Genomic DNA, 115343 nt, shown 5'->3' with positions numbered 1-115343 from the left:
TGACCGGACCGGGCACCACCATCGCCGGACGGCCGACGGCGAGCGCCCGCCGCATGGTCTGCGTGGCCCCGCTGCGTGCCGACGCCTCCACCAGCACGCTGCCCAGGGTGGCCACGGCGATGACCCGGTTACGGATCAGGAACCGGGGACGCAGCGGCTCGGCGCCCGGCATCCACTCGCTGACCAGCAGGCCGGTCTCGGCGATCCGGTCGAAGAGGGCGCTGTTGCCCATCGGGTACGGCCGGTCCACCCCGCAGGCGAGCACCGCCACCGTCACGCCTCCGGCGTTCAACGCCCCCCGGTGCGCGGCGGCGTCGATGCCGAACGCCCCACCGGAGACCACCGTCCACTCCCGATCGGCGAGCCCGTACCCGAGTTCGGTGGCCACATGCACCCCGTACGAGGTGGCGGCCCGCGCACCGACGACCGCCACCGACCGGTCCAGCGCCTCGTCGAGCGGCCAGCCGCCGCGCACCCAGAAGCACAGCGGCGGGGCCGTCTCGGTGTCCACCCATCGACTGGCGCCGGACAGCACCAGCCGGTTCAGGTCACCGACCCGGCCCGGCCACTCGGCGTCGGCCGGGGTGACCAGGCGGGCCCCCAACCGCTCGGTACGTGCCAGGGCCTGCGCCGACACCGCCCGTGGATCGGCGGACCCGGCCCGGGCGGCCACGGCCCGACGTAGTCGTTCCTCCGGTGCGCCTCCGTCGAGCAGCAGATCGAGCGCGGCGACCGCACCGAGTTCGGCGACCAGGCGGTACACCGGCCAGTTGCCGGGCTCGGCGAGCCAGGTCAGCGCGATGCGGGCCAGCCGGTCGGCGTGGTCGTGGTCGGTCATGCCTCTTCTCCCGTCCGGAGGCCGATCGCCTCCCACACGTCGTCCCGGTCCGGACGGGCCCGGCCGTCCAGGTCGGCGATGCTCCAGGCCAGTCGGATGATCCGGTCGAAGCCCCGGGCGGAGAGCGATCCGGTGTCCAGTCGTCGGCGCAGCTCGGCGGTGTCCCCGGCGGGCAGCCGGAACGGCGGGCGGCGCAGCACCGGACCGGGCAGCTCCGCGTTGAGGCGGTGACCGACCGCCGCCCACCGTTCGGCGGCCGCCGAACGGGCCGCCGCGACCCGGGCCGCCACCACCGCCGACGGCTCGGCCACCTCACCCGTCCCCATCAGCTGGGCGGCGCGCAACGGCGGCACCGTCACCTGGACGTCGATCCGGTCCCGCAGCGGGCCGGAGAGGCGGCCGAGGTAGCGACGGCGGGCCAGCGGGCTGCACTCGCAGGCGATGTCCCCCACCGGCCGCGCGCAGGGGCAGGGGTTGGCCGCCAGCACCAACTGGATCCGCGCCGGGTATTCGGCGGCGCCCCGGGCCCGGGCGAGGTGGACGTGTCCGTCCTCCAGGGGTTGCCGCAGGGCCTCCAGCGCGCTCCGGGTGAACTCCGGGGCCTCGTCGAGGAAGAGGACCCCCCGGTGGGCCAGCGAGACCGCGCCGGGCCGGGCCAGTCCCGGACCACCCCCGATGAGAGCCGGCACGGTCGCGGTGTGGTGCGGGGCCTGGAACGGCGGCCGGCGCAGCAGCTCACCGCCGGGTGGCAGCAGACCGGCGATCGAGTGCAGTGCGGTGACCTCCAGGGCGGCCTCGTCGTCCAGCGCCGGAAGGATCGACGGGAGCCGCTCGGCGAGCATGGTCTTGCCGGTACCGGGTGGCCCGAGCAGCGCCAGGTGGTGACCACCCGCCGCGGTCACCTCCAACGCCCGGCGGGCGTATCCCTGCCCGGCCACGTCGGCGAGGTCCGGACCGGTCGCGGTGGTGGTCGCGGCGGCGGGTGGTGGTTCGGCCAGCGGGGTGCCGTCCCGGACGAAGGCCACCAGCCGGTGCAGGCTGTCGGCCGCGCGGACCCGCACCCCGGGAACCACCGCGGCCTCGGCGGCGTTCTGCACCGGCACGATCGCCCGGCTCACCCCGGCGCGGGCCGCGGCGGCGACCATCGGCAGGACGCCCCGGACCGGCCGCACCGCCCCGTCGAGCCCCAACTCGCCGAGGAGCACCACCCCCTCCAGGGGCAGCAGCGGAAGCTGGCCCGCGCTGCCGAGCAGGGCCGCCGCGATGGCCAGGTCGAAGGCCGAACCGAACTTCGGCAGTGTCGCCGGCAGCAGGTTGAGGGTGATGCGGCGGTTGGGCCAGGTCTCGCCGGAGTTGACGATCGCCGCCCGGACCCGGTCCCGGGCCTCGTGCAGCGCGGTGTCCGGCAGTCCGCTGATCGCGAGGGCGGGTAGTCCCGGCGCCAGGTCGGCCTCCACCTCCACCAGGTGCCCGGTCATCCCGACCAGGCCGACGCAGAGCACCCTGGCGTAGCTCACCGGCGGCCACCCATCTCAGAACGCACCCTTGAGGTGCTCGACGCGGGCGGCCCCGGCGGCGGAGAGGCGCACCGACACCACGTCGAAGCGCAGGTCGTCCGCGCGGGTCCCGGTCTCGGCCAGCCACCGCACGGCGAGCCCCCGCAGCCGGCGGGCCTTGGTCGGGACGACGGCCTCGGCGGGACTGCCGAAGCTGCCGTCGCGGCGGGTCTTGACCTCGCAGAAGGCGAGGACGTCGCCGTCCCAGGCGATGATGTCGATCTCGCCCTCCGGGCAGCGCCAGTTACGGGCGACCGGGCGCAGCCCCGTCCCGATCAGGTGTCGGACGGCGCACCGTTCGCCGTACGCGCCGACCGCCTGGCTTCGTCTCGTCATGCCGGCACCGTGCCTCGGCCGGGTCCGCTGCCGCAGCTCCGGACCGCCCGCCTGTGGACGACGGGGGCGGCTGTGGACAGCCGGACGATCATGCCCCGGCCGTGCTATGGCCGGCTGGCGGCGATCCCGGGCGATAGCCCGTCGATCTGTACTCCGAGTAACGAACAGGGTAGGTGAAGGTGATCTCGGAGCGGCGAATGGCGCGGGATGGTCCGTGTCACATACGGTGCCGGTCGTGGACGGACGACGGAGCTTCCCTGAAGATCAGGAGTCGCGTTGGCACTCCGGTGACCGTGGCTACGGCGAGTCCGAGTGGCACGCGGGTGGCGATGACCGCTACCGGGGTGACGACTTCCGGACGCCTGAGCAGCGCGGTGACACCGGTGAGCGACGGTACGGCGACCTGACCGATCCCCCGACGAGCCGGTATGCCGAGCCGGGCCGATACCGCGAGGACGACCCACTGGGGGTGGAGCGTTCGGACGCGGAGAGTTACCGGGCGTCTCGATCCCGACGCGCCGACTCCACGGCGAGCGGAGTCACCGGGAGTGACCTACGGGGCGAGCGTGCCTCCCGCCGTTCCCGCGAGCGGTCCGCCGGGGACGAACTGGCCTTCCGGGAGGACGTCGACTCCTTCCGGGAGGAGGTCGATGCCTTCCGGGACGATGTCGAGACGCCGGATCGGGCGCGGGTTCCGGACCCCGTGCGGCAGCCCCCGTTCGGTGGCTACCCGGTCGTCGAGCCGTCCCGCACGGGCGAGGTGGGTCGGGTCGCCGAGCCGGGCCGGCCGGTCGACGTCGGCCGGAGCGTGGACCCGGTCCGGAGCGTCGAAGCCGGACTTGGTGCCGACCACGGTCGCGGGATCGACCTGGACCGTCGGGGCGCCGATCTCGACCGTGGTCTGGACGCCGGCCGGGGCGTCGACCTGGACCGTCGGGGCGCCGATCTCGACCGTGGCGTGGACGTCGGCCGGGGCGTCGACCTGGACCGTGGTGCCGACCTGGGTCGTGGCGTCGACCTCGGCCGTGGCGACGCCGGTCGTGGCGTCGACCTCGACCGTGGTGTCGAGGCGGGCCCGGCCGTCGAGCCGCCGCATCCGCTGGAGATGCCGACCGGCCCGATGCCGCCGGTCATGCCACGTGCCGACCTGCCGCCGCCGGGCGTGGATCCGCTGGGTTACCCCGGGACGGGTGCGCTCGGTCGCCCGGGTCCCGCCGTCGGGGACGGCGTCTACCGAACCCGCCGTCCGGCGCTCGCGGTCCTTATCGCCCTGGTGGTGCTGGTCTTCGAGGTTCCCGCCCTGCGGGTGCTGCTGCACGGGCTGACCGCCGATCCGGCGCCGGTCTCCCACGTCGTCGTGGGAATCTTCCTGGTCGGCGGTCTGCCGATCTTCGGTGCCGGTCTCTACGGGCTGCGTACCGGCGGGCTGGCGCTGGCCGAGGGGAGCCGTGGCTGGCTGCGCCCGCCTACCGCGTACCTGACCGTCGGACTGGTGCTCTTCCTCGCGGCCGCGCTCGCCGCCCGCTGAGCATTCCCGCCGCCCCTACACGGCACGCGCCCGCCGCCCTTCCACGGTGCCGGCGGGCGTGCCCGTTCGTCGGCACCGGCCCTGTGGCGCCCGGCCGGCCCGCGACGTCCGTACCCGGCCGGCGCTGACCACGGCCCGTCCTGGTGCACCCCGGGGGTAGGGGGTCGGGTGGGGGCGTACACTTGTCGACTGGCGACCGCCTCGCGCGGTCGACTTCGCGCGTCCTCTCCACGGTTCCCCGTGGGGCGACGGTCCCCTGGTCCCGATGCCGATCGGGCCCACCATGACCGGCGACAAGGCGCCAGGACGCCCGGCCGCCGGCCGGGCGTGACAACCAGGGATCTTTTCGAGGAGTACCCCACCATGGCCGTCGTGACCATGCGTCAGCTGCTGGAAAGCGGTGTCCACTTCGGGCACCAGACCCGGCGCTGGAACCCGAAGATGAAGCGCTTCATCATGACCGAGCGCAACGGCATCTACATCATCGACCTGCGCCAGACCCTCGACTACATCGAGAAGGCGTACGACTTCGTGCGCAACACCGTCGCCGAGGGCGGCAGCATTCTCTTCGTCGGCACCAAGAAGCAGGCCCAGGAGGCCATCGCCGAGCAGGCGACCCGGGTCGGTCAGCCGTACGTCAACCACCGCTGGCTGGGTGGCATGCTGACCAACTTCCAGACGGTGTACAAGCGGCTCCAGCGGATGAAGGAGCTGGAGGCCCTCGGCGACCTCAGCGGCACCGCCGCCGGCTACACCAAGAAGGAGACCCTCCAGCTCTCCCGCGAGAAGATCAAGCTGACCCGCACCCTCGGTGGCCTGCGGGACATGCAGAAGCTCCCGGCCGCGATCTGGGTGGTCGACACCAAGAAGGAGCACATCGCGGTCGACGAGGCGCGGAAGCTGAACATCCCGGTCATCGCGGTCCTCGACACCAACTGCGACCCGGACGAGGTCGACTTCCCGATCCCGGGCAACGACGACGCGATCCGCTCGGCCGAGCTGCTGACCAAGGTCGTGGCCGCCGCCGTCGCCGACGGCCTGATCGCCCGTTCCGGCCGGCGTCGCGGCGCCGACGAGAAGCCCGAGGCGGGCACCGTCGGCGCCGACGAGCCGCTGCCCGAGTGGGAGCGTGAGCTGCTCGAGGAGCCGAAGAAGGCCGACGAGGAGCAGCCGGCAGCGCCTGCCGCGGAGCAGCCGGCGGCCGCCGCCGCGGAGTGACCGGACCGCCGCTCCCGCCCCGGTGGGCGGGAGCGGCGGACCCGCCGGCCGCGCCGGCTCCGCGCCGCGTCCGGTCCGCTCCCGGACGACCGGCGCCCCAGACCATCCCACCGAGCCTCAACACCGAAGAGAGAGCCATGTCCAACTTCACCGCCGCGGACGTCAAGAAGCTCCGCGACCTCACCGGCGCCGGCATGATGGACTCCAAGAAGGCGCTGACCGAGGCCGAGGGCGACTTCGACAAGGCCATCGAGATCCTGCGTGTCAAGGGTGCCAAGGACGTCGGCAAGCGGGCCGGTCGGACCGCCGCCAACGGCCTGGTCGCGCACTCCGGCAAGGCACTGCTGGAGCTCAACTGCGAGACCGACTTCGTCGCCAAGAACGACGCCTTCATCGCCCTGGCCCAGCAGCTCGTCGAGCACGGCGAGCGCAGCGACGCCGCCACCGCCGAGGAGCTGCTGGCGAGCACCATCGACGGCAAGAGCGTCGCCGACCTGGTCCAGGAGCAGTCCGCCAAGATCGGTGAGAAGCTGGTGCTGAACCGCTTCGCCAAGGTCGACGGCACCACCGCCGTCTACCTGCACCGCAAGAGCCAGGACCTGCCGCCCGCCGTCGGCGTGCTGGTGGAGTACACCGGCAAGAGCGACGAGGCGGCCGACTCGGACGCCCGGGCCATCGCCATGCAGATCGCCGCGATGCGGCCGAAGTACCTCACCCGCGACGAGGTCCCGGCCGACGTGGTGGAGTCCGAGCGGCGGATCGCCGAGCAGACCGCCCGCGAGGAGAACAAGCCCGAGGCGGCGCTGCCGAAGATCGTCGAGGGTCGGGTGAACGCCTTCTTCAAGGACTACGTCCTGGTCGAGCAGGCGTCGGTCGCCGACAACAAGAAGACGGTCAAGCAGGTGCTGGCCGAGGCCGGCATCGAGGTGACCCGCTTCCTGCGGTTCGAGGTCGGCCAGGCCTGAGCCGGTCACCGGGCGCGTCCGCGTCCGGTGGGCAGGAACGTCGAGGAGGAGGTCGCAGGTGTACGTCACAGGCACCGCGGCCTCCTCGTCACATAGGGTCGACATCGGGCAGAGACGCAGGGACGCGGCGCGCGGTATGTGCGCGAGGGGAAGGGCGGTCGGATGACGCAGGTTGTGAGTGATCGGACCCGGGCGGCGGACGATCCGACGGCACCGCCACCCGGCCGGGCCCGGCGGGTCGTGCTCAAGCTCTCCGGTGAGGTCTTCGGCGGCGGCGCGATCGGCGTCGACCCGGATGTCGTGCAGGCCATCGCCCGGCAGATCGCCACCGTGGTCCGCCGCGGCGTGCAGGTCTCCGTGGTGATCGGTGGCGGTAACTTCTTCCGGGGCGCGGAGTTGCAGAAGCGTGGCATGGACCGTGCCCGCGCCGACTACATGGGCATGCTGGGCACCGTGATGAACTGCCTGGCACTGCAGGACTTCCTGGAGAAGGAGGGCATCGAGACGCGGGTGCAGTCCGCGATCACGATGGCCCAGGTCGCCGAGCCGTACATTCCGTTGCGCGCGATCCGGCACCTGGAGAAGGGCCGGGTGGTCATCTTCGGCGCCGGCGCGGGCATGCCGTACTTCTCCACCGACACGGTGGCCGCCCAGCGGGCCCTGGAGATCCGCGCCGACGTGGTGCTGATGAGCAAGAACGGCGTGGACGGCGTCTACACCGCCGACCCGAACCTCGACCCCACCGCCAGCAAGATCGACTCGATCACCTTCTCCGAGGCGCTGCGCCGCAACCTCCGGGTGGCCGACGCCGCCGCGTTCAGCCTCTGCATGGAGAACGGTCTGCCGATGCTGGTCTTCGGCGCCCAGGGTGAGGACACCATCATCCGTGCGGTGGCCGGCGACCGGATCGGCACGCTGATCACCGCCTGACCGGCCATCGACACGACAGGCCCACAACGAGCACAAGAAGGAGGCGAGGGGACAGGTGATCGACGACACCCTCCTCGAGGCCGAGGAGAAGATGGAGCGTGCGGTCGAGCACGCCAAGGAGGAGTTCGGCGCGATCCGCACCGGGCGGGCCACTCCGAACATGTTCTCCAAGGTCATCATCGACTACTACGGCACCCCCACGCCGCTGACCCAGATGGCCTCGGTCGCGGTCCCCGAGCCGCGGATGGCGATCATCAAGCCGTACGACAACTCGCAGCTCGGCGCGATGGAGAAGGCGATCCGGGACTCCGACCTGGGCGTCAACCCCAACAACGAGGGCAACCAGCTGCGCATCCTGCTCCCGCAGATGACCGAGGAGCGCCGGCGCGACATGATCAAGGTCGCCCGGCAGAAGGGTGAGGAAGCCAAGGTGGCGATCCGCAACGTGCGCCGCCGGGGCAAGGAGGAGCTGGACCGCATCGTCAAGGACGGCGAGGCCGGCGAGGACGACGGTCGCCGCGCCGAGAAGGAACTCGACGACCTCACCCAGCGGTACGTCGCCACCGTCGACGAGCTGGTCAAGCACAAGGAAACCGAGCTGCTCGAGGTCTGACCGGCGCCGGGACGGCCGCTGCTCCGTCCGCGCCGCCCGGCACCGGTGTGTCGTCCGCCCCGGCGGCGGCGGACACCGGTGCCGTCGGCTGTCCGGCCCCGGGGGCCGGTCGTGCCTGGAGTGCTCAGGCCCCGCCGGGTCGCACCCGGAGTACGGCAGGCCTCGTCTGCGGGAGTGCGCGGCCCGCAGGTGCAGTAGGCTCGGCTCGATTCGCCACTGCCGGAGCGTGAACAGTGGGAATCTCCCGGCCGTCGGGCGGGAGTACCGGACGGACAACAGTCGCGTGCAGGGGATGGTCTTGGTCTTGCGTCTTGTGGTGGAACTCGCGTCGCACCCGTTCGGTGCGTGATGTCCCACCTCGACTCCTACGGCAGCATCGAGCCCCGCGGCAGGGACCGCGCGGCCCGTCCCGCCCTTCCGTGGCCGGAGCACGACCTGGGGCCCGGTAGCCAGGTCCGGCAGGCGTACGCCGACCAGCCCGTCGTGACCTGGACCCCCGAGGAGTACGACGAGGCGCGGACGGACGACCAGCCCACCCTCGTCCCCGGCCACCCGGACTTCGACCGGGCCTGGTCGACCGGGCCGGTGCCGACGACCGGTGGCCCCGACCCGCACCACCCGGCCGGGGCGGCCGGACCCGACCCGTACCCCGGGCCGGAGGGCGACCCGTACGCGGAGCCGGCTGACCCGGGACCGGACCCGGAGCCCGGGACCGCGCCGGACCCGTCGGCGTACGACCCGGTCCGTCCTGCCGGGACGGCGGAGCCCGCGCCGGAGCGTCCCCCGGGCCGCTGGCGTGGCCGGCGACGCCCGATCCGGGGCGGTGGCTCCGCCGCCGCACACGGCCGGTCCAGCCGGGCCGGCCGAAACCTGCCCGCCGCCATCGCGGTGGGACTCGCGCTCGGCGCGCTGATCCTGGTGCCGCTCTTCACGGTCATCGAGGCGTTCCTCGGCGTGCTGGCGGTGGCGGTGGCGGTCGGCATGTGGGAGATGGGCCGGGCGGTACGCCGTGCCGACGCCCGCCCGCCGATGGTCCCGCTGATCGCCGGTGGCGTGCTCACCGTCGGACTGGCCTGGTGGTCCGGGCCGGACGCGCTGATGCTGGGACTGCTGGTCACCCTGGCGGCGACGCTGGTGTGGCGGCTCGCCGAGGGCAAGGCCGGCCTGGGCCGCGACATGACCGCGGCCACCCTGATCGCCGTCTACGTGCCGTTCCTCGCCGGGTTCGCCGCGCTGCTCGCCGCCGTTCCCGACGACGGACATCTCCGGGTCCTGGTCACCCTGGTCGCGGTGGTCCTCTCCGATACCGGTGGCTACGCCGCCGGCGCCAACTTCGGCAAGCGCAAGATGGCCCCCACGATCAGCCCGAGCAAGTCCTGGGAGGGCTTCTACGGCTCGGTTGGTGCGGCGGCGCTCGGCAGCGCCCTGCTGATCTGGCTGCTGTTCGACGTGGCGCCCTGGTGGGGAGCCCTGTTCGGGGCGGCCGTGTCGGTCGCGGCGGTCCTCGGTGACCTCGCCGAGTCGATGATCAAGCGTGATCTCGGCATCAAGGACATGAGCAACCTGCTCCCCGGTCACGGGGGCCTGATGGACCGGCTCGACTCGATCCTCTTCGCCGTGCCCACGGCGTACCTGCTGCTCGCGGTCTTCGCGCCGGTGGTGAGCTGAGGCATGGATCACGGCGGGTTGCCGTCCTGGTCAGGGGTTCCGGAGGTGGCCGGACAGCGGCGGACGGGCCGGGGGCGGCGCGGGCGTGGGAGACTGGACAGGCCATGACGAGCCTGCCCATGATCCCGGTCGATCCGGACGCCGCCGCTGCCCGACGGGCCTCGCTGCCCCCACGCCACCTCGCCGACCTCGACCTCGAAGGCCGGAAGGCCCTCGTCGCCGAGCTGGGGGAGCCCGCCTTCCGGGCGCGGCAGATCTCCACCCACTACTTCGGGCGGCTGGTTCGGGACCCGGCGCGGATGACGGACCTGCCCGCGGCCACCCGGGAGCGGCTGGCCGACGACCTGCTGCCGAAACTGCTCACCCCGGTCCGTGAGCTGGCCTGCGACGACGGGGCCACCCGCAAGGCGCTCTGGCGGCTGCACGACGGTTCCCTGGTCGAGAGCGTCCTGATGGGTTACCAGGACCGGGTCACGGTCTGCATCTCCAGCCAGGCCGGCTGCGGCATGGCCTGCCCGTTCTGCGCGACCGGCCAGGCCGGCCTCACCCGGAACCTCTCCACCGCGGAGATTGTCGACCAGGCCGTCTACCTCGCCGGGGTGGCCGCCTCCGGGGTGGTCTCCGGCTCACCGGCCCGGCTGTCGCACGTGGTGTTCATGGGCATGGGCGAGCCGCTGGCGAACTACTCCCGGGTGGTCGCGGCGATCCGCCGGCTGACCGCGCCGGCCCCGGAGGGCCTGGGACTGTCGCAACGGCACATCACCGTGTCCACGGTCGGCCTGGTGCCCGCCATCCGCCGTCTGGCCAGCGAAGACCTCTCGGTGACCCTTGCGCTCTCCCTGCACGCGCCCGATGATGAGCTTCGCGACGAGCTCGTGCCGGTCAACCAGCGCTGGAAGGTCGCCGAGGTGCTGGACGCCGCGTGGGACTACGCGGCCCGGACGGGGCGCCGGGTGTCGATCGAGTACGCGATGATCAGGGACGTCAACGACCAACCCTGGCGGGCGGATCTGCTCGGCCGGTTGCTGGCCGGCAGGTTGGCGCACGTGAACCTCATCCCGCTCAACCCGACCCCCGGCAGCCGGTGGGACGCCAGCCCCAAGCCGGTCGAGCGGGAGTTCGTCCGGAGGCTGCGCGAGGCCGGGGTCTCCACCACCGTGCGCGACACGCGTGGGCGTGAGATCGACGGCGCGTGTGGGCAGTTGGCCGCAGCCGAGGGGGAGCAGGACGGGGCGACGGCGTGACGGGGCGTAGCGAACTGAACCAGGAGACATAGTGGCGAGTCAGGGTCAGCGTTTCCGGCGAAAGGCGCTCCGCCGGGGCTACAAGGTCGACGAGGTGGACGCCTTCCTGGACCGGGTCGAGGCGACCCTCGCCGGCGAGCCGGTCGGCGCGCCCGTGGCCTCCCAGGAGGTGCACGACGTCGTCTTCCGGGTTCGCTTCAACGGGTACGACGAGTGGCAGGTCGACCTCCACCTGGACCGGGTCGAGCGGCAGCTCGCCGAGCTGGAGGAGCGCGGCGGGGCCCTCCCCGCCCGGTCCGGCGACCGCATGGGCCCCTCTGACCATTTGGGCCCCCCTGACCATTTGGGTCCGCCGGATCGGATGGGTACCCCGGAGCACCGCATGGGCCCCCCTGACCGCATGGGCCCGCCCGAGCACCGTATGGGTCCGCCGGATCGGATGGGCCCGCCCGAGCACCGCATGGCCCCCCCTGACCGGATGGGCCCGCCCGAGCACCGCATGGGCCCGCCGGACCGGATGGGTCCCCCCGACCGTCTGGGTCCGCCGGATCGCATGGGCCCGCCGGACCGGATGGGCCCGCCGGATCGCATGGGTCCCCCCGACCGTCTGGGTCCGCCGGATCGCATGGGCCCGCCGGACCGGATGGGCCCGCCGGATCGCATGGGTCCCCCCGACCGCTTGGGGCCGCCGGACCGGATGGGTCCCCCCGACCGTCTGGGCCCGCCGGACCGTATGGGGCCGCCAGACCGTCTGGGTCCGCCGGATCGCATGGGCCCGCCGGACCGGATGGGCCCGCCCGACCCGATGGGGCCGCCGGACCGGATGGGGCCGCCGATGCGTGACGAGCGCGGCCGGCCCGTTCCACCGCCGCTGCCGCCCCGGCCGATGCCCGCGCAGCCCAACCCGGGCGACCGGTACGGCCGGTACGAGGAACAGACCGGCGCCTTCCCCGGCGGCTACGACGCGCCCCGGGAGGACTATGACGCGCCGCCACGCAGTCATGCCGCGCCCCCGCCCGGCCACGGTGGTCCGCCGCCCCGTGGTCTTCCCGCCGGCCCAGGCGGCGGGTACGGGCCGGACGACCGGTTCGACGGGTTCGAGGCGGGCCGGCGTGGCCGGGCGGACATGACGGCCGAGATCCGCATGCCCGAGCGGGACCTACGACGTGGCCCGGCCGGTCCGCCGCCCGGGATGCCCCCGGCGTTGCCGGCCCAACCGGCCAGTGGCCCCCCGATGGGCGGCCCTCCGCCGATGGCCGGCCCGCCCGGGAGTGACCTCCACCGGGTGGACCAGATCCGGCGCGGATTCCAGGTGCGGCGGTTCGGCAGCGGGTACGACCCGGATCAGGTGGACCGGTTCTTCGACAGCCTGCTCGGCGGCATGTCGGGGCGGGGCCCGATGCCGGTCAACCCGAAGGACCTCGACAGCATGCGCTTCCCGCTCGTTCCGGGCGGCTACTTCGAGGCGGAGGTCGACGCGGCGCTGAAGGACGTCCAGGACATCCTGCTCGGCCGCTGACCGGGCCGAGCCGGACGCCGGAGCGGTGATCCCGGGAACGACGACCGAGGGCCCGCCCCCGAGTGGGGGCGGGCCCTCGTCACGTCGTCCGGGTCGCCCGGCCGGCGGGTCGCCAGCCGGTGGGTCAGGACCGCAGGCCGTTGCGGCGCAACACCACGTCGCCGATGACGATCAGCAGCAGCAACGCCGCACCGACGATCAGGAAGATGTCCTCGACCCTGCCCTCGTGGTTGCCGCAGATCATCGCCAGCATCGCCAGCGCGGTGAGGACCGCGCCGATCTGACCGGCCTTGCGGTACCCCGGCTTGTGCTGGTCTGGCGACGTTACCGGCTCGCTTCCTGCCACTGTCGGTCCTTCCCTCGCGATCGGATCTCCGGTTAGTCTGGCACGCCCCGGACCGGGCCCGGCGCAGGGTCCGGCGGCGGCCATCATCACCCGCCCCGCCCGGCCGGTCGGCGCGTTCCGGTCGGCCTTCCCGCCCCGGCTCGCCCGGTCGAGGCTGATGCACCCCGGCGACCGGGCCGAAGGGCACTACCGGCGTCGCGGTTCGAGGGCCACAGTCACTCCGGTAGCGTCTTGTCGTACACCTTGGTTGTCGTTTTGAGGGGGACTGTACGGTGCGAGTGACCGGTACGGGGCATGCCAGCATGCGAATCGACACGGCTGCGGGCAGCATCCTCTGCGACCCCTGGGTCAATCCGGCGTACTTCGCCTCCTGGTTCCCGTTCCCGGACAATTCCCAGCTCGACTGGGAGACCCTCGGCCAGGTCGACTACCTCTACGTCTCGCACCTGCACCGGGACCACTTCGACGCCGCGCACCTGAAGCGGTTCGTGTCGAAGAAGGCGACCGTGCTGCTGCCCGCGTTCCCCACCTCCGAGATGGAGGACGAGCTGCGTGAGCTGGGCTTCACCAGCTTCCTGCGGACCCGTAACGAGGAGGTGCACGAACTCGACGGCGGGCTGAAGATCATGATCCAGTCGCTGACCAGCCCGACCGACGGGCCGATCGGTGACTCCTCGCTCTGGGTCGAGTACGACGGCGTCCGCCTGCTCAACCAGAACGACGCCCGCCCCACCGACCTGAGCCTCTTCACCGAGCTGGGACACGTGCACGCGCACATGCTCCAGTTCTCCGGGGCGATCTGGTACCCGATGGTCTACGAGCTGCCGCAGGCCGCCAAGACCGCCTTCGGCAAGCAGAAGCGCGACCGGCAGTTCGACCGCACCTGGCGCTACATCGACGACCTGAAGGCCGACCACGTCTTCCCGATCGCCGGGCCGCCCTGCTTCCTCGACGACGAGCTGTGGCAGTTCAACGACATCCACGGCGACGAGGGGAACATCTTCCCCGACCAGTCGGTCTTCCTCTCCGAGTACGCCAAGGTCGGCGGCACCAACGGGGTGGTGCTGCTGCCGGGCAGCGTCGCCGAGGTCACCACGGAGAGCTGCGAGACGACCCACCCGGTGCCGGTCGACGAGTTCTTCGCCAACAAGGTCGCCCACCTGGAGGAGATGCGGGAGCGCAAGCGCCCGGTCATCGAGGCGGAGAAGGCGTCCTGGCGGCACCCGGAGATCGACGTCCTGAAGGAGATGAAGCGCCGCGTCGAGCCGCTGCTGGAGGAGTCGGTCTACCTGGCCAAGGGCGTCGGCGGCCCGGTCCGTTTCGACCTGGTCGGCTACGACGGCGAGTCCGTCGAGTCCATCGTGGTGGACTTCCCGGGCAAGGAGGTGCGGCCGTACGCGGACGAGAAGGTGCGGTACCGGTTCCGTACCGAGCGTGCCCTCATCGAGCACCTGCTGCACATCGGCGAGGTGGACTGGGTCAACTCGCTCTTCCTCTCCTGCCGTTTCTCGGCCGCCCGGATCGGCCAGTACAACGAGTTCGTCTACTCGTTCTTCAAGTGCCTCTCCCGGGAGCGCCAGCAGTACGCCGAGGGCTGGTACGACGAGCACGAGCGCACCAGCGACGCCGAGGACGTCACCCTCGGCGACTGGGTGGTGCAGCGCCGCTGCCCGCACCTGAAGGCGGACCTGACCCGGTTCGGCGTGGTCGAGGGCGACCAGCTCACCTGCCAGTTGCACGGCTGGAAGTTCGACCTCGCCAGCGGCCGCTGCCTGACCAGCGTCGGCCACAAGATCCGCGCCCACCGCGCGGACGCCCCGGCCACTCCCGCCTGACCCACCGGCCGCGTCCGCTCCACGCGGGTGCCGCTGCGCGCGGAGCGGACGCGGACCTGGGTCGGTTGTCCACTTCGGTGAGGACGCGGGCGTGGGTCAGGTGGCCAGGTCGGTGAGGATACGGCGGGCGGCGTTGTGGCCGGCCGCGCCGATCACGCTGCCCGCCGGGTGACAGCCGGCGCTGCCGGCGTACAGGCCGTCGACACCGGTGGCGTACGGCATGCGGTCGGTGAACGAGACCGTGTTGTCGACGTGGTGGATGTGCCCGCCGGTGATCCCGAAGTGCGCCTCGATGCCGGGTGGGGTGAGCGGCACCGCGTCGGCGATCAGGTCACCGGTGCCCGGGGCGTACCGCTCGCAGAGCGCGACCAGCTGCGCCACGTAGCCGGGAAGGGCGTCGTCCCAGGTGGTGCCGGCCAGCTCGTACGGCACGGACTGCACGAACAGCGCCGACGAGTGGTGCCCGGCCTCGTCGCGTAGCGACGGGTCGACCGTGGTGTGCAGGTACCACTCGACGGTCGGCTCGGCGGGCAGTCGCCCGGCCCGCACGTCCGCCCACATCTCGCGGAGCGCGGTCATCGGCGAGGTGGCGTCCCCGCCCACCAGGGAGGCCGAGCCGGGGAGCAGGTGGATCGTGGAGCCGAACGGGCTCGGAGCGTCCGCCGGCAGGCAGGAGAAGCGGGGCAGCCCGGTCAGCGCCAGGTTCACCTTGAGCGTGCTGCCGGTGCGGCGGACCGCCGTCATCCGCTCGGTGAGCGGGGCCGGCAACGCGCCGTCGGGCACCAGCTCCATCAGCCGGTACGGGTCGCAGGCCCCGAGCACCACGGGGGCGTCGACCGTCCGGCCGTCGGCGAGCGCCACGCCGGAGACCGCTCCGCCGTCGAGGAGGACGGCGGCGACCGGCGTACCGGCGAGGATGGTGGCCCCGGCGGCGCGGGCGGCCTCGGCGAAGGTCCGGGAGACGGTGCCCATCCCACCCTCGGCGATCATCCAGGTGCCGTCCGCGCCGGGGAGGCGGCACATGTTGTGCACCAGGAAGTTGTGCCCGGTGCCCGGGTCGTCCGGGCCGGCGTTGAGGCCGGAGAGCCCGTCGGTGACCGCGTACATGCTGACCAGCAGCTCGGAGCGGAACTCGAACCGGGCCAGGTAGTCGGCGACGGAGCCGCGCACCAGGTCGACGAAGGTCCGGCGCAGGGCCGGGCGGACGTACCGTTCGGCGGTCTCCTCCACCGGCAGCGGCTCGGCGAGCCAGGCCGGGGCGAGATCGTCGCGGAGCGCGGCCAACTCGGCCTGCATGGCGTCGTCGGCGGCCACATCGGCGGGGGAGAAGAACTCCGCGAGCTGCGCCCGGGTGGCCGCCCGGTCGCTTCCCATGAGCAGGTACGGCGAGCCGGGCCCGCCCGGGGTGGGCAGGAAGTAGTGCGGGTCGCGGCGCAGCACCGGGATGCGCACGTCGAGGGTGGCGAGCAGCTCGGGCGGCATCAGCCCGAGCAGGTACGAGCCGGTGGAGTGGCGCAGGCCGGGGACCTTCGGGAACGGGTTCTCCGTCCGGGCGGCACCGCCGATGACGTCGGCGGCCTCCAGCACCACCACGTTCAGGCCGGCGCGGGCCAGCAGGACGGCGGAGACCAGACCGTTGTGTCCGGCTCCGACGATCACGACGTCGGCGCGGGACGGCAGCTCGGATGTCATGTCCGGGCAGCCTAGTGCGATCCGGCCCGGCGCGGGGCGACGCGGACCGCGGCCCCGGTCGCCCCGTCCCGCTCGGCGGCGGGGCTGAGCTGGGCGACGAAGGTGGCCAGTTCGGTCTCGAAGAGGGCCTCCGGTTCGGTGACCGCCCAGCGCAGGTGGTCGAAGACCTCCATCGCGATCAGGCCGTAGATCCGCGTCCAGCCGCTGAGGAAGGCGTACGCGACCTCCAGCGACAGGTCACCGTGGCTGCGCCGTAGCGGGGCGAGCCGGTCGCCGAGGTGTTCCTCCAGGAACTCCCGGGGCGGGGTGCGCAGGCCGGCGCGCTCGGCGATCGCGGCCAGCGGGCGGACGAACACCGTGCCGAGCCGCGCGCCGGGGTGGTCCTCGTCGCCGCACGCGTCGGTGAACTCCTCCAGCCCGGGCACCGGGTTGCCGAAGATCAGGGTGAACTCGGCGCGGTTGCCGACTCCCCAGCGGCGGAACGCCCGGCTCATGGCGAGCAACTGGTCGAGGGGGTCGTCCCCGGCGGCGTCCCGGGCCGCCTCGACGGTCAGCCGCAGCTCGTCGTAGAAGTCCGCGGCCAGGCCGGCGACGAGCGCCTCCAGGCTGGGGAAGTAGCGGTAGATCGCGGGGGCGGTCATGCCCATGTCCCGCGCGATGGCCCGGAGCGAGACGGCGTCGAGTCCACCCGTCACCAACAGCCGCCGTGCGCCGTCCTTGATCTCGGAGACGGTGGCCGTACGGAGGCGTTCTCGCCGACTCGGTGGGGTCATTCCGGGCAGGGCTCCTTGACGGTCGAGAACGCCGTTGCGTAGGTTAACGGTGCTTACTAGTTAACGGTGTTCACTCGAGTGATCGATAGTTACATCCTACGACCTGGCGGTCGGTGAAGGGAGACGCGATGTTCGCCTGGTGGGGGCGGATGGTGGTGCGGATGCGCTGGGGAGTTCTCGCTGCCGCGCTTGCCCTGGTCGTGGTCGGGGCCACCTGGGGTGCCTCGGTCTTCGGCCAGTTGACCGGCGGGGGCTTCGACGACCCGGCCAGTGAGTCCAGCCGGGCGCTCACCCGGATCAACGAGGAACTCGGGCCGCAGGGCGCCGACGTGATCGTCCTCTTCTCCGACGACGCGACCACCGTCGACCAGCCGGCCTTCCGGGACCCGGTCACGGCGACCCTCACCCGGCTGCGCGAGCACCCCGAGGTGCGCCAGGTCACCAGTTGGTACGAAACCCAGGCGCCCACCCTGGTCAGCGACGACCGGCGGGCCACGTACGCCCTGGTGCAGCTGCGCGCCACCGACGAGGACGACAAGACCGCCGCGTACGACGATCTCGTCCCGGCCTTCGACACCCCGGGGGTGCGTACCGAGACCGGCGGCACGGTTCCGTTCCTGCACGTGGCGAACGAGCAGACCACCGAGGACATCACCAAGGCCGAGATCCTCTCCATGCCGGTGCTGCTGGTGCTGCTCATCCTGATCTTCCGGGGCCTGGTCGCCGCGATGACCCCGCTGCTCATCGGCGGGCTGGCCATCCTCGGCGCGTTCATCGCGGTACGCCTGCTGAACATGGTCACCGAGGTGTCGATCTTCGCGATCAACGTGATCACGCTGATCGGCCTCGGTATGGCGATCGACTACGCGCTCTTCGTGGTCAGCCGGTTCCGGGAGGAGTTGGACGCCGGCCGGGACGTCCGCTCGGCCATCGCGCGGACCATGGCCACCGCCGGCCGGACCGTGCTGGTCTCCGGGGTGATCATCGCCCTGGCCATGTCCAGCCTGCTGATCTTCCCGATGGCCTTCCTGCGCTCCATGGCCCTGGGCGGGATGGCCGCCGTCCTGATCGCCATGCTCGCCTCGCTGACCGTACTGCCGGCCCTGCTCGTGGTGCTCGGGCCACGGATCAACGCGTTGCGCGTACCGCTGCCGAGGAGGCGGCGGCGCGCGGAGCCGGCGGTGACCGGTGGCGCCTGGGCCCGGATCGCGCGCAGCGTGATGCGCCGCCCGGTGCCCTACCTGCTCGGGGTCCTGGTGGTGCTGGCGGTGCTCGCGGTGCCGTCGTTGCGGATGGAGTTCGGCGGGTTCGACGAGCGGGTGCTGCCGGCCGGCTCGGAGCCCCGGGTGGTCGCCGACCGGATCAGCGAGGACTTCCCGGGCGGGACGGTCGCCCCGATCGACGTGCTGGTCTCCGGCACCCCGGTCGAGCAGGTCCAGCCCTTCGCCGACCGGGTGGCCGGGGTGGACGGCGTCACCGGGGTGACCGTCGCCGCCAACCAGGGCACCTCGACCCTGCTCAGCGTCACCTACACCGGCGAGCCGACCGGTGACGTCGCCCAGGACGCGGTCCGGGCGATCCGGGACCTGCCCGTGCCGGAGGGCGCGGAGGTTCTCGTCGGCGGGCGTCCCGCCGCCGACCGTGACCTGCTCGACAGCCTCTCCGCCGGGCTGCCCTGGATGGCGCTGCTGATGGCGGTGGCCACGCTGGTGGTGCTCTTCCTCGCCTTCGGTTCGGTGGTGCTGCCGGTCAAGGCGGTGCTGATGAACCTGGTCTCGATCGGCGCGTCCTTCGGCGTGGTGGTCTGGATCTTCCAGGACGGGCACTTCGCCGACCTGCTCGGCTTCACACCGACCGGGTTCGTCGAACCGAGCAACCCGATCTTCATGTTGGCGGTCCTCTTCGGTCTCGCCACCGACTACGAGGTCTTCCTCCTGTCCCGGGTGCGCGAGGAGTGGGACCGCACCGGCGACAACACCGCCTCGGTCGCCGCCGGCCTCCAGTACACCGGGCGGATCATCACCGCCGCCGCGCTGCTGCTGATCGTGGTGGTGGCCGGTTTCGCCACCGGCGGGATGGCCTACATCAAGCTGGTCGGCGTCGGCATGATCGTCGCCATCGTGGTGGACGCCACGCTGGTCCGGGCGCTGTTGGTGCCGGCGAGCATGCGGTTGCTCGGGCGGTGGAACTGGTGGGCCCCCGGCCCGCTCGGACGGGTCTACCGCCGCTACGGCCTCCGCGAGTCGGAGTCCGGCGACGAGGAACCCGCCCCGGCCGGTGATCGTCACGCCGCGTTCACCCGATAGGGACTGCGATCAATGCCCCGGCGGCCGTAGTGTCGTCGGGGCATTGACGTTTATCTCTGGAGGTAACCGTGGAGCGTCGTACCGTCCTGCGCGCCGCCGTCCTCGGCGCGGGCACCGCCACCTTCGCCGGAGCCCTCTGGCAGCAGGCCTTCGCCGCCGTCGCCCAGCCCGGACCCAGCCCGTACGGGAACCTGCTCCCCGCCGACGCCAACGGCGTCGAACTCCCCGCCGGCTTCACCAGCCGGATCATCGGCCGCTCGGGCCGGGTCGTGGCCGGCACCGGCTACCTGTGGCACCCGGCCCCGGACGGCGGGGCCTGCTTCCCGACCGCCGACGGCTGGATCTACGTCTCCAACTCCGAGGTCCCGCTGGTCGGCGGCGCGTCGGCGGTGCGCTTCCGGGCCGACGGGTCAATCGCCTCGGCGTACCGGATCCTCTCCGGCACCAACATCAACTGTGCCGGTGGGGCCACCCCGTGGGGCACCTGGCTCTCCTGCGAGGAGGTGCCGCTCGGCGTGGTCTACGAGACCTGGCCGGACGGCAGCCGCGCCGGGGAGGAGCGCAGCCGGATGGGCCGCTTCAAGCACGAGGCCGCCGCCTGCGACCCGGACCGGCGGGTGGTGTACCTGACCGAGGACGAGGGGGACGGCTGCTTCTACCGGTTCGTCCCGGACGTCTGGGGCGACCTGCGCAACGGCCGACTCCAGGTGCTCTGCGCCCCGGCCGACCAGGTCGCCGGCCCGGTCGCCTGGGCCGACATCCCGGACCGGGACGGCATCCCCACCGCCACCCGCAAGCAGGTCGACGCGGCGAAGCACTTCGCCGGGGGCGAGGGCTGCTGGTACGACCGGGGCGTCTGCTACTTCACCACCAAGGGCGACAACCGGGTCTGGGCGTACGACGCGGTCAACCAGCGTCTCGACCTGGCGTACGACGACTCGCTGGTGCCGGCCGGCACGGCACCGCTGACCGGCGTGGACAACATCACCGGCAGCCGGGGCGGTGACCTGTACGTGGCCGAGGACGGCGGCAACATGGAGATCAACGTCATCACGCCCAGCGGGGTCGTCGCCCCGTTCCTCCGCCTGCCCGGCCAGTCCGAGTCGGAGATCACCGGCCCGGCCTTCTCCCTGGACGGCCGCCGCCTCTACTTCTCCTCCCAGCGCGGCCCCGGCGGCGGCATCGCCGGCACCGACGGCATCACCTACGAGGTCACCGGCCCCTTCCGTCCCTGACCGCTCTCCCTCCCCGGTCGTCGACCAAGGAGTTCGCGTCCGGTTGCCTGGGTGCCTGGGTGCCTGGGTGCCTGGGTGTCTGGGTGCCTGGGTGTCTGGGTACCTGGGTGCCCGGCTGCCTGGTTGCCTCGTTGTCTGGCTGTCTGGCTGTCCGGTTGCCCGGCTGCGGGCGACGTGAACTCCTTGGTCAACCACGGGTTCCGCGGCGGGCCCGCCAACGGGACAGGGCGAGGGTGGCCGAGTAGCCGGCCAGCACGATCACGTGGAAGAGGTAGAGCCAGAGCAGGACGGCGACGCCACCCCCGATCGCGTCGAAACCGCCGAACGGGACACCGAGGTCCAGGGGGAGCGAGCAGAACAGCACGAAACCGTGCAGGAACCCGGAGAGGTTCGCGGCGGTGAACGAGCCCACGCCCAGCGCAGAAAGCCAGTCCGGCGTGGCCGGCCCGACCACCCGGAACACCCAGAGCAGCACCGGGGTGAGCACCAGCCACACCGACAGGAACGACAGGACCACGCCGAGCGCCCCGACCAGCCCGCCCTGCCGGACCAGCCCGGTGGTCAGCGGCAGCGCCACCAGGATCGACAGCAGCAGCGCGGGGGCGAGGGCGAAAAGCGGCAGCAGCAGGAGCCGGCCGCGCCAGCCGACCAGGGACTCGGTCGGGTCGGGCGGGGTGGCGACCGAGACGAACGCCCGGCGGAAGCCCTCACCGTATAGCGACGCCGGCAGCAGGGAGGCGAGCGCGAAGAGCGGAGTCAACGCCAGTCCGCCGTCGACCAACGCGGCCAGCGCCCGGTCCGCACCGATCTCGGTGGGCAGGGTCTCCACCGCGTACGACGTGAGCCGGTGCACCCGGTCCGCCCCGACGGCCAACCCGGTCAACCAGACCGCCAGCAGCGCGACCGGCACCACCGCGATCGCCCCGTAGAACGTGATCGCGGCGGCGTGCAGCGACAGGTCACGGCCCCGTACCGGCCGGAAGGCGGCCCGGCTGATCCGTTTCGCGCGCTGCCATCCGCTGCCCATCGCCGGCTAATTCCCCACCGGGAGCCGGCGCACGCATTACGATCCCGCGTCATGGCGGTGATCACCGAGACGGAACGTTTGCTGGTCCGCCCCTGGACGCGGGAACCGGCCGACCTGGCGAGTCTCTACGACATGTACTCCCGGCCCGAGATGATGCGCTTCTTCAACAACGGAACGCCGCTCACCGATCCCGAGCAGGTGGTCGAGATGCTGGACCGCTGGGAACTCCGTGGCTCCCGCGACGGCTGGTACGACATCTGGGCGGTCGAACTGCGCGACAGCGGACAGGTGGTCGGCACCACCATGATCAAGCAGTTGCCCGGCCCGGACGACCCGGTGCTGAGCGACGACATCGAGGTGGGCTGGCACCTGCACCCTGACCACTGGGGCAACGGCTACGCCACCGAGGCGGCCCGGGCGCTGATCGAGCGGGAGTGGGCGCACACCTCGACCGAGCAGATCTACGCCGTGACCGACCCGGGCAACGAGGCGTCGAAGGCGGTCACCCGTCGGCTCGGCATGAGCTACCTCGGCCGGCGCACCGACTGGTACGGCGGCACCGAGGTCGACGCCTTCGTCCTGCACCGCCCGACGCTGCGCTGACCGACCGGCCGGTCGACGCGCGGCCCGCCTCTCCGGAGCCCCGGTCGGCGACGGCGTCTTCGTCCGAGCGCCGAGCGTCGAGCGAATCTTGGACAGTTACCGTCGTATTCGGACGGTAACTGTCCAAGATCTGCGTAAGGCGGTCGGGCGCATCAACCGAAGGCTCGGACGCTGTTCCAGTTGTCCCCTTCCCTCGGCGTCGAGGAGCGCCAGTGCGTCACCTTTGACCCGCTCGGCCAATTGACCGAGGCGTGGACCGCCAAGGACCAGGCCTCCTGCCTGGTTGGGCCGATCAGCGGGGACGGCACCGTGAACGCGGGCGCCGGCACCGACGGCTCGGGCTACTGGCAGGAGTACGAGTACGACCTGCTCGGCAACCGCTCCGAGCTGGTGGAGAAGGACCTCGGCGGCGACACCGCCAAGGACGCCACCACCACGCCGCGCTGGGTGCCAACATGCAGACCAACGCCGGCTTCCTCGGCGCGGCCCGCGACGACGCCTCCGGCTACACGCCGCTCGGCGCCCGTCTGTACGACCCGGTGGTGGGCCGGTTCCTCTCCGCCGACCCGGTCCTCGACCTGGCCGATCCGCTCCAGTCCAACGGGTACGCCTACGCGCACAACAACCCGGTGACGCACTCGGACCCGACCGGTCTGTCGGTGACGCTGACCGCCTCGGAGACGGCGGCGGCTCTGGCCGGCGCGGGCCTGTCGGCGGCGATGGTGGCCCAGGCGCAGGCCAACATGGGCCGCTCGCTGACCTCGGTGATCCTGGAGTCCGCCTGGTACGTGCTCAAGGAGTTCATCGGCATCAACGACGCCATGAACTGCTTCGGCGGCGACATGTGGGCATGCGGCAGCCTGATCATCGGGGCGATCCCGTGGACCAAGGTCGCCAAGATTCCGGCGGTCCTGAAGGCGGTCAACCGGACCATCTCGGCGATCCAGGCGTGGCAGGCGGCGAAGAAGGCGGCCGAGGCGGTGCTGGCCGCCGCCAAGGCGGCGGAGGCCGCGGCGCTCAACGCCAAGAAGCTGGCGATCGAACGGGCGAAGAAGGCCGCCCAGGCGGCCAAGAAGAAGGCCGCCGAGAAGGTCAACACGACCAGCAACAAGGCGGTCAACAACACCAAGAAGACCGGTAACCCGACCCAGAAACAGGCCCAGTCCAAGTCCAACCCGAAGGGCTCCTCCGCGAGTTCGTCCGGTGGGAGGTCCGGCGGGGGCGGCAAGGGCTCCGGCGGCGGTAAGGGCGACGCCAAGCCCGGCGGGTCGTCGGGCGGCTCCTCCCGCGGCAACGGCGGATCCAGCGGCGGTTCCTGCAAGATCGACAGCAACAGCTTCGTCCCCGGCACCAGGGTCGTCATGGCCGACGGGTCCACGAAGCCGATCGAGGACGTGAAGCCGGGTGACAAGGTCCTGGCCACCGATCCCGAGACGGGCCGGACCGAGATCGAGACGGTCAGCGCGACGATCAAGGGCGACGGTGTCAAGCACCTGGTGAAGGTGACCATCGACACCGACGGCAAGGAGGGCTCGGCCACGGCCGAGGTCACCGCGACCGACGGTCATCCGTTCTGGGTTCCGGAACTCGGTCAGTGGGTCGACGCGGCCGACCTGCGGTCGGGCCAGTGGCTGCGGACCAGCGCCGGCGTCCACGTCCAGATCACGGCAGTCGCACGATGGACCACCTCGCGGGCCACGGTCCACAACCTCACCGTCGCGAACGTCCATACCTACTACGTGGCGGCCGGTCACACCCCGGTACTCGCACACAACTGTGGTGGTTCGTCGCGGCCGGACCAGGCGTCTCTGCAGGGGCGGGTCGACTCCATGGCGAGCCTCATGGGGGTGGGTGCCGCATACCGGACCGTGGGGGGCCTGCACGTCGTGGAGGGGATCGACCTGTTCGCGGTCGGCGCGAGGTCGGAGATCTCCGGGCGTCAGATGGGCCTGATGGACGTCGACGACGAGGCGTTCCGGGTGTACCCCGGCCTCCCCAAGGTCCAGGGGAACGAACTTCTTCTCGGGCGCAACCACGCTGAAGGCAAGTTGATCACCGAGGCCATGAATCTGGGTGTCGAACCGAAGTTGCTGATCGCCAGCAGAATCTTCTGCGACGACTTCTGCGCGCCCCTGATCGAACGGACAGGTGGACGTATCCTGACGCCCACGGTGGCGAAGTGGGGTAAGTGATCATGCAGGAGTCAGTCCGTTCCGCTGATCGGCATCACGTCGACAGTTCTCTCTCGGTGGCAGTCGCCACCCGCGTTACCTCGGTCATTCCGGTCTTCTTCGGTCGCCTGGCCGGGGTCGCCTACTCCGACACCTTCGACATCAACCAGGGAATCGAGTCGAAGTGGCGTGAGCTCGGGGGTGCGCCGCCCTCGGGCGACCTGGAGCAGCAGGTCGTGGCAAATCTGCCACGTTTCCGGGACAGGGCGTTGGGCTCCGGTGTGGCGGGGGCGGCTGTGGTGGCCGCGGCGATCGATGTCGTGACGGCTCTGCTCGCCCCTCTTGAGGAGGGGCGGGACCGCCTGCCCCAGGTCTCGGCCGGTGCGCTGCGGGTCGCCCTCGGCATGGACGGGATCTCGCCGCCCCCGACAGGTGCCACCAGTTGGTTGGCTTTCGAGCTCAGGGGCCAGGCCGAGCTTGTGGATCTGGTGGGTCCACGAGGTGAGGGTGTGTCGCAGGACCTGCTGTTCGAGGTGCGGAACGAGTCCGGCGCGCAGTCGATGACCTACCGCAACGCGATGAAGGCGCTACTCCGTCCCTAGCGGTGCCGAGGGCAACCGTCGTGCCCAGAGTTGTCCGAGCGGGCGTGCCGGCGGCGGTGACCGCCGCCGGCACGCCTCGTGCCGGGCGTGGAGACCGCCAGGCCCGCGGGTCGCTCCCGGGCCGTACGGGCTCGGGGTTGTTGTGGTGCGCGGGTTCGTCTCTTCGTCGCATCGTCCGTTCAACGTCCGCGATCGCCCCTCCCGTTCGCCGCCGACCCGGCTGACCTCCTCGACGAGGAGGCGTCGCAGGAGGGCGGGGCGGCCCGGAGGAACCGGACGACGTGGAGGCCGAGGCTCCCGGCGGGCGGTTCGCACGGCTGGGGAAGAATGGCCGGGTGACTTCTCCCCGGAGCCTCGTCCTGCTCGGTTCCACCGGTTCCATCGGCACCCAGGCCATCGACATCGTGCGACGCAACCCAGACCGCTTCCGGGTGGTGGCGCTCGGCGCGGGTGGCGGCAACGTCGCGCTGCTCGCCGCCCAGGCGCTCGAACTGGGCGTCGAGGCGGTCGGGGTGGCCAAGGCGTCCGCCGCCCAGGATCTCCAACTCGCGTTCTACGCCGAGGCGAGCCGACGCGGGTACGCCACCGGTGACTTCCGGATCCCGAAGATCGTCGCCGGGCCGGACGCGATGACCGAGCTGGCGCAGTGGCCCTGCGACGTCGTACTCAACGGGGTGGTCGGTTCGCTCGGGCTCGCGCCGACCCTGGCCGCGCTGCGCGCCGGGCGTACGCTCGCGCTCGCCAACAAGGAGTCCCTCGTCGCCGGCGGCCCCCTGGTGAAGGCCGCCGTCACGCGGCCGGGGCAGATCGTGCCGGTGGACTCGGAGCACTCGGCGCTCGCCCAGTGCCTGCGCTCCGGGTCGCGGGGCGAGGTGCGGCGGCTGGTCGTCACCGCCAGCGGTGGTCCGTTCCGGGGCCGGCGGCGCGACGAGCTGACCCAGGTCACGCCGGATCAGGCGCTCGCCCACCCGACCTGGAACATGGGGCCGGTGGTCACCATCAACTCGGCCACGATGGTCAACAAGGCGTTGGAGGTGATCGAGGCGCACGAGCTGTTCGACGTGCCGTACGCCGACATCACCGTGATGGTGCACCCGCAGTCGGTGATCCACTCGATGGTCGAGTTCGTCGACGGCTCGACGATCGCCCAGGCCAGTCCGCCGGACATGCGGCTGCCGATCGCGCTCGGCATCGGCTGGCCGGACCGGGTGCCGGACGCCGCGTCGGCGGTCGACTGGACGACCGCGCACACCTGGGAGTTCACCCCGCTCGACGACGAGGCGTTCCCGGCGGTCCGGCTGGCCAAGGCGGCCGGCGAGACGGGTCGGTGCCGTCCGGCCGTCTACAACGCGGCGAACGAGGAGTGCGTGGCCGCCTTCGTCGCCGGTCGACTGCCCTTCCTGGGCATCGTCGACACCCTGGAGCGGGTGCTGGAGGAGGCTCCCGACTTCGACGAACCAGGTACCGTCGAGGACGTGCTCGGCGCGGAGTCCTGGGCGCGCGCGCACGCGCAGCAGATCATCGCGGCGTCGGTGGAAGGAGCTTGATGGCGTACCTGCTCGGGGTGGTCCTGTTCGCGCTGGCCATCCTCGTCTCGGTCAGCCTGCACGAAGCGGGGCACATGGCCACCGCCAAGGCGTTCGGGATGAAGGTCACCCGTTACTTCGTCGGCTTCGGCCCCACCCTCTGGTCCTTCAAGCGGGGCGAGACCGAGTACGGCATCAAGGGCATCCCGCTCGGCGGCTTCTGCAAGATCGTCGGAATGACCCCGCAGGACGACGACGTCGACCCGGCCGACGAGCCACGGGCGATGTGGCGGTACCCGGTCTGGAAGCGGACCATCGTGATGGGCGCCGGTTCGGCCACCCACTTCGCGCTCGCCGTCGTCGCCCTCTGGCTGGCCGCCGTCTTCATGGGCCTGCCGAACCCGGACTTCCCGACCACCGAGGAGCAGGCCCGGCAGGAGCCGGCGGTCATCGCGCTCGGCGAGTGCGTGGTGCCGGAGAACACCGTCCGCGAGTGCACCCCCGCCGACCCGGCCAGCCCGGCCGCACAGGCCCAGCTGCGCAGCGGCGACCGGATCACCTCGCTCAACGGTGCCCCGATCGACAACTACGGGCAGCTGCTCGTCGCGTTGCGGGCCGCCGCCCCGGGCAGCACCGCCGAGATCGGTTACGTCCGCGACGGCCAGCCGGCCACCACCCGGGCCACCCTCGCCACCACCCAGCGTCCGCCGCTCGACGACGCGAAGGGCCCGGTCGGGCCGGTCGCGGCGCTCGGCGTCGGCCTGCGTCCCAGCACCCCGAACATGGTCACCTACGGTCCGGTCGACGCGTTCGGGGCGACCGCCGAGTACACCGGCAACATGGCCGTCGGCACGTACGAGGCGATGAAGCGCATCCCGGAGAAGGTGCCCGCCCTCTGGGACGCGATCACCGGCGGCGAGCGGGACATGGACACCCCGATCAGCGTGGTCGGCGCGAGCCGGCTCGGTGGCGAGGCGGTCGCCAACGACGCCTGGGAACTGTTCGTCATGCTCTTCATCTCGCTGAACTTCTTCGTCGGCGTGTTCAACCTCCTGCCGTTGCTGCCGCTGGACGGCGGCCACATCGCCATCGCCTGGTTCGAACGCGTCCGTTCCTGGCTCTACGCCCGGTTCGGCAGGGCCGACCCCGGCCGTGTCGACTACCTCAAGCTCATGCCCGTCACGTACGCGGTGATCCTGGTCGGTGGCGTGTTCACGCTGCTGACCATCACGGCGGACGTCGTCAACCCGATCACGCTCTTCTCAAGGTGAGTGCCTGAAGTGACCGCTGTCAGTCTCGGTATGCCCGTCGTGCCGCCCCCGGCCCTGGCGCCCCGCCGCGCCAGCCGGCAGATCATGGTCGGCCCGGTGCCCGTCGGCGGTGGCGCGCCGGTGTCCGTTCAGTCGATGACCACCACCCTCACCTCCGACGTCAACGCCACGTTGCAGCAGATCGCCGAGCTGACCGCGTCCGGCTGCCAGATCGTCCGGGTGGCCGTGCCCAGCCAGGACGACGTGGAGGCGCTGCCGGCCATCGCGAAGAAGTCGCAGATCCCGGTGATCGCGGACATCCACTTCCAGCCGAAGTACGTCTTCGCGGCGATCGACGCCGGCTGCGCGGCGGTCCGGGTCAACCCGGGCAACATCCGCCAGTTCGACGACAAGGTCAAGGAGATCGCCAAGGCGGCCGGCGACGCGGGCGTGCCGATCCGGATCGGCGTGAACGCCGGCTCGCTGGACAAGCGCCTCCTCGCCAAGTACGGCAAGGCCACCGCCGAGGCGCTGGTCGAGTCGGCGCTCTGGGAGTGCTCGCTCTTCGAGGAGCACGGCTTCCGGGACATCAAGATCTCGGTCAAGCACAACGACCCGGTGGTCATGATCCGGGCGTACCGGCAGCTCGCCGAGCGGTGCGACTACCCGCTGCACCTGGGCGTGACCGAGGCCGGCCCGGCGTTCCAGGGCACCATCAAGTCGGCGGTCGCCTTCGGCGCGCTGCTCGCCGAGGGGATCGGCGACACGATCCGGGTCTCGCTCTCCGCCCCGCCGGTCGAGGAGATCAAGGTCGGTAACCAGATCCTGGAGTCGCTCGGCCTGCGTGAGCGTGGTCTGGAGATCGTCTCCTGCCCGTCCTGTGGGCGGGCCCAGGTCGACGTCTACAAGCTCGCCGAGGAGGTCACCGCCGGCCTGGAGGGGCTGCCGGTGCCGCTGCGGGTGGCCGTGATGGGCTGCGTCGTCAACGGCCCGGGGGAGGCGCGCGAGGCCGACCTCGGCGTCGCCTCCGGCAACGGCAAGGGGCAGATCTTCGTCAAGGGCAAGGTCGTCAAGACGGTGCCCGAGGCGCAGATCGTGGAGACCCTGATCGAGGAGGCCCTGCGGATCGCCGACGAGATGGGCGCGGAACTGCCGGACGACCTGCGCGACCTGGTCGGCGGCGCGACGGTCACCGTCCACTGAACCGCGCCCGAACGTGTGACGGCCCAGCGGCCCACCGCCGTCGGGCCGTCGCGCGTCCCGGCGGGCTCGCCACTCGACCGGCGCGACAGCGCTCACATCTGGCAGGCTGGTATCCGTGCTGACGGTGCCGGTGCGGCAGTTGGGCGAGTCGGAGCGCCGTGTGGTCGAGCGGCTGCTCGACCGCGACCCCTACGCGGGGGCGCAGGTGGCCGAGCGGGTCGCCGCCCGCGGGCTGGCCTGGTGGCGGGCGGAGGGACGGATCCTCGGGTACGGTCCACGCCGGCACGTCGAGTCGATCTGCTGGCTGGGCGGCAACCTGACCCCGGTGCTGGCCGACCAGTCCGCCGTCGCCGCCTTCGCCGACCTGCTCTGCGGCGAGGAACGGATCTGTTCGTCGATCGTCGGGCGGGCGGACGCCGTCCTCGGTCTGTGGGACCGGCTCTCCCCGTGCTGGGGGCCGGCCCGGGACGTCCGCCCCAACCAGCCCCTGCTCGCCACGGACGCGCTGCCCGGCGTACCGGTCGACCGGGAGGTCCGGCAGGTCCGGGCCGGTGAGATCGACGTGCTCTTCCCGGCGGCGGTGGCGATGTACACCGAGGAGGTCGGGGTGTCGCCCCTGGTCGACGACGGTGGTCGCAGCTACCGGCGGCGGGTGACCGAACTGGTCCGCGCCGGTCGGGCGTACGCCCGGTTCGTCGACGGCCAGGTGGTGTTCAAGGCCGAACTGGCCGTGGTGACCCCGCGCACCGCCCAGGTCCAGGGGGTCTGGGTCGACCCGCGGTGGCGGGGACGCGGGATCGCCACGGCGGCGATGGCGGCCGTGGTGCGCCACGCCCTGCTGCGGGTCGCGCCGACGGTGAGCCTGTACGTCAACGACTTCAACCTGCCCGCGCGCCGGGTGTACCAGCGGTGCGGCTTCCGGCCCGTCGGCACCCTCGCCACCGTGTTGTTCTGAGCCGAACCCGACCTCTGCCGGTGGCGTAAATGCGTTGAGCTGTCGCCCGTCGCCGGAGAGGCTGGACGTTCCGCCACCCGGGACCGGAGGATTTCCTTCCATGCGTCTGCTCCGCGACCTGTGGGTCACCTCGCCCCGCCGGGTGACGTTCGTGGCCGTCCTGATCGTGCTCGGCGCCGCCGGACAGGCTGCTGCCGCCGCCCTGGCCGGGCCGGTGCTGGTGCACCGTTCCGGTCTGCTCTTCGTGGTGCTGGCCGCCGCGCTGGTCGCCGTCGTCCTCGCCGACCTGGTGATCAACCTGGTGATGGCGGGGCTCACCGCCGACTGGACGGCGGACGTGCGGCGGCGGCTGTGCCGGGTCGCGTTCGGCCAGGACCTGCCGACCCTGGAGGGCACCCCGGTCGGCGAGCTGCTCGACCGGATCGACGGTGACGTCTACCAGGTCGGCGCGGAGGTGCGTCACGTCGGCGTCCGGCTGACCCAGGCGCTGGCCACCGGCGTGCTCTCCACCCTGGTCGCCCTGTTCGTCTGGTGGCCGGCCGGGATCGGCATGCTGGTGCTGACCCTCCTGCTGGTGTTCCTGCTGCGCGGTCCGACCTCGCGGATCGCCCCGGCCCGGATGGCCGAGGAGGAGGCCTGGTCCGACCTGGCCGCGGTGCTGGAGGAGGCCATCCACGGCCAGGACGACGTCCGCACCACCCTGGCCCGGCCGTACGTGCTGAAGCTCTTCGCCCAGCGGGCGTCCCAGGTGCTGCGCAAGGGCGAACGGGTGTGGAAACTCACCGCCCAGGTCAGCACCGCCGCCACCGTGGTCACCCGGTTCGGCATCGCCGCCGTGGTCCTCGCCGGCGGCTGGGCCCTGGTCACCGGTCGCGTCGACGGCGCCCGGCTGACCGCCATCTGGTTGCTCGTGCTCGGGTTCGGCGGGACCGTCGAGCAGGTCACCCGGATGGTGCCGCAACTCCAGGCCGCCCTCGGCGCGTGGGCCCGGGTACAACTGCTCGCCGACGCCCGACAGGAGCCGACCGGGGGGTCGTCCCCGGTCCCGGGCCGGCTGGAGATCCGGGGTCTGACGTTCCGCTACCCGACCAGCGAGGGCGCTCGCGGGCCGGCCCTGCGCGACGTGCACCTGACCTTCGTTCCGGGGCGGTCGTACGCGGTGGTCGGGCGCACCGGATCGGGCAAGTCGACGTTGGCCAAGGTGCTGTCCCGCGCCGTGGACCTGCCCCGGGGGACGGTCCGCCTGGCCGGTGCGGACCTGCTCGACCTGGACGTCGAGCAGCTGCGCCGGTTCGTCGCCGTGGTGCCCCAGCGCACCGAGATCCTCGCCGGGACGCTCGCCGAGAACGTCGCGCTCTTCGACCCGGACCTGCTTGACGCCGCCGGCCGGGCCCTGCACGAGCTGGGCCTGGACGGTTGGGTCGCGGAGCTGCCGGCGGGCGTGCAGACCCGGCTGGGCGAGGGCGGGTACGTCCTCTCCGCCGGCCAGGAGCAGCTCGTCGCGTTCGCCCGGATCCTGGTCCGTGACCCGCACGTGGTGATCCTCGACGAGGCGACCGCCCGGCTCGACCCGGTCACCGAGGCACGGGTGCAGCGGGCCACCGAACGCCTGCTCACCGACCGGATCGGCATCGTCATCGCGCACCGGCTCTCCTCGGTCCGACGCTGCGACGAGGTGGTGGTGCTGGCCGACGGCGCGGTGGTGGAGGCCGGGCCGCTGCACGAGTCGGAACGCTTCGCCCGGCTGCTCGCCGCGAGCCACACCAGCGCGTACGACGATCCGCCGGGCTCGACCGGCGGCGGCGAACGGGTGCTGGTGCCGGCCGGGGGTGGCCGGGACAGCCGCAGCGACGCGACGGCCGACGGGAGCGCGTCCGCCGGTCGGGAGACGTTGCCCCGGTCGGCGGTGGCCGTGGCGGAACGCCCGACGCCGGCCGACGCGGCCGTGCCGACCGCCGACGCGCCACCGGAGCCCGTGACCCCGCCGGCCCGGACCGTACGGGAGATCCTCCGCCTGGCCGTCAACGACGGCCGGTACGGCATGTTCGCGCTGGTGCTGTTCACCTTCTCCTCGATCCTCGGGCTGGACGGCGCGGTGCTGCCCTGGCTCTGGGCGGGCGTGGTGGACGACGTCGGCACGATCTGGCTGCCGGCCGCCGGTATCGTCGCCGCGCTCCTGGTCACCCTGCCGGTGCCCTACCTGACCAACCTGTGGTTCCCGCAGTGGTGGGTCCGGCAGAGCCTGCGGATCAGCGCCCGGCTGCTGTACGGGCAGACCGGCGCGCGCCGGGTCAGCGGACACACCCCCGCCGAGGTGGTGGCCCAGGGCGGCGACACCGAACGGGTGGTGCAGCTCGCCGACAACGTGATGGACAACGCCACCAGCATCGTGCTGGTGGTGGCGATGACGGCGGTCTCCGGCAGCGTCGTACCGGGGCTGTTCTTCCTCGGCACGATGGTGGTCTCGGCGCTCGCGGCCACGCTGTTCGGGCCCCGCCTGGAGCGTTCCGCGCGGGCCACCGTGGCGGCTCGGGCGGCCTTCGCCACCGCCCTGGTGTCGTCGCTGTCGGCGGCCCGGACGGTGAAGCTCGCCGGGGCCACCGGCCCGGTGCTCGACCACCTCTCCACCCTGGACACCGTCCGCAGCGACCGGCAGCGGCGGGAGATCAGGGTGCAGGTGTGGTCCCGGTCGACCCCCTCGGTGGTGAGCGGGCTGCTGCCGGTCGGCGCGTGGGCGCTCTTCCTCGCCGGTGGGCTGTCGTCGGGCGCGACCCTGGTCGCCGTCTCCACCCTGGGCGCGGCCCGCTGGTTCGCCTGGACCACCGCGTCGCTGATCGCGCAGTACCCGTCGGCCCGGGTGTGGACGAAACGGACGGTGGCGATGACCGGCATGGCGGCGTACTCGGCGGCGGTGCCCGGACTCGACCTCTCCGCCGGCACCGCGCCCGCGCCGGAGCCGGCCCCCCGGCACCCGCTGCGCGAGCTGACGCTCACCGGCTTCTCGGCGGTGCACGAGGACGGCACGGTCGCGGTCCGCGACGTCGACCTGACCGTGGAGCGCGGCCAACTCGTGCTGGTCGTCGGGCCGGTCGGCGCGGGCAAGTCGTCACTGCTGCGGGCGCTGGCCGGCATCGTGCACCACACCGGCGGCCTGGCCTGGAACGGGGACCCGGTGACCGAGCCGGAGCTGTTCCTCCGCCCCAACCAGGTCGGCTACGTCAGCCAGCTGCCCCGGGTGCTCTCCGGCACCGTGGTCGACAACATCACCCTCGGACACCGCGTGGACGCCACCAGCGCGGTCGCCACCGCGCAGCTCGACCACGACCTGGCGGCGGCCGGCGCCGGGCTCGGCCTGGTGATCGGACACAAGGGCACCCGGCTCTCCGGCGGGCAGTTGCAGCGCCTCGCGCTGGCCCGCGCGCTGGCGCCCCGTACCGAGCTGTTGATCGCCGACGACGTCTCCTCCGCCCTGGACGTCACCACCGAGCTGGCGCTCTGGTCGGCGCTGCGGGCCTCCGGGGTGACGGTGGTCGGGTCGACGTCCAAGCGGGCGGCCCTGCTTCAGGCCGACCACGTGGTGGTGCTGGTCGGCGGGGAGGTGGTCGCCCAGGGGCCCTGGCACGACCTGGCCGACCGGTGGTCCCACCTGGCCGGCTGACCCGACCGGCGCCGGCCCTAGCGGGACCGGCGCTGGTCGGGGCCGCCGCCGGGCCGACGGTCAGAAGGCGCGGGCGTAGGGATCGGGCCATTCCGGGGCGGCACCGAGCTTCGCCGCCGCCCGTCGCGGCCAGTACGGGTCACGCAGCAGTTCCCGGCCCAGCAGCACCAGGTCGGCCTCACCCTCGGCGACGATCCGCTCCGCCTGCTCCGGTTCCACGATCAGGCCGACCGCGCCGGTGGGCACGACCGCGTCCCGGCGGATGCGGGCGGCCAGCGGCACCTGGTAGCCCGGTCCGACCGGGATCCGGGCGTCCGTCGAGGCCCCACCGGAGGAACAGTCGACCAGGTCCACCCCGGCGGCGGCCAGTTCCCCGGCCAGCACCACGCTGTCGTCGACCGTCCAGCCCCCGTCGACCCAGTCGGTGGCGGAGATCCGGGCCAGGACGGGGACGTCCTCGCCGACCGCCGCACGTACCGCACGGGCCACCTCGACGGTGAGTCGCATCCGGCTGGCCCGGTCACCGCCGTACCCGTCGGTGCGGTGGTTGGTCAGCGGGGAGAGGAACTCGTGCAGCAGGTACCCGTGTGCCGCGTGGATCTCCACGGCGGCGAAGCCGGCGTCCACGGCCCGTGCCGCCGCCACGCCGAACGCCTCGACCACCGCCTCGATGCCGGCGGTGTCCAGGGCGGTGGGGGTCCGGTACCCGGGCACGAAGGGCTCCGCGCCGGGGCCGACCGGCGTCCAGCCGCCGTCGGCGTCCGGGACCCCACCGCGCCGTGCCGCCCACGGCCGGTACGTGGACGCCTTGAACCCGGCGTGCGCGAGCTGGACGGCCGGCACCGAGCCCTGCCGGGTGAGGAACTCGGTGATCGGCCGCCACGCGTCGACCTGCGCGCCGGACCAGATGCCGGTGTCCTGCGGGCTGATCCGGCCCTCCGGCACCACGGCGGTGGCCTCGGTCAGCACCAGGCCCGCGCCACCCACGGCACGGGCCCCGAGGTGCACCCGGTGCCAGTCGTTCGGCCGGCCGTCGGCGTCGGCCCGGTACTGACACATCGGGGCCAGGCCGACGCGGTTGGGCAGTGTGACCCCACGCAGCGGCAGAGGGGTGAAGAGAGCGCTCATCTCGGTTCCTCTCGGGGATGGGGTCGCCCTGCCGGCGGGCTGTGCGGTTGCTGCGGCCTGGGTGGTTGCAGGGGACCCCTGCTACGCAAGATGCGGTAGGAAGGGTCCCCTGCAACCAAGGATCACGCCGGGTTCGGCGCGAGGTCGTCGGCAGGACGGTCGACCGTCGGCTTGGCGGGAAGGACGGGGTCGGTGACGTCCCGACGACCGGCGGAGTCGTACGCCTCCCGGTCGAGGATGCCCTCCCGGGCGGCGACGACCGTGGGCACCAGCGCCTGCCCGGCCACGTTGGTGGCGGTGCGGATCATGTCCAGGATCGGGTCGATGGCGAGCAGCAGACCCACCCCGGCCAGCGGCAGGCCGAGCGTGCTCAGGGTCAGGGTGAGCATCACGATCGCGCCGGTCAGGCCGGCGGTCGCCGCCGAACCGACCACCGAGACGAAGGCGATCAGCAGGTAGTCGGTGACGGTGAGGTCCACGCCGAAGACCTGGGCCACGAAGATCGCGGCCAGTGCCGGGTAGATCGCCGCGCAGCCGTCCATCTTGGTGGTCGCGCCGAACGGTACGGCGAAGGACGCGTACTCGCGGGGCACGCCGAGGCGTTCGACGGAGCGCTGGGTCACCGGCATCGTCCCGACCGAGGACCGGGAGACGAAGGCGAGTTGCACGGCCGGCCAGGCACCGGCGTAGAAGCGCAGCGGGTTGAGCCGGCCGGCGGTGACCAGCACCAGCGGGTACACCACGAACAGGACGATCGCGGAGCCGACGTAGACGGCGGTGGTGAAGCGGGCGAGCGGGGCGAGCAGGTCCCAGCCGTACGAGGCGACCGCGTTGCCGATCAGACCGAGGGTGCCGAGCGGGGCGAGCCGGATGACCCACCAGAGGGCCTTCTGCACGATCTCCAGCAGCGCCCGGTTGACCGCGACGAACGGCTCGGCGGCCGGGCCGACCAGCATCGCCGCCGCCCCGACGACCAGGGCGAGGAAGACGATCTGGAGGACGTTGCCCTCGACGAACGCGCCGACCGGGTTGGTCGGGACGATCCCGGTGAGGAAGTCGGTCCAGGAGCCGGTCCGCTCCGGGGCGGTCGCCCCGGCGGTGTCCAGGGTGACGCCCCGGCCGGGGTTGGTGAGCAGGCCGAGCCCGATGCCGACGCCCACCGCGATCAGCGCGGTGACGCCGAACCAGAGCAGGGTCCGCAGCGCCAGCCGGGCGGCGTTGGCGACGCCGCGCAGGCTCACCACGCTGACCACGATGGCGGTGAAGACCAGCGGCGGTACGGCCAGCTTGAGCAGCTGGACGAAGAGGCCGCCGACGGTGTCGAGGGTGCTGGTCAACCAGCTCAGGTCGTTGGCGCGGGCCACGAAGCCGAGCAGTACACCGACGACGAGGCCGAGCAGGATCTGGAGCGAGAAGGGGAATTTGCGCAGGAAGGAAGGCACGGGACGTCCAAGGGGTCTGGAAGGGCGACGGCGTCAGGGGAGCAGTCGCGCCGGACAGACACCGCTGGCCTGCCGTCGAAGGTCGACGTACAGGCGGACGGTGAGGTGCCAGACGTTGGTCATCGCCTGGTGACGATACGCCGGCGGTCGCCGCATCGAAAGGAGCTGTCTCGGTGAGGCTCCTTACACACCTGGTGTGCCACCGTGCCTGGGGTGTGTGCAGGGGACCCCTGCTCGGCAAAAAGCGGTAACAGGGGACCCCTGCTACCACCCGGCTGCTACCACCCGGCTGCTACCACCCGGCGGCTACCGCCTGCCCGCTAGCGCCCGACTGCTACCGCCCGACGGCTGCCGACCAAGTCGATGGCTGTCCCGACGGCTACCGGCTGGTCGGGCGGCTGGGCAGGCTGAGCAGGATGGCGGTGGCCAGCCCCCAGCCGACGGTCTCCGCCAGCAGCAGCCGCTCCAGCACGCCGACCAGCGCGCTCCGCCCCACGATCAGCATCGCCAGCCCCACGGCGGCGGCCAGCGGCAGCGCGACCAGCGCGCCGACGGCGGCCACCCGGCGTACCCGCGTGCCGGCGGCGGAGCACAGGACGACCGCCACCATCGCGAAGACCACTGCGGCCACTCCGGCGATGCTCGCTCCGCCGTGCACCAGATCGGCCGTGGTGGCCCGTTCGAACGGGGGCAGCGGGCAGCCGTCGCTGCACGTCACGGCTCCGGAGAGCAGGGTGCAGAGGCTTCCGGTGACCAGCAGCGCGGCGGCTGGCCGGGCCGCCGCCGGCAGCGCCACGGCAAGCAGCAGCAGGCCGGCGGCCAGGGCGAACACCCCGGCCCGGTACGTCGGGGCGTATCCGCTGTCGGTGACGCCCGCCTCGCTGACGTACCCGGTGAGACCCGGACCGGGGCCGGCGACCACGGCGACCACGACCGCGATCGCGCCACCGAGCACACAGGCAGCCGCCCCGGCTGCGGCGGCCCGTCGCGTGATTCCGGTCACGCCCGGTCGGGTGCCGTGGGACGGAGGGTCCGGGAGCCGGGCGGCGCGGATCCGTCCCCGGCGGTGGTCTCGGTGCGGCCCATGCCGGCCAATCTAATCCGTCCCGGACAGTGGGTCCCGCCCGCCGCTCCCGCCTACGGCTCCCGCCCACAGCTCCTGTCCGGCGGTCTCCGGCACCGGTTCCGGTGGCCGATATCCTGGCCGGGTGCCGCCGTGACCCGTTCGGCACCGCCCCCGCCCCTTCCCACCCCCGAAGGACAGCAGCGATGAGCGTGGCATACCTGGTGGCCGGAGTCCGCACCCCGATCGGCCGGTACGCCGGCGCCCTCGCCGGGGTCCGCCCCGACGACCTCGCCGCGCATGTGATCCGCGAGCTGGTCGCCCGCCACCGGACGGTGGACTGGGAGCGGGTGGACGACGTCGTCCTCGGCTGCGCCAACCAGGCCGGGGAGGACAACCGGAACGTGGCCCGGATGGCGGCGCTCCTCGGCGGTCTGCCGGAGACCGTTCCCGGCAGCACCGTGAACCGGCTCTGCGGCTCGGGTCTCGACGCGCTCGCCACCGCCGCCCGCGCCGTGGTCGCCGGTGAGGCCGAGCTGGTGGTCGCCGGCGGGGTGGAGAGCATGAGCCGGGCGCCGTTCGTCATGCCGAAGGCGGCCACGCCGTACTCCCGGGCCGCCGAGGTGTACGACACCACGATCGGGTGGCGGCTGGTCAACCCGCTGATGGAGAAGCAGTGGGGCATCGACTCGATGCCGGAGACGGCGGAGAACGTGGCCGCCGAGTTCGGCGTCGACCGGGCCGAGCAGGACGCCTTCGCGTTCCGCTCCCAGCAGCGCGCCGCGAAGGCCCAGGCAAACGGGCGGTTCGCCGAGGAGATCGTGCCGGTGACCGTCCCGGAGGGGCGTCGGGGCACCCGGCTGGTCGACACCGACGAGCACCCCCGGGAGACGTCCCTGGAGAAGCTGGCCGCCCTGCCCACCCCGTTCCGGGAAGGTGGCACGGTGACCGCCGGGAACTCCTCCGGGGTCAACGACGGCGCGGTGGCGCTGCTGGTGGCCGGTGAAGCGGCCGTCGCCCGGTACGGGCTGACCCCGCTGGCCCGCGTCGTCGGCGCCGCGGCGGCCGGGGTGCCGCCCCGGACCATGGGCATCGGACCGGTGCCGGCCACCCACCGGCTGCTCGACCGGCTCGGCCTCCGGCTGACCGACGTGGACGTCATCGAGCTGAACGAGGCGTTCGCCGCCCAGTCCGTCGCGGTCCTGCGTGAGCTGGGCCTGCCCACCGACGCCGACCACGTCAACCCGAACGGCGGGGCGATCGCGCTCGGTCACCCGCTGGGCGCCAGCGGGGCCCGGCTCGCGCTGACCGCCGCGCTGGAGTTGCGGCACCGGGGTGCCCGGCGTGCCCTGGCCACCATGTGCGTCGGGGTCGGTCAGGGGATCTCGCTGATCCTCGAGTCAGCGGCCTAGAGTGGGCACACCACACGACCTGCGGGTCTGTCGGTGACCACCCGCGTCGTGGCCGTGGGTCGCCGGCGACCCACGGCCACGGACTGGGGTGGACGATGCAGCAGCCGGACGGAACACCCGCCGGGATCGACCTGAGCCGCCCGAGCGCGGCCCGGGTGTACGACTACTTCCTCGGCGGTGCCCACAACTTCGAGGTCGACCGGCAACTCGCCGAGCAGATCGCCGCCATGACCCCGAACCTGCCCGCCACCATGCGGGCCGGACGGGAGTTCCTGCGCCGGGCGGTGCGGGTGCTCCTCGACGCCGGCATCGACCAGTTCCTGGACATCGGCTCCGGCATCCCGACCGTGGGCAACGTGCACGAGGTGGCCCAGGCCGCGAACCCGGCGGCCCGGGTGCTCTACGTGGACATCGACCCGGTGGCGGTGGCGCACAGCCGGGAACTGCTCGCCGGCAACGAGCGGGCCGGGGTGCTCCACGCCGACCTACGCGAACCGGAGCGGATCCTCGCCGAGGCCCGCGCCTCCGGTCTGGTCGATCTGGACCGTCCGGTGGGCATCCTCCTGGCCGGGGTGGTGCACTTCGTCCCGGACGCGGACCGCCCGGCCGAGATCCTGGCCACCCTGCGGGCCGCCGCCGCGCCCGGCAGCTTCCTGGTCGTCTCGCACTCCACCTTCGAGGACCAGCCCCCGGAGATGCTGGACGCGCAGCGGCTCTCGTCGCGCACCGACACGGAGATCACCCTGCGGTCGCGGGCCGAGGTCGCCGCGTTCTTCGGCGACTGGACGATCCTCGACCCCGGCGTGGTGCACATGCCGCTGTGGCGGCCGGACTCGCCGTCGGACGTGGACGAGCACCCGGAGCGGTTCGGCGCGTTCGGCGCCGTCGCCCGGAACGACCGTACCGCCGGCTAGGCGACGGTGAGCGGCTCCGCCGGGGAACCGGACGAGGAGGGGCTGCACCACGCCGGTGCCCGGCGGTACGCCGCCGACTGGGCCCGGTCGGTGCGGCGGCTGGGGTTCGTGCCGCTGAGCGCGGACGAGACCGAGCGACTGTTGCTGCTCCACACGGTACGGCTGGCCCAGGCGATCCGGGCCGACGTCTTCACCCCGCAACCGGCCCGGGACGTCGGGCGGTCGCTGGTCGAGGCGCACCTGACCGAACCCCGGGTGCTCGACTGGTCGGTGCGCGCGCTCGGTGCCCGCTTCCTCGCCGAGGTTCTTCCCGAGCACCGGGACGTTCCGGACGCCGCCGACCGGGTCGCCGCGCTGCAGGGCGCGCTCGCCGCCGGGTTCGCCCGGGCGCTGCGCGACCGGACGTTCACCCAGCAGGAGCGGATCGCCCGGTCCGCGTGGCAGGCCCGGGACGACGTGGAGCAGGCGCTCCGGGACAGCGAGGCCCGGTTCCGGGCGGTCTTCACCGGCGCGGCGATCGGGATCGGCATCGCCGGCACCGACGGCCAGATCATCGACGTCAATCAGTCCTTTGCGGACATGCTCGGCTACACCCCGGCCGAGCTGCGCGGGACCAACGTGGCCGCGTTGTTCCACGCCGACGACGCGGCCGGGATGTGGGAGCTGTACCAGGACCTCGTCAACGGCCGGCACGACGCGGTCCGGGTGGAGAAGCGCTACCACCGCAAGGACGGCAGCGTCGTCTGGACCGACCTGGCCGTGTCCCTGATCCGGCACGACGACGGTCGGCCGAGGTTCACCGTGGCGATGATCGAGGACATCACCGACCGGTACGAGCTCCAGCAGCGGCTCCGCTTCCAGGCGCTGCACGACCCGCTGACCGGCCTGCCCAACCGGACGCTGTTCTTCGAGACCCTCGGCGGCCTGTTCGCCGAGGCCACGCCGGAGCACCGGGTGGGGGTCTGCTTCCTGGACCTGGACGGCTTCAAGGCGATCAACGACAGCCTCGGGCACGACCTCGGCGACCGGCTGCTGGTGGTGATCGCCCAGCGGCTGGCGAGCTGCGTCGCCGAGCACGGGCACCTGGTCGCCCGGATGGGCGGAGACGAGTTCGTCATCCTGGTCGACGGCGGCGTCGCCGACCGCGCGGTCGGCGTCGCCGCCACCGCCCTGACGGCGGTGGCCGCCCCGGTGCACGTCGCCGGGCAGCAGCTCGCCGTTTCGGCGAGCATCGGCATCGTCGACTGCGCGGTCGGCGAGACCAGCGTGTCGGAGCTGATGAAGGCCGCCGACACCACGCTCTACTGGGCCAAGGCGGAGGGGCGGGGCCGGTGGGCGGTCTACGACCCGGAGCGTGGTGCGCGCGACATCGCGCGGTCCGCGTTGGTCGCGAGCCTCCCGGCGGCGCTGGAGCGGGGCGAGTTCGTGGTCCACTACCAGCCGATCGTCTCGCTGCTCGACTTGACCATGGTCGCCGTCGAGGCGCTCGTCCGCTGGCAGCATCCGAAACTGGGCCTGCTCGGGCCGGACGCGTTCATCGGTCTGGCCGAGGAGACCGGTCTGATCGTGCAGCTCGGCCGCTGGGTGCTCAGCCGCTCCTGCCGGGACGCCCACGCCTGGCTGACCGAGTTTCCCGGGGCCCGACTGGTGGTCAGTGTCAATCTTGCCGCCCGGCAGGCGGAGGATCCGGAGATCGTGGCCACCGTCGCGGAGGCGCTCGCCACCAGCGGCCTCCCCGCCGACCTGCTCCAGCTGGAGCTGACCGAGAGCGCGGTGATGGGCACGGCGGGCGAGCCGTTGCGGTCCCTGCACCGCCTCGCCGGCCTCGGTGTGCGACTCGCCATCGACGACTTCGGCACCGGGTACTCCAATCTGGCGTACCTGCGGAAACTGCCGATCCACTCGCTGAAGCTGGCCGGGCCGTTCGTGGAGGGGATCCGGGCCGACGGACCGGATTCGCCCGCCGGGCACCGGGACGAGCGGATCGTCGACGCGCTGGTGCGGCTGGCACACGCGGTGGAGCTCTGGGTGACCGCCGAGGCGGTGGAGACGGCGGTGCAGGCCGAACGGCTCCGCGCGCTGCGCTGCGACACCGGGCAGGGGAGGTTCTTCGGCCCACCCGTGCCAGTCGACGAGATCACCGCCCGGCTGCGCGGCGAGCGGTGATGTCGCCCACACCGACGGTGCCGGCAGGTCGACCTGGCACCCGTGTGACGGAGGCGCGTGCCGGCCCCGGCGGTGCGGAAGCACCCCGACCGGCGGACCGACCCCGGGTGCGGCGGCGCGGGGCGGTTGTCGGGTACGGCGGATCGCCGTACCGGTGAGAGAGAGGTGACCGACGCCCCGCGCCGCCGCGGTGCCGGGGTTCCGAGTGCCCGGCGGTGGCCCGGGATCGGGCCTGGTCACGAGGTCAAGGATGCGCCCGGTGTCAATGGGCCGGCAAGGCATTTTGGGACGGCGTCGGGCACGCGTTCCGACTGGCGGGTCCGGGACACCGGCGACGACGCGCCGGTGGGACGATGGACGACATGGGCAAGGTGTACCCCGAGATCGACGGACGGCTGCGCGCGTTCATCGAGGCGCAGCCGGTCTTCTTCGTGGCGACCGCCCCCACCTCGGTCGACGGGCACGTCAACGTGTCGCCGAAGGGCATGCGGGGCACCTTCGTGGTCCTCGGCCCGCACCGGGTGGCCTACCTCGACTACCACGGCAGCGGCGCGGAGACCATCGCCCACCTGCGGGACAACGGCCGGATCACGCTGATGTTCTGTGCCTTCGCCGGCCCGCCCAAGGTCGTACGGCTGCACGGGCGGGGCGACACCGTCGCGGTGGACACGCCCGACTTCGCCACCCGGCTCGCCGACTTTCCCGACCCGCCCGACCTGCACGCCGTCCGGGCGGTCGTCACCGTCGAGGTCGACCGGGTCTCCGACTCCTGCGGGTTCTCCGTGCCGTTGATGGAGTACCAGGGCGACCGGGACATGCTGCTCACCAACCATTCCCGGCGGACGACCGAGGACCTGGTGGTGTACCGGGCGACGAAGAACGCCGCGAGCATCGACGGCCTGCCGGTGTTCTGACCGCCCCTCGCCCTTCCGGCCGCCGCCCGCTGCCCGGCGCGGCGTACCGACGAGCCCCTGTAGCGCCCGCCCGCCCGGCCGGGCGGCGATCCGGTGACCGACCGGTGGCGTCCGGACGAGGTCCGGGTAACCAGCGTCGTGCGGACGGTATGCGTTACGTTGCTGTTCCGCTTGGGTACAAGCCGGAGCACGGGCGGGCGATGGTTCAGGGGCGCGCCGGACGCGGCCGGAGCGGGAGGCAGCATGGGCTCGGCCCAGGGGGGCGTGGACGAGCGCGGCCCATCGACGGGCACCACGGGTGGGGTAGAAGTGCCCCCACAGTTGACGGCTGCCTTCGCGGCCGGCGGCGAGATGGGCGCCCGGATCCGCGATCTCGACTGGGCCGACAACCCGATCGGCCCGCCGGAGCAGTGGCCTCCGGCGCTGGTCAACGCGGTCGCCATGATGCTCACCTCCAAGGCCCAGATCGTGATGTTCTGGGGCGACGACCACCGGGCCTTCTACAACGACGCCTACCTGCCCACCATCGGCACCAAGCACCCGTACGCCCTCGGCCAGCCGGCGCGGGTGCACTGGTCCGAGACCTGGCCCGACCTCGGACCGCTGCTCGACGGCGTCCGCCGCACCGGCGAGGCGTACCGGGCCGGGGACCGTCCCTTCCTGCTGCGGCGGCACGGCTATCTGGAAGAGGTCTTCTTCGACGTCTCCTACGACCCGGTCCGGATCGACGACGGCTCGATCGGCGGGGTGTACTGCATCGTCAACGAGACCACCGGCCGGGTGCTCGGGGAGCGCCGCCTGCGTGCCCTGGCCGAACTCGGCTCCCGCCTCACCGACATCGAGGACGGGGCCGACCGGGGGCGGGCCATGGCCGCGGTGCTCGACGCACACCACGCGGACGTCCCGCTGGGGCTGCTCTACCTGACCGACGCGACCGCCGGGGTCACCCTGGCCGGGTGCAGCGGCGTCGACCCCGACCGGGTGGCGTCGGCCCAGGCGCTGCCGGAGCCGGTCCGGCGGGTGCTCGCCGGTGCCGACGCCCGGCCGGTCGACGTCGCCGACCTGGTCGACCCGGCACCGGCCGGCACGGCCGCGCGAGCGTGGACGTTTCCGGTTCTCGCCGCCAACGAGACCGTCGGGGCACTCGTCCTCGGCGTCGCCGAGCGGGTCCCGCTGACCGCCGAGTACCGCACCTTCCTCGATCTCGTCGCGGCGCAGGTGTCCCGGTCGGTGGCCCGGCAGCGGGCGTACGAGCAGGAGCGGGCCCGCGCTGCCGAACTGGCCGCGCTGGACCGGGCGAAGACCACCTTCTTCGCCAACGTCAGCCACGAGTTCCGTACCCCGCTGACCCTGGTGCTCGGTCCGCTGGAGGACATGCTCGCCGACCCGGACCTGCCGGTCGGCCACACCGAGCGGCTCACCGTGATGCACCGAAACGCGCTGCGCCTGCTCAAGCTGGTCAACACCGTCCTGGACTTCTCCCGGCTGGAGTCCGGCCGGCTCGGCGCCGACTACCGTCCCACCGACCTGGCCGACTACACGGCCCGGCTGGCCAGCACCTTCCGCTCCGCCATCGAGCGGGCCGGGCTGCGGCTGACCGTGGACTGCCCGCCGCTGCCCGCGCCGGTCTTCGTCGACCGGGACATGTGGGAGAAGGTCGTGTTCAACCTGCTCTCCAACGCGGTGAAGTTCACCTTCGACGGGGAGATCCGGGTCCGCGTCCGCTCGGTCCCGGGCGGCGCGCGGCTCGAGGTGACCGACACCGGGGTCGGCATCCCCGGCGACGAGCTGCCGCACGTCTTCGAGCGGTTCCACCGGGTGTCCGGGGCGCGTTCCCGCAGCCACGAGGGGACGGGGATCGGTCTGGCCCTGATTCGTGAGTTGGTGGGGATGCACGGCGGCGAGGTCGGCGTGACCAGCCGGGTGGGTGCGGGAAGCACGTTCACCGTCACCCTGCCGTTGGGTTCCGCGCACCTGCCGGCCGACCGGGTCGTCGACGGCCCGTCCCCGCTCCCGGAGTCCGCGCGGGCCCGGTCGTACGTCTCCGAGGTCGCCTTCTGGTCCGCCGGGCCGCCCCCAGCGGGCGGGACCGGCCGGGGCGGACCGTGGACGGGCCGGATCCTGGTCGTCGACGACAACGCCGACCTGCGGGAACACGTCACCCGGCTGCTCGCCTCGTCCTGGGAGGTCGTGGCGGTCGCGGACGGCGTCGCCGCCCTGGAGGCGGTCGAGACCGCCCCGTTCGACCTGGTGCTGACCGATGTGATGATGCCGGGGCTGGACGGGTTCGGCCTGGTCACCGCGCTGCGGGCGAATCCGCGTACCCGGCATGTGCCGATCGTGCTGCTCTCCGCCCGGGCCGGCTCGGCCGAGGCGGTGGCCGGGCTCTCCGTCGGCGCCGACGACTACCTGACCAAGCCCTTCTCCGGGCAGGAGCTGATCGCCCGGGTCCGGGCGAACGTCGAGCTCGGGCAGCTGCGCGGGCAGACCATCCGGCGACTGCGGGCCCTGGCCGACGCGGCGGTGGCGGTCAACACCGCCCGCTCCACCGCCGAGGTGGTCGCCGTCGCCGCCCGGCACGCGCTCACCCTGGTCGACGCGGCGCGGGCCGTGGTCACCGCCGCCGACGCCCGGTACGAGGCGGACGGTGGTGGTGACTCGTCCGGCGACCCGTCGGTCGTCCTGCCGTTGGCCGGCACTGCCGGCGAGCCCTTCGGCGAGCTGCGGATCTGGCGTCGGCACGGGGCCCGCGCCGACGCCGATCAGGCCGTGCTCATCGAACTGGCCCGGCTGATCGGCGTACGGCTGGAGAACGCCCAGCTCTACGAGGCGGAGCGCCGGATCGCCACCACCCTCCAGCACAGCCTGCTGCCCCGCACCCTGCCGCAGCTGCCCGGCGCGGTGGTGGCCAGCCGTTACCTGCCCGGCAGCGGTGACGTCGAGGTCAGCGGCGACTGGTACGACGTGATCGAGGTCGACGGCGAACTGGTGCTGGTCATCGGGGACGTGGTGGGCAAGGGCGTGCACGCCGCCGCGGTCATGGGGCAGCTCCGCAACGCGCTGCGCGCGTACGTGCTGGAGGGCTTCGATCCGGGTGAGTCGCTGACCCGGCTCAACCGGTTGGTCGGCTCGGTCGAGCGGCGCTCGTTCGCCACTGTCGTCTGTCTCTGTTTCAATCCCCGAACCGGGCGGCTGCGGTACGCCAGCGCAGGCCATCCGTCCCCACTGCTGATCAGAGGAGGCGACGTGGCGTTCCTGCACGACCGCGCCCTGGGCCCGCCCGTCGGCGCCATTCCCGACACGTCGTACCGGAGCGAGACGGGGGCGCTGGACCCGGGCTGCCGGCTCCTGCTCTACACCGACGGCCTGATCGAGGACCGGAACCTCGGCATCGACGTCGGGTTTGCGCAGCTCAGATCGGACGTGGCGGGCTTCGTCGGGCACGTCGCCGACCTGGTGGACTCCGTCGTCGAGCGGGTCGTCGAGAGCCCTCGCCGCGACGATGTGGCGGTGCTCGCGCTGGAGGCGACCGAGCAGGACCGTTTCGCGGTGCGGCTGCCCGCCGACCCGGCCCGGTTGAGCGTGCTGCGCAAGCGGGTGGAGGACTTCCTCGTCGCCCACGACGTCGGCGAGACGGACCTGTTCGACCTGACCGTGGCGGTCTCCGAGGCGGCGGCGAACGCGATGGAGCATCCGGTGGCGCCGGCCGAGCCGGTGATCGACGTGGAGGTGACCATCGAGGACCGGACGGTCAGCGTCACCGTCCGGGACAGCGGCCAGTGGCGGCAGTCGTCCGGGTCGGCCTTCCGGGGGCGGGGGCTCTCCCTGATCCGCGCGCTCGGCGACCTCGCGGTGAGCCGTACCGCGACGGGCACGGAGGTGACCCTGCGTCGACGGCTGGCGGACTGACCCGGACGGCCGGCGCGGTGCGGGGCGGGGCGGGGCGCGGGGAACGAGGAACTGTCCGACCTGCGGTCAGCTCCGGTCGAACCAGTCCTGGCCGGAGAGGCCGGCGATCTCGAGCACCCGGCGCACCTGGCGGGACGGCAGCACGGCCAGCGTGCCGGGGAACCGTCTGGCGAGCTGGACGACGGCGTAAATGGCGGCGGAGTCGAAGAAGGTGACCGCCCGCAGGTCCAGGGTCAACCGTCGGGCCGGCTCCCGCAGCGCGGTCTGGAGCATGGTGTCGGCCGTCGCCATGTCGACCTCACCGGTGACGACGACCCGGAGGTGATCACCGTCGACCTGCGCGGTGGCAGCGAAGACGGGAGTGCTTCCCCCTTGATCCACGCTGACACGATGGCACAGCGCCCGGGTGCGGGCAACAGCCGCCCGGGGCACGGCCCGCTGCGTGTCGGCACCCTCTGGGGCGGCGATAGGCTTGCGGGATGACCGTCCGTGCGCCGTTGACCCCAGGCACGCTCTCTCCGTGGCGACCGGTGCCGTCGCACATCCGCCGACCGGAGTACGTGGGCAAGAAGCGCCCCCAGGAGTGGCGCGGCTCGCACGTGCAGACCCCGGAGACCGTCGAGCGGATGCGTGTCGCCGGGCGGATCGCCGCGCAGGCGGTGCAGCTCGCCGGTGAGCACTGCAAGCCCGGCGTGACCACCGACGAGATCGACCGGGTGGTCCACGAGTTCCTGGTCGACCAGGACGCCTACCCGTCCACCCTGGGCTACCGGGGCTTCCCCAAGTCCTGCTGCACCAGCCTCAACGAGGTGATCTGCCACGGGATCCCGGACTCCACCGTGCTGCACGACGGCGACATCGTCAACGTCGACGTCACCGCGTACATCGGCGGGGTGCACGGGGACACCAACGCCACCTTCCGCGTCGGCGAGGTGGGCGAGGAGGCCCGGCTGCTGGTCGAGCGGACCCACGAGGCGATGATGCGCGGCATCCGCGCGGTCGCGCCCGGCCGTCAGATCAACGTCATCGGCCGGGTCATCGAGTCGTACGCCAAGCGCTTCGGCTACGGCGTCGTCCGCGACTTCACCGGGCACGGCATCGGGGAGGCCTTCCACAGCGGCCTGTACGTGCCGCACTACGACAGCCCGCGCCCCACCGACGTGATGGAGCCCGGGATGACCTTCACCATCGAGCCGATGATCACCCTCGGCACCCACCTGTACGACATGTGGGACGACGGCTGGACCGTGGTCACCAAGGACCGGAAGTGGACGGCCCAGTTCGAGCACACCGTCGTGGTCACCGAGACCGGGCACGAGATCCTCACCCTGCCGTGACCGACACACCGGCGGCACTGCGGGAGGGGCACCACGCGGACGTCTCCGGCGGCTGGCTGCGTCCGGCGGTCTTCGGCGCGATGGACGGCCTGGTCACCAACATCGCCCTGATCGCGGGCGTGGGCGGTGGCGGCGTCTCGCCCCGGGCCGTCGTGCTCACCGGCACCGCCGGGCTGGTCGCCGGGGCGATCTCCATGGGGCTCGGCGAGTACACCAGCGTCCGCTCCGCCAACGAGCAGGTCGCCGCCGAGGTCGCCAAGGAACGCCGGGAGCTGGAACGGCACCCCGAGGCGGAGGCCCAGGAACTGGCCGACGCGTGGGCGGCCCGTGGCCTCCCGTACGACCTGGCCCGGGAGGTCGCCGAGGCGCTCCGCCGTAACCCGGAGGAGGCGCTGCGGGTGCACGTCCGGGAGGAGTTGGGCGTCGACCCGGACGACCAGCCCAGCCCGTGGACGGCGGCGTTCTCGTCGTTCGTCTTCTTCTCGGTCGGTGCGCTGGTCCCGCTCCTGACCTACCTGGTCGGGTTCACCAGTCTCTGGCTGGCCCTCGCGGTGGGCGGGGCGGGGCTCTTCGCCGCCGGGGCCGTCGTCGCCCGGTTCACCGACCGGCCCTGGTGGACCAGCGGACTGCGGCAGCTCCTCCTCGGCGCGGCGGCGGCCGTCGCGACGTACCTGATCGGGTCGCTGATCGGCGTGCAGGGCGGGATCGGCTGACCCGCCGGCCGCGACGACGTCGTCACCTCCCGGGACGGCGGTCAGCCGTCGAGCAGGTCGTCGACGGTGCCGTCCACCGGCCGTCCCCGGGCGGTCAGCTCGCCGGCCTGCCGCCGCAGCACCGCGCCGACCTCGGTCATGTCCGCCCCGGCGAGGCCGGTACGCCGCACCGCGTCCCCCGCGTCCCGGAAGTACGTCCGGCTCAGCAGCCCGGACACGGTGGCTGCGGCGAGCCGCGCCTCGGCGAGCATGAGCAGCGCCTGGTCGGTCTCGTACCACTCGGCCAGCCGGGCGGCCCGGGCGTGCGCCGCCGACCCCTTGTACCAGGCCTGTCGGGCGGCGGCGCTGAACTCGGCCGGCCGGGCCCGGGCCAGCCGGCCCAGGTGCTCGTCGCGGAGCTTCGGCAGCCAGCCGGTCGGGTCGTGCAGCGGCCGGGTGGTGACGTACCGGTCGGCGGTCAGCGGCCACCGGGGTGACAGGGTCCGCGCCTCGCGTACGTACTCCTCCGACCCGGTGACGGTCAGCTCCACCAGCACCCCGTCGACCCGGCGGCTGGTCGACCGGGGACCGGAGTCGGGCCGGTAGGTCGCCACCAGCAGGCCCACCTCGCCCGTCCCGCCACCGTCGTCGTCGGCGTGCGCGAGCGGGCCGTGCACCGCCACGGCGAGCACGTCGGCGGGGAACCGGCGGGTCAGCGCCGCGGCCACCCGTTCCGCCACCCGCCACCGGGGGTCGTCGTACGGGTCCACCCGCCCATCACCTCACTGCGTGCGTCGCGGTCCCGGCCCACCCTAGTCGGCGGAGGCGGCTCCGCCGGTTCCCGCCGCGCCCGTGGGGACGAGCCGGAACACGCGGATCTCCCGGTCGCCGGCCCGCTGCGCGTACGTGCGGTAGGCCGGCCACTCGGTCACCAGGAGCCGCCAGAGCCGCTCCCGTTCCGCGCCGGTGGCCAGCTCGGCCCGCACCGGGATCCGGCGTCCGGCGAGGGTCACCTCGGCGGTCGGTTCGGCGATCAGGTTCAGCGCCCAGGCCGGTTGACTCGGCTGTCCCCAGTTCGACCCGACCACCACGTACCCGTCGCCGTCCGGCACGTACAGCAGCGGGTTGCTGCGCGGCCGGCCGGAGCGGCGTCCGGTGGTGGTGATCACCAGGGACGGGATCAGCCCGAGGGCGACCACCCGGCCCCGGGTGAGTCGTCCGACCAGCCGGTCGGCGGGGACGAGCAGGCGACCGGCCGCGGCGAACCAGCGTCGGTGCCCGAGACGACGGGCGAGGGTTCCCAGTACGGACACGCCGCCCAGTCTGCCGGCCGGCGTCGACGGTGTCAGCAGGGACACCCGACGCCGGCCGAGCCGGCCGGGCCCGTGGCGGCGACCGGGTCCGTCGGGGCCGCCGGGACGGCAGGCGCGGCCGGGTCCGCTCGGGGCCACCGGGACGGCAGGGGCGACCGGGTCCGGTCGGGGCCACCGGGTCGGGAGGGGCGACCGGGTCAGGAGGGGCGACCGGGGAACGGGACGGTCGACGGCGTGATGCCGGCGGTGCGCCGCCAGCGGGTCGCCCGCAGCGCGCAGTCGGTCAGCGCCGCCAGGGCCAGGGCGCGTTCCGCGTCGGTGGTCGCCGCCAGCGCCGCCCGCCAGTGTCCGGCGGTGCGTTCCTCCACCTCGACCGCCAGCCGCAGCGCGCTCGCGGCGTCGGTGACCGGGTAGGGCAGCGCGTAGCCGGCCCGGTCGGCCGGGACGGCGCCGCTGCCGGTGCTCAGCCGCAGCACCAGGTCGTCCCGGCGACGCCGGTGCGCGGCCTCCGCCTCCCGGGCGGCCCGCCGGGCGGCGTCGGTGAGTCGTACCCCGATCGGCCCGTACGCGAAGATCGCCGCGTACTCGGCGGTCAGCGCGGCGGCCAGCGCCTCCTCGGCGGTCACCGCAGCACCTCCGCGTGCGTGGCGCGCGCCGCGGCGATCGACCCGACCAGGGCGGCCCGGTCGGCCGGGGCCTGTGCGCAGAAGGTCGCCGCCTCCGCGCGTGCGCGCTCCTCGGCCGCGCGGAGCTCGGCGAGGACGGTGGCGGCGTCACCGGCGGGAGCGGTGGTCGACGCCACCGGGCTGGGCGAGGGGAGGGCCACGCCGATCGCCGCCGCCAGCTCGGTGGCGTGCGCGTGGTGCGCGTCGGCGATCGGGGTGAGTCGCGCGGTGAGCGTCGGGTCGGCGCCGATCGCGGCCCGGTACCGGGCCGCCAGGGCGAGCGCGCCGTCGATCAGGGGCTGGAGCGGGTCGGGTGGTGGCGGCGGGTCGTCCCGGTCGAGGAGTCCGCAGCCGGCCACCGGGACGGTGGCTCCGCCGAGGACCAGGAGGGCACCGGTCCGCAGTAACTTTCGCCGGGAATGTCCGGCCGTTCCGTCGCGCTGTGTTGCTCTGCGAATCCCCACCGGACAAGTCAACACCATCCGCTACCGTTCGCGGGCAACGGCGTCGGTGCGCCGCCCGGCCGGTCCGGCCGACGGCGCGTTACGCTCTGCGCAGCCACCGGTGGCGAATCGCGCCGGTGGCGTGTCGCCGTGGCTGCCCGACCGGGCGCCGTCGAGTTGAGAGGGGTGCGCGAGATGACGCAGCGTGGCCGTGCCACCAGGCCGACGGGGAGACCCCGTCCCACCGGTGCGCCGCGCGGGGATCTCGCCGCCCGCCGGGCCCGGCTGCGGGCCGTGATCGAGCCGGTGGTGGTCGCCGCCGGGTACGACCTGGAGGACCTCTCCGTCTCGCGGGCCGGACGCCGGCACGTGGTCCGGGTGATCGTCGACGGTGACCGGGGCGTCAGCCTGGACGCGGTGGCCGACGTCTCCCGGGCGGTCTCCTCGGCGCTGGACGCGGCGGAGGAGGCGAGCGGCGACATCGTCGCGGGGGAGTACCAGCTCGAAGTGAGCTCTCCGGGCGTGGACCGCCCGCTCACGCTGCCCCGCCACTGGCGCCGCAACGTCGGCCGGCTGGTGCGGGTGACGGCCCGGACCGCCGTGCCGGAACAGCGCGCCGGGCAGCCGGGGGACCGCCAGGTCACCGGCCGGGTGCTCGAGGCGGACGACGAGCGCGTGGTGCTCGACGTGGACGGCGAGCGCGCGGAGTGGACCTACGCCGAACTCGGCCCCGGGCGGGTGCAGGTCGAGTTCAACCGCCTCGACGAGATCGACGAGGCGGAAGAGTTCGACGCCACCGACGAGGCCGACATCGACGACATCGACGACGAAGATGATGTGGAGGACGAGGAGAGGTGAACATCGACCTCGCGGCGCTGCGCGCACTGGAGCGCGAGCGGGAGATCCCGTTCGACACGATCCTCGCGGCGATCGAGACCGCGCTGCTGACCGCGTACCGGCACACCGAGGGCGCCCAGTCGCACGCCCGGGTGGAGATCGACCGCAAGACCGGCCAGGCCCTGGTGTACGCCCAGGAGCTGGACCCTGACGGCACCGTGGTGCGGGAGGTCGACGACACCCCGCACGACTTCGGTCGGATCGCCGCGATGACCGCCAAGCAGGTGATCCTCCAGCGGCTGCGGGAGGCCACCGACGAGGTGCACTTCGGCGAGTACGTGGGGCGCGACGGTGACCTGGTCACCGGCGTGGTCCAGGCGCACGAGGCCCGTGCCGAGAAGGGCATCATCAGCGTCGACCTGGGCAAGCTGGAGGGCGTCCTGCCCCAGTCCGAGCAGGTGCCCGGTGAGCACCCTCGGCACGGCGAGCGGATCCGCTGCGTGGTGGTGCACGTGGCCAAGGGCATGCGGGGTCCGCAGATCACCCTCTCCCGCTCCCACCCGGCGCTGGTGAAGAAGCTCTTCGCCCTGGAGGTGCCGGAGATCGCCGACGGCACCGTCGAGATCAGCGCCATCGCGCGTGAGGCGGGTCACCGTACGAAGATCGCGGTCCGCTCCACCACGCCCGGGGTCAACGCCAAGGGTGCCTGCATCGGCCCGATGGGGCAGCGGGTCCGCGCGGTGATGAGCGAGCTGCACGGCGAGAAGATCGACATCATCGACTGGTCGGACGATCCGGCGACCTTCGTGGGCAACGCGTTGTCGCCGGCCAAGGCGCTCCGGGTCGAGGTGGTCGACCTGGCCACCCGGACGGCCCGGGTCACCGTGCCCGACTTCCAGCTCTCCCTGGCGATCGGCCGGGAAGGGCAGAATGCCCGGCTTGCTGCCCGCCTGACCGGTTGGCGGATCGACATCCGGTCGGACGCCGAGCAGTCGGCCCCGGCCGGGCGGCGCGGTGCTGATCACGTCCCGGAGCCGGGCGGAGCGATCTCGAGCAGCTAGGGGTAGACTTCTTCAGTGGTACGACGCGCGCAGCCGGAGCGCACCTGTGTGGGTTGCCGGAAACGGGCGCCGGCCAGCGAACTCCTGCGGATCGTCGCGGTTGGCGACGAGGCTGGTCACAGCCTCCGACCCGATCCGGCCCGCAGGCTGCCGGGTCGAGGGGCGAACCTGCACCCGGGTCCGGCCTGCTTCGCGCAGGCGGTGCGACGCCGCGCCTTCGGGCGTGCGTTGCGTGTCGCCGGGGTTCCCGATCATGGCGAACTGGCGAAGTACGTCGATGCGCCAAGCTTCACGTCCGGTCAGCCCGACCGGACGGGAGTCGCTAGCAAGGTAGGACGACCGACATGAGCACACGATGAAGTCCCTGAAATGACCAGGCTTCAAGTGCAGGAGTGAGGTCGCTGCGGGTGCTGCCCGCACGACCTCGGAGTGAGGAGTGCAGTGGCAGGTAAGGCCCGCGTACACGAGCTGGCTAAGGAGCTCGGGGTCGAGAGTAAGACAGTTCTCGCCAAGTTGAAGGAAATGGGCGAGTTCGTGAAGTCCGCGTCCAGCACCGTCGAGGCGCCCGTCGCCCGACGTCTGCGGGGCGCATTCGTCGCGTCGGCCGAGAGCTCGGCGCCGTCCGCTCCGGCGGCGGCCACCCCGAGCCCGGCCCCGAGGCCCACCCCGACCCCGCCGCCGGTCCCCGGCGAGCCCCGGATCTCGGCCAAGCCGATGCCGCCCCGGCGGCCGGCGGTGCCCGGTCCGAAGCCGAAGGGACCGGTTCCCGGCCCGCCGCCCTCGGCGACCCCGGTCGCCAAGCCGGCGAGTGCCCACGACATCGAGGTCGCCGCCGCCGAGGCGCGCGCGGCCCAGCTGAAGGCTGACCAGGAGGCCGCGGTCAAGGCCGCGCAGGCCGCCCGGCAGCAGCAGCGTGACAACGTCCGCCGGGAGCCCCCGACGGATGGCACCACCCGCCCCGGCCCGCGGCCGGGTCCGGGTCCGGGTGCGATCCCGCCCCGCCCGGGTTCGCCGGCCGCCGGTCGTACCGGCACCCCGGCTCCGGGTCGTCCCGGCCCCGGCGGTCGTCCGCCGGCCCGTGGCGCGGGCAACAACCCGTTCGGGATCTCCGGCGGCGGCCAGCCGCGTCCGCCGGCGTCCAGCGCCGGTGGTCCCCGGCCGAGTCCGGCCTCGATGCCGCCCCGGCCGAGTCCGGCCTCCATGCCGCCCCGGCCCAGCCCGGCCTCCATGCCGAGCCAGCGTCCCGGTCGTCCGGGTGGTCCCGGCGCGGGTCGCCCCGGCGGCGGCGCGGGCCGTCCCGGTGGCGGCGGCGGTGGCGGTGGCTTCCGTGGTGGCCCCGGTGGGGGCGGCGGCGGTGGCGGTGGCTTCCGTGGCGGTCCCGGTGGGGGCGGCGGCGGTGGCGGTGGCTTCCGTGGCGGTCCCGGTGGGGGCGGCGGCGGTGCCGGTGCCGGTGGCGGGTTCCGTCCCGGCGGGCCGGCCGGCGGTGGCGGTCGTCCCGGTGGTGGCGGTCGTGGCCGTGGCGGCGGTGCCGCGGGTGCCTTCGGGCGTCCGGGTGGCCGGCCGACCCGTGGCCGCAAGTCCAAGAAGCAGCGCAGACAGGAGTTCGACAACCTGTCGGCTCCGACCATGAGCTCGGGCGCGCCCCGGGGTCAGGGTCAGGTCGTCCGGCTCTCCCGTGGCGCCTCGCTGTCGGACTTCGCCGACAAGATCAACGCCAACCCGGGTTCGCTGGTCCAGGAGATGTTCAACCTGGGCGAGATGGTCACCGCGACCCAGTCCTGCTCCGACGACACCCTGCTGCTGCTGGGTGAGCACCTGGGCTTCAACGTCCAGATCGTCAGCCCGGAGGACGAGGACCGCGAGCTGCTCGCGCAGTTCAACATCGACCTCGACGCCGAGGTCGCGGAGGACCGCCTGGTCAGCCGTGCGCCGGTGGTGACCGTCATGGGTCACGTCGACCACGGTAAGACCAAGCTGCTCGACGCGATCCGCAAGGCGAACGTCGTGGCCGGCGAGGCGGGCGGCATCACCCAGCACATCGGTGCCTACCAGGTCCACGTCCCGCACGAGGGCGAGGACCGGGCGGTGACCTTCATCGACACCCCGGGTCACGAGGCGTTCACCGCCATGCGTGCCCGTGGTGCCCAGGTCACCGACATCGTGGTGCTGGTGGTCGCGGCCGACGACGGCGTGATGCCGCAGACGATCGAGGCGCTCAACCACGCCAAGGCGGCTGACGTGCCGATCGTGGTCGCGGTCAACAAGGTCGACAAGCCGGAGGCCAACCCGGACAAGGTCCGCCAGCAGCTGACCGAGTACGGCCTGGTCGCCGAGGAGTACGGCGGCGACACGATGTTCGTCAACGTCGCGGCCAAGCCCGGCATCGGCATCGACGACCTGCTCGAGGCCGTCCTGCTGACCGCCGACGCGTCGCTGTCGCTGACCGCGCCGATCGACGGGCCGGCGCAGGGTGTGGCGATCGAGGCGCACCTCGACAAGGGCCGTGGCGCGGTGGCGACCGTGCTGGTGCAGAAGGGCACCCTCCGGGCGGGCGACTCGATCGTCGCCGGTGGGGCGCACGGCCGGGTCCGGGCGATGCTCGACGAGAACGGCAACCAGGTCGTCGAGGCCGGTCCGGCGCGTCCGGTCCTGGTGCTCGGTCTGACCGCGGTGCCGGGTGCGGGTGACACCTTCCTGGCCGCCGAGGACGACCGTACGGTGCGGCAGATCGCCGAGCAGCGGCAGGCACGGCGGCGGGCGGCGTCCTTCGCCAACTCCCGTGGCCGGGCCACCCTCGAGACGCTCATGGAGCAGCTCAAGGAGGGCGAGAAGACCTCGCTCAACCTGGTGCTCAAGGGCGACGTCTCCGGTTCCGTGGAGGCGCTCGAGGACGCGCTGTTCAACCTCGACATCCCGGAGGAGGTCCAGCTTCGGATCATCCACCGGGGCGTGGGCGCGATCACCGAGAGCGACGTCATGCTCGCGAGCGCCTCGTCCGAGGCGGTCACGATCATCGGCTTCAACGTGCGGGCCGCCAACAAGGTCCGTGAGATCGCCGACCGCGAGGGCGTGGAGATCCGGTACTACACCGTCATCTACCAGGCCATCGAGGAGATCGAGGCGGCGCTCAAGGGCCTGCTCAAGCCGGAGTACGAGGAGGTCGAGCTGGGCACCGCGGAGATCCGCGACGTGTTCCGTTCGTCCAAGGTCGGCAACATCTCCGGTTGCATCGTCCGGTCGGGCATCATGCGCCGGAACGCCAAGGCGCGGCTGCTGCGCGACGGCGCGGTCGTGGCGGACAACCTCACGATCAGTTCGCTCAAGCGGTTCAAGGACGACGCGACCGAGGTGCGCGAGGGCTTCGAGTGTGGTCTGACCCTGGGTGGTTACAACAACGTCCAGGTCGGCGACATCATCGAGACCTTCGAGATGCGCGAGAAGGCCCGTAGCTGACGCTCGGGACACCTGATCAAGGGGTTTACGCCGGCTCGGCGTAAACCCCTTGATCATGGGGGCCGGTGGGCGGGTATCGTCCGAGGCGATGTTCACCGGAACCGCGGTCTTCGACCTGCTGCTGCCGGGTGATTCCCGGTCGCTCAAGAGCAAGAGATCATACGTACGGCCGATCGTGGCGGCGCTGCGCCGCTTCGAGGTGTCGGCCGCCGAGGTGGGAGCGCTCGACCTGCACGGTCGGGCGGAGATAGCCGTGGCCGTGGTGGCCGCGGAGGCGGCCCACGTCCGCGAGGTGCTCGACTCGTGCGAGCGCCTGGTGGCGGGCCGCCCGGAGGTGGAACTGCTGTCGGTCCGTCGACGCCTGCACGGCGCGGACGACTGACGGCGGATGCCGGTGGCCAAGGCCGCCGGTGCTCGGGCGTGACGCGTATGGTCGCGCGGGTAGTGTTCGAACTGTTGGCCGGTCCGGTCACCGACGGCGTCCGCGCCCCGGTCCGGACCGGGAGTCGATGCCGTGGAGGTGGCGGAGATGACGGATCCGGCCAAGGTACGCCGGCACGCCGAACGGGTGCGTGAACTGGTCGCGTCGGTGGTGCGGAGCCAGATCAAGGATCCCCGCCTCGGCATGATCACCATCACCGACGCCCGGATCACCGCCGACCTGCGGGACGCCACGGTGTTCTACACGGTGCTCGGGGACGCCGCCGAGCAGGCCGGCACCGCCGCCGCGCTGGAGAGCGCCAAGGGCATGCTGCGCAGCACGGTCGGCAAGGCGCTCGGGCTGCGGCACTCGCCGACCCTGACCTTCGTCCTGGACAACGTCCAGGACCACGTCAAGCACATCGACGACCTGCTCGCCCAGGCCCGCAGCGCCGACGCCGAGGTGCAGCGCATCGCCGCCGGGGCGGCGTATGCCGGGGACGCCCAGCCGTACCGGGTCGACGACGAGTCCGAGGAGTCCGACGCCGGGTCCGACGAGTCAGACGACGTGTCGTCGGCCGCCCGGGACCGGCGGTGACCGACGATCCGGGCTCCCCGACCGGCGGTCTGCTGGTCGGGGAGCCGTCGGTGCCGTCCGGACCGGCCGGCGCCGACTGGGCCGCCGCCGTCGACGCGGTACGGCGGCTCACCCCGGACTCCCGGGTGCTGCTGATCTGCCACGTCAACCCGGACGGGGACGCGCTGGGCAGCATGCTCGGCTTCGGACTGGGACTGCGTCGGCTCGGTCTGCGCGGGGTGCAGGCGACCTTCCCCGGCCCACCGGAGGTGCCCGAACCCTTCCGGGACCTGCCCGGCCTCGACCTGCTGGTGCCGGCCGCCGAGGCGTACCGGGACCCGGATCTGGTCCTCTGCTTCGACGCGGCCAGCGAGTCCCGCCTGGGCGACCTGGTCGACCGGCTGGCTGTCGCGGCCCCGGCGGTGGTGCTCGACCACCACGCCTCGAACACCGGTTTCGGCGACGTCCACCTGGTCGATCCGCAGGCGGCGGCGACCTCGGTGGTCGCCGAGCAGCTGCTGACCCGTCTCGACGTGCCGCTCGACGCCGAGATCGCCGAGTGTCTGTACGTCGCGCTGGCCACCGACACCGGCTCGTTCCGCTTCGACGCCACCACGCCGGACGTGCACCGGATGGCGGCCCGGCTGCTCGCCACCGGCATCAGGCCGGGGGAGATCTCCCGGCGGATCTTCGACACCCGGCCCTTCGGCGCGGTCCGTCTCTACGGTGACGTGCTCGGCCGGACCCGGTTGGAACCGGCGGCGGCCGGTGGTCACGGCTTCGTCTGGACCTACGCCACCCTGGCCGACCTGGACCGGCACGACCAGCGGCCGTACGTCCTGGAGCCGCTGATCGACTCGGTGCGGTGCACCGCCGAGGCGGACGTCAGCGGCGTGCTCAAGCAGATCGCCGAGGACGGGTGGGCGGTCTCCCTGCGTAGCAAGGGCGCGGTGGACGTCAGCCGGGTCGCGGTGGCCCTGGGCGGCGGCGGGCACCGCTTCGCGGCCGGGTTCACCGGCCAGGGCACGGCGCAGGACGTGGTGGCCCGGATCCGGGCCGAACTGGACTCGGCGTTGACGCAGGCGAAGGAGCGGGACTGACCGCGAGGAGTGTCGGCCTTTCCGCACTCCGTGACGGAGGGAGACAATCGCGGCATGGAGCAGCCCCACGAGATCGCCGCCGAGGCACCCCGGGTCTGGGACCGTCCGGTGGTCGTCGTGCCCGTACTGGCCTGCCTGTCCCTGGTAGGAGGTCAACTGCCCTCCTTCTCGACGTCGGCGAACCTCTACACCATCGGCACCGGCGGAGTGCTGGTCTGGCTCGGGCTGAGCCACCGGGTGCCGCGTCGCCCCGCGCCGGAGCGGTTGCGCTCCGGCGCGATCTGGTGGGTGCTGCCGGTGGTGGTGTTCGGGGTGTTCGAGGGAGCCACCTTCGTCATGGCGGCCGGGGACGACTTCCCCACCTTCTCCCGTCTGGCCGATCCGCTGCTGGAGGACTCGCTGGTCCGTTCGGCGGCCTGGTTCGCCTGGCTGGCGGCGTTCTGGGGGTTGGTGCGGCGATGATGCGGACCCTGGCCATCGGCGGCTTCCTGGTCTCGCTGGTGCTGTTCGCCGTCGTCGAGTGGGCGGCCCGCCGGGAGGGCTCCCGGGTGCCGTCGTTCGGCGACGTCTGCGCGTACGTGATGCAGTACGAGGTCGGTTCGGTGCCGGTCGGGCGGATCGGCCTGTTCGGCTTCTGGTGGTGGATCGGCTGGCACTTCTTCGCCCGCTGACGGTGCCCACGTGGTGGGAAGCACGGGCAACATGTGGAACTTAACGATAACTTGGGTGAGGGTCGGCGCGTTCTGCTGGCGTCGCCCGCTGGTGGTGGTTCCCACCGGACACCGCCTCCCTCCAGGGTCGAACCGACCCGGGTCCACGCTGCCCGGGCCAGCCGAGCCGGTCACCCCCGGACGCTGGCGGGGCGTGCAGCAGGGAACACCCACGTGCGCCGCGTCGCCGACGCGTGCCTGCCCTGGAAGGGAACCGCCATGCCGACCAAGCCCCAGCCCGAGACCGTCGACGAGGCTCGCGAGCAGGCCCGTCGCGCCCTCCAGACCTCGATGGACACCCGTCAGTGATCCACCCGTCCCGTCCGCGACGGGGCGGTAAGGGGCACGCGGGGTTGTAATCATTACGCGGGACGTGCCAGGATCAGGCCCGTGACCGCCTCCGCCGTGCCCTCGGCGCCGGTGGCGTCGGCGCGGCGGATCGCCGGGCTGGCCCTGCCGGCGCTGGTCGTCCTCGCCGCCGAACCCCTCTACGTCCTGGTCGACACGGCCGTGGTCGGCCACCTCGGCCGGGTGCCGTTGGCCGCCGTCGCGGTCGGCGGGACGGTGCTCACGCTGATCGCCTGGCTCGGCAGCGTCCTGGCCTACGGCACCACCGGCCGGTCGGCCCGCCGCTTCGGCGCGGGTGACCGGGCCGCCGCGGTGGCCGAGGGCGTCCAGTCGTCCTGGCTCGCCCTCGCCGGTGGGCTGGTCGTCGCGCTGGGCATGCAGGTCCTGGCCGGACCGCTGGCACGTGCCCTGGCCGGTTCGACCGGCGAGGTGGCCGACGCGGCCGCGCAGTGGCTGCGGGTCGCGGCCCTCGGCGCGCCGGGCCTGCTCCTGGCCGCTGCCGGCAACGGCTGGCTGCGCGGCATCCAGGACACCCGGCGTCCCCTGTGGTACGTGCTCGGTCCCAACCTGCTCTCCGCGCTGCTCTGCCCGCTGCTGGTCTATCCGGTCGGGATGGGTCTGGTCGGCTCGGCGGTCGCCAACGTCGTCGCGCAGACCCTCTGCGGTGGCCTCTTCGTCGCGGCGCTGGTCGCCGAGCGGGTGTCGCTGCGTCCCCGGCCGCAGGTCATCCGCCACCAGTTGGCGGTCAGCCGGGACCTGCTCATCCGGGGCGTCGCCTTCCAGGCCAGCTTCCTCTCCGCGACGGCCGTCGCCGCGCGGTTCGGGGCCGCCGCGGTCGGCGCGCACCAGATCGTCGTACAGCTCTGGTTCTTCACCGTGCTGCTGCTCGACGCCCTCGCCATCGCCGCCCAGGCGTTGGTGGGGGCGGCGCTCGGGGCGGGGGACGAGGCCGGCGCCCGCGCGCTGGCCCGCCGGGTCGCCCTGCTCGGCGGTGTCTGCGGGCTGGCGTTCGCCGCGCTCGTCGCCGTCGGCGCCAACCTGGTCCCCGCGCTGTTCAGCTCCGATCCCCAGGTACGCGAGCAGGCGGCGGCGATCTGGCCGTGGTTCGTGCTGATCCAGCCGCTCGGTGGCGTGGTGTTCGCCCTCGACGGGGTGCTGATCGGCGCGGGCGACGTCCGTTACCTGCGCAACCTCGCCGTGACCGCCGGCCTCGGCGGCTTCCTGCCGGCCATCTGGCTCACCTACGCGTTCGACCTGGGCCTCGGCGGGATCTGGGCGGGGCTGACCCTCTTCGTCGTGATCCGCCTGGTCGCGCTGGCGCTGCGGCTGCGGTCGGGACGCTGGGTGGTCGCCGGCGTCGGCTGACCGGCCCGGCCACCGGATGGCCTGGCCGTGCGGGTCTGCCTCAGCCCGCTGCCAGTGCGAACAAGCCCCACGCGGTGAGCACCAGGGTCAGGGCGATCGCCCAGGAGGCGAAGAACGCCACGATCTTGAACGAGTTCGGGAAGCGCTCGTACAGTCGTCGCCGGTCCTGCCACGCCCACCAGGACTGCCTGGCCCGGGGCGCCCCCGGCAGCCGCAGCAGCCCGGCGGCGACCCGGTCGCCGAGGGTGACCCGGGGCGGTGGCGGGTCGCGCATCCAGTCGGGCAGCAGCGACGGCTGACCGGGTGGCCGTGACCGGGCCGACCGCCCGGCCTGGCCCGGACCGCTGGTGTTCCTGTCGTGGACGGTGGACATCGATCTCCTTCATGGCCGGTCGGGTTGCTCCCCGTAACCGTGGGCCGGGTGCCTGATGATGGCACCGAACCGCGTCGCCTGCTGTCTCTTTTCGGCCTCGGCCGACCGATCTGCCGAATGGCGCGTGGTACGGGCCGCCCCGGGCCGGACGGGCGGTCCGGCGCGGACCGGCCCCGGGCGGTCTGGCAGGCTTGGCCGACGTGAGCGCAGACGGTCTGATCGTGGTCGACAAGCCCGGTGGCATGACGTCGCACGACGTGGTGGCACGGATCCGGCGACTGGCCCGCACCCGCCGGGTGGGGCACGGTGGCACGCTCGACCCGATGGCCACCGGTGTGCTGGTCATCGGGGTCAACCGGGCCACCCGGCTGCTCACGTACGTGATCGGCGCGGAGAAGAGCTACACCGCCACCATCCGGCTCGGACAGACCACCGTCACCGACGACGCCGAGGGGGAGGTCACCGCCACCACCTCGGCCGCCGGGGTGACCGACGAGGCGGTCCGTACCGCCCTGGCCGCCCTCACCGGCGAGATCGACCAGGTGCCGAGCGCGGTCAGCGCGATCAAGGTGGACGGTCAGCGGGCGTACAAGCGGGTCCGCGACGGCGAGACCGTGGCACTGGCCGCCCGGCGGGTCACCGTCTCCCGGCTGGCCGTGCTCGCCGTCCGCCGGGACACGCCGGACCTGGTCGACGTGGACGTGGACGTGACCTGCTCCTCCGGTACGTACATCCGGGCCATCGCCCGGGACGCCGGTCTCGCGCTGGGTGTCGGCGGGCACCTCACCGCGCTGCGCCGGACCGCGGTCGGCGGGTTCACCCTGGCCGAGGCGGCGACCCTGCCGGAGTTGGAGCAGCGGTCGCCCGACGTGGTCTCCCTGCCGCTCGCGGCGGCGGCCGACCGGTTCTTCGCGCGCCGGGACGCCAGTCCCGACGAGGCCCGGGTGCTCTCCCACGGCGGCCCGCTGGCCCCGGCCGGCATCGCCGGCCCCTACGCGGTCTTCGGCCCCGCCGGGAACCTGCTCGCTATCGTCAGCGAGCGGGAGGGACGGGCCCGCGCGGAGATCGTGCTCGCCCCGGCCTGACGCCGGGGAATCCGACGGACAGCGCACGGGATCGTTCGGCGACCACCGCACCGCGGGGCGGCGGTGCGGTCAGGGAGGAGAGAGATGCAGCGCTGGCGGGGGTACGACGCGGTGCCCGGCGGCTGGGGCCGGTCGGTGGTGACCATTGGCGTCTTCGACGGGGTGCACCGGGGTCACCAGGCCACCATCGGTCACGCCGTGGCCCGGGCCCGGGAACTGGGCGTCCGGTCGGTGGTGGTGACCTTCGACCCGCACCCGGCGGAGGTGGTCCGCCCCGGCTCCCACCCGGCGGTGCTCACCGAGGCGGGGCGCAAGGCCGAGCTGGTCGAGTCGCTCGGGGTGGACGTGCTCTGCGTGGTGCCCTTCACGCCCGAGTTCTCCCGGCTGCCCGCCGAGGAGTTCGTGCACGACATCCTGGTCGAGAACCTGCACGCCGCGCTGGTGGTGGTCGGCGAGAACTTCCGCTTCGGCCACCGGGCCGCCGGTGACGTGGCGCTGCTGGAGCGGCTCGGCCGGACCTTCGGCTTCGGTGTCGAGGGCGCCCCCCTGGTCGCCTCGGACGGCACGGTCTTCTCCTCGACGTACATCCGGGCCTGCGTGGACGCCGGGGACGTCACCGCCGCCGCCACGGCGCTCGGCCGTCCGCACCGGCTGGAGGGGGTGGTGGTCCGGGGCGACCAGCGCGGCCGGGAGCTGGGCTTCCCCACCGCCAACCTGCTCTGCCACCGGTACGCGGCGGTGCCGGCCGACGGCATCTACGCCGCCCGGCTGGTACGGCGGGGCGGCGCGGAGCCGCTCGCGGCGGCGGTCTCCATCGGCACCAACCCGACCTTCTCCGGTCGGGAGCGCCGGGTCGAGGCGTACGCGCTGGACTTCACCGGGGACCTCTACGGGGAACGGCTCGCCCTGGACTTCGTGGCGCACCTGCGCGAGCAGCGCCGGTACGACTCGATCGAGCCGCTGATCGCGCAGATGAACGAGGACGTGGCTCGTACCCGGGCCGCGTTGGGCTGACCGCCCGGGCGTGCCCGGCGGCCCTTCGACGGGCGCTTTCCCCGGATGCTGGTAGTCTGGCGGAGACGTCGTTCAACGACGTGGGGCCTCGCGCGCCTGCTCGACGCCGCGGGTGCGAGGTTCGCCTCCGTTCCCCTTCCCGGACGGGACGGGCGGAGCCTGACGAACAACCCATCGAAACAGGGAGAAAATGGCGCTCGACCAGGAAGCCAAGGCCAAGATCCGCGCGGAGTACGCGACCGCCGAAGGGGACACCGGTTCCCCCGAGGTCCAGGTGGCGGTGCTCACCAAGCGGATCGCGGAGCTCACCGAGCACCTGAAGGTGCACAAGCACGACCACCACAGCCGTCGTGGGCTGCTGCTGCTGGTCGGCCGTCGCCGTCGGCTGCTCAACTACGTCCAGAAGAAGGACATCAACCGCTACCGGTCGCTCATCGAGCGGCTCGGCCTGCGCCGGTGACGTGACGGGGGAGTGACCGACCAGGTCACTCCCCCGATCGGCGTCACCAACCGACAACCCAGGGCCGCGCGACCACCCGAGACGGGAGCCGGTCAGCGTACCGGTCTCCGGTAGTGGCCCCCGGGATACCCGGCGTTGAATCCGCCGGCCCCCGGGCGCTTCGATCGAAGACCGGCCGTCTGAGCAGCTTCCGCGCGTCGTGGGCCCACCGACGTGAGGAGTATGACCCACCCATGACCGAGAACCGACTCGGCACCGAATCCCGTACCGCCGTGATCGACAACGGTGCCCTGGGCACCCGCGAGGTCACCTTCTCCACCGGCCGGCTCGCCCGGCAGGCCGCCGGCTCCGTCGTCGCCCAGCTCGGCGAGACGGTCGTCCTCTCCGCCACCACGGCCAGCAAGCAGCCGAAGGAGCAGTTCGACTTCTTCCCGCTGACCGTCGACGTCGAGGAGCGGATGTACGCGGCGGGCCGGATCCCCGGCTCGTTCTTCCGCCGCGAGGGACGCCCCAGCGAGGACGCGATCCTCACCTGCCGGCTGATCGACCGGCCGCTGCGCCCGTCGTTCGTCAAGGGCCTGCGCAACGAGGTCCAGGTCGTCGAGACCATCCTCGCGCTCGACCCGCAGCACCCGTACGACGTGGTGGCGATCAACGCCGCCTCGATGTCGACCAAGCTCTCCGGGCTGCCGTTCTCCGGCCCGATCGGGGCGACCCGGATGGCGCACGTCGACGGTCAGTGGGTCGCCTTCCCGACCCGCGACGAGCTGGCCCGGGCTACCTTCGACATGGTGGTCGCCGGCCGGTCGCTGGCCGACGGCGACGTCGCGATCATGATGGTCGAGGCCGAGGCCACCGAGCACACCGTGGCGCTGGTCGCCGGCGGCGCGCCCGCCCCGACCGAGGAGGTCGTCGCCAGCGGCCTGGAGGCCGCCAAGCCGGCCATCCGTGAGCTGTGCCGGGCGCAGAGCGAGCTGGCCGAGGTGGCCGCCAAGCCGGTCGCCGAGTTCCCGGTCTTCCTGGACTACCAGGAGGACGTCTTCGGCGCGGTGGCCGACCTGGCCCGCGCCGAGGTCGCCGAGGCCCTCAAGATCGCCGGCAAGGCCGACCGCGAGGAGGCCCTGGACCGGGTCAAGGCGAAGGTCGTCGAGGAGCTCGGCCCGCGCTTCGAGGGCCGGGAGAAGGAGCTCAGCGCCGCGTTCCGGTCGCTGAGCAAGTCCGAGGTCCGCAACCGGGTGCTCCGCGAGCAGGTCCGGATGGACGGCCGGGGTCCGCGCGACATCCGTCCGCTGACCGCCGAGGTCGGGGTGCTGCCCCGGGTGCACGGCTCGGCGCTGTTCGAGCGGGGCGAGACGCAGATCCTCGGCGTCACCACGCTGAACATGCTGCGCATGGAGCAGATGCTGGACACCCTCGCTCCGGAGACCCGCAAGCGCTACATGCACAACTACAACTTCCCGCCCTACTCCACCGGTGAGACCGGTCGGGTCGGCTCGCCGAAGCGGCGGGAGATCGGCCACGGCGCGCTCGCCGAGCGGGCGCTGATCCCGGTGCTGCCGTCGCGGGAGGAGTTCCCGTACGCGATTCGGCAGGTCTCCGAGGCGCTTGGCTCGAACGGCTCGACCTCGATGGGGTCGGTCTGCGCCTCCACCCTGGGCCTGCTCTCGGCCGGTGTGCCGCTGAAGGCCCCGGTCGCCGGCATCGCCATGGGCCTCATCTCCGACGAGGTGGACGGCAAGACCGAGTACGTCACGCTCACCGACATCCTCGGTGCCGAGGACGCCTTCGGCGACATGGACTTCAAGGTCGCCGGCACCCGGGACTTCGTGACCGCGCTCCAGCTCGACACCAAGCTCGACGGCATCCCGTCGGACGTGCTGGCCGCCGCGCTCCAGCAGGCGCACGAGGCCCGGCAGACCATCCTCGACGTGATGCAGGCGGCGATCGAGGCCCCGGCCACGATGTCGGAGTACGCGCCGCGGGTCACCACCGTCAAGATCCCGGTCGACAAGATCGGCATGGTGATCGGCCCGAAGGGCCAGACCATCAACGCCATCCAGGACGAGACCGGCGCCGAGATCTCCATCGAGGACGACGGCACGATCTACGTCGGTGCCACCAACGGCCCCTCCGCCCAGGCGGCGGTCGACCGGATCAACGGCATCGCCAACCCGACCCTGCCGAAGGCGGGGGAGCGGTTCCTCGGCACGGTGGTCAAGACCGCCGCGTTCGGCGCCTTCATCTCGCTCCTGCCGGGGCGGGACGGCCTGCTGCACATCTCCAAGGTCGGCGACGGCAAGCGGGTCGAGAAGGTCGAGGACTTCCTCAACGTCGGCGACAAGGTCGAGGTGGAGATCGCGGACATCGACGCCCGCGGCAAGATCTACCTGGACAAGGTTCGCCCCGAGGGCGCCGAGGCGCCGGCCGCCGCCGAGGGTGGCGAGCGTCCGCCGGCCCGGGAGCGCACCGACCGGGCCCCGCGCGGTGACCGTGGCGAGCGGGGCGCGAGCCGGGGCGAGGGTGGCGGCGAGGGCGGCGACCGCCCGCGTCGCGGTGAGGGTGGCGAGGGCGGCGACCGCCCGCGTCGCCGGACCCGGCACAGCTGACCCGTTCCGTGCCGTCACACCGACGGCACGAACGTCCGATCTGACGGACCAGCCCGGCTCGCCGAGCCGGGCTGGTCCCGTCGGAGGGCGGATCACCACCCCTTACGTCCCTAGGAGTCAGGTACCTGTGAGTCGGGCCGACCACGCACCGTTCGTCCCGGGCCGCTGGGGTGCGGGTCACCGCGCCCGCGCCGCCGGAGCCGCCCCGTCCGGCCGGTCCACGTCGGCCCGGGCGGTGACCCGGACGCTGAGCGACGACCCGTTGGGCGGGACGGTGCGGCGTACCGTGCTCCCCAGCGGGCTGCGGGTGCTCACCGAGGCGATCCCGGCGATGCGCAGCGTCTCGTTCGGCATCTGGGTGGCGGTCGGCTCGCGAGACGAGACCGGCCCGCAGTCCGGTGCCGCGCACTTCCTGGAGCACCTGCTCTTCAAGGGCACCCACAAGCGAAGCGCGCTGGACATCTCCGCCGAGATCGAGGCGGTGGGTGGTGAGACGAACGCCTTCACCACCAAGGAGTACACCTGCTACTACGCCCGGGTGCTCGACGAGGACCTGCCGCTGGCCATCGACGTGATGTGCGACCTGGTCGCCGACTCGCTGCTGGAGCCGGCGGACGTCGAGACCGAACGCGGGGTGATCCTCGAAGAGATCGCCATGCACGACGACGAACCCGGCGACGAGGTGCACGACCTCTTCGCCCGGGCGGTCTACGGCGACCACCCGCTGGGCCGGCTGATCTCCGGCACCGAGGAGACGGTCACCCCGATGACCCGGCGGCAGATCCAGGGCTTCTACCGGAAGCGGTACGTCGCCCCGCAGATCGTGATCGCCGCCGCCGGCAACCTCGACCACGCCACCGTGGTGAAGCTGGTCCGGCAGGCGCTGGCGGGCACCCCGCTGGACACCGCCCCGGCGGCTCCGGCGGCGCACCGTCCGAACACCCCGGCGGTGCGGACGAAGCCGGCCACCACCCTGGTCGAGCCGAAGGAGACCGAGCAGGCGCACGTGATCCTCGGCTGTCCCGGCATCGACCGGCTGGACGAGCGGCGGTTCGCCCTCGGTGTGCTGAACAACGTGCTCGGCGGCGGCATGTCCAGCCGGCTGTTCCAGGAGATCCGGGAGCAGCGCGGGCTGGCCTACTCGGTCTACTCCTACGCCAGCCAGTACGCCGACGCCGGGCTGTTCGCGGTCTACGCCGGCTGCGCGCCGGGCAAGCTGGACGAGGTGCTGGAACTGACCCGCGCCGAGCTGCGCCGGGTGGCCACGGACGGACTGACCGAGGCCGAGGTGGCCCGGGGCAAGGGCATGTCCAAGGGCTCCTTCGTGCTCGGCCTGGAGGACACCGGTTCCCGGATGAGCCGACTGGCCAAGGGCGAACTGCTCTACGGCGACCTGGTGCCGGTCGACGAGCTGTTGTCCCGGGTGGACGCGGTCACCGTCGACGAGGTCAACACCCTCGCCGCCGAGCTGTTGAGCCGACCCATGTCGCTGGCCGTGGTCGGCCCGTTCGACCAGGGCGACTTCACCGGGGCGTAGTCGTGGCAGGGGCGCCGTCCGCAGGGTGGACGGCCTGCGGTTCCGGAGGCGGGACCCTGCCCGGCTTGGGATAGGTTGTGCCCCGTGACTGACGTGCAGGAGAAGCGACGCGACGAGCCGGTCCGGGTCGGCGTGCTGGGTGCCCGGGGCCGGATGGGTATCGAGGTGTGCAGGGCGGTCGACGCGGCCGGCGACCTCGACCTGGTGGCGATGATCGACCAGGGTGACGACCTGTCCGGTGCCGCCGGCGCCCAGGTGGTCGTCGACTTCACCACGCCGGACGTGGTGATGGAGAACCTGCGCTGGCTCATCGACCGGGGGATCAGCGCGGTGGTGGGCACCACCGGCTTCACCGAGCAACGGCTGGACCAGGTGCGCGGCTGGCTGGCCGGCCGGCCCGAGGTCGGCGTGCTGATCGCCCCGAACTTCGGCATCGGCGCGGTGCTGATGATGCAGTTCGCCGCTCGCGCCGCCCGGCACTTCGAGTCGGTGGAGATCATCGAGCAGCACCACCCGCGCAAGCTGGACGCGCCGAGCGGCACCGCCACGCACACCGCACGGCTGGTCGCCCAGGCCCGCGCGGACGCCGGGCTGGGTCCGTCGCCGGACGCCACCGCGAGCGAGGTGCCGGGCGCGCGCGGCGCCGACATCGACGGGGTACGCGTCCACGCGGTCCGGGCCACCGGCCTGGTCGCGCACCAGGAGGTGCTCTTCGGCACCGCCGGGGAGACCCTGACCATCCGGCACGACTCCTACGACCGGGCCTCCTTCATGCCCGGTGTGCTGCTCGCCGTCCGCGAGGTCCGGCGTCGCCCCGGCCTCACCGTCGGCCTCGACCCCCTGCTCTGATCCCACCGCGTGGTCCGGCGTCGGCGGCGACCGTGGTGATCCCGGTCGCCGCCGACGTCACGGTCAGCGGAACGGGAGCGACTCTCTGGCGGTGCGTGGGGCGGGCACGGTGGGCAGGTGCCCCGGGGCCAGGCCGGCGGGGGCGTTGGTCAGGCTGACCTCGCCGTAGCCGGTGACGGTCACGTCGACGGGGGTGCCGGCGATCCGGAGCCCGCGTGCCGCCACGGCGCCCAGCTCGGCGCCGGCGAGCGGGCGGAGCGCCACCAGCCCCCGGGGGACGTCCGGGTAGAGACCGACGGCGGCCTGGAGCAGCAGCACCGCGCTCGCCGCCGACCACGCCTGCGGGCGGCACGCCGCCGGGTACGGCACCGGGCGGCCCACCGCGTCCCGGTCGTCGCCGCCGTACAGTTCCGGCAGCCGGTAGTCGAACGCCTCGGCGGCGCGGAGCAGCCCCTCGACGAGGGTGCGCGCCGCGTCGTCGAACCCCGACCGGGCCAGCCCGCCGAGCACGATCGCGGTGTCGTGGGTCCAGATCGAACCGCAGTGGTACGACAGCGGGCTGAACCCGCCGTCGGCCCGGGACATGGTGCGCAGTCCGAACCCACCGGTCAGCGACTCGGTGGTGAGCAGCCGGGCGACCTGGGCGGACTCGTCGTCGTCCAGCAGGCCGGTGCCGAGCAGGTGACCGATGTTGCTGGTCAGCGAGTCGACCGGCCGCTTGTCCCGGTCCAGGGCGAGGGCGGGCTGCGGGCCGTGGCGGCCGTCCACCCAGAACGTGGCGCGGAACCGCTCGGCGAGCCGATGGGCGTACGCGCGCCAGGAGTCTCCGCCGGGGCGGTCGAACGCGTCGAGCAGGGCCGCCCCGTTCACCGCGGCCTCGTACGCGTACCCCTGCACCTCGGCCAGCACGATCGGCGCCTGCGCGATGGTGCCGTCGGCGAAGCGCACCGCGTCGCCGGAGTCCTTCCAGCCCTGGTTGGCAAGGCCGTGGCCGGTGGTGTCGACGTACTCGACCAGCCCGTCGCCGTCGGCGTCGGCGTGCGTGCCGAGCCACCCCAGCGCGGCCTCCAGGTGCGGCAGCAACGGCTCGACCTGTTCGGCGGGCAGCCCCCAGCGCCAGGCGTCGTGCAGCAGGTTGACCCAGAGCATGGTGGCGTCGACCGTGCCGTAGTAGGCCGGCGGCAGCCGCAGCCCCGCGTCGGAGAGGGCGAACTCGTGCCGGCGCAGCTCGTGCAGGATCTTGCCGGGCGCCTCGCCGGTGGCCGGGTCGACCCGGGTGCCCTGGCGGCGGGCGAGCACCCGCAGCGTGCTGGCGGCCAGCCCGGTGCCGAGTGGGAGCATCATCCGGGCCGCCCAGAGGCTGTCCCGGCCGAACAGGGTGAGGAACCAGGGCACGCCCGCGCCGAGGAAGACGTCCTCCGGGTGGGCCGGCTCGGCCAGGCGCAGCGCGCGCAGGTCGGCCAGGGAACGGTCGAGGAGGCGGACCAGGCGACGGTCGTCGGCGCGTACCTCGGGGTGGGCCCAGTCGGGGCCGTCCACCGGGGCGACCACGACGGCGCGGGGGTCGGTGACGGTCAGCCGCCAGCGCAGCACGGTGTCGCCGCCACCGGCGGGCAGCTCGACCGGCCAGGCGAGCCGGAGCGCGGCGTGCGCGCCGTCGACGTGCGCGGTCGCGCCCTCGCCGTGGACCGTGACGGTGATGCCACCCGCGGTCCAGGCGAACCCGCCGGCCGACCCGGGGTGGGCCGGCAGAGGCGGTCGCTCGCCACCGGACTTCACCACCTCGATCGGGGCCAGGTCGCAGTCCAGGTCGACGCTGACCGTGGCCCGGACCGGCACCGACGCGGTGGAGACCACGTGCAGCTCCTCCACCAGGCCGTCCGGGGTGACCCGGCGGGACCGGTCGATGCGGACGGTGGGATCGGGGTGCGGGTCGCCGAGCCAGCGGGCGACGGTGACGAAGCGGGCGGCGTGCGGGCCGTCCGGGCCGGCGGTCAGCCCCTCCGGCTCCCGGTCGTCGACGCGCAGCTCGGCCCGGGAGAGCACCCGGGCGTCGGCGTGGAAGACGCCCTGCACGCCGACTGGCCGGATCTGCCCGGCCTGGTCACCGAGCGCGCTGGTGGGTGCGAGGACGACTCCGACCAGCTCGTGCAGCAGGGGTTGCAGGTGCCGTTCGGTCACGGGGGAACTCCAGGTGGTCGGCGGAACGTGGTCGCGGAACGTGGATCTCTTGACAGATCGTTCCATGGGGTGCAGAGTGCGAAACATTCCAGAAACTTGAACGATCCAATCCTGCCTTATCCAGATTGGAACGTTCAAGATGGCGGGAGGGATTTTGTGGCACAAAAGGTGACCATCGCGACGGTGGCCCGGCAGGCGGGGGTCAGCCGCCAGACCGTCTCCAACGTGCTCAACTCCCCGCACGTCGTCCGCGAGGAGACCCGGCAGCGGGTGCGGGAGGCGATCGACGCCCTCGGCTACCGGACCAACCAGGCCGCCCGGCAGATGCGTACCGGCCGGTCCCGGCTGATCGCCGTCCGCATCGAACCCACCCGGGACGGCATCAACGGCTCCGTGCTCGACCGCTTCCTGCACGGCCTCTCCGAGACCGCCGGCACCGCCGGCTACCGCGTGATGCTCTACACCGCCACCGACGACGAGCAGGAGATCGGGGAGTACGACGACCTGCTCGGCACCTACGATCTCGACGCCTTCGTGCTCACCGGCACCAAGCGGCGTGACCCACGGACCGCCTGGCTCACCGCCCGGGGCGTGCCCTTCGTGACCTTCGGCCGGCCCTGGGACGATCCGACCGCCCACCCGTGGGTCGACGTGGACGGCGCCGACGGCACGGCCCAGGCCACCCGGCGGCTGCTGACCCTCGGCCACCGGCGGATCGGTTTCGTCGGCTGGCCCGTCGGCTCCGGTGTCGGCGACGACCGGCGGCTCGGCTGGGAGCACACGGTGCGCGCGGCCGGGGTCGACCCGACCGACCTGGACCGGCGGACCGAGGACGGCATCACCGAGGGCGAGCGGGCCGCCCGCGACCTGCTCGGCGCGGCCCGGCCGCCGACCGCCCTGCTCTGCGTCAGCGACTCGCTGGCTCTCGGCGCCCTCCAGGCCGTCCGCGCCGCCGAACCCGCCGTCCCGGTGATCGGCTTCGACGACACCCCGGTCGCCGCGGCGGTCGGGTTGACCAGCGTCTGCCAACCCCTGCACCAGGCCGCGGTCCGGTGCGTGGAACTGCTGACCGGCCTGCTCGACGACACCCCCCGACAGACCCGCCCCCAGGTTCTGCTGAAGCCCCGCCTGGTGCTCCGGCAGACCGCGTGAACCCCTTCCCCCACAGGAGAGTGTGAGATGGCCCCTCGAACGATCCGCCGCGCGGCGGTGGCCGGCCTCGCCGCCGTCGCCCTGTTCGGCTCGGCCGCCTGCGGCAGCGGCTTCGACGACTCCGGCGACGAGGCCCAGTCCAGCGGGCCGGCGAAGCTGGAGATCCTGATCGGATCCTCCGGCGAGGCCGAGACCAAGGCGGTCCAGGCGGCCGCGGCGAAGTGGGCCGGCGAGTCCGGCAACACCGCCACGGTCACCCCGGCCCAGGACCTCACCCAGCAGCTCGGGCAGGCCCTCGCCGGCGGCAACCCGCCGGACGTCTTCTACGTCGACGCCAGCCGCTTCGCCGACTACGCCAGCGTCGGCGCGCTCGAACCGTACGGCGACAAGATCAGCAAGCCGGACGACTTCTACGAGAGCCTGCGGCAGACGTTCACCTACGACGGCAAGTTCTACTGCGTGCCGAAGGACTTCTCCACCCTCGCCCTCCAGATCAACACCGACCTCTGGGCGAAGGCCGGCCTCACCGACGCCGACATCCCGACCACCTGGGACCAGCTCACCGCCACCGCGCGCAAGCTCAAGGCGGCCGGGCAGGTGCCGCTGGTGGTCGCCGACACCCGGGACCGGGTCGGCGCGTTCATGGTCCAGGCCGGCGGCTGGCTGACCAGCAAGGACGGCAAGCAGGCCACCGGGGACACCCCGGAGAACGTGCAGGCCCTCACGTACGTGAAGACGCTGCTCACCGAGGGGCTGGCCCGCTACCCGAAGCAGCTCGACGCCGGCTGGGGCGGCGAGGCGTTCGGCAAGGGCAAGGCGGTGATGACCATCGAGGGCAACTGGATCAAGGGGGCTCTCCAGAACGACTTCCCGAACGTCAAGTACAAGGTCGTCCCGTTGCCGGCCGGGCCGAAGGGCCAGGGCACCCTCTCCTTCACCAACTGCTGGGGCATCGCCGCCAAGAGCGCCCACAAGGAGCAGGCGATCAAGTTCGTCGAGGCGATGACCACCGGCGAGCAGCAGATGACCTTCGCCACGGCGTTCGGCGTGATGCCGTCCCGGCAGTCGGTCCGCGACCAGTACACCCAGCAGTTCCCGGCCGACAAGCCGTTCATCGACGGCGCCGAGTACGCCCAGGGCCCGGTGAACGCCCCCAAGATGGACAGCGTCCTGAAGGACCTGGACACCGGTCTGAACACCCTCGCCACCGGCGACCCGAAGGCGATCCTCGCCCGCTTCGACTAGAACGCCAAGGCGGCGCTCGGCGGCAGCTGAGGCGGGGTAGCAGGGGTCCCCTGTTACCGCATTTTGATGAGCAGGGGACCCCTGCTACCACCACAACCCGCACCGCTCAACACCGCCGCGCCGCACCGCGAACACCGCATCGCAGCGCACCGCAAACACCGCACCGCGAACACCGCATCGCAGCGCACCGCAAACACCGCACCGCGAACACCGCATCGCAGCGCACCGCAAACACCGCACCGCACCGCAGCGGCGGCGGGGCGGCACGTACCGCACCACCGCAACCACCGCCTGGGAGGGAGGGGAGATGGCGATCGACGCGTCGGCCGTGTCGGCCACCCCGTCGGCCGCGCCGTCCGGCAGCCGGCGGCGTGGCGGCGTACGCGGCAACGAGAACCTGGCGGGCTGGCTCTTCGTGGCCCCCGTGGTGGCGATCCTCGGGCTGTTCCTGTTGCTGCCGATCCTGATGGCGTTCTGGGTGAGCCTGACCGGCTGGAACGGCCAGGGCAGCCCGTTCACCTCCGGGGTGCCCTTCGTGGGCACCGACAACTACACCCGGCTGTTCACCGAGGAGGGGCTCGCCCGCCGGGACTTCATGACCAGCATCCGGAACAACCTCTACTACGTGGCGATCGTGGTGCCGGCGCAGACCGCGCTGGCGCTCGGTCTCGCGCTGGTCGTGAACAACCGGATGCTGCGCGGCAAGACGTTCTTCCGCTCGGCGTTCTACTTCCCCTCGGTCACCAGCTCGGTGGCGATCAGCGTGGTCTTCCTCTTCCTGTTCGCCAACTCGGGCGCGGTCAACGCGCTGCTCGGCGCGTTCGGCATCGACGGGCCGCAGTGGTTCGCCGATGCCCGGGGGGTGCTGCACATCCTGCTCGGCGCGGCCGGTGTCGACCAGCCGCCGGCCGCCCTCACCGACGGCGGTCCGTTCGGCCTGACCTGGTGGGACTGGCTCTCCGGCCCCAGCGTGGCGATGGTCTCGATCATCACGCTGGTGGTCTGGACCACCTCCGGGACGTTCATGCTGATGTACCTCGCCGCGTTGCAGAACGTGCCGGTGACCCTGGACGAGGCGAGCACCCTGGACGGAGCGAGCCGCTGGCAGCGGTTCCGGTACGTCACCCTGCCGCTGCTCAAGCCGACCACGTTCCTGGTGGTCACCCTCGGCCTGATCGGCACCTGGCAGGTCTTCGACCAGGTGTACGTGATGAGCCAGGGCGACCCGGCCAAGACCACGCTCACCCCGGCCTACCTGTCGTACCGGACCGCGTTCCGGGACTTCGAGTACGGCTCGGGCGCGGCCATCTCGTTCGTCCTGTTCCTGATCATCATCGTGCTGACCCTCGGCCAGCGTTGGCTGATGCGGGACCGGGACCGCACGGGGCGGCGGTCGTGGCGTCGTCGGCGCGTACCGGGGAGGTCCTGACATGGCCGTGGTGACTCCAGCAGCGGGCGCTCCGCCGGCCTCCGCCGGCCGGAACCGCCGCCCCGACGGCGCGCGGGCCCTGGCGACGACCTTCCTCGGGTACGCCACCCTGGTCTTCTTCGGACTGGTGTTCCTCTACCCGTTCGTGATCCAGATCGCCAACTCGTTCAAGACCGAGCCGGACGCGGCGGCCAACCCGCTCTCCCCGGTGCCCGACCCGGTCGCCCTGGACGGGTTCGCGCGGATCTTCGAGGGGACCGCCTTCCCGCTCTGGATGGGCAACTCGGTGCTGGTCACCGTGCTGGTCACCGCTGGTCGGGTGTTCTTCGACTCGCTCGCCGGATACGCCCTGGCCCGGTTGCGGTTCCGGGGGCGGGCCGGGCTGTTCGCGGCGGTCGTCGCGGTGATGGCGGTGCCCGGCGTGGTGCTGCTGATCCCGAAGTTCCTGGTGCTCAACCAGCTCGGCATGTACGACAGCTACGCCGCGCTGGTGGTGCCGCTGCTCGCCGACGCGGCCGGGGTCTTCATCATGAAGCAGTTCTTCGAGTCGATCCCGGTCAGCGTGGAGGAGGCGGCCCGCATCGACGGGGCCGGCCCGTTCCGGACCTTCTGGTCCGTGGTGCTGCCGATGGCGAAACCGGCCCTGATCACGCTGACCATCCTCTCCTTCCAGGGCTCCTGGAACGAGTTCCCGCACAGCCTGGTGGCCGTGCAGGACCCGGACCTGTTCACCCTGCCCCGGGGACTGGCCGACCTGGTCAGCGGCTCGCTCGGCGCGGGCACCCAGTACCCGCTCAAGCTGGGCGCGGCGCTGCTGGCCACGATCCCGGTGGCGATCGTCTTCGTGATCTTCCAGCGCTACTTCGTCCGGGACGCCAACGACGGCGCGGACAAGGGCTGACCATGGGTGGCTCCCGGCCCGGACGGCCGGGAGCCGCCACCGGACGAGCTACTGCTCGATGACGGACATGATGTTGCCGGCCGGGTCGGTGAACCAGGCGATGGTCGGCCCGTTGCCCCGCATGATCCCCTTGTCGTCCTGAGGGAACCCCGGGTAGCGGGCGAATTCCACACCCTTGGTGGTCAGCTCCTCGACCGCCCGGTCCACGTCGTCGACCGGGAAGTTGAGCACCGTGAAGGCCGCCGGGGTGTGGTCCGCCTTCGGGTAGACGATGACGTCCCGGTCACCGGCGAGGTGCAGCGTCAGCAGTCCGCCCGCGCCTCCGGCCTGCGACACCCGTAGGCCGAGGGTGTGCTCGTAGAACTCGCGGGCGCGGTCGGTGTCGTCCACCGAGAAGCCGCTGAACGCCGGGGTGTCCCTGAACATGGTCGTCTCCGTTCCAGCCGTGGTCGCGCCGTACGTGCGGTCAACGAGGCGGGGACGTCCGGGAGTCGCACGCGGGCCGGGCACATCGTGAGCCGGCGTACCCGGCGCGGTGAGCCGTCAATCCTGCGGAACCGGCTCCGTCGGCACCGCGACGTGCAGGCGCAACTGGGGAACGAGCAGGTCGTCGACGTCCAGGGCGCGGGCCGCGCCGTCGGGCTCCCAGCCGGTGCCGGTGAGGAACTTCCGGGTCGCCTCGTCGCCGTCGAACGCCCAGGCGACCGCCCGGGTGAAGCCGTCGGTGCGCCAGAGGTCGACCGTCGCCGCCAGCAGTCGGCTGCCGTGCCCGCGCCGTCCCCAGCGCGGCTCGACCAGCAGGTCGGTCACGGCCGCGACGTCCGGACCGAGCGACTCGGCGGGCTCCTCCGGGGCGAGGGCCTCCGCATCGGCCGGACCGGACGCGCCGAAGCCCACCAGATACGATGTTTCGGCCTGCTCGACGGCGACCAGCACCCGGTGGGCGGCCGATGGCGGCTCCTGCACCGCGGCGGTCCAGCGTCGGGCGAGGTACGCCTCGTCCAGGTTGTCCAACACGTGCCGTGGCAGGATCCTCCGGTAGGCGACCCGCCAGGTCGCGAGCTGGATGCGGGCGATCTCGGCGGCGTCCTCGGGACGCGCCGGGCGGACGTACCCCAGAGCCATGGGACGCAAGCCTACGCAGGGCGAGGGAGGCGACGGTGCCCCAGGGTGCCAGACGGACGGTCGGGCAGGTCGGCTTCGTCGTCGTGCTCGCCGTGGCGGTGGCGTGGTTCCTCTCCGTGGCAGCCGAACGACACGGCTTCTTCGACCTGGAGGTCTACCACGGCGCGCTGTCGTACTGGGTGCACGACGGCGGGGAGGTCTACGACTACCTCAAGCCGCGCAGCAAGTACGGTTTCACGTACCCTCCGTTCGCCGCGCTGGTCATGCTGCCGATGGCGTACCTCACCTGGAACGCGGCGATCCTGGTGAGCGTGGCGCTGAGCGTGCTGGCCAGCACGGTGGTGATCTGGTGGCTGCTCGACCCGGTCGCGGTCCGGGCCGGCTGGACCCGCTGGTTCACCCTGGCCGTGGCGCTCTGCCTGGCCGCCGCCTACGAGCCGATGCGCGAGACGGTCAACTTCGGCCAGGTCAACATGCTGCTGCTCTTCCTGGTCGCGGTGGACCTGCTCTGGCTCGCCCCGCGCGGCAGCCGTTGGCTCGGGGTGGGCATCGGCCTGGCCACCGCGATCAAGCTGACCCCCGGCATCTACCTGGTCTACCTGCTGGTCACCGGGCGCTGGCGGGCGGCGGCGACCGCCACGGCCGTGGCCGGCGGGGCGACCCTGCTGGCCGCCGCGCTCTTCCCGGACGCCTCCCGCGAGTACTGGACCCAGGCGCTGTGGAACACCGACCGGGTCGGCGAGCTGGCGTTCATCTCGAACCAGTCGTTGCAGGGCGTGGTGGCCCGGCTCGACCCGGGGCACCCGAGCACCCCGCTCTGGTTGCTGCTGGTCGTGGTCACCGTGCTGGTCTGGGCCCGCCGCTGCCGGGCGGCGGTGTCCGTCGGCGACGAGGCCACCGGGTTCGCCCTGACCGGTGTGGTGATGTGCCTGGTCAGCCCGGTGACCTGGGTGCACCACCTGGTCTGGCTGATCCCGGCGCTGATCCTGCTGGTCGACAACGCGATGGCCGCGCCGGCCGGTGGTCGCCGTCGGCGTGGCCTGCTCGCCTTCGCCGCCGTCGCGTACCTCGTGCTGATCAGCCGGCTGGTCTGGCACTGGGAACGCGGCTTCGGTGGCGTGGACGGCTTCGTGTTCAGCAACTTCTACGTCTGGATCAGCCTCGCGCTCCTGGTGGCCCTGCCGATCCGCCGGTCCGCGCCGGGCCCGGCGGCCGGCCCGCCGGCCGGCTCAGTCGCCGTCGACACGGCCGGCGTACCGCAGCTCCGCGAGGGCGAGCGGGGGGCGTCCACCGGACAGCGGTACCGGATAGGTCGACTCCTCGCCGTCCGGTGACAGCCCGGCCCGCGCGTAGAATCGGCGGGCCCGCGCGTTGCCGGCGAGCACCCAGACCCGGTACGCCGTCCACCCCCGCTCGGCGAGCCCGGCCCGCGCCGCCGCCAGCAGCGCGACCGCCGTCCCGTCACCCCAGCAGGTCGGGTCGACGTAGAGCCCGACCACCTCGCCGCAGGTCGGGTCCAGCTCCGCGCGGCTCTGGTTGATCCGGTACGGACCGAAGGTGGCGAACCCGGTCACCCGCCCGCCGGACTCGGCGAGGAGCGTGGTGAACGGGTTCTCCGGGTCGGCGGTGGCCATGTCCCGCCGCCGCTGTGCCCAGGCGGCGACGTTGAGCCGGTCGAGCACCTCCGCCGGCATGATCCCGGCATAGCCGGCCTGCCAGCCCCGTACGTGTACCCGGGCGACCACTTCGGCGTCGTCGGGTTCCTCCCGGCGGATGGTGAGCATCTGACCGTTCTATGCCGCCGAGGGCCCCGGGTCCAGCGCTTTGCCCCGTGTCGGACCGCCGGGGTTGGCCGTGCCGCCGAGGTCGGCCGTGCCGCCGGAGTCGTGTCGTACCGCTCGGCTAGGGTGCCCGGCGATGGCCGCACCGGAATCGCTCTCGCTCGCCCAGGCCCGGCGGGTGGCTCTGGCCGCCCAGGGCTTCGCCGACCCGGCGCCCGCCGGCGTGCCCACCCGCCGGCACCTGCGCCGGGTGCTCGACCGGGTCGGGCTGATCCAGATGGACTCGGTCAACGTGCTGCAACGGGCGCACTACCTGCCCCTCTACAGCCGGCTCGGGCCCTACCCGACCGAGCTGCTCGACCAGGCCGCCTACCGTCCGCCCCGGGATCTCTTCGAGTACTGGGGCCACGAGGCGTCGCTGGTGCCGGTGACCCTGCACCCGGCGTTGCGCTGGCGGATGGCGCTGGCCCGGGAGAAGGCCTGGGGCGGCATGCGGCGGATCGTCCGCGAACAGCCCGAACTGGTCGCCTGGGTCCGCGACGAGGTCGCCGCCCGGGGGCCGCTCACCGCTGCCGAGATCGAGCACGACGCACCCCGGGAGACCGGTAACTGGGGGTGGAACTGGTCGGTGGTGAAGCAGGCCCTGGAGTACCTCTTCTGGGCCGGCGAGGTCACCGCCGCCGACCGGACGACCGGCTTCGCCCGCCGGTACGACCTGCCGGAGCGGGTGCTCCCGGCCGAGGTGCTCGCCGCGCCGACCCCGGCCGACGCGGACGCCTTCCGCACCCTGGTCGCGGTCGCGGCCCGTTGCCTGGGCGTGGCCGCCGAGCCGGAGCTTCGCGACTACTTCCGCCTCCCGGCGGCCGACACCCGGCGGGCGGTCGCCGAGCTGGTCGAGGCGGGGGAGTTGACCCCGGTCACCGTCCAGGGTTGGCGGCAGCCGGCGTACCTCCACTCCCAGGCCCGCCTGCCCCGGTGGATCCGGGCGAACACCCTGGTCAGCCCCTTCGACCCGGTGGTCTGGGAGCGGGCCCGCGCCGAACGGCTGTTCGGCTTCACCTACCGCATCGAGATCTACGTGCCCGCACCGAAGCGGGTGTACGGCTACTACGTGCTGCCGTTCCTGCAGGGCGATCGGTTCACCGCCCGGGTCGACCTGAAGGCCGACCGGAAGGCGAGGGTACTGCTGGTGCCGGCGGCGTGGGCAGAGCCCGGCGTCGATCCCGGTGAGACCGCGCTCGCCCTCGCCGCCGAGCTGTACCGCCTGGCCGGCTGGCTCGGGCTCGACGCGGTCGCCCCGCCGGCCGCCGGTGACCTGGCCGGGCCACTCGCCGCCGCGCTGGCCGGCACGGCCGGTGTACCGTGAGCACGTGACCAGCGTTGACGGACCGGCCGCCCAGCCGGCCCCGCCGATCCCACCGGCCGCCCCACCACCCGGACCCCACGGGCACCCGCATCCACACCCGCACCCGGACTGGCCGGCGGGCGTGGTCCAGGTCGCCGAGCCGGACCGGTTCACCCGGTTCGTGGTCCGCCTCTACGAGCGGGCGCCCCGCTGGGCGGTGCCGTTGGCCGCCCTCGGCTGTGTCGGCCTCGGCGTGGCGTACGCCATGATCAGCGACCCGACCCGGTCCGCGCCCGACGCGCTGCCCACCTGCCTGCTGAAGCTCACCACCGGGCTGGACTGCCCGGGTTGCGGCGGCACCCGCGCCCTCTGGTACGTGCTCCACGCCGACCTGCCGGCCGCCGCCCGGCACCACTTCCTCTTCGTCTTCGCGCTGCCCTTCCTGGCGTACCTCTTCGTCGCCTGGGGGACCCAGCAGGCGTTCGGCTGGAAGCTGCCGCAGTTGCGGATCAGCCCGAAGATGATCGGTGGCTTCCTGGTGGCCTGGCTGTTCTTCTCGGTGGCCCGGAACCTGCCCTGGGCCCCGTTCACCTCGCTCTACGTCTGAGCGACCGCGAACGTGGGCACCCCGTGCCCCGTCCGTGCGGGCAGCTCGACAGCGCTGCGGCAGCCACCTCTGCCGGCGCAGGTGACCCGGCGAGACGTGGAACACGTGTGCGGCGCGGCGGGCGGCACCGGCGGTGAATCCGCAGGTGACGGCCGGTGGGCCGGCGTCGGTGGAGCCGAGCGGGGCCGCTACAGTCCGAGGAATGCCGGAGATGGTGCAACCCCAGGTCAAGCTCGTCGCGTGGACCCACTTCGAGGCTCCCGACGACGTGCCGTGGTCGACCGACGCCGACGGCGGCCAGGCGCTCGCCGAGTTCGCCGGCCGGGCCTGCTACCAGAGCTGGAAGAAGCCGAACCCGGCCACCGCCACCAACGCCGGCTACCTGGCGCACATTCTCGAGGTCGGCCACCTGTCGGTGCTGGAGCACGGCTCGGTCAGCTTCTACTTCAGCGGCGTCTCCCGCTCCTTCACCCACGAGCTGATCCGGCACCGCCACCTCTCCTACTCCCAGCTCTCCCAGCGGTACGTGCCGGAGCGGGACGCGGCGATGGTCGAGCCCCGGGTGATCGCCGAGGACCCGGAGCTGCACAAGCGCTTCGTGGAGGCGGCCGAGGCGAGCGTGCGGGCGTACACCGAGCTGCTGGAGGGCCTGGAACGGCGTTTCGCCGACGAGCCCAACCCCACGCTGCGCCGTAAGCAGGCGCGGCAGGCGGCCCGCGCGGTGCTGCCGAACGCCACCGAGACCCGGATCGTGGTGACCGGCAACTACCGGGCGTGGCGGCACTTCGTCGCGATGCGGGCCACCGAGCACGCCGACGTGGAGATCCGTGAGCTGGCCGTGGAGTGCCTGCGGCAGCTCCAGCGGGTCGCGCCGAACGTCTTCGGCGACTTCGTCGTCTCGACCCTGCCCGACGGCACCGAGGTCGCGGCGAGCCCGTACGCCGAGCGTTCCTGAGCCCTTCCCCGCCGGGGGCGTCCGGGTCGGTTGCTAGGTTGTCAGCATGACCCACGACCACCCTGCCGCCTCCGAGCGGGCGGCGTCGCGCCCCTTCGGGCGACTGCTCACCGCCATGGTGACCCCGTTCACCGCTGACGGCTCCCTCGACCTCGACGGCGCCGCTCGGCTGGCGACCCACCTGGTCGACGCCGAGGGCAACGACGCGCTGGTGGTCAACGGCACCACCGGCGAGTCGCCGACCACCACGGACGCGGAGAAGGAGCACCTGATCCGGGCCGTGGTCGAGGCGGTCGGGGACCGGGCCCAGGTGGTCGCCGGAGTCGGCACGAACGACACCCGGCACACCATCGAGCTGGCCGGCGCGGCGGAGAAGGCCGGGGCGAACGGGCTGCTCGTGGTGACCCCCTACTACAGCAAGCCGCCGCAGGGCGGACTGCTGCGCCACTTCACCGCGGTCGCGGACGCCACCGGCCTGCCGGTGATGCTCTACGACATCCCGCACCGGGCCGGGGTGGCCATCGCCACCGACACCCTGGTGCGGCTCGCCGAGCACGGCCGGATCGTGGCCGTCAAGGACGCCAAGGGCGACCTGACCGCCACGAGCTGGGTGACCAGCCGGTCCGACCTGGCGATCTACAGCGGTGACGACGCGATGACCCTGCCGACGCTGGCCATCGGCGGGGTCGGCCTGGTCGGCACCTCCACCCACTTCACGGGCGCGCTGACCAAGCAGATGATCGAGCGGTACGACGCGGGCGACGCCGCCGCCGCGCTGGCGCTGCACCGGCGGCTGCTGCCGCTGTTCACCGGGATCTTCCGCACCCAGGGCACGATCCTGGTGAAGGCGGGCCTGAAGGCGTCGGGGCTGCCGGCCGGCCCGGTCCGGTCGCCGCTGGTGGACGCGACCGCCGACGAGATCGCCCAGCTCCGCGCCGACTGCACGGCGGCGGGCCTGGACCTACCCTGATGACAACACGACACGGCGGGCGCCGGGTACCGGCCCCGCAGAATGAGGTGGCTGCGTGACCGAGGCGCACATCGAGGCGGAGCTTCCCCCGCCGCTTCCGGAGGGTGGCCTGCGGATCATCCCGCTCGGCGGGCTCGGCGCCATCGGGCGGAACATGACCGTCTTCGAGTACGACGGCAAGCTGCTCGTCGTCGACTGCGGTGTGCTCTTCCCGGACGTGGAGCAGCCCGGCGTGGACCTGATCCTTCCCGACTTCGCCCCCATCCTGGACCGGCTCGACGACGTCCAGGCGATCGTGCTCACCCACGGGCACGAGGACCACATCGGCGCGGTGCCGTACCTGCTCGCGCACAAGCAGGACATTCCGCTGGTCGGGTCGCAGTTCACCCTCAGCCTGGTCGAGGCGAAGCTCGCCGAGCGGCGGATCGAGCCGTACACCCTGACCGTGCGGGAGGGCGGCCGGGAACGGCTCGGCCCCTTCGAGTGTGAGTTCTTCGCGGTGAACCACTCCATCCCGGACGCGCTCGCGGTGGCCATCCGCACCCCGGCGGGGCTGGTCCTGCACACCGGTGACTTCAAGATGGACCAGCTCCCGCTGGACGGACGGATCACCGACCTGGCCGGCTTCGCCCGGCTCGGCGCGGAGGGGGTGGACCTGCTCCTCTCCGACTCCACCAACGCGGAGATCCCCGGTTTCGTCACGCCCGAGCGGGAGATCGGCCCGGTCCTCGACTCGATCTTCGCCAAGGCGAAGGGCCGGATCATCGTGGCCTCCTTCGCCTCGCACGTGCACCGGGTGCAGCAGGTGCTCGACTCGGCCGCCGAGCACGACCGCAAGGTCGCCCTGATCGGCCGTTCCATGGTCCGCAACATGGGCATCGCCCGGGACCTCGGCCTGCTCAACATCCCGCCCGGCCTGGTGGTCGGCCTGGACGAGGCGACCACCCTGCCGCCGGAGCGGATCGTGCTGATGTCCACCGGCTCGCAGGGCGAGCCGATGAGCGCGCTCGGCCGGATGGCCAGCGGCGACCACCGGCACATCACCATCGCCCCTGGCGACACCGTCGTGCTGGCCAGTTCCCTGGTTCCCGGCAACGAGACCTCGGTGTACCGGGTGATCAACCGACTCGCCCGGGCCGGTGCGGTCGTGGTGCACAAGGACGTCGCCAAGGTGCACGTCTCCGGCCACGCGCCCGCCGGTGAGCTGCTCTACCTGCTCAACGTCGTCCGGCCCAGCAACCTGATGCCGGTGCACGGCGAGTGGCGGCACCTGCGGGCGCACGCCCGGCTGGGCATCGAGTCCGGCGTCGACCCCGACCGGGTGGTGCTCTGCGAGGACGGCGACGTGGTCGACCTGGTCGACGGCCGGGCCAGCCTGGTCGGGCACGTGACCAGCCGCTACGTCTACGTCGACGGGCTGGCCGTCGGGGACGTCGGCGAGTCGCTGCTGACCGAGCGGCGGATCCTCGGGGACGGGGGCTTCATCGCCTGCACCGTGGTGGTCGACTCGGTCACCGGCAAGGTGGTCGGCGGGCCGACCGTCTCGGCCAAGGGTTTCTCCGAGGACCCGGCGGCGTTCAACGCGGTCGTGCCGCTGGTCACCGAGGTGCTCAACCGGGCCGCCACCGACGGGATCACCGACCCGCACCAGCTCCAGCAGATCGTCCGGCGGACGGTCGGCCGGTGGGTCAACGACGCGTACCGGCGGCGGCCGATGATCGTCCCGACCGTGGTCGAGGTCTGACCCGTCCCGGGTGGTCCGGCGCCCTGCCGGACCACCCGGGCACCCTGCGCAGCCCGGGGCGACCAGCGTGTTCAGCTCCGGGCACGAAGATGACGTCCGCCCCCGCCGGTCAGGGCAGGGCGGCCACCGCCTCGGCGTACGCGACGCCGGTGGTGACCGCCGCGTCGACCAGCACCTCCACCTGCACCGGAGCAACGCCGTGCGCCAGGTCGGTGGTGAGGTCCCCCGCCAGGACCAGCTCGTTCTCCACCTCGTGCACGTACGCCTTGGGCTGTAGCCGGTCCCGGTTCCAGGCGTTGACGAACTCGTACGCCTCGGCGCGCCGCCCGGCCGACAACCGACGGGTGGCGACCACCCGGGTGTGCAGGATCTCCGCCCGCGACCCGACCCGCTCGAACCGGATCATCGCCTCGCCCCAGCGCCCCACCACGGTGCCCGCCGGGTCGACGGCGCAGCGGTCGCCCCGGCGCTCCAGCGCGGCGACGACCATGGCGACGGTCAGCGGCACCGGCTCCCCGGGTGACCCTGGCCCGTCCGGCTCCGCGTCGTCCGGCCCGGCCCCGGCGTCGTCCGGTGCCGGCCCGGCGGGAAGCGGGGCCGGGACGCCGGCGCGGGGCCGTTCGGCCAGCCGGGCCGCCACCTGGCCGGACTGGTGACCGGTGCCGTTGCGGGCGTCGAAGCGGCCGGCGAGGTCGGCGGCGGTGGCGAGCAGTTCCGCGCCGAGCGCCGCGACGTCCCGCCCGCCGGCGCTCCCGGTCGAACGGATCAGCCCGAACACCTCGGCCAGCCGGGTCGCGTGCCCCAGCCCGAGCGCGTCGACCGGCCACGACTCGTGTCCCCGCCGCGCCGGACCCGGTTGTCCCGCCGGCCCGGTGGACCGGTGCGGCTCCGCGGCGTCCGGCTCCGTCTCGTCCGGCTGCCCGGTCGGGTCGGGCGTCCTGACCAGACCGGACTCACCGGCCAGTCGACAGAGCAGGGCCCCGGCGGCGGCGAACTCCATCACGGAGCGCTCGTCCGTCGGCCGGGCCAGCCGGGGCAACTGCTCGACGAGGATCTCCAGTCCACGCGCCGGGTGCCCGCCGAGCGCGCAGAACAGCAGGTGCGCGGGGAGGTGACCGAAGGCCGTCCACTCCCGCCGGTGCCGACCGTACGCCCGCATGTGCGCCCGCCCCGCGTCGTCGTACCGCCCCAACCGCAGGTACGGCAGGAGCAGGGCGGCCAGGGCGGCCTCCGGCTGGTCGGTGCAGTCGCCGGGATCGGTGGTCAGCGGTTCCAGCACCCGTACCGCCTCGGCCCACTCACCCCAGCCGGTGAGCAGCTCGGCCTGGCGTACCGCCACACAGGCCGCGCAGCGGTGACCGGGCCCGGCGGCCCGCCAGCGGGCGAACCACGCCCGGGCGGCCGGTTCGTCCCCCAGGTGGTCGGCGAGCCGGCAGCGCAGCTCGGCCACCGTGCCGGGCTCCGCCCCGGCCAGCCTCCGGTCGAGGTCGTCCAGGAGGAAGCGGGCCTGGTCCAGCCCGATCCGGGGACTGCCGGACAGCGCCTCCACGGCGGCGTGCTGGCCGCGCAGCAGTGCCGCCGTGTCCTCCGCGTCGAAGAGGGTGGGATGCCGGTCCACGGCGGCGAGACAGCGGTGCAGCGGTTCGACCGACCGCCACCGTTCACCCCGGAACCGGTGCGTCTCGACGAGCGCGAGCCGGGCGTCGACGCCGAGGCGGACCTCCCCGGCGGCGTCGGCGTGGGCGGCGATCCGTTCCAGCTCGGCGACTTTCGCCTCCCCGTCGGGCAGGTCCCGGGCCGCGTCGAGCGACTCGCGCCAGGTGCCGCCGCTCACGCCCGGGCCCCGTCGGTCAGCTCGGTCACGGCGGCGGCCAGCCGGCAGCCGGCGGAGATGCCCCGGTCGAGGAGCTGGTCGAGCTGGTGCGGGGTGACCCCCCGTTCCAGGTCGGTGATGACCTCGCCGCAGACCCGGGCCCGCCCGTCGTCGTCGACCTCGACGAACGCCTTCGGCCAGTACCGTCCCTGGTTCCAGTCGTTGCAGAAGGCGCGCAGCGCCGGAACATGCTCGATGCCGAACAGCGGCGCGGTGAGCGTCCGTACCTGAAGCACCTCACCGGCCCCGCCGAGCCGACGGAACCAGACCAGGCTCGTCCCCCAGCGGCCGACGAGGTTGTCGTCGGCGTCCGGGTGGCAGGCGTACCCCCGGGCGGCCAGCACCGCCGCCACCAGTTCCCCGGTCAGCGGCCGCAGGGTGTGTGGGTGTCCGCCCAACGGACCGTCCCCGAGCTCCGGCGGCACCATCCCGGCACCCTCCCTGAGGTTCCTGAGGCAAATATCACGGCCGAGTGCCGAAAGTGCGTTGCGACGCACGGACACGACGGTAAAAGCGGCGAATCCCCGGGTCGCGCCGTTACCGTGACTCTATGGCGGGCCGTACCTCTCAGGCGAGCCGGCGACGCGGCGCGTCGCCGCGCGGTACCACGAACAGTCGTGCCCGCCAGCCGGCCAAGAAGACCCGCGCACCCGCCCGGGGCCGCCGTCCGGCGGCCCGTCCCGCGCCGGCCGCCTACCTGGGTCGTGCGATCACCAGCGCCTGGATGGGCCTGGCGCACGGTGTCGGGTGGACGGTCCGGGCCGCCGGACGGCAGGCCGCCACCGCCCGCGAGGTGGGCCCGGAGCACCGGCGCGACGGCGCCGGCCTGCTCCTGTTCGGACTCGCGATCCTCAGCGCGGTGGCGATCTGGTTCTCCGGGGCGGGACCGGTCGGGGCCCGGCTGGCGGACAGCGTCCGACTCTTCCTCGGCGCGATCTCCGTCGTGGTGCCCGTGCTGCTGACCATCGGCGCGTGGCGGATGATGCGCGAACCAGCCGACCCGGCGCACCGGGGGCGCGGCCTGGTCGGCTGGGGCTCCATGATCGTCGCCACCGCCGCGATGCTGCACATCGGGCAGAACCCGGCCCGCCAGGCCGAGCGAGACTACGCCGGTGGGCTGGTCGGGATGGGCGTGGGCGGGCTGCTGGAACGCGCGGTCACCGCCTGGGTGGCCGTACCGCTGCTCATCCTGCTGCTGGTCTTCGGTCTGCTGGTGGTCACCGCCACCCCGATCAACAAGGTCCCCGAGCGGCTCGGCCTGCTCACCGGTGGGGTGCTCGGCGTGCCGCCGGCCCCGACCGGGGAGGAGGTCGAGGTGGTGGAGGTGGTCGAGAAGCCCGCCCGCCGCCGTCCGGCCCGCAAGGCCGCGCCGCCGCCGGAACCGGTCGACCCGGCCGAGATCGACGACGCGTACGCCGACGACGTCGACCTCCAGGAGACCCTGGTGCTGCCCCGCAAGCCACCGGCCCGGGTGCCCGCCGCCCGGCGCAGGTCGGAGCCGCCGGAGCACTCGACGCCGCCCACCCGGGCCGAACAGCTCGCGCTCACCGGGCTGGCGGGCGACTACACCCTGCCCCCGGCCAACCTGCTCAACACCGGGGCCGCGCCGAAGACCCGGAGCAAGGCCAACGACGAGGTGATCGCCGCCCTCACCGGGGTGTTCGACCAGTTCGGGGTGGACGCCGAGGTCACCGGCTTCACCCGGGGGCCGACGGTCACCCGGTACGAGGTCGAGTTGGGCCCCGGCGTCAAGGTCGAACGGATCACCCAGCTCTCCCGCAACATCGCCTACGCGGTGAAGTCCCCGGACGTGCGGATCCTCAGCCCGATCCCGGGCAAGAGCGCGGTCGGCGTGGAGATCCCGAACACCGACCCGGAGAACGTGGCCCTCGGCGACGTGCTGCGCTCCCGGACGGCCACCAGCGACCTCCACCCGATGCTGGTCGCCCTCGGCAAGGACATCGAGGGCGGCTACGTGGTGGCCAACCTGGCGAAGATGCCGCACATTCTCGTGGCCGGGGCAACCGGTGCCGGGAAGGCTCTGGCTGTCGACACGCCCGTACCGACCCCGGATGGCTGGTCCACCATGGGAGACCTACGGGTGGGCGATCGGGTGTTCGACGAACGAGGGCGTCCCTGCACAGTGATCGCGGCAACGCCGGTCATGCACGACCGGCCCTGCTACGAGGTGGAGTTCTCCGACGGGACGGTCATCGTCGCCGACGCCGAACACCAGTGGCGGACGGCGACGAGGGCAGGGCGTACCCAGCGTGTTCACCGTTGGAAGGACGGCGCCTACTGGAAGCCGGAGGACCGGGAACTCCTTTCGCGCCGGCTGCCCGAGGTGCTGGCCGAACCTGACCGTCCAGTACCGACGGGCGATGTCCTGGCGGATCTGGGTGGCAGCTTCCAGCACCTTCTCTACCGGCTCACTCGCGACATTCCACAGGAAGCGACCCTTGGCCGCGTGGCGTACGAGCGGGGTGGTCGCGAAATCACCCGTTGGGTACCCACCTACTCCCGGCACCGGTTGTACCACGCACTGCACGACCGGGTCGTGAGTGCGGGCCGGTCGAACGCCAGGAAGACCCACGACGAGGGCACCGTGACCACTGCGGAGATCCTCCGGACTCTCCGGACCGGGCCGGCCGGCGAGTGGGTCAACCACTCCGTCGACGTATGCGCCCCACTGGTCTGTCCCGAACGGGTGCTGCCCATCGCCCCCTACACGCTGGGTTGCTGGTTGGGCGACGGAAGCACCGGCAGCGCCTCATTGGCGTGTGCCGACGAGGAGATCCTCGACCAGATCCGGCTGGACGGGTACGCGGTGACCAAGTATCCGCGAAGCCAGATCCAGTACACGATCTCGAATCGGCCCGAGCGGGAGAAGCGCATCGCCGAGGCGCTCCAGTTGATCGCGGAAGGCGTCAGTGGGCCGGTGGCGGCACGGCGGGTAGGCATCCCCGTCACCGCCGTCTACCTGGCGCGACGGCAGGCACAACCAACCGCTGACGCCACGCCGGTGACGACGACGGACGTTCCACGGGAGCCGTTGCGGACGCTACGTGCCCTCTTCCGGGAGATCGGCCCGAAGCACATTCCTCCGGCGTACTTGCGGGCGTCCGAGGAGCAGCGGCGGGCGCTTCTGGCCGGACTCCTGGACACCGACGGTACCGTGTCGAAGCAGGGTGGCGTGGAGTTGGCGCTCACCGAAGAGCGACTGGCCCGCGATGCCCTGGAACTCATTCTCGGCCTCGGGTATCAGGCAACCATGACCACCAAGCCGGTTCGGGGCCGGAAGGTCGAGACGTCGACGTGCTATCGGATTCACTTCACTCCTGGTGACAAGGTTTTCCGGCTCACACGGAAGCTTGTCCGTCAGGTGACGAAGACGAGGCCCAGCACGTCCCGCCGGTTCATCGTCGACGTACGACCGGTGCCCTCGACGCCCGTCCGCTGTATCCAGGTGGACAGTCCGAGCCACCTCTATCTGGCCAGCAGGTCGTGCATCCCGACGCACAACTCAAGTCTGTTGAACTCCTTGCTCGTGTCCATCCTGACCCGGGCCACCCCGGACGAGGTGCGGCTGCTGCTGATCGACCCGAAGCGGGTCGAGATGACCAGCTACGAGGGCATCCCGCACCTGGTCACCCCGATCGTGACCAACGCGAAGAAGGCCGCCGACTCGCTGGAGTGGGTGGTCCGCGAGATGGACATGCGCTATGACGACCTCGCCGCCAACGGGGTCCGGCACGTCGACGACTTCAACCGCAAGGTGCGCAACGGCGAGATCAAGGCCCCGCCGGGCAGCGAGCGGGAGATGAAGCCGTACCCGTACCTGCTGGTGATCGTCGACGAGCTGGCCGACCTGATGATGGTGGCGCCACGTGACGTGGAGGACTCGGTCGTCCGGATCACCCAGCTCGCCCGGGCCGCCGGCATCCACCTGGTGCTGGCCACCCAGCGCCCCTCGGTCGACGTGGTCACCGGTCTGATCAAGGCGAACGTGCCGTCCCGGCTGGCCTTCGCCACCTCCTCGCTGGCCGACTCGCGGGTCATCCTCGACCAGCCGGGGGCGGAGAAGCTGCTCGGCCGGGGCGACGGACTCTTCCTGCCGATGGGCGCGTCGAAGCCGATTCGGATCCAGGGCGCCTGGGTCACCGAACAGGAGATCATCGACGTCGTCAAGTTCTGCAAGGACCAGCGCGAACCGGAGTTCCGTCCCGACGTGCTCACCCCGGCGCAGGACGGCAAGAAGAAGATCGACGAGGACATCGGCGACGACCTTGACCTGCTGGTGCAGGCGATCGAGCTGGTGGTCACCTCGCAGTTCGGTTCCACCTCGATGCTCCAGCGCAAGCTGCGGGTCGGGTTCGCCAAGGCGGGCCGGCTGATGGACCTGATGGAGACCCGGGGGATTGTCGGCCCGTCCGAGGGCTCCAAGGCCCGCGACGTGCTGGTCAAGCCGGACGAGCTGGAGGAGGCTCTCGCCGCCCTCCAGCCCGCCGACAGCTGACCGGCCCACCTCCGCCCCAGCCGGCGCGGGGTGTTCCGGGTCGGTACGCGCGAGGGCCCGCCGGAGACCGGCGGGCCCTCGGGTCCGAACGGGTGCGCGGGAAGCTCAGTTGAGCAGGGCGGCGACGAGCAGCGCGCCGATGACCGCGCCGACCACGCTCGCGATGGCGGCGTACCAGCCGAGCGGCTTGTCGCCGAGCACCGCGCCGACGATGCCGAGCGCCAGGCCCGCCACCCCGAACAGCAGCGGGGAGAGGAAGACGGCGAGCACGGCGAAGACGAAGGCCAGGATCGTGCAGATCCGGGCGGCGTTGCTGCGCGGGCGGGCGGTGGTGTGGATGTTCGCCATGTCGTCCTCCGGGTACGAAACCTGCCGTTGTCGACCTGTCTCTACCCATCCGGCCGGTCCGCTACGCGTGGCCGCAGACTCCCCGACCGGACGCGCCGCCGGGAACCCCGCGACGGCCTAGTGGAAGACCTTGAGCCCCACCACGCCCGCCACCACCAGCAGCAGGCAGGCCAGCCGGGGAAGGCTGGACGCCTCGCCGAGGGCCAGGATGCCGACGGTCGCGGTGCCCACCGCGCCGATGCCCACCCAGACCGCGTATCCGGTGCCGACCGGGATCTCCCGCAGCGCGTACGCGAGCCCGGCCATGCTCAGCACCAGCGTGACGGCGAAGACCACGGTGGGAACGGGGCGGCTGAATCCGGCGCTGCGGTCGAGGGAGATCGCCCACGCCGTCTCCAGAAGTCCGGACACCACCAGTGCGAGCCACGCCATGACGTCACCCCTGCCAGATATGCCCGGGACCGGCCCGGACGAGTCGAGGACCAACCACTGTCCGGGGGCGTCTTCGCGTTACCGGGTACGCCCACCACTCGTCCGGGACACCAGGGTCGGGGTGTCGAGGTCGACCGTAGCACCGTTGCGCGGGGCCGGACCGGAGCGGATGATCGATGCCACGGGTTGACCTGAAGCTGCCTTCATGTTCAAGGATTGGCGGTTATGACGCTGTTCTTCACCGACCGGGAGGTGGCCGCCGTCCTCGACGCGTCCGACACGGTCGACGCCATGCGGGCCGCCCTGTTGGCCGCGTACGAGGGACGACTGGTCGCCCCACCCCGCGCGTCGGCCCCGCTGGGCGGGGGCCGGATGGTGCTCACCGCCGGCCACCTCACCGGCGAGTGGTACGGCTTCCGCTCCTACGACACCTTCGGCCACCCCGAGGCGGAGCAACTCGTCGTCCTCCACGACGGCCGGACCGGCGCGGTCCGGGCGGTCGCCGTCGGGGCGGAGCTGGGTTCCCGGCGTACCGGTGGACTGGGCGGGGTGGCGGTGGACGCGCTGGCCCGGCCGGACGCGTCCACCGTCGGCGTGATCGGGGCGGGCGGGCAGGCGTGGACCCAGGTCTGGGCCGCCGCCGCGGTCCGTGGACTGCGCGAGGTGACCGTGTACTGCCGGACCCCGGCCGGCCGGGAGCGGTTCGCCGCGCGGGTCCGGGCCGAGCTGGGCGTGCCGGCCCGCGCGGTGACCACCGCCGCCGAGGCGGTACGCGACCGGGACGTCGTGGTGCTCGCCACCACCAGCCCGACCCCGGTGCTCGACGCCCGCGACCTCGCCCCGGGCACCCACGTCAACGCCGTGGGGTTCAAGCAGCACGGGCGCGCCGAGTTCGGCACCGACCTGCTGGACACCGCCGACGTGCTGGTCACCGACTCGACCGCCCAGGCCGGCGCGTACGAGCCGCCGATGCTCGCCGCCCGGCCGCCGTACGCGGGGCGGCTGGCCGAGCTGGGTGCGGTGCTGACCGGCGCGGCGACCGGACGGGTCGGCCCGGACGACGTCACCGTCTTCTGCTCGGTCGGCCTGGGCGGCACCGAGGTCTTCCTCCTCGACCGGCTCGTCCGGCTCGCCGCCACGGTGGTGGCGTGACGGTCCAGGTGAGGGTGTCCAGTCGTGGTCGCACCGGCCGGGAGCCCGTCCGGCCGCCGGTGGCGTGACCGACAGCAGGTGGCGTGGCGGCGTGCCGGCCCGTCGTGGTACCGGGCGTCGACGGGCGGCCCTGTTCCGCCCGGTACCCTCGGATGGTGTCTGCCACCTCCCCCACCAACGGCTCGCACCCGGCACCATCGTCCCCCGCTGACGGTCGCCGGGTCGCCCTGCTGACCCTGGGCTGTGCCCGCAACGAGGTCGACTCGGAGGAGTTGGCCGCCCGCCTGCACGCCGACGGCTGGCAGGTGACCACCGACGGCGAAGGGGCCGACGTGGTGGTGGTCAACACCTGCGGCTTCGTGGAGAAGGCCAAGCAGGACTCCATCCAGACCCTGCTGGCCGCCGCCGACACCGGCGCGAAGGTGGTCGCGGCCGGCTGCATGGCCGAGCGGTACGGGCGGGAGCTGGCCAGCAGCCTTCCCGAGGCGCAGGCGGTGCTGAGCTTCGACGACTACCCGGACATCTCCGCCCGGCTGACCTCGGTGGTCAACGGCGAGGCCGTCGACGCGCACACTCCGCGCGACCGGCGTGAGCTGTTGCCGCTCACCCCGGTGGCCCGCCGGGACAGCGCGGTGTCGCTGCCCGGACACGGCACCGGAGTCCGCACCGAGGCCCCGGAGACCGACGCGCGCACCCCGGCGCACCTGCGCCAGGTGCTCCGGCGTCGACTCGACAGTGGCCCGGTCGCCTCGCTGAAGCTCGCCAGCGGTTGCGACCGCCGCTGCGCGTTCTGCGCGATCCCCGCCTTCCGCGGCGCCTTCGTCTCGCGTACCCCGGACGAGCTGCTCGCCGAGGCGGAGTGGCTGGCCAAGACCGGCGTCCGCGAGCTGGTGCTGGTCAGCGAGAACTCCACGTCGTACGGCAAGGATCTGGGCGACCCCCGGGCCCTGGAGAAGCTGCTGCCCCAGCTCGCCGCGATCGACGGCATCGTCCGGGTGCGGGCGAGCTACCTCCAGCCCGCCGAGACCCGTCCTGGCCTCGTCGAGGCGATCGCCACCACCCCCGGTGTGGCGCCGTACTTCGACCTCTCCTTCCAGCACTCCAGCGAGCCGGTGCTGCGCCGGATGCGCCGCTTCGGCTCCACCGACCGCTTCCTGGAGCTGCTGGCCAGCGCACGCGAGCTGGCCCCGGAGGCGGGCGCCCGGAGTAACTTCATCGTCGGCTTCCCCGGCGAGACCCGGGGCGACGTCGACGAGCTGGTGCGTTTCCTCACCGCCGCCCGGCTCGATGCGATCGGCGTGTTCGACTACAGCGACGAGGACGGCACGGAGGCCGCCGACCTGCCTGGCAAGCTCTCCGCCGCCACCGTCAAACGCCGGTACGACAAGCTCAGCGCGCTTGCCGACGAGCTCTGCTCGCAGCGCGCCGAGGAACGCCTCGGCTCGACCGTCGAGGTGCTGGTCGACTCGGTCGACGGCGGGGTGGTCGAGGGGCGGGCGGCCCACCAGGCCCCCGAGGTGGACGGCTCCACCACGCTGGTCGCCCCCTCCGACGGCGGGGTCGACCTGGCGGCGCTGCGGCCGGGCGACCTGGTCCGGGCGACGGTCACCGGCACCGAAGGGGTGGACCTGATCGCGGTACCGGATGAGATGATCTCGGCGGCGCCCGGCGCGGCACGGTGACGGCGGGCCCTGACGGAGCGGGGGAGCCACGTGGTGCGATACCGGGAACGCCGGATCGGGGCGTCCGCGTGACCGGGACGGCCGACTCGACCCCGCCGGCCGTGGTGGCCCCGGTGCCGGTGCTGAACGCCGCCAACGCGCTGACCGCGCTGCGGCTGCTGCTGGTGCCGGTCTTCATGGCGCTGGTGGTCCTCTCGGAGATGACCCACGCCGACTGGCGGGTGGCGGCCTGCCTGGTCTTCGCCCTCGCCTCGGCGACCGACTTCGTGGACGGCTGGATCGCCCGCCGGTTCGCCCTGGTCACCTCGGTCGGCAAGGTCGCCGACCCGATCGCCGACAAGGCGCTGACCGGGGCCGCCCTGCTGCTGCTCTCCTGGTACGCGGTGCTCCCCTGGTGGGTGACCGTGGTGATCCTCACCCGGGAGCTGGGGGTCACCCTGATCCGGTTCTGGGTGATCCGGCACGGCGTCATCGCCGCCAGTCGGGGCGGCAAGGCCAAGACCGCGCTGCAGATCCTCGCCATCGTCTGGTACCTGTGGCCGGTGCCGGACGCCGTGGTCGGCGTCGGCCCCTGGATCATGGGCGCCGCGGTGGTGGTGACGGTGCTGACCGGCTTCGACTACGTCGCCCGCGCGGTGCGGCTGCGTACCCCGCGGTGAACCGTCGCCCTCGCCGGTTCGTCCGGGCACGTCGGGGGAAGGAATGCGGACATGGTGGTAGGCGGCGATGACACGACGGGGCACCACGGCGCGAACGGCCGGCCGGTGACCAATCCGGCGGCCGGGGTCGTACACCGGCTCTCCGAACGGGGGGAGACCCTCGCGACGGTGGAGTCGCTGACCGGCGGGTCGCTGGCCGCCTCGATCGTCGAGATCGCCGGGGTCAGCGGGATCTTCCGGGGCGGGCTGGTGGTGTACGCGACGGAGTTGAAGGCCGACCTCGCGGGCGTACCCGAGGGGCTGCTCGCCGACCGCGGACCGGTCGACCCGGACGTGGCGGTCGCGCTCGCCGAGGGCGGGCGGCAGCGGTGCGCCGCCGACTGGGGGCTGGCGACCACCGGGGTGGCCGGCCCGGAGCCCCAGGACGGCAAACCGGTGGGGCTGGTCTTCGTCGCGGTCGCCGGCCCGAACGGGACGGCGGTCCGCGAACTCGACCTCGACGGTGGCCGCGACCGGATCCGGTCGACCGCCGTCGACGAGGCGTTGCGGCTGCTCACCGAGCGGATCGTGGCCGCCGGGGAGGCCGCCGCCAGCGCTGCCTGCTGACCGCTGCGGGGCAGGAGTCCGGGCGGGGTGGTATGTCGTGGGGGCCCACAGCGGGTACGGTTGCGGGAAGGCTCCGACGGTTCGGTATCGGTGTCGGGACGGCTGACGGCGCCCGGCGTGATCCGGTCGCCGGGCAGAGGTCCTGTCAAGGAGGTGCGATGGTCCTGCTACGCCGGGTGATCGGTGACGCACTGCGGGCACGCCGGCAGGGTCAGCACCGCACCCTGCGCGAGGTCTCCTCGGCCGCGAACGTCAGCCTGGGCTACCTCTCCGAGATCGAACGTGGCCACAAGGAACCCTCCAGCGAGCTGCTGGCCGCGATCTGCGACGCGCTCGGCGCCCGCCTCTCCGAGGTGCTCCGCGAGGTCAGCGACACGGTGGCGCTGGCCGAGCAGATGCCGGGCGTGCTGGTGCCGGTCGCCGACGAGGCGGCCGAGCCGGTGGGCCGCCCGACGGTCCGCAAGGTCGCCCCGCAGGGCGTCCGGCAGGTCACCGCCGACGGCCCGGTCTCGGTCGCCGTCCGGCAGGACTCGCCGCTGAAGGCCACCCTGCGCACCACCCGGGTCCGCCCGGCCGAACGGGACGTGGTCTGCGCCGCCTGACCGGCCCGATCACCGCGTGGTCGACCTGGCGTCGGCCGCGTAGGGTTGATCAGCAGGTCGTCCGGTCCGCGCCAAGGCCGCCGCCACTGGCACCCGGCTGCGACGATGGATACGCCGCCGGCGTGCCGGGCGGTCCGTCCGGCACGAGTCACCGGGCGCAGCGACGCGACTGAGGGGATACCGCGGAGATGGCGAACCCGTTCGTCAAGGGTTGGAAGTACCTCATGGCGCTCTTCGGCGCCCGGATCGACGAGCACGCCGATCCGAAGGTGCAGATCCAACAGGCCATCGAGGAGGCGCAGCGCCAGCACCAGGCGCTGGTGCAGCAGGCCGCGGCGGTGATCGGTAACCAGCGCCAGCTGGAGATGAAGCTCTCCCGGCAGATGTCCGAGGTCGAGCGCCTCCAGGGCATGGCCCGTCAGGCCCTCGTCCTGGCCGACCAGGCGCGGGGCAAGGGCGACGAGACCGAGGCGACGAAGTACGAGCAGTCCGCGCAGACCCTCGCCACCCAGCTCGTCTCGGCCGAGCAGGCCGCCGAGGACCTGAAGACCCTGCACGACCAGGCCATCGGCGCGGCGGCCCAGGCCCGGCGGGCGGTGGAGAACAACTCGATGATCCTCCAGCAGAAGCTGGCCGAGCGCACCAAGCTGCTCAGCCAGCTCGAACAGGCCAAGATGCAGGAGAGCGTGGCCCGCTCGCTGGAGTCGATGTCCGCCCTCACCGCACCCGCCAACACGCCCAGCCTGGACGAGGTGCGCGACCGGATCGAGCGGCGGTACGCCAACGCGATGGGCCGGGCCGAACTGGCCGGGAACTCGGTTGAGGGCCGGATGCTGGAGATCCAGAAGTCCGCGCTCGACTCGGCCGGGTCGTCCCGGCTGGAGCAGATCCGGGCCAGCATGTCCGGCGAGCAGTTGGCCGGTCGGCAGCAGCGGCCCGGCGTCGAGCAGGCGGCACCGGCCGCCGACCCGGCCGCGGCGGCCCGGCTGGACGAGATCCGGGCCAGCATGGGCCGCGACCGGGGCACCGGGGACACCACCGCCGCCGGATGAGCGGCCGGGTCGAGGAGGCAGGCGTGGCAGACGAGCGAGCACGGTACTTCCGTCGGCTGCACCGGTTGCGCCGGTCCGCCCGACGGTGGAGCGTCACGGCCGGCGGGCTCGGTGGCGCGGCGGCGGTCCTCACCCCGTACGCCGGGCTCGGCCTGCCCGACGCGGCCTGGGCCGGCGCGGCGGGCAGCGCCCTGATGCTGGCCGCCTGGCGCTGGATCGACCTGCGGGCCCACGCGGCGCGGCCGGCTCCGCCCCCGCTCGACCCGGCCGAGGCCGCAGCCCGATCCCGGGCCCGACTGGTCGCCACCGTGGAGCGGCTCCCGGCCGGTCCGAACCTGCTCGCCGAGGTGCGCCGGGCCCGGGCCCGGATCGCGCTGCGCGGCACCGCCGCGGCCGAGCCGTGGGCCCGGCTGGACCGGGCCGCGTTGACCCTCGCCGGAATGGCCGGTCGGCTCACCGGGCTGGCCGACCCGGCGGTGCTCGAAGCGGCGGCGGCCGACCGTTCCCTGCGGGACCTGGCCGAGCGGGTGGCGAGCGTGGAACGGGCGGTGCGGCTCGCCCCGTCACCGGCCCGCGAGTCGCTGGCCGAGACCCACCGGATCCTGGTGGGGCAGCTCAACGACGGGGTGGACGCATACGAGCGGCTCGTCGTCGCGGCGGCCGGCTACATCGCCGAGGACGCCCGCCCGGGTGCCGGCAACCCGGCCGCGTCCCGGCTGACCGAGGCGACCGACCTGCTGCACGGGGTGGCGTCCGCGTTGGCGGAGCTGCGTGCGGTCGGTGACCCGCAACGAGCCCCGAGCCACTGACCCGCCCCCGCGCCGCCGGTCCGGCCCGAGCCACTGAACCCGTCCCCGTGCCGCCGGTCCGGCCCGAGCCACTGAACCCGCCCCCGCACCGCCGGACCGGCCCGAGCCACTAGTCCGCCCCCGTGCCGCCGGCCCGGTCGGGGGTGGTCACCGGCACCGGGCCGGTGAACGCCGAGCTGCCCACCACGTTGAACGCCCGCACCCGGTACCAGTAGGTGACCCCGCGTCCCAGGCCGGTGTTGGTGAAGCCGCGTCCGGAGACGGTGAACGTGGTCAGCTCCCGGGAGAAGGCCGGGTCGGCGGCGCGTTCGACGACGAACCCGCAGCCCGCCCCGGTGGGGGTGCCGGAGGTCCAGCGGAGGATCACCGTGGCGCTCTCCGGGGCCGTCGCGCAGGCCGTGGCGATCACCGTCGTCGGGGTCCTCGGCACCGGCGGGGTGGTCACCACACCGACCGTGGACCAGGGCGAGGCGGTGCCCAGGTAGGTGGTGCGGACCCGGTAGTAGTAGGTGGTCTCCGGGGCGACCGTCGGGTCCAGGTACCGGTCGGTGACCCCGACCGCCGTGGTGGCGGGTCCGCTGGTGAAGGTCGGGTTGGTGGCCCGCTGCACGTCGACGCCGGTGGCGAAGGAGCGGTTGGTCCAACGCACCGCGATCCGGAGCGGCGCGGCGGCGGCGACGACCGCGCCCAGACCGGTCGGCGCGGCGAGCCGGACCGCCGCGATGACCTCGTTCGACCAGGCCGAACAAGCCACCGCGTTCTCCCTCCTGATCCGGTAGTGGTAGGTGACGCCCGGGGTGACGGTGGCGTCGACGTACCGGGTCGCGGTGGCGGCCACGGCCAGGACGGTGACCGGCCCGGCGAAGGTGGCGTCGGTGGCCCGTTCCAGCCGGTGCCGGGTGGCCGGCGGGCGGTCGCCGTTGCCGGTCCAGGCCAGCGCGATCGCGGGCAGCGCGATGGCCGAGCCCGGGACCGGGGTGGCGGTCAGCCCGGTGGGCGCCCGGGGGGAGACCCGCACCACCAGTGGACGGTCCATGCCCTGGTCCCGGTGGGCGGCGAGCTGGCTGTGCCAGCGGTACTCCCAGCCCAGGTCGACCGGGCGGGCGTCGACGCCGGTCGGGTCGAGGGAACGGCGACAGTCGCCGACGGTGAACGGCAGACCGGGCGGGACGGGTCGCACCGCCACCACCACGTCCTCGTGCGGGTCGACCCGGACGGTCTCCTTCCAGCCCCGCTCGTCGGGTGCCGGGGGGCGGACGGTGCCGTCCCGGGCGACCCGGTTGACCAGTTGCACGTCACCGCCGCCGAGGTGCAACGGCTGGGTCAGCTGACCTTCGCCCCGGATCCGCCAGAGCTGGGTGCCGTCGGCGGGTGACCCGACCGGCACGGCCGGGTCGGTGGCGTACAGGACCTCGGTGGGCGGGTCGTCCGGTTCCCGGGTGACCGGGTCACCGTCGGCCGGGTCGGTCCGGGGAGGCGCGGTGCCGTCGGCCGTCGCGGAGCCGGGAGGCGGGGTGGTGGTCTCGGGACGGGGGAGCGGGGCGGCGAGCCGGCCGGTCAGCCGGCCGTGGCCCGGCTCGAAGACCTGCCGGACGGCCCGGTCGGTGACCGGCAGCGTGACCGGGTCGGTCGCGCCGACCGGGATGAAACTGACCGAGGTGGCGTGCACCGGGACGGTCGTCTCCCGCTCGGTCCGGGTGCCGAAGGCCCGGTCGTAGGCCGGCTGCGGCACGACCGGCGGGGGCTGGCTGGCGGCGTACGCGGCGGGCAGCCGGTCCCGCAGCCGGTCCAGGTCGTACCGGTCGGCCGGGGTGCCAGTCACCCGGAACTGGAGCAGGGTGCGGGTGTCCGGGCCGTACCCGGGCACCGCGCCGGGTGAGCCGGCGTGGTGGTCGTACCGGGGGTCGTTGCCGGGGAGCGGGGCCGGACAGTCGTTGTAGAGGATCAGCGTGCTGCCCGGGGGCACGGCGGCGAAGTCGACGACCACGTCGGCCCGCTCGCCGGGGGTGAGCAGCAGGGTGTGCCCGTCGACGTTGAGCACGCCCGGGTCGAGCCGGTCGTTCCGGTAGCCGACCGGACGGTTGGCCAGCACCACCGGAGCGGGCAGCAGCCCGCACTCGTTGCCGATCCGGACGATCTCCGGGCCGGCCGCCCGGGGGTCCGGGACGCCTCCGTCCCGCCCGTCGGTCGGCCAGTGCGCCGGGTGGCCGGGGCCGCGGACCGCCTCGACCATGGGCACCTCGCCCGCTCCGGCGTCGGCGAGGCTGCCGTCGACGTGCCACATCGGCTGGTCCGAGCGGGCCCGGTAGAGCTGGAGGTTCAGGCTCCGGTCCGGGCAGGCGTTGAGGATCCGGAACCGGTAGGCCCGGGGCTCCACCGTCAGGTACGGGTAGGCGACGCCGTTGACGAGTGGGGTGTCCCCGTACACCTGGGGCACCGCCGACGGGTGCGGTACGCCCGGGGTCAGCGGCGGCTGGTCGGGCGCGGCGACCGGGTCGTGGTACGGGTTCGGCGCCGGACCGTGGCGGACGGCGGCGGCCTCCGGGTGCCGGCACCACGGGCCGTAGTCCCAGCGGCCGGTCGGGTTCCGCCCGTCGGGGCGGAACGGGTTCTGCCGTGGCTGGTAGACGTGCGGGTACCAGAGGCTGCCGCAGGCGCCCCAACGGTCCCGGTCCCAGGTCGGATCCTCGGCGGCGAGTTGCGCGTCGTCCGGGACGAAGGTCCGGTCGGTGATCACCAGTGGGACCTGGTCGGCGGGGAGGACACCGTCGGCGACCAGGCGCTCCTCGGCCGGGTCGACGAGCAGGTACGGGGCGAGCTGGCCGGAGTGGGTGGTGAGCCGGGACAGGCCGAGGGTGTTGTCGTGGAACCACATCAGCCGGCCGCTCTGGTCGTTCGGGAAGTAGAGCGTGGTGGCTCCCGCCCCGGGCGGCGGCATGTCCGGCACGGGGGTCAGCCCGGGACCGGTCGGGTACGGGGTGATCTCCCCGGCCGGGGTGATCCACTGGGTGGGGTTGCCGGCGCTGATCCAGGCGGTCCGGGCACCCTGGAGGCGGAGCACCGCGCGGTTCTGCGGGTACGGCGCCGGCCCGTCCAGCGGGCCGGTCCCGGCCCCGGGCACGGTCGTGTCGACCGGCAGGAACAGCTCACCGGCCCGCCCCGTGGGCAACTGGTTGATGAACTTGATCCGGACCGGCCGGTCGCGCCGCGCCGCGATCATCGGCCCGAGGTGGTACGCCCGCGCGGGCGGGGCGACGGTGTTGTGCCCGTGCCGGTCGGTGCCGAGGTTGAGCTGGCGGTATCCGCGCAGCCGGGTCGGCGGCAGGTCCCGGTGCAGGCGTTGGACGTACTCCTGGAGGCCGATCTCGTAGTAGTCGCAGCCCGGGTAGCTGATCGTGTCGGGTACCGCCACCGGCAGGTAGCCACCCAGCGCGTTCGCCTGGTCGGGGCCCGTCCCGGGCAGCGCGTCGACGAACTTGCGCAACCCGGTGCCGGGGATCACCCGACCGGTGCCGTCGAACCGGGGGCGGGGACTGGAGGCGACGTTCGGCTCCGGGCCGAAACAGCGCGGGACGGCCTCCGGGTCCAGGGCGGCCGGTGGGTCCGGCGCGGTGTCCGGGCCCGGGTCGGTCCCGTCGACCGGCGGGACCGCCGGGCCGGGCGCGGGTGGGGTGGTGGTGTTCCGGGCCGCCGGGACCGTCCCGGGCGCCGTCCGGGCGGGGCGGGATCTGCGGAAGATGGCCATGGTGTCCCCCGGGGACGGGGGTACGACGACCGCCACCCCGGTGTGGGGGAGTCGCACCCGTGGCGCCGCGCTGACGGTGGGTGAGCGCGTAATCGCAGCATGCGACAGGTGCCCCGGGCTGGGGAATTACCCAATCGTGTCAATCTGCGGTGCCGTCGGGGGGCGTTCCGGCTGACACGAGGGACACCAGTGGGCCAGTCGGGCCGTCGGCCCGGAGCCGTGCCGGCCCTGCACGACCGCCGTCCCGCAGCGGCGGCACGGCTGCCCCTGCCGTCCGTAGACCCAGAGGTTGCGACCCCTGCGCGTGTCACCGGTCGTCGCCCGCGCGGATCGGCCCCGGTTGGCCCACAGGAGTCGTCGGGCGAGGCGCACCAGCCTGCCCGGGTCCCCGACCTGGGCCACGGTGGTCAGCGGGTTGATCCCGGTCAGGAAGAGCACCTCGGCCGTGTAGACGGTGCCCAGACCGGCCAGGTTGCGTTGGTCGAGCAGAGCCTCCCCGATCGGCCGGCCGGGCCGGCTCGCGAGTCGCTGGACCGCCTCGGCCACGTCCCAGTCCGGGTCGAGCAGGTCCGGGCCGAGGTGGCCGACGAGCGCGTCCTCCTCGACGGTGGGCACCAGCGCGACCTCGTGCAGGTGGTAGCCGACGGCGACCGCGTCGGCCGTGCGCAGCACCACCCGGATCAGGTGCGCCGGCCCGCCGGTCCACCGTTCGCCCGGCGCGTACGTCCGCCAGGCCCCGTCCATCCGCAGGTGCGAGTGCAGCGTCCAGGTCGCGTCCCGGTCGTCGCCGGAGGATCCGGTGCCCACCGGTCGCCGGCCGGCACCCTCCGCCACCGCCGGGGACGTCAACCGGAGCAGCAGGTGTTTGCCCCGACTGACGCAGCCGAGCACCGTCGCCCCGGTGAGGTCGGTGGTGGCGAGCTGCGGCACCCGGAAGTCGGACCCGGTCAGCCCGCGGCCCGCCAGCGCGCGGTCCAGCAGGCGGGCGGTGTTCCAGACGGTGTCACCCTCGGGCACCCGTCCATCCTGCCTCGACGTCGTCACCCGGGCACGGGGACCGGACAGCCGACGCGGGGCGCCGGCCGGTGGTCAGGGGTGCTCGTCCGGGCGGGGCGGACGGACCATCTCCTGGTAGCGCGGGTGACTGGCACCGTAGATGGCGAAGTTGAGGCGGGCGTGGGACAGGCTCAGGTCGCCGTTGGGGCCGCCCCGGACCACCTCGGCGTCCGCGTCACCCTGACCGTCGTCTGTCCAGAAGCAGACCGGACAGGTGCCGCCACCGGTCCGGAACCCGCAGCAGGGACAGGTCGCTGGAACCCACTGCTCGCCCACCCTCCGAGCATTCCACAGTGAGGGGTGGGGGCACAGGCGGGGACCGGCTCAGTCCGGATGCCGGACCGGCACCGGGTCGCCCGGCCGCACCCCCAGGCGTTCCGCCGCCCGTCCCCCGTTCACCGCCACCGCGACCCGGCCGGCCGAGTCGACGTAGACCACCAGTTGGCCCGGGGCCGCGTCACCGAAGGTCCGTCCGTGCACCGCCTCGTGCCCGCCCACCCGCAGCGTCGCCGGCCTGCCGGCCAGCACCGACGGGGGCGCGGCGAGCTGGACGTTGCCGAAGTGGTCGACGGTGAGCACCTCGGCGGTGAACCCTGCCGGTGTCACCTCCAGCGCCGGCTCCGGCAGCCGGACCAGGTCGGCCGGGTCGATCGCGGGACCCGCCCCGGCCAGGGACGCCCCGTCGGCCAGCCGGGCGGCGACCGGGGCGAAGACGTCCCGGCCGTGGAAAGTGCGGGACACCTCCGGGGCCAGCCACTCCGGGTTGGTCAGCTCGACCGCCGCGCGGATGCCGCCCAGCGCCTCGGCGGCCGGCACCAGCAGCCCGTTGTCCGGTCCGACCAGCAGGCCGCCGGGCGCCTCGACGGCGACGCCACGCCGACCGGTGCCGACGCCGGGGTCGACCACCGCGAGGTGCACGGCCGGTGGGAGGTACGGCACGGTCTGGGCGAGCACGGCCGCCCCGTGCCGGACGTCGGTCGGCGGCACCAGGTGGGTCACGTCGATGACGCGTACCTGTGGCGCCAGTCGGGCGAGCACGCCGTGGCAGGCCGCGACGAACCCGTCGGAGAGCCCGTAGTCCGTGGTAAACGACACCCACCCGAACCCCATGGCTCCACCCTAGATCCTCCGGTGGGGACGGTTGGTGGACGGGTGTCGGTCGACCGGCCCTCGCACAGCCGGGAACGGTTCGGCAGACTACGAGGGGTGACCTCCGCACCCCGTACTCTGACCGTCGCCGCCCTGCTCGTGCTCGCCACCGCCCTCAGCGGCTGCGGTGACGACGCCGACGACCGGCCCGACAGCGCCGCCTCGCCGAGCGCGCCCGTGTGGGCCACCCCGGCGGAGGGCACCCCGCCGGCCCCGTCGGCGACGCCGAGCGCCGGGACGGCCCCGAGCACCGGGACGACCCCGAGTGGTCCGCCCCGGGCCGGCCGGATGACCCCGCCGCCGGTCGTGCCCAGCGGGCCGGGCGGGGCCAGCACCCCACCCTTCGTCATGCCGACCCGTCCGGCCGGCGCGCCCAGCGCCCGGCAGGTGGTGGACGCCTTCCGGGCCGCGAAACTGCCGGTCGCCGGCGTCCGCGACCGCTCGGTGGACTGCGGGCCGGACGGTGCGGGGCTGGGCTGCGCCGAACTGCTCGTCACCGACGCCGTCTCGGTGTACGTCTTCCCGAACGAGGCGAACGCGATGAACCAGGCCGACATGTGGGGCACCGACGCGTACCGCAAGGGGACCGTGGTGCTCAGCTACCTGGGGACCACCACCAAGGCGGACCAGCGGAAGCGCTACGACAACGTCCTCGCCGGCCTGGGCTGAGCAGCCGGCAGCCCTGCCGTCGGTGCCGCCCCTGCGGTGCGTCAGCCGCGCAGGCGCAGGCCGCGCGGGGTGGCCCGGAAGCCGGCGGCGGTGAGCGCGTCGCGCAGCGGTGAGGTGTGCACCGCCCCGCCGTCCGCCCGCTCCACCGACATCGCGCCGAGCGCGCCGGAGTGCACCGCGTCGGCCAGCGCCTTCGCCGCCCCGGTGAGGGCCTCGCCGTCGGCGCTGAAGGACAGGATCGTCCGCCCGCCGCGCTCGACGTAGAGCACCAGTTCCCCGTCGACCAGCACGACCAGGGCACCGGCCTTGCGGCCGGCCCGGTGGCCGGTGGCCGTGGCGGCGCCGTCGCCGGAGTCGACCACCCGCTCCGGCCAGGGCAGCGCCGCGCCGTACGGGTTGGCCGGGTCGGTCGCCGCGAGCACCAGCGGGGCCCCGCCGCGATTCCGCGTGGCGTCGGCGGTGTCGGCGAGGGCGCGGAGCCGGTCCACCGCGCCGGGCACCGCGAACTGTGCCGCCCCCAGCCCCTCCACGAAGTACCCGCGTCGGGCCGTCCCGCGTTCCTCCAACGCGGACAGCACCGGGTAGACCGCGGCGAACCCGCCGGTCACCTGCTCGGCGACGACCGCGCCCCGGGTGAGCACCCCGTGCCGCTCCAGCAGCAGGTCGGCCAGGGCGGCGGCCCGCCGGGTCGGGTCGGTGTCCCGGTCCGGCAGACGGGACCAGCGTCCGGCCACCGTCGGCGGGCCACTGCGGGTGGGCAGCGCGACCCGGCCGGGGCGGCGGTACCGGGTGCGGGGGGCGGTGGGGCGGGACCGGTGCGCCCCGGCCCCGCCGAGCAGCGCGCGCAGCGGGGCGAGCGTGTCGTTGGTGAGGTGACCGGCCCAGACCAGGTCCCACAGCACGGCGGTGAGCGCCGCGTCGTCGCCTGAGGCCACCCGGTCGGCGAGCGAACGGAAGAAGAGCGCCTGGCCGTCGGCCAGCGCGTCCAGCACCGCCTGGTGCGCCGGGGTGGGGGTCAGCGCCTCGTCCGGCGGGGGGAGCAGCAGCGGCGCGGTGTCGGCGTACGCCAGGGTGACCCAGCCGTCCCCGCCGGAGATCGCCCCGGAACCGGCCCAGACCAGCTCGCCACTGGCGCAGAGCTCGTCGAGGAAAGCGGGGGAGTAGTCGGCCACCCGGGCCGGCAGCACCAGCCGTTCCAGCGCGGACGCCGGCACCGCCACGCCCTGGAGCTGTTCGAGCGCGGCGGCGAGCGCCTCCACCCCCCGGGCTGTCGCGCCGACCTGCTGCCAGCGGGGCAGGAAGGTGGCGAGCGTCCGGGGCGGCACCGGTTCGATCTCCCGGCGCAGCGCGGCCAGGGAACGGCGGCGCAGCAGCCGCAGCACCTCCGCGTCGCACCACTGGCTGCCCGCGCTCTCCGGCAGGAACTCGCCGGCGACCACCCGCCCGGTCGCGGCGAGTTGACGCAGGGTCTGCTCCACCACGGCGACGCCGAGCCCGAGGCGGGCCGCGCAGGTCGCCGCCGCGAACGGGCCGTGCGTGCGGGCGTACCGGGCGACCAGGTCGCCGAGCGGGTCGGCGACCGGGGTGAGGTACGCCTCCGGCACCCCGACCGGCAACGCCACGCCGAGCGCGTCGCGCAGCCGGGCGGCGTCCTCGACCCCGACCCAGCGCTCCTGGCCGGCGATGCGCAGCCGCAGCACCCGTCGGGCGTCGGCGAGCCCGGTCAGCCAGTCCGCCGGCACGCCTCGCTCGGCCAGCTCGTCGTCGGTCAGGTCGCCGAGCACCCGGAGCAGTTCCACCACGTCCTCGGCGTCACGGGGGCGGCGCTGGTCGGTCAGCCAGCGCAGCTGCCGGTCGGTCTCGGCGAGCACCGTCGGGTCGAGCAGCTCGCGCAGGTCGACCCGGCCGAGCAGCTCGCCGAGGAGGCCGGAGTCCAGGGCCAGGGCGGCGGCCCGCCGCTCGGCCAACGGGGCGTCCCCCTCGTAGAGGAACGCGCCGACGTACCCGAACAGCAGCGAGCGGGCGAACGGCGAGGGCTGGGCTGTCTCCACCTCGACCAGGCGGACCCGCCGGGTGGTCAGCTCCCGCATCAGCGTGGTCAGCGCGGGCAGGTCGAAGACGTCCTGGAGGCACTCCCGGGCCGCCTCCAGGGTGACCGGGAAGTCGGCGTACTCGCGGGCGACGTCGAGCAGTTGCGCGGACCGCTGCCGCTGCTGCCAGAGCGGCTGGCGGCGGCGCGGGTCCCGGCGGGGCAGCAGCAGGGACCGGGCCGCGCACTCCCGGAACCGGGCGGCGAAGAGCGCCGACGTGCCGACCGACTCCTCGACGAGTTGGGTGATCTCGTCCGGGTCGAAGGCCACCACGTCGGCGCCGGGGGGCGAGTCGGCGGTGTCCGGCAGGCGGACGACGATGCCGTCGTCGGAGGGCATCACCTGGGCGTCCACGCCGTACCGCTCGGCCAGCCGGCGGCCGATCGCCAGCGCCCACGGCCCGTTGACCCGGGCGCCGAGCACGCTGTGCACGGCGAGTCGCCAGTCGCCCAGCTCGTCGCGGAAGCGCTCGACGACCACCGTCCGGTCGTCGGGGAGGGACCGGGTGGCCGCCTGCTGCTCGCGGAGGTACGCCATCAGGTTGCCGGCGGCCCAGTCGTCCAGCCCGCCGGCCCGCAGCGCCGCCAGCGCGGCCTCGTCGTCCTGCCGCAGCAGGGCCCGCACCCGGCCGCCGATCGCCCGACCCAGCTCGACCGGGCGGCCCGCCTGGTCGCCCTTCCAGAACGGCATCCGGGCGGCCTGGCCGGGGGCGGGGGAGACCAGCACCCGGTCGGGGGTGATCTCCTCGATCCGCCAGGACGAGGAGCCGAGCAGGAAGACGTCACCCACCCGGGACTCGTAGACCATCTCCTCGTCCAGCTCGCCCACCCGGGCGGCGCGTTCCGCCCCGGCCAGGAAGACCCCGAACAGCCCCCGGTCGGGGATGGTGCCGCCGCTGGTCACCGCGAGCCGTTGCGCGCCCGGCCGGCCGGTGAGGACGTCGGTGGCGCGGTCCCAGACGAGCCGGGGACGCAGCTCGGCGAAGGCGGTGGACGGGTACCGCCCGGAGAGCATGTCCAGCACCGCGTGCAGGGCCGAGTCGGGCAGCTCGGCGAAGGGCGCGGCACGGCGGACCACGGCGGCCAGGTCGCCGACCTGCCACGGCTCCATCGCGACCATCGCGACGACCTGCTGGGCGAGCACGTCGAGCGGGTTGCGCGGATGGTGCAGCTCCTCGATCGCCCCGGCGGCCATCCGGTCCGCCACCACCGCACAGGAGAGCAGGTCGCCCCGGTGCTTGGGGAAGACGACGCCCCGGGAGACCGCGCCCACCTGGTGCCCCGCCCGGCCGACCCGTTGCAGGCCGGCGGCCACGCTCGGCGGCGCCTCGATCTGCACCACCAGGTCGACGGCGCCCATGTCGATGCCCAGCTCCAGGCTGGAGGTGGCCACCACGCAGGGCAACTGCCCGGACTTGAGCGCCTCCTCGATGTGCTTGCGCTCCTCCCGGGAGACGCTGCCGTGGTGGGCCCGGGCGATCACCGGCTTGGTCCCCTCGGCGACGCCGGACTGGGCGATGATCTCGGCGGGCAGCCGTCGGGCGGGCGGTGCGGGAACCGGCCCGACCGTCGGGTCGGACGTCGCACCGGCCGCCGCGCCGTCGCTCGGCGGGGGTTCGGCGGCCAGTTCGTTGAGGCGGGCGCAGAGCCGCTCGGCGCTGCGCCGCGAGTTGGTGAAGACGATGGTCGAGCGGTGTGCCCGGACCAGGGCGAGGACCCGTTCCTCCACGGCCGGCCAGATCGACGCGCGCCGGGGACCGGGACCGCCGAGGTCGTCCCCGGCCGGCTCGACCTCGTCGAGCCGGGCCATGTCCGCCACCGGCACCTGGACGCTGAGCTCGATGGTCTTGGCAGCCGGTGGCTGCACCACGTCGACCGGCCGGGAACCGCCCAGGAACCGGGCGCAGGCGTCGATCGGGCGGACCGTGGCGGACAGGCCGATCCGCTGCGCCGGCCGGGGGAGGAGTTCGTCGAGGCGTTCCAGGGAGAGCGCCAGGTGCGCGCCGCGCTTCGTGCCGGCCACCGCGTGCACCTCGTCGACGATCACCGTCTCGACCCCGCGCAGGGAGTCCCGCGCGGCGGAGGTGAGCAGCAGGAACAGCGACTCCGGGGTGGTGATGAGGATGTCCGGCGGGGTGCGCGCGAAGGCCCGGCGCTCGTCGGCGGGGGTGTCTCCGGTGCGCATTCCGACGGTGACGTCGGGGGGTGTGACCCCGAGTCGGGTGGCCGCCTGCCGGATCCCGGCCAGCGGGGTGCGCAGGTTCCGCTCGACGTCCACCGCCAGGGCCTTGAGCGGGCTGACGTAGAGCACCCGGCAGCGTCGCCGCCGGTCGTCCGGGGCCGGCTCCCGGGCCAGTCGGTCCAGGGACCACAGGAACGCGGCGAGCGTCTTGCCGGAACCGGTGGGGGCGACGACCAGGGCGTGCCGTCCGGCCGCGACCGACCGCCAGGCGCCCGCCTGGGCGGGTGTGGGTGCGGCGAAGGCGGCGGTGAACCACTCCCGGGTCGGCGCGCCGAACCCCGCCAGCATCTCCGTCACGTCTCCCATCCTGCCGCGTGGGTGCGACAACGACCCGCCCACGCGTCGGCCGGACCGAGTTGGTGTCCGGCTGGGCTTCGTACGGGACAAGATGGGCTTCTTGCGCGTTAAGTCTTACTTAACTGCTTGCTAGGCCACGGAAACATACAGTAACTTCTCCCGCATCGCCGGGTCGGGGAGGGGAGCCGGATGGCCGTGGAGCGAGGCTCGGAACCCGGCACCGACGTGCTCATCCGCAAGGTCGACAGTCATCTCGCCACCGTTCGGGTCGGCCTGCACGGCCCCGAGTTGGAGTTGGCCGAACGTCTCGCGCGGTGCCTGCGGGAGCTGGTCGTGCAGACCGCGCCGGCCAGCGCCGCCGACCGCGCCCAGGTGCGGGCCGCCGTGCACTACTTCGTCCTGCGACGGGAGAGCCGGGGGCAGTTGCTCAGCGTGCGTTCCCTCGCGGCGGCGCAGCGCGTGGTCAACAAGGTGGCTCTCCAGCTCGGCCGTCCGGATCTGCTGGTGGAGTCCCGCCGGGACCGTGTGCTGCGCGAGACGCCCGTCCCGGCCGGCAGTCGCCCCGCCGAGCGGCCCGGCCCGCAGTCACCGACCGGGTGGTAAAACCGGGCTTTTTTCGCAAAACACCCCATAGGTCGCGCCGTCTGACGTGTGATCCCTGGTAGCCGGAGAGTGCCCCGCCGGGTGCTGCCACCTACCGGGAGGACGCGTGTTCGTACTGCTGATCCTCCACCTCGTGGCGGCCCTGCTCGCGCCGCTGCTGGTCCGGTGGTGGGGGCCCCGGGCCTGCTATCCGCTCGCCCTGGCGCCCGCCGCCGCCTTCGCCTGGGCGCTCGCGCGGACCCCGGCGGTCCGCGACGGGGGCACGGTGGTCGAGTACCACCCCTGGATCCGCCAGCTCCAGCTCGACCTGGCACTGCGGATGACCACCCTGTCCTGGCTGATGACTCTGCTGGTCGGCGGCGTCGGCGCGCTGGTGCTGGTGTACTGCGCCGGCTACCTCGCCCCGGACGAGCCGGAGCTCGGCCGGTTCGCCGGTGTCCTCGTCGCCTTCGCCGGGGCGATGCTCGGTCTGGTCCTCGCCGACAACCTGCTCCTGCTCTACGTCTGCTGGGAACTCACCACGGTCTTCTCGTACCTGCTGATCGGGCACCATCCGGAGCGGCGGGCGAGCCGCTGGGCCGCCGCCCAGGCGCTGACCGTGACCACGCTGGGCGGACTGGCGATGCTCGTCGGGTTCGTCATGATCGGGCAGCTGGCCGGCACCTACCGCTGGTCGGAGATCGTCGCCGTGCCGCCCGGCGGGGGGCACCTGACCGTCGCCGCCCTGCTCGTGCTGGTGGGGGCGCTGACGAAGTCGGCCGTCCTGCCGTTCACCGCCTGGCTGCCCGCGGCCATGGCCGCACCCACGCCGGTCAGCGCCTACCTGCACGCGGCGGCCATGGTGAAGGCCGGTGTCTACCTCGTCGGCCTGCTGGCCCCGGTGCTGGCCCACACCCCGCCCTGGCGGCCGGTCACCACCGTGGCCGGGCTCGCGACCCTGGTCGTCGGCGCCTGGGCGGCGCTGCGTCAGACCGACCTGAAACTGCTGCTGGCGTTCGGGACCCTGAGCCAGCTCGGCCTGCTCATGGCGGTGACCGGAGCGGGCACCCGGGAGGCGGCGCTGGCCGCGCTGGCGCTGCTGCTGGCGCACGCCCTGTTCAAGGCGGCGCTGTTCCTGGTCGTCGGGGCCCTCGACCACGTCGCCGGCACCCGGGACCTGCGCGAACTGACCGGGCTGCGGCGTCGGCTGCCGCTGCTCTGGCTCGTCGCGCTCCTCGCCGCCGCGTCGATGGCCGGGGCTCCGCCGCTGGTCGGGTTCGTCGCCAAGGAAGCCGTGCTGTACGCGTTCCTCCACGACCCGCTCGCCCTCGGCGTCGTGGTGGTCGGCTCGGCCCTCACCGTCGCCTACAGCGCCCGGTTCCTGTGGGGCGCCTTCGGTGCGAAACCCGGCGTCGACCCGGTGCCGGTCGGGCGGCCGGCCGGCGCGCTCGTGCTACCCCCGGCGCTGCTGGCCCTGACCGGGCTCCTCCTGGGGCCACTCGCCGGACCGGTCGGCGCCCTGTTCACGCCGTACGCCGCGACGTTCTCCGGCAGCGACCATCCGCTGGCGCTCTGGTCCGGTCCCCAGCCCGCCCTGTGGTTGTCCCTGCTGGTGCTGGCGGCGGGTGGGCTGATCTTCCTGCTGCGCGGCCCGCTCGCCCCGGTGCTGGCCCGGGTGCGGGCCCCGATCGCCGGATCGGAGTTCTACGAACGGGCCACCCACGTCTTCGACCGCGTCGCGATCGAGCTGACCAGCCGGATCCAGCGCGGCTCGCTGCCGCAGTACCTCGGCACCATCCTCGTCGTGCTGGTGGTGCTCCCGGGCGGGGCGATGCTGCTGGTCCGGCCCTGGCCGGTGCCCACCCGCATCTGGGACAGCCCGGTGCAACCACTGGTCGGCCTGATCGTCTCGGTGGCGGCGGTGCTCGCCGTGGTCGCCCGGACCCGGCTGACCGCCATGCTGTTGGTGGGGGTGACCGGGTACGGCACCGCGATGATCTTCGTGGTGCACGGCGCGCCCGACCTGGCGCTCACCCAGATCCTCGTCGAGACCGCGACGATCACCCTCTTCGTACTGGCGCTGCGCCGGCTGCCGCCCCGCTTCTCGGTCCGTCCCCTGCGGCGCAGCCGGTGGGTCCGCCGGGGGATCGGGGTGGCCGTGGGCGTGGTCCTCGCCGGCCTGGCCGTCGCGGCGGCCGGTAGCCGCCGCCTGCCGCCGGTCTCGGTGGACTTCCCCCGACTCGCCGTCGAGGAGGCGTACGGCAACAACGTGGTCAACGTGATCCTGGTCGACATCCGCGTCTGGGACACCGTCGGCGAGATCTCGGTCCTCGTGGTGGCGGCCACCGGGGTGGCCAGTCTGATCTTCGAACGTTCCCGGACCGGACCCCGCCCGCGTCGCCGGGGCCCGTCCGCCGCCCGCAACCGGCCGGGTCAACGGGTCTGGCTCCGGGGCGGACCGACCCTGCATGAGCGTCGCCGCTCGCTGGTCTTCGAGGTGGTCACCCGGCTGATCTTCCACAGTGTCGTGCTCTTCTCCCTCTTCCTGCTCTTCTCCGGGCACAACGCGCCCGGTGGCGGCTTCGTCGGCGGGCTGGTGGCGGCGCTGGCGCTGACCCTGCGTTACCTGGCCGGCGGGCGGTACGAACTGGAGGACGCCGCCCCGGTGGGGGCCGGCTCGGTGCTCGGCGTCGGGCTGGGGACCGCCGTGGGCAGCGGGGTGGTCGCGTTGCTGACCACGGGGAACCTGCTGGAGAGCAGCCGGATCAACCTGAGCGTGCCCGGTCTCGGCGACTTCTACCTGGTCACCTCGCTCTTCTTCGACATCGGTGTGTACCTCGTCGTCATCGGCCTGGCGTTGGACGTCCTGCGCACCCTCGGCGCGGAGGTCGACCGCCAGATCCAGACCGGTGGCCAGGCGGCCCGGGGCCTGGCGGCCGACCGGCAGGGTGGGCAACGGTGACCGCCTCGGGAAACGGTCCCACGCTGGTGCTGGCGGTCATCGTCGGCGTGCTCGTCGCGACCGGCGTCACCCTGCTGCTGGAGCGCAACCTCACCCGGATCCTGCTCGGCGTGATCCTCTTCAGCAACGGGGTCAACGTGCTGATCCTGCTCAGCGGCCCGGCGGAGGAGGCCCCGCTGGCCGGCACCACCCCGGCGGACCAGATGAGCGACCCGCTGCCCCAGGCGATGATCCTCACCGCCATCGTGATCACCCTGGGGCTGTCCGCGTTCCTGCTGGCCGTGGCGTACCGGAGTTGGCTGCTCACCGCGCACGACGAGGTCCGGGACGACCCGGAGGACCGGCAGATCGTCGGACTCGCCGACCGGGACGCCCCACCCCCGCAGGACCCGGGCGGGGAGGGGCCCGGGGACGACGCCGAACAGGTGGACCGCTCGCCGAACGCACCCGACCCGTCCCACCCCGTCGGGGCGGATCCGTCCCACCCCCGTCAGGTGGCCGAAGACGATCCTCCCCGCCCCCGTCGCGCGGCCGGCGACGGCCCGTCCGACGACGGCGGCGGCGGCGGGTCCGCCGGTCCGGAAGGTCGCCGATGACCGCCCTGGTGCCGCTGCCGGTGGTGATGCCGCTGCTGGGCGCCGCGCTGACCCTGGTGCTGCCGTGGGCACGGGCGCAGCGCGCGGTCAGCGTGTTCGTCCTCACCGCCACCCTGGCCGTGTCGGCGGTGCTGCTCGTCCGGGCGTACGCCGACGGACCGCTGGTGGTCCGGATCGGCGGCTGGCCGCCACCGGCCGGCATCGTGCTGGTCGCCGACCAGCTGGCCGCCCTGATGCTGACCGTCTCGGCGGCGGTGACGCTCTGCGTGCTGCTGTACTCCATCGGCCAGGGGCAGTCCGACCTCGACGAGGGCACCCCGGTGAGCATCTTCCACCCCACCTACCTGGTGCTGACCGCCGGAGTCACCAACTCCTTCCTCGCCGGTGACCTGTTCAACCTGTTCGTCGGGTTCGAGATGCTGCTGACCGCGAGCTACGTGCTGATCACCCTGGGCGGCAGTGACGTCCGGATCCGCACCGGCTCGACGTACGTGGTGGTCAACATCCTCGCGTCGATGATCTTCCTGAGCGGGGTGGGGCTGGTGTACGCGGCGACCGGCACGCTCAACCTGGCCCAGCTCGCCGGCCGCCTCGACACCCTGCCGGCGGACCTGCGGCTGGCGCTGCAACTGATGCTGCTGCTCGCCTTCGGCATCAAGGCCGCCGTCTTCCCCCTGGCGGCGTGGCTGCCGGACAGCTACCCGACCGCGCCCGCCCCGGTCACCGCGGTCTTCGCCGGTCTGCTCACCAAGGTCGGCGTCTACGCGATCATCCGCACCGAGACGCTGCTCTTCCCCGGCGGGCGGGCCGACGCGCTGCTGATGGTGGTGGCCGGATTGACCATGCTGGTCGGCATCCTGGGCGCGGTGGCCCAGTCCGACCTGAAACGACTGCTCTCCTTCACCCTGGTCAGCCACATCGGCTACATGATCTTCGGAGTCGCGTTGAGCACCGTGGCCGGGCTCACCGGCGCGATCTTCTACGTGCTGCACCACATCACCGTCCAGACCACGCTCTTCCTCGTCGCCGGCCTGATCGAACTGCGCGCCGGCAGCACCGACCTGCGTCGCCTCGGCGGCCTGGCCCGGATCACCCCACTGATCGCGGTGCTGTTCTTCGTCCCGGCCATGAACCTCGCCGGGATCCCGCCCTTCCCGGGTTTCCTCGGCAAGCTCGGCCTCTTCCAGGCCGGAGCGGCGGTGGGCGGCGCGTTGCCCTGGACGGTGGTGGCCGCCGGGGCGGTGACCAGCCTCTGCACCCTCTACGCCGCCTCGCGGGTGTGGAACATCGCGTTCTGGCGGTCGCCCCGGCTGGTCGGCGAGGCTCCGTCGCTGCCCCGCCTGATGGTCGGCTCGACGGTGGCGCTGGTGACGCTCGGCGTGACGTTCACCCTCGCCGCCGGGCCGATCTTCGCGGTGACCGCGGACGCGGCGGACGACCTGTACCGACGCACCCCGTACGTCCGGGCCGTCTTCCCCGAGGGCACCCCGTGAACCCGGACCCGTCGGTCCCCGCGTCCGGCCCCCGCCGACCGATGATCCCCGGGGCGGCGCCCGGCCGTGCCCGCGCCGCCCGCTGGCGGGAACGGCTGATCGCCGCCGGTTGGATGGTGCTCATCTGGAACCTGCTCTGGGGGCGGTTCACCCTCGGCAACCTGGTCGGTGGGGCGGCCGTCGCGGCGGTGGTGCTGGTGTTCTTCCCGCTGCCGCCGGTCACCCTGGACAGCCGGCTCCGCCCCGGCGCGCTGCTGCGCTTCGGCGCGCGGTTCGTCGTCCAGCTGGTCGGGGCCAGCATCCACGTCGCCTGGATCGCCGTCCGCCCCGGGTACCGGCCGCGCAGCGCGATCATCGCGGTCCGGCTGAGGGTGCGCACCGACCTGAACCTGGCCCTCACCGCCGAGGTGCTCTCGCTGGTGCCGGGAAGCCTGATCGTCGACGTCGACCGGCACACCGGCCTGCTCTACGTCCACGTCTTCGACGTCCGTGGACCGGAGGACCTGT

At 73.3% G+C, this 115343-nt stretch carries 92 protein-coding genes, 7 pseudogenes and 1 riboswitch (2 of these 100 only partly in view); of the genes and pseudogenes, 69 read left to right on the top strand and 30 right to left on the bottom strand.

Features of this window, described 5'->3' with window-relative positions; genetic code table 11:
• From GA0070618_RS02545 to GA0070618_RS33870, 4 genes and pseudogenes are all read right to left on the bottom strand, one after another.
• Positions 1–838 (bottom strand): annotated as a pseudogene (locus GA0070618_RS02545) (DNA-processing protein DprA); its annotated part reaches 404 nt to the left of the window's first position; the annotation flags it as partial.
• Positions 835–2355 carry a YifB family Mg chelatase-like AAA ATPase gene (locus tag GA0070618_RS02540; RefSeq protein ID WP_088980181.1) on the bottom strand — a complete coding sequence of 507 codons (1521 nt, stop codon included), beginning with the start codon at positions 2353–2355 and terminating at the stop codon, positions 835–837. The pseudogene GA0070618_RS02545 and the gene GA0070618_RS02540, both read right to left, overlap by 4 nt.
• Before the next feature lie 15 nt (positions 2356–2370).
• Entirely contained in the window at positions 2371–2730 is a 360-nt protein-coding gene (locus GA0070618_RS02535; RefSeq protein WP_088980180.1) for a YraN family protein, read from the bottom strand.
• A 553-nt stretch (positions 2731–3283) separates the two neighbouring features.
• The gene (locus GA0070618_RS33870; protein WP_170107883.1) at positions 3284–3826 is read right to left on the bottom strand and encodes a hypothetical protein; all 543 of its coding nucleotides are present in this window, start codon (positions 3824–3826) and stop codon (positions 3284–3286) included.
• On the opposite strand from GA0070618_RS33870, the pseudogene GA0070618_RS02525 reads away from it, so the two are divergent.
• The 9 genes and pseudogenes from GA0070618_RS02525 to GA0070618_RS35440 all read left to right on the top strand — a co-directional run.
• Positions 3734–4258: pseudogene (locus tag GA0070618_RS02525) on the top strand (hypothetical protein); the annotation flags it as partial. The gene GA0070618_RS33870 and the pseudogene GA0070618_RS02525 overlap by 93 nt on opposite strands.
• A 363-nt stretch (positions 4259–4621) precedes the next feature.
• The gene (rpsB, locus tag GA0070618_RS02520; RefSeq protein ID WP_088980179.1) at positions 4622–5476 is read left to right on the top strand and encodes a 30S ribosomal protein S2; all 855 of its coding nucleotides are present in this window, start codon (positions 4622–4624) and stop codon (positions 5474–5476) included.
• A 137-nt stretch (positions 5477–5613) separates the two neighbouring features.
• On the top strand, positions 5614–6441 hold the full coding sequence (gene tsf, locus GA0070618_RS02515; RefSeq protein ID WP_088980178.1) for a translation elongation factor Ts: 828 nt from the start codon (positions 5614–5616) through the stop codon (positions 6439–6441).
• A 162-nt stretch (positions 6442–6603) separates the two neighbouring features.
• Complete coding sequence (gene pyrH / locus GA0070618_RS02510; RefSeq protein ID WP_088980177.1) at positions 6604–7371, top strand: UMP kinase; 768 nt, start codon at positions 6604–6606, stop codon at positions 7369–7371.
• Positions 7372–7426: 55 nt separating this feature from the next.
• The gene (gene frr, locus GA0070618_RS02505) at positions 7427–7984 is read left to right on the top strand and encodes a ribosome recycling factor (RefSeq protein WP_088980176.1); all 558 of its coding nucleotides are present in this window, start codon (positions 7427–7429) and stop codon (positions 7982–7984) included.
• Between the two features lie 348 nt (positions 7985–8332).
• Complete coding sequence (locus GA0070618_RS02500) at positions 8333–9652, top strand: phosphatidate cytidylyltransferase (RefSeq protein WP_088980175.1); 1320 nt, start codon at positions 8333–8335, stop codon at positions 9650–9652.
• A gap of 104 nt (positions 9653–9756) precedes the next feature.
• A complete protein-coding gene (rlmN, locus tag GA0070618_RS02495) occupies positions 9757–10896 on the top strand; it encodes a dual-specificity RNA methyltransferase RlmN (RefSeq protein ID WP_088980174.1) in 1140 nt (379 codons plus the stop codon).
• A gap of 31 nt (positions 10897–10927) precedes the next feature.
• Positions 10928–11107, top strand: a pseudogene (locus GA0070618_RS35445) (DivIVA domain-containing protein); the annotation flags it as partial.
• Between the two features lie 378 nt (positions 11108–11485).
• Positions 11486–12415: a cell division protein DivIVA gene (locus tag GA0070618_RS35440; RefSeq protein ID WP_249030847.1), complete on the top strand. Its 930-nt coding sequence runs from the start codon at positions 11486–11488 to the stop codon at positions 12413–12415.
• 124 nt (positions 12416–12539) lie between these two features.
• Here GA0070618_RS35440 and GA0070618_RS02485 read toward each other — a convergent pair whose 3' ends face one another.
• Positions 12540–12761 carry a DUF2631 domain-containing protein gene (locus GA0070618_RS02485; protein ID WP_231931579.1) on the bottom strand — a complete coding sequence of 74 codons (222 nt, stop codon included), beginning with the start codon at positions 12759–12761 and terminating at the stop codon, positions 12540–12542.
• 272 nt (positions 12762–13033) lie between these two features.
• Between GA0070618_RS02485 and GA0070618_RS02480 the strand changes: the two genes are divergently transcribed.
• A complete protein-coding gene (locus GA0070618_RS02480; RefSeq protein ID WP_088980172.1) occupies positions 13034–14596 on the top strand; it encodes a Rieske 2Fe-2S domain-containing protein in 1563 nt (520 codons plus the stop codon).
• 96 nt (positions 14597–14692) lie between these two features.
• On the opposite strand, the gene GA0070618_RS02475 is transcribed toward GA0070618_RS02480, so the two are convergent.
• Positions 14693–16288, bottom strand: a complete 1596-nt coding sequence (locus GA0070618_RS02475) for a phytoene desaturase family protein (RefSeq protein ID WP_088980171.1) — start codon at positions 16286–16288, stop codon at positions 14693–14695.
• An 11-nt stretch (positions 16289–16299) separates the two neighbouring features.
• Positions 16300–17061 carry a TetR/AcrR family transcriptional regulator gene (locus tag GA0070618_RS02470; protein WP_088980170.1) on the bottom strand — a complete coding sequence of 254 codons (762 nt, stop codon included), beginning with the start codon at positions 17059–17061 and terminating at the stop codon, positions 16300–16302.
• A gap of 128 nt (positions 17062–17189) precedes the next feature.
• Here GA0070618_RS02470 and GA0070618_RS02465 point away from each other — a divergent pair, with 128 nt between their 5' ends.
• Complete coding sequence (locus GA0070618_RS02465) at positions 17190–19367, top strand: MMPL family transporter (protein ID WP_088980169.1); 2178 nt, start codon at positions 17190–17192, stop codon at positions 19365–19367.
• Positions 19368–19435: 68 nt separating this feature from the next.
• Positions 19436–20602: an alkaline phosphatase PhoX gene (locus tag GA0070618_RS02460; protein WP_088980168.1), complete on the top strand. Its 1167-nt coding sequence runs from the start codon at positions 19436–19438 to the stop codon at positions 20600–20602.
• A gap of 187 nt (positions 20603–20789) precedes the next feature.
• On the opposite strand, the gene GA0070618_RS02455 is transcribed toward GA0070618_RS02460, so the two are convergent.
• A complete protein-coding gene (locus GA0070618_RS02455) occupies positions 20790–21629 on the bottom strand; it encodes a YhjD/YihY/BrkB family envelope integrity protein (protein ID WP_088980167.1) in 840 nt (279 codons plus the stop codon).
• A 51-nt stretch (positions 21630–21680) separates the two neighbouring features.
• Here GA0070618_RS02455 and GA0070618_RS02450 point away from each other — a divergent pair, with 51 nt between their 5' ends.
• The 8 genes and pseudogenes from GA0070618_RS02450 (at position 21681) to GA0070618_RS02415 (ending at position 33597) form a co-directional block, all read left to right on the top strand.
• Positions 21681–22232, top strand: a complete 552-nt coding sequence (locus tag GA0070618_RS02450; protein WP_088980166.1) for a GNAT family N-acetyltransferase — start codon at positions 21681–21683, stop codon at positions 22230–22232.
• A gap of 437 nt (positions 22233–22669) precedes the next feature.
• Positions 22670–24424: pseudogene (locus GA0070618_RS34215) on the top strand (RHS repeat-associated core domain-containing protein); the annotation flags it as partial.
• Positions 24421–25005, top strand: coding sequence for a hypothetical protein (locus tag GA0070618_RS02440; protein ID WP_088980165.1), 585 nt, complete (start codon positions 24421–24423; stop codon positions 25003–25005). The pseudogene GA0070618_RS34215 and the gene GA0070618_RS02440, both read left to right, overlap by 4 nt.
• Before the next feature lie 335 nt (positions 25006–25340).
• Positions 25341–26552: a 1-deoxy-D-xylulose-5-phosphate reductoisomerase gene (dxr, locus tag GA0070618_RS02435; RefSeq protein WP_088985236.1), complete on the top strand. Its 1212-nt coding sequence runs from the start codon at positions 25341–25343 to the stop codon at positions 26550–26552.
• Positions 26552–27802 (top strand): M50 family metallopeptidase, encoded by a 1251-nt coding sequence (locus tag GA0070618_RS02430; RefSeq protein WP_088980164.1) that lies wholly within the window; start codon positions 26552–26554, stop codon positions 27800–27802. The genes dxr and GA0070618_RS02430 overlap by 1 nt, the downstream gene beginning before the upstream one ends.
• Before the next feature lie 9 nt (positions 27803–27811).
• A complete protein-coding gene (ispG, locus tag GA0070618_RS02425; RefSeq protein ID WP_088980163.1) occupies positions 27812–28984 on the top strand; it encodes a flavodoxin-dependent (E)-4-hydroxy-3-methylbut-2-enyl-diphosphate synthase in 1173 nt (390 codons plus the stop codon).
• Positions 28985–29099: 115 nt separating this feature from the next.
• Complete coding sequence (locus GA0070618_RS02420) at positions 29100–29939, top strand: GNAT family N-acetyltransferase (protein WP_088980162.1); 840 nt, start codon at positions 29100–29102, stop codon at positions 29937–29939.
• A gap of 100 nt (positions 29940–30039) precedes the next feature.
• The gene (locus GA0070618_RS02415; protein WP_088980161.1) at positions 30040–33597 is read left to right on the top strand and encodes an ATP-binding cassette domain-containing protein; all 3558 of its coding nucleotides are present in this window, start codon (positions 30040–30042) and stop codon (positions 33595–33597) included.
• 60 nt (positions 33598–33657) lie between these two features.
• On the opposite strand, the gene GA0070618_RS02410 is transcribed toward GA0070618_RS02415, so the two are convergent.
• The 3 genes from GA0070618_RS02410 to GA0070618_RS02400 form a co-directional block, all read right to left on the bottom strand.
• Positions 33658–34725 (bottom strand): NADH:flavin oxidoreductase/NADH oxidase, encoded by a 1068-nt coding sequence (locus tag GA0070618_RS02410; RefSeq protein WP_088980160.1) that lies wholly within the window; start codon positions 34723–34725, stop codon positions 33658–33660.
• Positions 34726–34847: 122 nt separating this feature from the next.
• Positions 34848–36155, bottom strand: a complete 1308-nt coding sequence (locus tag GA0070618_RS02405) for a dicarboxylate/amino acid:cation symporter (RefSeq protein WP_088985235.1) — start codon at positions 36153–36155, stop codon at positions 34848–34850.
• A gap of 391 nt (positions 36156–36546) precedes the next feature.
• A complete protein-coding gene (locus GA0070618_RS02400; protein WP_088980159.1) occupies positions 36547–37170 on the bottom strand; it encodes a DUF998 domain-containing protein in 624 nt (207 codons plus the stop codon).
• 266 nt (positions 37171–37436) lie between these two features.
• Here GA0070618_RS02400 and pcaF point away from each other — a divergent pair, with 266 nt between their 5' ends.
• The 5 genes from pcaF to GA0070618_RS02375 all read left to right on the top strand — a co-directional run bounded on the left by pcaF (position 37437) and on the right by GA0070618_RS02375 (position 46545).
• Positions 37437–38642, top strand: coding sequence for a 3-oxoadipyl-CoA thiolase (gene pcaF / locus GA0070618_RS02395; RefSeq protein WP_088980158.1), 1206 nt, complete (start codon positions 37437–37439; stop codon positions 38640–38642).
• 95 nt (positions 38643–38737) lie between these two features.
• Positions 38738–39556: an SAM-dependent methyltransferase gene (locus GA0070618_RS02390; RefSeq protein WP_088980157.1), complete on the top strand. Its 819-nt coding sequence runs from the start codon at positions 38738–38740 to the stop codon at positions 39554–39556.
• A gap of 6 nt (positions 39557–39562) precedes the next feature.
• Positions 39563–41722: a putative bifunctional diguanylate cyclase/phosphodiesterase gene (locus tag GA0070618_RS02385; protein WP_231931578.1), complete on the top strand. Its 2160-nt coding sequence runs from the start codon at positions 39563–39565 to the stop codon at positions 41720–41722.
• A 362-nt stretch (positions 41723–42084) separates the two neighbouring features.
• A complete protein-coding gene (locus GA0070618_RS02380; RefSeq protein ID WP_088985233.1) occupies positions 42085–42636 on the top strand; it encodes a pyridoxamine 5'-phosphate oxidase family protein in 552 nt (183 codons plus the stop codon).
• 243 nt (positions 42637–42879) lie between these two features.
• Positions 42880–46545, top strand: a complete 3666-nt coding sequence (locus GA0070618_RS02375) for a SpoIIE family protein phosphatase (RefSeq protein ID WP_088980156.1) — start codon at positions 42880–42882, stop codon at positions 46543–46545.
• Positions 46546–46611: 66 nt separating this feature from the next.
• On the opposite strand, the gene GA0070618_RS02370 is transcribed toward GA0070618_RS02375, so the two are convergent.
• A complete protein-coding gene (locus tag GA0070618_RS02370; protein WP_088980155.1) occupies positions 46612–46926 on the bottom strand; it encodes an STAS domain-containing protein in 315 nt (104 codons plus the stop codon).
• Positions 46927–47024: 98 nt separating this feature from the next.
• Between GA0070618_RS02370 and map the strand changes: the two genes are divergently transcribed.
• Positions 47025–47882: a type I methionyl aminopeptidase gene (map, locus tag GA0070618_RS02365; RefSeq protein ID WP_088980154.1), complete on the top strand. Its 858-nt coding sequence runs from the start codon at positions 47025–47027 to the stop codon at positions 47880–47882.
• Entirely contained in the window at positions 47879–48595 is a 717-nt protein-coding gene (locus tag GA0070618_RS02360; protein ID WP_088980153.1) for a VIT1/CCC1 transporter family protein, read from the top strand. The genes map and GA0070618_RS02360 overlap by 4 nt, the downstream gene beginning before the upstream one ends.
• A gap of 41 nt (positions 48596–48636) precedes the next feature.
• On the opposite strand, the gene GA0070618_RS02355 is transcribed toward GA0070618_RS02360, so the two are convergent.
• The 4 genes from GA0070618_RS02355 to GA0070618_RS02340 form a co-directional block, all read right to left on the bottom strand.
• Positions 48637–49344, bottom strand: a complete 708-nt coding sequence (locus tag GA0070618_RS02355) for a hypothetical protein (RefSeq protein ID WP_088980152.1) — start codon at positions 49342–49344, stop codon at positions 48637–48639.
• 42 nt (positions 49345–49386) lie between these two features.
• Positions 49387–49887 carry a nitroreductase/quinone reductase family protein gene (locus tag GA0070618_RS02350; RefSeq protein ID WP_088980151.1) on the bottom strand — a complete coding sequence of 167 codons (501 nt, stop codon included), beginning with the start codon at positions 49885–49887 and terminating at the stop codon, positions 49387–49389.
• A gap of 197 nt (positions 49888–50084) precedes the next feature.
• Positions 50085–50513, bottom strand: coding sequence for a DUF4439 domain-containing protein (locus GA0070618_RS02345; RefSeq protein ID WP_088980150.1), 429 nt, complete (start codon positions 50511–50513; stop codon positions 50085–50087).
• Complete coding sequence (locus tag GA0070618_RS02340; RefSeq protein ID WP_231931577.1) at positions 50510–51034, bottom strand: hypothetical protein; 525 nt, start codon at positions 51032–51034, stop codon at positions 50510–50512. The genes GA0070618_RS02345 and GA0070618_RS02340 overlap by 4 nt, the downstream gene beginning before the upstream one ends.
• A 156-nt stretch (positions 51035–51190) precedes the next feature.
• Between GA0070618_RS02340 and rimP the strand changes: the two genes are divergently transcribed.
• From rimP to GA0070618_RS02290, 10 genes are all read left to right on the top strand, one after another.
• Positions 51191–51853, top strand: coding sequence for a ribosome maturation factor RimP (gene rimP, locus GA0070618_RS02335; protein ID WP_088985231.1), 663 nt, complete (start codon positions 51191–51193; stop codon positions 51851–51853).
• Positions 51850–52893 carry a transcription termination factor NusA gene (nusA, locus tag GA0070618_RS02330; protein ID WP_088980149.1) on the top strand — a complete coding sequence of 348 codons (1044 nt, stop codon included), beginning with the start codon at positions 51850–51852 and terminating at the stop codon, positions 52891–52893. Before rimP ends, nusA begins: the two co-directional genes overlap by 4 nt.
• Before the next feature lie 15 nt (positions 52894–52908).
• Positions 52909–53241, top strand: coding sequence for a YlxR family protein (locus GA0070618_RS02325; protein ID WP_088980148.1), 333 nt, complete (start codon positions 52909–52911; stop codon positions 53239–53241).
• Positions 53242–53334: 93 nt separating this feature from the next.
• Entirely contained in the window at positions 53335–56346 is a 3012-nt protein-coding gene (gene infB / locus GA0070618_RS02320) for a translation initiation factor IF-2 (protein WP_088980147.1), read from the top strand.
• 88 nt (positions 56347–56434) lie between these two features.
• A complete protein-coding gene (locus tag GA0070618_RS02315; RefSeq protein WP_088980146.1) occupies positions 56435–56728 on the top strand; it encodes a DUF503 domain-containing protein in 294 nt (97 codons plus the stop codon).
• A 147-nt stretch (positions 56729–56875) separates the two neighbouring features.
• The gene (gene rbfA / locus GA0070618_RS02310) at positions 56876–57364 is read left to right on the top strand and encodes a 30S ribosome-binding factor RbfA (protein ID WP_088985230.1); all 489 of its coding nucleotides are present in this window, start codon (positions 56876–56878) and stop codon (positions 57362–57364) included.
• Between the two features lie 29 nt (positions 57365–57393).
• Positions 57394–58443, top strand: coding sequence for a DHH family phosphoesterase (locus GA0070618_RS02305; protein ID WP_088985229.1), 1050 nt, complete (start codon positions 57394–57396; stop codon positions 58441–58443).
• A gap of 54 nt (positions 58444–58497) precedes the next feature.
• Positions 58498–58905: a hypothetical protein gene (locus GA0070618_RS02300; protein ID WP_088980145.1), complete on the top strand. Its 408-nt coding sequence runs from the start codon at positions 58498–58500 to the stop codon at positions 58903–58905.
• Entirely contained in the window at positions 58905–59114 is a 210-nt protein-coding gene (locus GA0070618_RS02295; protein ID WP_172900360.1) for a DUF6186 family protein, read from the top strand. The genes GA0070618_RS02300 and GA0070618_RS02295 overlap by 1 nt, the downstream gene beginning before the upstream one ends.
• 420 nt (positions 59115–59534) lie before the next feature.
• Entirely contained in the window at positions 59535–60866 is a 1332-nt protein-coding gene (locus GA0070618_RS02290; protein WP_414467594.1) for an MATE family efflux transporter, read from the top strand.
• A 40-nt stretch (positions 60867–60906) separates the two neighbouring features.
• Here GA0070618_RS02290 and GA0070618_RS02285 read toward each other — a convergent pair whose 3' ends face one another.
• Positions 60907–61239 (bottom strand): hypothetical protein, encoded by a 333-nt coding sequence (locus GA0070618_RS02285; RefSeq protein WP_231931576.1) that lies wholly within the window; start codon positions 61237–61239, stop codon positions 60907–60909.
• A 200-nt stretch (positions 61240–61439) separates the two neighbouring features.
• On the opposite strand from GA0070618_RS02285, the gene truB reads away from it, so the two are divergent.
• From truB to dapB, 6 genes are all read left to right on the top strand, one after another.
• A complete protein-coding gene (truB, locus tag GA0070618_RS02280) occupies positions 61440–62324 on the top strand; it encodes a tRNA pseudouridine(55) synthase TruB (protein ID WP_088985227.1) in 885 nt (294 codons plus the stop codon).
• A gap of 84 nt (positions 62325–62408) precedes the next feature.
• Positions 62409–63338: a bifunctional riboflavin kinase/FAD synthetase gene (locus tag GA0070618_RS02275; RefSeq protein WP_088980142.1), complete on the top strand. Its 930-nt coding sequence runs from the start codon at positions 62409–62411 to the stop codon at positions 63336–63338.
• Between the two features lie 190 nt (positions 63339–63528).
• On the top strand, positions 63529–63798 hold the full coding sequence (gene rpsO, locus GA0070618_RS02270; RefSeq protein ID WP_043962418.1) for a 30S ribosomal protein S15: 270 nt from the start codon (positions 63529–63531) through the stop codon (positions 63796–63798).
• 233 nt (positions 63799–64031) lie between these two features.
• Entirely contained in the window at positions 64032–66404 is a 2373-nt protein-coding gene (locus tag GA0070618_RS02265; RefSeq protein WP_088980141.1) for a polyribonucleotide nucleotidyltransferase, read from the top strand.
• A 127-nt stretch (positions 66405–66531) separates the two neighbouring features.
• Positions 66532–67941, top strand: coding sequence for a M16 family metallopeptidase (locus tag GA0070618_RS02260; RefSeq protein WP_088980140.1), 1410 nt, complete (start codon positions 66532–66534; stop codon positions 67939–67941).
• Between the two features lie 84 nt (positions 67942–68025).
• Positions 68026–68790, top strand: coding sequence for a 4-hydroxy-tetrahydrodipicolinate reductase (dapB, locus tag GA0070618_RS02255; protein WP_088980139.1), 765 nt, complete (start codon positions 68026–68028; stop codon positions 68788–68790).
• 63 nt (positions 68791–68853) lie between these two features.
• Here the strand turns inward: dapB and GA0070618_RS02250 are convergent, their stop codons facing one another.
• Complete coding sequence (locus GA0070618_RS02250; RefSeq protein WP_197701712.1) at positions 68854–70971, bottom strand: amylo-alpha-1,6-glucosidase; 2118 nt, start codon at positions 70969–70971, stop codon at positions 68854–68856.
• A gap of 156 nt (positions 70972–71127) precedes the next feature.
• Here GA0070618_RS02250 and GA0070618_RS02245 point away from each other — a divergent pair, with 156 nt between their 5' ends.
• The 4 genes from GA0070618_RS02245 (at position 71128) to GA0070618_RS02230 (ending at position 75698) form a co-directional block, all read left to right on the top strand.
• A complete protein-coding gene (locus GA0070618_RS02245) occupies positions 71128–72123 on the top strand; it encodes a LacI family DNA-binding transcriptional regulator (protein WP_088980137.1) in 996 nt (331 codons plus the stop codon).
• Between the two features lie 27 nt (positions 72124–72150).
• Positions 72151–73368 (top strand): sugar ABC transporter substrate-binding protein, encoded by a 1218-nt coding sequence (locus GA0070618_RS02240; RefSeq protein WP_088980136.1) that lies wholly within the window; start codon positions 72151–72153, stop codon positions 73366–73368.
• A 307-nt stretch (positions 73369–73675) separates the two neighbouring features.
• Positions 73676–74797, top strand: coding sequence for a carbohydrate ABC transporter permease (locus tag GA0070618_RS02235; RefSeq protein WP_088980135.1), 1122 nt, complete (start codon positions 73676–73678; stop codon positions 74795–74797).
• 1 nt (position 74798) lies between these two features.
• Positions 74799–75698, top strand: coding sequence for a carbohydrate ABC transporter permease (locus tag GA0070618_RS02230; RefSeq protein ID WP_088980134.1), 900 nt, complete (start codon positions 74799–74801; stop codon positions 75696–75698).
• A gap of 48 nt (positions 75699–75746) precedes the next feature.
• Here GA0070618_RS02230 and GA0070618_RS02225 read toward each other — a convergent pair whose 3' ends face one another.
• Together GA0070618_RS02225 and GA0070618_RS02220 are read right to left on the bottom strand one after the other, a co-directional pair.
• Positions 75747–76124, bottom strand: coding sequence for a VOC family protein (locus tag GA0070618_RS02225; RefSeq protein ID WP_088980133.1), 378 nt, complete (start codon positions 76122–76124; stop codon positions 75747–75749).
• A 117-nt stretch (positions 76125–76241) separates the two neighbouring features.
• Complete coding sequence (locus GA0070618_RS02220; protein ID WP_088980132.1) at positions 76242–76823, bottom strand: GNAT family N-acetyltransferase; 582 nt, start codon at positions 76821–76823, stop codon at positions 76242–76244.
• A 35-nt stretch (positions 76824–76858) separates the two neighbouring features.
• Between GA0070618_RS02220 and GA0070618_RS02215 the strand changes: the two genes are divergently transcribed.
• Positions 76859–78157 (top strand): glycosyltransferase family 87 protein, encoded by a 1299-nt coding sequence (locus tag GA0070618_RS02215; RefSeq protein WP_088980131.1) that lies wholly within the window; start codon positions 76859–76861, stop codon positions 78155–78157.
• On the opposite strand, the gene GA0070618_RS02210 is transcribed toward GA0070618_RS02215, so the two are convergent.
• Positions 78053–78607 (bottom strand): GNAT family N-acetyltransferase, encoded by a 555-nt coding sequence (locus GA0070618_RS02210; protein WP_088980130.1) that lies wholly within the window; start codon positions 78605–78607, stop codon positions 78053–78055. The two genes, GA0070618_RS02215 and GA0070618_RS02210, sit on opposite strands and share 105 nt — an antisense overlap.
• A 133-nt stretch (positions 78608–78740) precedes the next feature.
• Between GA0070618_RS02210 and GA0070618_RS02205 the strand changes: the two genes are divergently transcribed.
• The 5 genes from GA0070618_RS02205 to GA0070618_RS02185 all read left to right on the top strand — a co-directional run bounded on the left by GA0070618_RS02205 (position 78741) and on the right by GA0070618_RS02185 (position 84225).
• Positions 78741–79970 carry a winged helix-turn-helix domain-containing protein gene (locus tag GA0070618_RS02205; RefSeq protein WP_088980129.1) on the top strand — a complete coding sequence of 410 codons (1230 nt, stop codon included), beginning with the start codon at positions 78741–78743 and terminating at the stop codon, positions 79968–79970.
• Positions 79960–80556 (top strand): DUF2752 domain-containing protein, encoded by a 597-nt coding sequence (locus tag GA0070618_RS02200; protein ID WP_088985226.1) that lies wholly within the window; start codon positions 79960–79962, stop codon positions 80554–80556. Before GA0070618_RS02205 ends, GA0070618_RS02200 begins: the two co-directional genes overlap by 11 nt.
• A 211-nt stretch (positions 80557–80767) precedes the next feature.
• Complete coding sequence (gene thyX, locus GA0070618_RS02195; RefSeq protein WP_088985225.1) at positions 80768–81511, top strand: FAD-dependent thymidylate synthase; 744 nt, start codon at positions 80768–80770, stop codon at positions 81509–81511.
• Positions 81512–81557: 46 nt separating this feature from the next.
• On the top strand, positions 81558–82481 hold the full coding sequence (gene dapA, locus GA0070618_RS02190; RefSeq protein ID WP_088980128.1) for a 4-hydroxy-tetrahydrodipicolinate synthase: 924 nt from the start codon (positions 81558–81560) through the stop codon (positions 82479–82481).
• Between the two features lie 55 nt (positions 82482–82536).
• Entirely contained in the window at positions 82537–84225 is a 1689-nt protein-coding gene (locus tag GA0070618_RS02185) for a ribonuclease J (protein WP_088980127.1), read from the top strand.
• Between the two features lie 109 nt (positions 84226–84334).
• Here the strand turns inward: GA0070618_RS02185 and GA0070618_RS34470 are convergent, their stop codons facing one another.
• Positions 84335–86059, bottom strand: coding sequence for a type III secretion system chaperone family protein (locus tag GA0070618_RS34470; protein WP_231931574.1), 1725 nt, complete (start codon positions 86057–86059; stop codon positions 84335–84337).
• On the bottom strand, positions 86056–86526 hold the full coding sequence (locus GA0070618_RS02175; protein WP_088980126.1) for a type III secretion system chaperone family protein: 471 nt from the start codon (positions 86524–86526) through the stop codon (positions 86056–86058). Before GA0070618_RS02175 ends, GA0070618_RS34470 begins: the two co-directional genes overlap by 4 nt.
• Positions 86527–86648: 122 nt before the next feature.
• Here GA0070618_RS02175 and GA0070618_RS35435 point away from each other — a divergent pair.
• The 3 pseudogenes from GA0070618_RS35435 to GA0070618_RS35425 form a co-directional block, all read left to right on the top strand.
• Positions 86649–88154, top strand: a pseudogene (locus GA0070618_RS35435) (DNA translocase FtsK 4TM domain-containing protein); the annotation flags it as partial.
• Positions 88155–88184: 30 nt separating this feature from the next.
• A pseudogene (locus GA0070618_RS35430) lies at positions 88185–89435 on the top strand (LAGLIDADG family homing endonuclease); the annotation flags it as partial.
• A gap of 186 nt (positions 89436–89621) precedes the next feature.
• Positions 89622–90614: pseudogene (locus tag GA0070618_RS35425) on the top strand (FtsK/SpoIIIE domain-containing protein); the annotation flags it as partial.
• Positions 90615–90719: 105 nt separating this feature from the next.
• Here GA0070618_RS35425 and GA0070618_RS02165 read toward each other — a convergent pair.
• Together GA0070618_RS02165 and GA0070618_RS02160 are read right to left on the bottom strand one after the other, a co-directional pair.
• The gene (locus tag GA0070618_RS02165) at positions 90720–90962 is read right to left on the bottom strand and encodes a hypothetical protein (protein ID WP_088980124.1); all 243 of its coding nucleotides are present in this window, start codon (positions 90960–90962) and stop codon (positions 90720–90722) included.
• Between the two features lie 117 nt (positions 90963–91079).
• Positions 91080–91394: a DMT family transporter gene (locus tag GA0070618_RS02160; protein WP_088980123.1), complete on the bottom strand. Its 315-nt coding sequence runs from the start codon at positions 91392–91394 to the stop codon at positions 91080–91082.
• Between the two features lie 61 nt (positions 91395–91455).
• Positions 91456–91523, bottom strand: a riboswitch (guanidine-III (ykkC-III) riboswitch).
• A 96-nt stretch (positions 91524–91619) separates the two neighbouring features.
• On the opposite strand from GA0070618_RS02160, the gene GA0070618_RS02155 reads away from it, so the two are divergent.
• From GA0070618_RS02155 to pspM, 7 genes are all read left to right on the top strand, one after another.
• Positions 91620–92546 (top strand): ornithine cyclodeaminase family protein, encoded by a 927-nt coding sequence (locus tag GA0070618_RS02155; protein WP_088980122.1) that lies wholly within the window; start codon positions 91620–91622, stop codon positions 92544–92546.
• A 152-nt stretch (positions 92547–92698) separates the two neighbouring features.
• The gene (gene rimO / locus GA0070618_RS02150; protein ID WP_088980121.1) at positions 92699–94228 is read left to right on the top strand and encodes a 30S ribosomal protein S12 methylthiotransferase RimO; all 1530 of its coding nucleotides are present in this window, start codon (positions 92699–92701) and stop codon (positions 94226–94228) included.
• A 68-nt stretch (positions 94229–94296) separates the two neighbouring features.
• Complete coding sequence (gene pgsA / locus GA0070618_RS02145; RefSeq protein ID WP_088980120.1) at positions 94297–94887, top strand: CDP-diacylglycerol--glycerol-3-phosphate 3-phosphatidyltransferase; 591 nt, start codon at positions 94297–94299, stop codon at positions 94885–94887.
• A 51-nt stretch (positions 94888–94938) separates the two neighbouring features.
• On the top strand, positions 94939–95493 hold the full coding sequence (locus GA0070618_RS02140) for a CinA family protein (protein ID WP_088980119.1): 555 nt from the start codon (positions 94939–94941) through the stop codon (positions 95491–95493).
• Positions 95494–95651: 158 nt separating this feature from the next.
• On the top strand, positions 95652–96095 hold the full coding sequence (locus GA0070618_RS02135) for a helix-turn-helix domain-containing protein (RefSeq protein ID WP_088980118.1): 444 nt from the start codon (positions 95652–95654) through the stop codon (positions 96093–96095).
• 188 nt (positions 96096–96283) lie between these two features.
• Positions 96284–97147, top strand: a complete 864-nt coding sequence (locus GA0070618_RS02130) for a PspA/IM30 family protein (RefSeq protein WP_088980117.1) — start codon at positions 96284–96286, stop codon at positions 97145–97147.
• Between the two features lie 23 nt (positions 97148–97170).
• Entirely contained in the window at positions 97171–97956 is a 786-nt protein-coding gene (pspM, locus tag GA0070618_RS02125) for a phage shock envelope stress response protein PspM (protein WP_088985223.1), read from the top strand.
• 109 nt (positions 97957–98065) lie between these two features.
• Here the strand turns inward: pspM and GA0070618_RS02120 are convergent, their stop codons facing one another.
• From GA0070618_RS02120 to GA0070618_RS02105, 4 genes are all read right to left on the bottom strand, one after another.
• Positions 98066–101701, bottom strand: a complete 3636-nt coding sequence (locus GA0070618_RS02120; protein WP_088985222.1) for a multicopper oxidase domain-containing protein — start codon at positions 101699–101701, stop codon at positions 98066–98068.
• 126 nt (positions 101702–101827) lie between these two features.
• Positions 101828–102718: a DNA-formamidopyrimidine glycosylase family protein gene (locus GA0070618_RS02115; RefSeq protein ID WP_088980116.1), complete on the bottom strand. Its 891-nt coding sequence runs from the start codon at positions 102716–102718 to the stop codon at positions 101828–101830.
• A 72-nt stretch (positions 102719–102790) separates the two neighbouring features.
• Positions 102791–103033 (bottom strand): CPCC family cysteine-rich protein, encoded by a 243-nt coding sequence (locus GA0070618_RS02110; protein ID WP_088980115.1) that lies wholly within the window; start codon positions 103031–103033, stop codon positions 102791–102793.
• Between the two features lie 48 nt (positions 103034–103081).
• Positions 103082–103867: an SAM hydrolase/SAM-dependent halogenase family protein gene (locus GA0070618_RS02105; protein WP_088980114.1), complete on the bottom strand. Its 786-nt coding sequence runs from the start codon at positions 103865–103867 to the stop codon at positions 103082–103084.
• A gap of 96 nt (positions 103868–103963) precedes the next feature.
• On the opposite strand from GA0070618_RS02105, the gene GA0070618_RS02100 reads away from it, so the two are divergent.
• A complete protein-coding gene (locus GA0070618_RS02100) occupies positions 103964–104575 on the top strand; it encodes a hypothetical protein (RefSeq protein WP_088980113.1) in 612 nt (203 codons plus the stop codon).
• Between the two features lie 41 nt (positions 104576–104616).
• On the opposite strand, the gene GA0070618_RS02095 is transcribed toward GA0070618_RS02100, so the two are convergent.
• A complete protein-coding gene (locus tag GA0070618_RS02095; protein WP_414467550.1) occupies positions 104617–109212 on the bottom strand; it encodes an ATP-dependent helicase in 4596 nt (1531 codons plus the stop codon).
• Between the two features lie 180 nt (positions 109213–109392).
• Here GA0070618_RS02095 and GA0070618_RS02090 point away from each other — a divergent pair, with 180 nt between their 5' ends.
• The 5 genes from GA0070618_RS02090 to GA0070618_RS02070 form a co-directional block, all read left to right on the top strand.
• A complete protein-coding gene (locus tag GA0070618_RS02090) occupies positions 109393–109806 on the top strand; it encodes a hypothetical protein (protein ID WP_231931573.1) in 414 nt (137 codons plus the stop codon).
• Positions 109807–109912: 106 nt separating this feature from the next.
• On the top strand, positions 109913–112747 hold the full coding sequence (locus GA0070618_RS02085; RefSeq protein ID WP_088980112.1) for a Na+/H+ antiporter subunit A: 2835 nt from the start codon (positions 109913–109915) through the stop codon (positions 112745–112747).
• Positions 112744–113343, top strand: coding sequence for a Na(+)/H(+) antiporter subunit C (locus GA0070618_RS02080; RefSeq protein ID WP_170107865.1), 600 nt, complete (start codon positions 112744–112746; stop codon positions 113341–113343). Before GA0070618_RS02085 ends, GA0070618_RS02080 begins: the two co-directional genes overlap by 4 nt.
• Positions 113340–114836 (top strand): Na+/H+ antiporter subunit D, encoded by a 1497-nt coding sequence (locus GA0070618_RS02075; protein WP_088980111.1) that lies wholly within the window; start codon positions 113340–113342, stop codon positions 114834–114836. The genes GA0070618_RS02080 and GA0070618_RS02075 overlap by 4 nt, the downstream gene beginning before the upstream one ends.
• On the top strand, positions 114833–115343 hold the 5' portion of the coding sequence (locus GA0070618_RS02070; protein WP_414467549.1) for a Na+/H+ antiporter subunit E. 116 nt of this gene lie beyond the right edge of the window; only the first 511 of its 627 coding nucleotides appear in the window; its start codon is at positions 114833–114835; its stop codon lies off the right edge, out of view. Before GA0070618_RS02075 ends, GA0070618_RS02070 begins: the two co-directional genes overlap by 4 nt.

This window comes from Micromonospora echinospora (assembly GCF_900091495.1).
GTDB lineage: Bacteria > Actinomycetota > Actinomycetes > Mycobacteriales > Micromonosporaceae > Micromonospora > Micromonospora echinospora.
This window is presented reverse-complemented; position numbering and strand designations above follow the sequence as displayed.

Excerpts from the sequence above, each read along its gene's own strand:
- GA0070618_RS02535 (WP_088980180.1), bottom strand. The coding sequence starts at position 2,730 with ATGACGAGACGAAGCCAGGCGGTCGGCGCGTACGGCGAACGGTGCGCC.
- GA0070618_RS33870 (WP_170107883.1), bottom strand. The coding sequence starts at position 3,826 with ATGCGGCGGCTCGACGGCCGGGCCCGCCTCGACACCACGGTCGAGGTC.
- rpsB (WP_088980179.1), top strand. The coding sequence starts at position 4,622 with ATGGCCGTCGTGACCATGCGTCAGCTGCTGGAAAGCGGTGTCCACTTC.
- tsf (WP_088980178.1), top strand. The coding sequence starts at position 5,614 with ATGTCCAACTTCACCGCCGCGGACGTCAAGAAGCTCCGCGACCTCACC.
- pyrH (WP_088980177.1), top strand. The coding sequence starts at position 6,604 with ATGACGCAGGTTGTGAGTGATCGGACCCGGGCGGCGGACGATCCGACG.
- GA0070618_RS02500 (WP_088980175.1), top strand. The coding sequence starts at position 8,333 with ATGTCCCACCTCGACTCCTACGGCAGCATCGAGCCCCGCGGCAGGGAC.
- rlmN (WP_088980174.1), top strand. The coding sequence starts at position 9,757 with ATGACGAGCCTGCCCATGATCCCGGTCGATCCGGACGCCGCCGCTGCC.
- GA0070618_RS35440 (WP_249030847.1), top strand. The coding sequence starts at position 11,486 with ATGGGTCCCCCCGACCGTCTGGGTCCGCCGGATCGCATGGGCCCGCCG.
- GA0070618_RS02475 (WP_088980171.1), bottom strand. The coding sequence starts at position 16,288 with ATGACATCCGAGCTGCCGTCCCGCGCCGACGTCGTGATCGTCGGAGCC.
- GA0070618_RS02470 (WP_088980170.1), bottom strand. The coding sequence starts at position 17,061 with ATGACCCCACCGAGTCGGCGAGAACGCCTCCGTACGGCCACCGTCTCC.
- GA0070618_RS02465 (WP_088980169.1), top strand. The coding sequence starts at position 17,190 with ATGTTCGCCTGGTGGGGGCGGATGGTGGTGCGGATGCGCTGGGGAGTT.
- GA0070618_RS02455 (WP_088980167.1), bottom strand. The coding sequence starts at position 21,629 with ATGGGCAGCGGATGGCAGCGCGCGAAACGGATCAGCCGGGCCGCCTTC.
- GA0070618_RS02450 (WP_088980166.1), top strand. The coding sequence starts at position 21,681 with ATGGCGGTGATCACCGAGACGGAACGTTTGCTGGTCCGCCCCTGGACG.
- GA0070618_RS02430 (WP_088980164.1), top strand. The coding sequence starts at position 26,552 with ATGGCGTACCTGCTCGGGGTGGTCCTGTTCGCGCTGGCCATCCTCGTC.
- GA0070618_RS02415 (WP_088980161.1), top strand. The coding sequence starts at position 30,040 with ATGCGTCTGCTCCGCGACCTGTGGGTCACCTCGCCCCGCCGGGTGACG.
- GA0070618_RS02410 (WP_088980160.1), bottom strand. The coding sequence starts at position 34,725 with ATGAGCGCTCTCTTCACCCCTCTGCCGCTGCGTGGGGTCACACTGCCC.
- pcaF (WP_088980158.1), top strand. The coding sequence starts at position 37,437 with ATGAGCGTGGCATACCTGGTGGCCGGAGTCCGCACCCCGATCGGCCGG.
- GA0070618_RS02390 (WP_088980157.1), top strand. The coding sequence starts at position 38,738 with ATGCAGCAGCCGGACGGAACACCCGCCGGGATCGACCTGAGCCGCCCG.
- GA0070618_RS02380 (WP_088985233.1), top strand. The coding sequence starts at position 42,085 with ATGGGCAAGGTGTACCCCGAGATCGACGGACGGCTGCGCGCGTTCATC.
- GA0070618_RS02375 (WP_088980156.1), top strand. The coding sequence starts at position 42,880 with ATGGGCTCGGCCCAGGGGGGCGTGGACGAGCGCGGCCCATCGACGGGC.
- map (WP_088980154.1), top strand. The coding sequence starts at position 47,025 with ATGACCGTCCGTGCGCCGTTGACCCCAGGCACGCTCTCTCCGTGGCGA.
- GA0070618_RS02340 (WP_231931577.1), bottom strand. The coding sequence starts at position 51,034 with ATGGTGTTGACTTGTCCGGTGGGGATTCGCAGAGCAACACAGCGCGAC.
- rimP (WP_088985231.1), top strand. The coding sequence starts at position 51,191 with ATGACGCAGCGTGGCCGTGCCACCAGGCCGACGGGGAGACCCCGTCCC.
- GA0070618_RS02315 (WP_088980146.1), top strand. The coding sequence starts at position 56,435 with ATGTTCACCGGAACCGCGGTCTTCGACCTGCTGCTGCCGGGTGATTCC.
- rbfA (WP_088985230.1), top strand. The coding sequence starts at position 56,876 with ATGACGGATCCGGCCAAGGTACGCCGGCACGCCGAACGGGTGCGTGAA.
- GA0070618_RS02300 (WP_088980145.1), top strand. The coding sequence starts at position 58,498 with ATGGAGCAGCCCCACGAGATCGCCGCCGAGGCACCCCGGGTCTGGGAC.
- GA0070618_RS02295 (WP_172900360.1), top strand. The coding sequence starts at position 58,905 with ATGCGGACCCTGGCCATCGGCGGCTTCCTGGTCTCGCTGGTGCTGTTC.
- GA0070618_RS02285 (WP_231931576.1), bottom strand. The coding sequence starts at position 61,239 with ATGTCCACCGTCCACGACAGGAACACCAGCGGTCCGGGCCAGGCCGGG.
- GA0070618_RS02275 (WP_088980142.1), top strand. The coding sequence starts at position 62,409 with ATGCAGCGCTGGCGGGGGTACGACGCGGTGCCCGGCGGCTGGGGCCGG.
- rpsO (WP_043962418.1), top strand. The coding sequence starts at position 63,529 with ATGGCGCTCGACCAGGAAGCCAAGGCCAAGATCCGCGCGGAGTACGCG.
- GA0070618_RS02265 (WP_088980141.1), top strand. The coding sequence starts at position 64,032 with ATGACCGAGAACCGACTCGGCACCGAATCCCGTACCGCCGTGATCGAC.
- GA0070618_RS02240 (WP_088980136.1), top strand. The coding sequence starts at position 72,151 with ATGGCCCCTCGAACGATCCGCCGCGCGGCGGTGGCCGGCCTCGCCGCC.
- GA0070618_RS02235 (WP_088980135.1), top strand. The coding sequence starts at position 73,676 with ATGGCGATCGACGCGTCGGCCGTGTCGGCCACCCCGTCGGCCGCGCCG.
- GA0070618_RS02230 (WP_088980134.1), top strand. The coding sequence starts at position 74,799 with ATGGCCGTGGTGACTCCAGCAGCGGGCGCTCCGCCGGCCTCCGCCGGC.
- GA0070618_RS02225 (WP_088980133.1), bottom strand. The coding sequence starts at position 76,124 with ATGTTCAGGGACACCCCGGCGTTCAGCGGCTTCTCGGTGGACGACACC.
- GA0070618_RS02220 (WP_088980132.1), bottom strand. The coding sequence starts at position 76,823 with ATGGCTCTGGGGTACGTCCGCCCGGCGCGTCCCGAGGACGCCGCCGAG.
- GA0070618_RS02210 (WP_088980130.1), bottom strand. The coding sequence starts at position 78,607 with ATGCTCACCATCCGCCGGGAGGAACCCGACGACGCCGAAGTGGTCGCC.
- GA0070618_RS02205 (WP_088980129.1), top strand. The coding sequence starts at position 78,741 with ATGGCCGCACCGGAATCGCTCTCGCTCGCCCAGGCCCGGCGGGTGGCT.
- thyX (WP_088985225.1), top strand. The coding sequence starts at position 80,768 with ATGGTGCAACCCCAGGTCAAGCTCGTCGCGTGGACCCACTTCGAGGCT.
- dapA (WP_088980128.1), top strand. The coding sequence starts at position 81,558 with ATGACCCACGACCACCCTGCCGCCTCCGAGCGGGCGGCGTCGCGCCCC.
- GA0070618_RS02175 (WP_088980126.1), bottom strand. The coding sequence starts at position 86,526 with ATGGTGCCGCCGGAGCTCGGGGACGGTCCGTTGGGCGGACACCCACAC.
- GA0070618_RS02165 (WP_088980124.1), bottom strand. The coding sequence starts at position 90,962 with ATGGCGAACATCCACACCACCGCCCGCCCGCGCAGCAACGCCGCCCGG.
- GA0070618_RS02160 (WP_088980123.1), bottom strand. The coding sequence starts at position 91,394 with ATGGCGTGGCTCGCACTGGTGGTGTCCGGACTTCTGGAGACGGCGTGG.
- GA0070618_RS02155 (WP_088980122.1), top strand. The coding sequence starts at position 91,620 with ATGACGCTGTTCTTCACCGACCGGGAGGTGGCCGCCGTCCTCGACGCG.
- rimO (WP_088980121.1), top strand. The coding sequence starts at position 92,699 with ATGGTGTCTGCCACCTCCCCCACCAACGGCTCGCACCCGGCACCATCG.
- GA0070618_RS02140 (WP_088980119.1), top strand. The coding sequence starts at position 94,939 with ATGGTGGTAGGCGGCGATGACACGACGGGGCACCACGGCGCGAACGGC.
- GA0070618_RS02135 (WP_088980118.1), top strand. The coding sequence starts at position 95,652 with ATGGTCCTGCTACGCCGGGTGATCGGTGACGCACTGCGGGCACGCCGG.
- GA0070618_RS02130 (WP_088980117.1), top strand. The coding sequence starts at position 96,284 with ATGGCGAACCCGTTCGTCAAGGGTTGGAAGTACCTCATGGCGCTCTTC.
- GA0070618_RS02120 (WP_088985222.1), bottom strand. The coding sequence starts at position 101,701 with ATGGCCATCTTCCGCAGATCCCGCCCCGCCCGGACGGCGCCCGGGACG.
- GA0070618_RS02105 (WP_088980114.1), bottom strand. The coding sequence starts at position 103,867 with ATGGGGTTCGGGTGGGTGTCGTTTACCACGGACTACGGGCTCTCCGAC.
- GA0070618_RS02095 (WP_414467550.1), bottom strand. The coding sequence starts at position 109,212 with ATGGGAGACGTGACGGAGATGCTGGCGGGGTTCGGCGCGCCGACCCGG.
- GA0070618_RS02090 (WP_231931573.1), top strand. The coding sequence starts at position 109,393 with ATGGCCGTGGAGCGAGGCTCGGAACCCGGCACCGACGTGCTCATCCGC.
- GA0070618_RS02075 (WP_088980111.1), top strand. The coding sequence starts at position 113,340 with ATGACCGCCCTGGTGCCGCTGCCGGTGGTGATGCCGCTGCTGGGCGCC.